The sequence below is a fragment of the Pelagicoccus mobilis genome, from assembly GCF_016595505.1.
In the GTDB taxonomy this organism is placed as follows: domain Bacteria; phylum Verrucomicrobiota; class Verrucomicrobiia; order Opitutales; family Opitutaceae; genus Pelagicoccus; species Pelagicoccus mobilis.
Genome location: NZ_JAENIL010000022.1, coordinates 1 through 115343, shown reverse-complemented (window position 1 = coordinate 115343; position 115343 = coordinate 1). Strand labels below are relative to the sequence as shown.

The 115343-nt window shown below is 55.0% G+C and carries 76 protein-coding genes, 1 tRNA gene and 2 pseudogenes; 36 read left to right on the top strand and 43 right to left on the bottom strand.

Annotated features, from left to right (window positions below; all coding sequences use genetic code 11):
* Positions 1 to 56: 56 nt before the first annotated feature.
* Both JIN87_RS13185 and JIN87_RS13180 read right to left on the bottom strand, forming a co-directional pair.
* Positions 57 to 3062: an AAA family ATPase gene (locus JIN87_RS13185; protein WP_200356039.1), complete on the bottom strand. Its 3006-nt coding sequence runs from the start codon at positions 3060 to 3062 to the stop codon at positions 57 to 59.
* Entirely contained in the window at positions 3059 to 4387 is a 1329-nt protein-coding gene (locus tag JIN87_RS13180; RefSeq protein ID WP_200356038.1) for a hypothetical protein, read from the bottom strand. The genes JIN87_RS13185 and JIN87_RS13180 overlap by 4 nt, the downstream gene beginning before the upstream one ends.
* Before the next feature lie 102 nt (positions 4388 to 4489).
* On the opposite strand from JIN87_RS13180, the gene JIN87_RS13175 reads away from it, so the two are divergent.
* Positions 4490 to 4708: a hypothetical protein gene (locus JIN87_RS13175; protein ID WP_200356037.1), complete on the top strand. Its 219-nt coding sequence runs from the start codon at positions 4490 to 4492 to the stop codon at positions 4706 to 4708.
* Positions 4709 to 4885: 177 nt separating this feature from the next.
* Here JIN87_RS13175 and JIN87_RS29075 read toward each other — a convergent pair.
* Positions 4886 to 5194 (bottom strand): annotated as a pseudogene (locus tag JIN87_RS29075) (GAP1-N2 domain-containing protein); the annotation flags it as partial.
* A gap of 39 nt (positions 5195 to 5233) precedes the next feature.
* Positions 5234 to 7042: an FHA domain-containing protein gene (locus tag JIN87_RS13165; RefSeq protein ID WP_200356035.1), complete on the bottom strand. Its 1809-nt coding sequence runs from the start codon at positions 7040 to 7042 to the stop codon at positions 5234 to 5236.
* Between the two features lie 181 nt (positions 7043 to 7223).
* Here JIN87_RS13165 and JIN87_RS13160 point away from each other — a divergent pair.
* A tRNA-Glu gene (locus JIN87_RS13160) sits at positions 7224 to 7301 on the top strand.
* A gap of 138 nt (positions 7302 to 7439) precedes the next feature.
* Here the strand turns inward: JIN87_RS13160 and JIN87_RS13155 are convergent.
* From JIN87_RS13155 to JIN87_RS13125, 7 genes are all read right to left on the bottom strand, one after another.
* A complete protein-coding gene (locus tag JIN87_RS13155; protein WP_200356034.1) occupies positions 7440 to 9752 on the bottom strand; it encodes a glycoside hydrolase family 2 protein in 2313 nt (770 codons plus the stop codon).
* Positions 9745 to 10356 (bottom strand): D-sedoheptulose-7-phosphate isomerase, encoded by a 612-nt coding sequence (locus JIN87_RS13150; protein ID WP_200356033.1) that lies wholly within the window; start codon positions 10354 to 10356, stop codon positions 9745 to 9747. Before JIN87_RS13150 ends, JIN87_RS13155 begins: the two co-directional genes overlap by 8 nt.
* 2 nt (positions 10357 to 10358) lie before the next feature.
* Positions 10359 to 11300 (bottom strand): ROK family protein, encoded by a 942-nt coding sequence (locus tag JIN87_RS13145; RefSeq protein ID WP_200356032.1) that lies wholly within the window; start codon positions 11298 to 11300, stop codon positions 10359 to 10361.
* Positions 11297 to 13342, bottom strand: a complete 2046-nt coding sequence (locus tag JIN87_RS13140) for a DUF5060 domain-containing protein (protein WP_200356031.1) — start codon at positions 13340 to 13342, stop codon at positions 11297 to 11299. The genes JIN87_RS13145 and JIN87_RS13140 overlap by 4 nt, the downstream gene beginning before the upstream one ends.
* A 59-nt stretch (positions 13343 to 13401) precedes the next feature.
* Positions 13402 to 14838 carry an MFS transporter gene (locus JIN87_RS13135; protein ID WP_200356030.1) on the bottom strand — a complete coding sequence of 479 codons (1437 nt, stop codon included), beginning with the start codon at positions 14836 to 14838 and terminating at the stop codon, positions 13402 to 13404.
* Positions 14839 to 14874: 36 nt separating this feature from the next.
* Entirely contained in the window at positions 14875 to 15915 is a 1041-nt protein-coding gene (locus JIN87_RS13130; protein WP_200356029.1) for a GntR family transcriptional regulator, read from the bottom strand.
* A 105-nt stretch (positions 15916 to 16020) separates the two neighbouring features.
* On the bottom strand, positions 16021 to 16401 hold the full coding sequence (locus JIN87_RS13125; RefSeq protein WP_200356028.1) for a hypothetical protein: 381 nt from the start codon (positions 16399 to 16401) through the stop codon (positions 16021 to 16023).
* A gap of 91 nt (positions 16402 to 16492) precedes the next feature.
* On the opposite strand from JIN87_RS13125, the gene JIN87_RS13120 reads away from it, so the two are divergent.
* Complete coding sequence (locus JIN87_RS13120; RefSeq protein WP_200356027.1) at positions 16493 to 17107, top strand: alpha-amylase family protein; 615 nt, start codon at positions 16493 to 16495, stop codon at positions 17105 to 17107.
* Positions 17108 to 17110: 3 nt separating this feature from the next.
* Positions 17111 to 17296 (top strand): hypothetical protein, encoded by a 186-nt coding sequence (locus JIN87_RS28935; protein ID WP_345780795.1) that lies wholly within the window; start codon positions 17111 to 17113, stop codon positions 17294 to 17296.
* On the opposite strand, the pseudogene JIN87_RS13115 reads toward JIN87_RS28935, so the two are convergent.
* Positions 17269 to 17418: pseudogene (locus JIN87_RS13115) on the bottom strand (transposase); the annotation flags it as partial. The gene JIN87_RS28935 and the pseudogene JIN87_RS13115 sit on opposite strands and share 28 nt — an antisense overlap.
* A gap of 332 nt (positions 17419 to 17750) precedes the next feature.
* On the opposite strand from JIN87_RS13115, the gene JIN87_RS13110 reads away from it, so the two are divergent.
* Together JIN87_RS13110 and JIN87_RS28790 are read left to right on the top strand one after the other, a co-directional pair.
* A complete protein-coding gene (locus JIN87_RS13110; RefSeq protein ID WP_200356026.1) occupies positions 17751 to 21491 on the top strand; it encodes a TonB-dependent receptor plug domain-containing protein in 3741 nt (1246 codons plus the stop codon).
* Between the two features lie 89 nt (positions 21492 to 21580).
* Positions 21581 to 24442, top strand: coding sequence for an RICIN domain-containing protein (locus JIN87_RS28790; protein WP_200356025.1), 2862 nt, complete (start codon positions 21581 to 21583; stop codon positions 24440 to 24442).
* A gap of 2 nt (positions 24443 to 24444) precedes the next feature.
* Here JIN87_RS28790 and JIN87_RS13100 read toward each other — a convergent pair whose 3' ends face one another.
* Both JIN87_RS13100 and JIN87_RS13095 read right to left on the bottom strand, forming a co-directional pair.
* Complete coding sequence (locus tag JIN87_RS13100) at positions 24445 to 25089, bottom strand: response regulator (RefSeq protein WP_200356024.1); 645 nt, start codon at positions 25087 to 25089, stop codon at positions 24445 to 24447.
* Between the two features lie 15 nt (positions 25090 to 25104).
* A complete protein-coding gene (locus tag JIN87_RS13095; protein ID WP_200356023.1) occupies positions 25105 to 27216 on the bottom strand; it encodes a sensor histidine kinase in 2112 nt (703 codons plus the stop codon).
* 181 nt (positions 27217 to 27397) lie between these two features.
* Between JIN87_RS13095 and JIN87_RS13090 the strand changes: the two genes are divergently transcribed.
* Positions 27398 to 28075 (top strand): response regulator, encoded by a 678-nt coding sequence (locus JIN87_RS13090; RefSeq protein WP_200356022.1) that lies wholly within the window; start codon positions 27398 to 27400, stop codon positions 28073 to 28075.
* A 7-nt stretch (positions 28076 to 28082) separates the two neighbouring features.
* On the opposite strand, the gene JIN87_RS13085 is transcribed toward JIN87_RS13090, so the two are convergent.
* The 7 genes from JIN87_RS13085 to JIN87_RS13055 all read right to left on the bottom strand — a co-directional run bounded on the left by JIN87_RS13085 (position 28083) and on the right by JIN87_RS13055 (position 43837).
* Positions 28083 to 29912 (bottom strand): CocE/NonD family hydrolase, encoded by a 1830-nt coding sequence (locus JIN87_RS13085; RefSeq protein ID WP_200356021.1) that lies wholly within the window; start codon positions 29910 to 29912, stop codon positions 28083 to 28085.
* 69 nt (positions 29913 to 29981) lie between these two features.
* The gene (gene lacZ / locus JIN87_RS13080; RefSeq protein ID WP_200356020.1) at positions 29982 to 33119 is read right to left on the bottom strand and encodes a beta-galactosidase, LacZ type; all 3138 of its coding nucleotides are present in this window, start codon (positions 33117 to 33119) and stop codon (positions 29982 to 29984) included.
* Positions 33120 to 33382: 263 nt separating this feature from the next.
* A complete protein-coding gene (locus JIN87_RS13075; RefSeq protein WP_200356019.1) occupies positions 33383 to 34879 on the bottom strand; it encodes an alpha/beta hydrolase in 1497 nt (498 codons plus the stop codon).
* 151 nt (positions 34880 to 35030) lie between these two features.
* The gene (locus JIN87_RS13070) at positions 35031 to 37364 is read right to left on the bottom strand and encodes a TonB-dependent receptor (RefSeq protein WP_200356018.1); all 2334 of its coding nucleotides are present in this window, start codon (positions 37362 to 37364) and stop codon (positions 35031 to 35033) included.
* 477 nt (positions 37365 to 37841) lie between these two features.
* Positions 37842 to 39383 (bottom strand): sulfatase, encoded by a 1542-nt coding sequence (locus JIN87_RS13065; RefSeq protein WP_200356017.1) that lies wholly within the window; start codon positions 39381 to 39383, stop codon positions 37842 to 37844.
* Between the two features lie 74 nt (positions 39384 to 39457).
* Positions 39458 to 42937, bottom strand: a complete 3480-nt coding sequence (locus JIN87_RS13060; protein ID WP_200356016.1) for a hypothetical protein — start codon at positions 42935 to 42937, stop codon at positions 39458 to 39460.
* Positions 42938 to 43192: 255 nt separating this feature from the next.
* Positions 43193 to 43837, bottom strand: coding sequence for a response regulator transcription factor (locus tag JIN87_RS13055; RefSeq protein ID WP_200356015.1), 645 nt, complete (start codon positions 43835 to 43837; stop codon positions 43193 to 43195).
* A gap of 98 nt (positions 43838 to 43935) precedes the next feature.
* On the opposite strand from JIN87_RS13055, the gene JIN87_RS13050 reads away from it, so the two are divergent.
* From JIN87_RS13050 to JIN87_RS13030, 5 genes are all read left to right on the top strand, one after another.
* On the top strand, positions 43936 to 46104 hold the full coding sequence (locus JIN87_RS13050; RefSeq protein ID WP_200356014.1) for a sensor histidine kinase: 2169 nt from the start codon (positions 43936 to 43938) through the stop codon (positions 46102 to 46104).
* Positions 46105 to 46209: 105 nt separating this feature from the next.
* Positions 46210 to 47616 (top strand): sulfatase, encoded by a 1407-nt coding sequence (locus tag JIN87_RS13045; protein ID WP_200356013.1) that lies wholly within the window; start codon positions 46210 to 46212, stop codon positions 47614 to 47616.
* A 22-nt stretch (positions 47617 to 47638) separates the two neighbouring features.
* On the top strand, positions 47639 to 48700 hold the full coding sequence (locus tag JIN87_RS13040; RefSeq protein WP_200356012.1) for an SGNH/GDSL hydrolase family protein: 1062 nt from the start codon (positions 47639 to 47641) through the stop codon (positions 48698 to 48700).
* A 106-nt stretch (positions 48701 to 48806) separates the two neighbouring features.
* Positions 48807 to 50333, top strand: coding sequence for a sulfatase family protein (locus JIN87_RS13035; RefSeq protein WP_200356011.1), 1527 nt, complete (start codon positions 48807 to 48809; stop codon positions 50331 to 50333).
* Positions 50334 to 50335: 2 nt separating this feature from the next.
* On the top strand, positions 50336 to 52144 hold the full coding sequence (locus JIN87_RS13030) for a sulfatase-like hydrolase/transferase (protein WP_200356010.1): 1809 nt from the start codon (positions 50336 to 50338) through the stop codon (positions 52142 to 52144).
* Here the strand turns inward: JIN87_RS13030 and JIN87_RS13025 are convergent.
* Positions 52141 to 53325, bottom strand: coding sequence for a XylR family transcriptional regulator (locus JIN87_RS13025; protein ID WP_200356009.1), 1185 nt, complete (start codon positions 53323 to 53325; stop codon positions 52141 to 52143). The genes JIN87_RS13030 and JIN87_RS13025 overlap by 4 nt on opposite strands.
* A gap of 387 nt (positions 53326 to 53712) precedes the next feature.
* Here JIN87_RS13025 and JIN87_RS13020 point away from each other — a divergent pair, with 387 nt between their 5' ends.
* Positions 53713 to 57225 (top strand): porin family protein, encoded by a 3513-nt coding sequence (locus tag JIN87_RS13020; RefSeq protein ID WP_200356008.1) that lies wholly within the window; start codon positions 53713 to 53715, stop codon positions 57223 to 57225.
* A gap of 154 nt (positions 57226 to 57379) precedes the next feature.
* On the top strand, positions 57380 to 57613 hold the full coding sequence (locus JIN87_RS13015) for a hypothetical protein (RefSeq protein ID WP_200356007.1): 234 nt from the start codon (positions 57380 to 57382) through the stop codon (positions 57611 to 57613).
* Positions 57614 to 57621: 8 nt separating this feature from the next.
* Here the strand turns inward: JIN87_RS13015 and chrA are convergent, their stop codons facing one another.
* On the bottom strand, positions 57622 to 58797 hold the full coding sequence (gene chrA, locus JIN87_RS13010; RefSeq protein ID WP_200356006.1) for a chromate efflux transporter: 1176 nt from the start codon (positions 58795 to 58797) through the stop codon (positions 57622 to 57624).
* Between the two features lie 189 nt (positions 58798 to 58986).
* A complete protein-coding gene (locus JIN87_RS13005; RefSeq protein WP_200356005.1) occupies positions 58987 to 59742 on the bottom strand; it encodes a metallophosphoesterase in 756 nt (251 codons plus the stop codon).
* 89 nt (positions 59743 to 59831) lie between these two features.
* Here JIN87_RS13005 and JIN87_RS13000 point away from each other — a divergent pair, with 89 nt between their 5' ends.
* The 3 genes from JIN87_RS13000 to JIN87_RS12990 all read left to right on the top strand — a co-directional run bounded on the left by JIN87_RS13000 (position 59832) and on the right by JIN87_RS12990 (position 63448).
* Positions 59832 to 60632 (top strand): hypothetical protein, encoded by an 801-nt coding sequence (locus JIN87_RS13000; protein WP_200356004.1) that lies wholly within the window; start codon positions 59832 to 59834, stop codon positions 60630 to 60632.
* Positions 60633 to 60752: 120 nt separating this feature from the next.
* Positions 60753 to 61217, top strand: a complete 465-nt coding sequence (locus JIN87_RS12995; protein ID WP_200356003.1) for a (2Fe-2S)-binding protein — start codon at positions 60753 to 60755, stop codon at positions 61215 to 61217.
* Positions 61214 to 63448: a xanthine dehydrogenase family protein molybdopterin-binding subunit gene (locus tag JIN87_RS12990; protein WP_200356002.1), complete on the top strand. Its 2235-nt coding sequence runs from the start codon at positions 61214 to 61216 to the stop codon at positions 63446 to 63448. Before JIN87_RS12995 ends, JIN87_RS12990 begins: the two co-directional genes overlap by 4 nt.
* 44 nt (positions 63449 to 63492) lie before the next feature.
* On the opposite strand, the gene JIN87_RS12985 is transcribed toward JIN87_RS12990, so the two are convergent.
* Positions 63493 to 64644, bottom strand: coding sequence for a mandelate racemase/muconate lactonizing enzyme family protein (locus tag JIN87_RS12985; protein ID WP_200356001.1), 1152 nt, complete (start codon positions 64642 to 64644; stop codon positions 63493 to 63495).
* Between the two features lie 114 nt (positions 64645 to 64758).
* Entirely contained in the window at positions 64759 to 65835 is a 1077-nt protein-coding gene (locus JIN87_RS12980) for a LacI family DNA-binding transcriptional regulator (RefSeq protein ID WP_200356000.1), read from the bottom strand.
* A gap of 274 nt (positions 65836 to 66109) precedes the next feature.
* On the opposite strand from JIN87_RS12980, the gene JIN87_RS12975 reads away from it, so the two are divergent.
* The gene (locus JIN87_RS12975; protein WP_200355999.1) at positions 66110 to 66880 is read left to right on the top strand and encodes an outer membrane beta-barrel protein; all 771 of its coding nucleotides are present in this window, start codon (positions 66110 to 66112) and stop codon (positions 66878 to 66880) included.
* A 125-nt stretch (positions 66881 to 67005) separates the two neighbouring features.
* Here JIN87_RS12975 and JIN87_RS12970 read toward each other — a convergent pair whose 3' ends face one another.
* Positions 67006 to 67719: an energy transducer TonB gene (locus JIN87_RS12970; protein WP_200355998.1), complete on the bottom strand. Its 714-nt coding sequence runs from the start codon at positions 67717 to 67719 to the stop codon at positions 67006 to 67008.
* A 112-nt stretch (positions 67720 to 67831) separates the two neighbouring features.
* Here JIN87_RS12970 and JIN87_RS12965 point away from each other — a divergent pair, with 112 nt between their 5' ends.
* A complete protein-coding gene (locus tag JIN87_RS12965) occupies positions 67832 to 68104 on the top strand; it encodes a Smr/MutS family protein (protein WP_200355997.1) in 273 nt (90 codons plus the stop codon).
* 8 nt (positions 68105 to 68112) lie between these two features.
* Here the strand turns inward: JIN87_RS12965 and JIN87_RS12960 are convergent, their stop codons facing one another.
* A complete protein-coding gene (locus tag JIN87_RS12960) occupies positions 68113 to 68721 on the bottom strand; it encodes a response regulator (RefSeq protein WP_200355996.1) in 609 nt (202 codons plus the stop codon).
* 193 nt (positions 68722 to 68914) lie between these two features.
* Here JIN87_RS12960 and JIN87_RS12955 point away from each other — a divergent pair, with 193 nt between their 5' ends.
* The 4 genes from JIN87_RS12955 to JIN87_RS12940 all read left to right on the top strand — a co-directional run bounded on the left by JIN87_RS12955 (position 68915) and on the right by JIN87_RS12940 (position 74319).
* Positions 68915 to 69589 carry a metal-dependent transcriptional regulator gene (locus JIN87_RS12955; protein ID WP_200355995.1) on the top strand — a complete coding sequence of 225 codons (675 nt, stop codon included), beginning with the start codon at positions 68915 to 68917 and terminating at the stop codon, positions 69587 to 69589.
* A complete protein-coding gene (locus JIN87_RS12950; protein WP_200355994.1) occupies positions 69586 to 70947 on the top strand; it encodes a DNA recombination protein RmuC in 1362 nt (453 codons plus the stop codon). Before JIN87_RS12955 ends, JIN87_RS12950 begins: the two co-directional genes overlap by 4 nt.
* 75 nt (positions 70948 to 71022) lie before the next feature.
* Positions 71023 to 71808: a type I methionyl aminopeptidase gene (map, locus tag JIN87_RS12945; protein ID WP_200355993.1), complete on the top strand. Its 786-nt coding sequence runs from the start codon at positions 71023 to 71025 to the stop codon at positions 71806 to 71808.
* Positions 71809 to 71964: 156 nt separating this feature from the next.
* A complete protein-coding gene (locus tag JIN87_RS12940; protein WP_200355992.1) occupies positions 71965 to 74319 on the top strand; it encodes an ABC transporter permease in 2355 nt (784 codons plus the stop codon).
* Between the two features lie 177 nt (positions 74320 to 74496).
* Here JIN87_RS12940 and JIN87_RS12935 read toward each other — a convergent pair whose 3' ends face one another.
* The 4 genes from JIN87_RS12935 to JIN87_RS12920 all read right to left on the bottom strand — a co-directional run bounded on the left by JIN87_RS12935 (position 74497) and on the right by JIN87_RS12920 (position 78607).
* Positions 74497 to 75360, bottom strand: coding sequence for an MYG1 family protein (locus tag JIN87_RS12935; protein ID WP_200355991.1), 864 nt, complete (start codon positions 75358 to 75360; stop codon positions 74497 to 74499).
* A 44-nt stretch (positions 75361 to 75404) separates the two neighbouring features.
* A complete protein-coding gene (locus tag JIN87_RS12930) occupies positions 75405 to 76253 on the bottom strand; it encodes a hypothetical protein (RefSeq protein WP_200355990.1) in 849 nt (282 codons plus the stop codon).
* 133 nt (positions 76254 to 76386) lie between these two features.
* Positions 76387 to 76986 (bottom strand): hypothetical protein, encoded by a 600-nt coding sequence (locus JIN87_RS12925; protein WP_200355989.1) that lies wholly within the window; start codon positions 76984 to 76986, stop codon positions 76387 to 76389.
* A gap of 181 nt (positions 76987 to 77167) precedes the next feature.
* Positions 77168 to 78607 (bottom strand): esterase/lipase family protein, encoded by a 1440-nt coding sequence (locus JIN87_RS12920; protein WP_200355988.1) that lies wholly within the window; start codon positions 78605 to 78607, stop codon positions 77168 to 77170.
* A gap of 213 nt (positions 78608 to 78820) precedes the next feature.
* Here JIN87_RS12920 and JIN87_RS28605 point away from each other — a divergent pair, with 213 nt between their 5' ends.
* The gene (locus JIN87_RS28605) at positions 78821 to 80914 is read left to right on the top strand and encodes a TonB-dependent receptor plug domain-containing protein (protein ID WP_200355987.1); all 2094 of its coding nucleotides are present in this window, start codon (positions 78821 to 78823) and stop codon (positions 80912 to 80914) included.
* 9 nt (positions 80915 to 80923) lie between these two features.
* Here the strand turns inward: JIN87_RS28605 and JIN87_RS12910 are convergent, their stop codons facing one another.
* Together JIN87_RS12910 and JIN87_RS12905 are read right to left on the bottom strand one after the other, a co-directional pair.
* Positions 80924 to 82846 carry an ATP-binding protein gene (locus tag JIN87_RS12910; protein ID WP_200355986.1) on the bottom strand — a complete coding sequence of 641 codons (1923 nt, stop codon included), beginning with the start codon at positions 82844 to 82846 and terminating at the stop codon, positions 80924 to 80926.
* Positions 82843 to 83394: a YfiR family protein gene (locus tag JIN87_RS12905; RefSeq protein ID WP_200355985.1), complete on the bottom strand. Its 552-nt coding sequence runs from the start codon at positions 83392 to 83394 to the stop codon at positions 82843 to 82845. Before JIN87_RS12905 ends, JIN87_RS12910 begins: the two co-directional genes overlap by 4 nt.
* A gap of 264 nt (positions 83395 to 83658) precedes the next feature.
* Here JIN87_RS12905 and JIN87_RS12900 point away from each other — a divergent pair, with 264 nt between their 5' ends.
* A complete protein-coding gene (locus JIN87_RS12900; RefSeq protein WP_200355984.1) occupies positions 83659 to 84735 on the top strand; it encodes an amidohydrolase family protein in 1077 nt (358 codons plus the stop codon).
* 129 nt (positions 84736 to 84864) lie between these two features.
* Here the strand turns inward: JIN87_RS12900 and JIN87_RS12895 are convergent, their stop codons facing one another.
* Positions 84865 to 86109 (bottom strand): CobW family GTP-binding protein, encoded by a 1245-nt coding sequence (locus tag JIN87_RS12895; protein ID WP_200355983.1) that lies wholly within the window; start codon positions 86107 to 86109, stop codon positions 84865 to 84867.
* A gap of 105 nt (positions 86110 to 86214) precedes the next feature.
* Here JIN87_RS12895 and JIN87_RS12890 point away from each other — a divergent pair, with 105 nt between their 5' ends.
* Together JIN87_RS12890 and JIN87_RS12885 are read left to right on the top strand one after the other, a co-directional pair.
* A complete protein-coding gene (locus tag JIN87_RS12890; protein WP_200355982.1) occupies positions 86215 to 89043 on the top strand; it encodes a M16 family metallopeptidase in 2829 nt (942 codons plus the stop codon).
* Positions 89044 to 89219: 176 nt separating this feature from the next.
* On the top strand, positions 89220 to 89504 hold the full coding sequence (locus JIN87_RS12885; RefSeq protein ID WP_200355981.1) for a hypothetical protein: 285 nt from the start codon (positions 89220 to 89222) through the stop codon (positions 89502 to 89504).
* An 84-nt stretch (positions 89505 to 89588) separates the two neighbouring features.
* On the opposite strand, the gene JIN87_RS12880 is transcribed toward JIN87_RS12885, so the two are convergent.
* Positions 89589 to 90503: an AraC family transcriptional regulator gene (locus JIN87_RS12880; RefSeq protein ID WP_200355980.1), complete on the bottom strand. Its 915-nt coding sequence runs from the start codon at positions 90501 to 90503 to the stop codon at positions 89589 to 89591.
* Between the two features lie 114 nt (positions 90504 to 90617).
* Between JIN87_RS12880 and nagB the strand changes: the two genes are divergently transcribed.
* The 9 genes from nagB to JIN87_RS12835 all read left to right on the top strand — a co-directional run bounded on the left by nagB (position 90618) and on the right by JIN87_RS12835 (position 101229).
* Positions 90618 to 92507: a glucosamine-6-phosphate deaminase gene (gene nagB / locus JIN87_RS12875; protein WP_200355979.1), complete on the top strand. Its 1890-nt coding sequence runs from the start codon at positions 90618 to 90620 to the stop codon at positions 92505 to 92507.
* A 15-nt stretch (positions 92508 to 92522) separates the two neighbouring features.
* Positions 92523 to 93257: a 3-keto-disaccharide hydrolase gene (locus JIN87_RS12870; RefSeq protein ID WP_200355978.1), complete on the top strand. Its 735-nt coding sequence runs from the start codon at positions 92523 to 92525 to the stop codon at positions 93255 to 93257.
* Positions 93258 to 93264: 7 nt separating this feature from the next.
* Complete coding sequence (locus tag JIN87_RS12865) at positions 93265 to 94101, top strand: PIG-L deacetylase family protein (RefSeq protein WP_200355977.1); 837 nt, start codon at positions 93265 to 93267, stop codon at positions 94099 to 94101.
* Between the two features lie 8 nt (positions 94102 to 94109).
* The gene (locus tag JIN87_RS12860) at positions 94110 to 96113 is read left to right on the top strand and encodes a beta-N-acetylhexosaminidase (protein WP_200355976.1); all 2004 of its coding nucleotides are present in this window, start codon (positions 94110 to 94112) and stop codon (positions 96111 to 96113) included.
* 72 nt (positions 96114 to 96185) lie between these two features.
* Positions 96186 to 97967 carry a sodium:solute symporter family protein gene (locus JIN87_RS12855; RefSeq protein ID WP_200355975.1) on the top strand — a complete coding sequence of 594 codons (1782 nt, stop codon included), beginning with the start codon at positions 96186 to 96188 and terminating at the stop codon, positions 97965 to 97967.
* Positions 97968 to 97974: 7 nt separating this feature from the next.
* A complete protein-coding gene (locus JIN87_RS12850) occupies positions 97975 to 99162 on the top strand; it encodes an acyltransferase family protein (protein WP_200355974.1) in 1188 nt (395 codons plus the stop codon).
* Positions 99163 to 99287: 125 nt separating this feature from the next.
* Positions 99288 to 99686 (top strand): hypothetical protein, encoded by a 399-nt coding sequence (locus JIN87_RS12845; RefSeq protein ID WP_200355973.1) that lies wholly within the window; start codon positions 99288 to 99290, stop codon positions 99684 to 99686.
* Positions 99687 to 99793: 107 nt separating this feature from the next.
* Positions 99794 to 100861, top strand: coding sequence for a transporter (locus JIN87_RS12840; RefSeq protein ID WP_200355972.1), 1068 nt, complete (start codon positions 99794 to 99796; stop codon positions 100859 to 100861).
* Positions 100862 to 101037: 176 nt separating this feature from the next.
* Complete coding sequence (locus JIN87_RS12835) at positions 101038 to 101229, top strand: hypothetical protein (protein ID WP_200355971.1); 192 nt, start codon at positions 101038 to 101040, stop codon at positions 101227 to 101229.
* A gap of 155 nt (positions 101230 to 101384) precedes the next feature.
* Here JIN87_RS12835 and JIN87_RS12830 read toward each other — a convergent pair whose 3' ends face one another.
* The 7 genes from JIN87_RS12830 to JIN87_RS12800 all read right to left on the bottom strand — a co-directional run bounded on the left by JIN87_RS12830 (position 101385) and on the right by JIN87_RS12800 (position 114983).
* Positions 101385 to 102851, bottom strand: a complete 1467-nt coding sequence (locus JIN87_RS12830; RefSeq protein ID WP_200355970.1) for a TolC family protein — start codon at positions 102849 to 102851, stop codon at positions 101385 to 101387.
* A gap of 92 nt (positions 102852 to 102943) precedes the next feature.
* Positions 102944 to 106015: an efflux RND transporter permease subunit gene (locus JIN87_RS12825; protein ID WP_200355969.1), complete on the bottom strand. Its 3072-nt coding sequence runs from the start codon at positions 106013 to 106015 to the stop codon at positions 102944 to 102946.
* Positions 106015 to 107196: an efflux RND transporter periplasmic adaptor subunit gene (locus JIN87_RS12820; protein ID WP_200355968.1), complete on the bottom strand. Its 1182-nt coding sequence runs from the start codon at positions 107194 to 107196 to the stop codon at positions 106015 to 106017. The genes JIN87_RS12825 and JIN87_RS12820 overlap by 1 nt, the downstream gene beginning before the upstream one ends.
* Before the next feature lie 235 nt (positions 107197 to 107431).
* Positions 107432 to 109522, bottom strand: a complete 2091-nt coding sequence (locus tag JIN87_RS12815) for a BamA/OMP85 family outer membrane protein (RefSeq protein ID WP_200355967.1) — start codon at positions 109520 to 109522, stop codon at positions 107432 to 107434.
* 29 nt (positions 109523 to 109551) lie between these two features.
* Complete coding sequence (locus JIN87_RS12810) at positions 109552 to 113274, bottom strand: translocation/assembly module TamB domain-containing protein (protein ID WP_200355966.1); 3723 nt, start codon at positions 113272 to 113274, stop codon at positions 109552 to 109554.
* Positions 113275 to 113308: 34 nt separating this feature from the next.
* On the bottom strand, positions 113309 to 114418 hold the full coding sequence (locus JIN87_RS12805) for a DNA alkylation repair protein (RefSeq protein WP_200355965.1): 1110 nt from the start codon (positions 114416 to 114418) through the stop codon (positions 113309 to 113311).
* The gene (locus tag JIN87_RS12800; protein WP_200355964.1) at positions 114405 to 114983 is read right to left on the bottom strand and encodes a mechanosensitive ion channel family protein; all 579 of its coding nucleotides are present in this window, start codon (positions 114981 to 114983) and stop codon (positions 114405 to 114407) included. The genes JIN87_RS12805 and JIN87_RS12800 overlap by 14 nt, the downstream gene beginning before the upstream one ends.
* Positions 114984 to 115343: the final 360 nt, after the last annotated feature.

Here is a 115343-nt window from a genome sequence, read left to right as displayed (position 1 = left end):
TTTGCGCAGACTAGGTGGTGAAGAAGTCCCTCTCTGGGATGCCAGGGAAGGGAACCCTACTGGTAGAGGCTTGGAAGGAGGGCCTGGTAAGGGGGCTCGCTGAGCTCGAGCTGGGAGGTTTGGCTGGCCTTGCGGAGTTGGTCCTCGGGGGACTCTCCTCCGGCGGTGGCGTAGCGAAGTATGGGCGCGTAGGCGGTGAGTCCTTGGCCTGGTTTGACGCGGTCGATCTTCCCGGTGAGGGCGTTGACGCTCCAAAGGGGCGCGTCCTGCGGGACGTCTTCGAAGAGGTCGGGCTTTCCGTCGGCGAGCACGAAGCCGCAGAGCTGGTAGTTTCCGTTGGCAGCGTTTTGGTAGAGGTCGGCGAGGGTGGAGATTTCGTGTTTTGCGAGGGCTGCGATCTTTTTATCGAGCAGTACGCTGAACTCGGGTGAGGGGACGGTTTGCTCGATGGTGGAAAGCCAGAGCGTCTGGTTGTCGTCCGCGGGGGGCAGCGTTTTAAGTTGGGCGACTCGTTTTTTGAGTTCTGGGCTGAGGGCGAGCCCCCAGTGCCAAGGGTGGAGCTCCATGAAGCCGATGAGCTGCTGTTGCCAGTAGGTGCGGAAGGCGGGCGAGAGCTCGCTTTGCGATTCGAGATCGTTTAGGAGCTCGAGCAGGGTGAGGCGTCCGGCTCCGGAGCGGAGGAGTTTGAGGGTGTTGACGATGGAGTGGTTATAGTAGGTTGATTCTGGAGACAGGGTTGAAGGCTTGTAGAAGAAGCCCCAGAAGGAGCCGTCGTCGCGGCTAATGAATTGGATGTTTCGCGGGGCGGGTTCGGGATTGCCGGCTTCGTCGAAGCCGCGGACCTTGAAGGTGAAGGTGACGTTTGATTGGGTGGGGTCGGAGTCGGACTTCGAGATGGGTTCGACGAGATAGATGCGGTATTCACTTTGTGGATCCGAGGATCCCTCGAAATACTGAACGGTTGATTGGTAGACGTTTGCGAAATTGTCTAGGTTTTCGAGTCGATCGAGGTAGGCGGTTTCCTGGTCGGTCAACTCGACGCTTGCGCTCAGGTAGGGCTTTTCAGGAGTGAAGAGGGCTTGGGTCTCTTCGTTTGTGAAGGGGCTTTGGGTGTCTTTGAGTTTTATGAAGTCGTCTTTGAGCCGGAGGGTTTGGGAGAGGGCGGCCTTTTGATCGGCTGGCAGTATATCGAAGCTGTGGATACGCTCGACTTGATCGAGGTAGGGGGTGAGTTCTTTGGCGTCGGCGAGTTGGAGCCAAGCGTTGTCGAGGGCGGCCCATTTGGTTTCGGTCGCTTTGAGTTCTTGGACTACGCTTTTGAGGTAGGGGGTGAGTTCTGCTCGGCGGTCTGCGACGTAGTCTTCTTTGAGCAGAGCGTTGAGTTTTACGAGGCGGGCTTGGGTGGCCTTTTGCAGGCGTAGGAATTCGGCTCGGGTCTTGGCTTGGTTGGCGTTGTTGGCGGCGATGCGGAGCTCGCGTTCGACGCGGTTGAAGGCGCGTCGGTCTTTCTCGAGGGCGTCGGCTTTGAGGGTTTCGTAGTTTTTGAGGGTGGTCTCGAATTGTTTGTCGGCGGTGGTGCCGAGGTCGCTGGCGAGTTCGCCGCGCGTCTTTCGGATGTCTGCGGCGAGGCGTTGGATGGCGGCTTCGTTTTCGAGGGCGTCTCGACTGGTGGCGATCTTGTTGAGATCGGCGATGGAGGCGTTGTATTGGTTTTCCAGCGACGTTTGCAGATCGATCCAGTCGTTGAGGAGTTCGGCTTGGCTGGCGAGTTCGGATCCGGGCTGGGTTTTATCGATTTCGGCCTGCCACTGTTGGATCGCTTCTTGGACTTGCGAGGTTTGGCTGGACTGCTCGACGGCTTGCAGGGCGGCGAGCGCTTCTGCCTGAAGGGCTTCGGCGGCTTTTCGCTCTTTGCCTTTTTGGATGAGGGTGAATGAGACGAGGAGGCCGACTACGACGATGGCGGCGGCTCCGCCGTAGAGGGGGAGGCGTTTGCGTTTAGCGAAAGTGTAGGCGGCTTTGATTTCTTCCTGGAGGTCGGCTGGAATCTGGGAACCGGTTTTGGTGGCTTGGGATTCGAGTGACTTGAGTTTGGCGACTCGGTTGGCAAGTTTGACGGGTTTGCCTTTGTGGACGAGTCCGTCTCGGAGTTCGCCGATAGCGATTCGTATTGAAATGCTGGATTCGAATTTTGATCGAATTCGGGAGAGTTGGGTGGCGACTTTCTCGAAGTTGTCTCGCAGCTCTCGGGGCAGTTCGCCTCGAGCTTGGTTGATGGCGAGCGCGTAGTCGCAGGCGAGGTAGGCTTGCTCGGTTTTTTGCCAGTCGGCGGATTCGCTGAGGTCTTTGGCTTCTTCTACGACATGTACGGCTTGGTCGAAGAGGGTTTTGACGTAGTCGGCTTCGGCGGTGGCGAGGGTGTTGGCGAGAGTGGCGTTGTGGAGCTCTGCGAGCGGGAGGCCTAGCTCTCGGTAGCGGCGGACGACGTCCTCGGGCTTTTCGGTGGGGATGAGTTGCTCGTGGGCGTCTTTGACTTCGGCGGCGGCTTGTTCGAGCAGTTGTTTTTGCTTGGTGGCGGCTTCTTCTTTGGCGTTGGCGTCTTCGGGGAAGGTGTGGGCTATGAGCTCGATGATCTGGTAGGCGCGGATGGTCTCCTTTTTTGAGCGGACGGCGGTGCGGTATTGCTTGAAGAGCCACTCCTTGAGTTCGCCTTGCTGCTCGATGGCGGATTGGATTTTGGATACGCTATCGAGGTCGACGAGCTCGGGGGCGCGCCAGGAGTAGGTCTGGCAGCGTTTTTGCCAGGGCTCGCTGAGGCTGTGGTCGAGGGAGCGGGCGGTTTCGAGGAGATTGGGGTGGCGGCTTTCGATGAGCAGGCAGTCGAGGAGATTGCCGTTTTCGAGGGCTTGGGCGGCGCGTTGCAGGTCGGCGTTGGCGCGTTTGACGGCTTCGGCTTGCTGCCAGGCGAGTTTAGCGGTTTCCAGTCCGGTGGATTCGCCGGTGATGGCGGTGCGGATGCGGTAGGAGAGTCGGTTGGCTTCTGGATAGGCGGAGGCGATCATGGCTGGGAGCGACGAAGCTTGGGGGATTGCTTGCTGATGACAATCCAATCCTTGCTGGAGTTTGCCATTGAGGCGGCCTGCTTGAGGGCGTCGATTTGCGTTTCTCGGGCTTGGCTCTCGAGATAGAGGGCGAGATCGCGTTGGCTGAATTGGCTGCGGGTTTGGGTGAGCTCGAGTTTTGCGGCTTCGATGGCTTCGAGGGTGTAGCCGAGGATGGTCTGTTCCATGAGGTCGGAACGGATGAAGGTGGCTTCCCAGAGGGTTCGGATCCTGAGGATCTGGTCTGTGTTGGGGCGGGCGCTGAGGTCGAGCGTGGCGAAGGCTTGGTGGATGGCGCTGGCGACTTCGAGGGCGGAGTCTTGTTGGGAGGCGAGGGTGAGGGGCTGGCGGAAGGTGGAGGACTGGAGAGCGAGGTCGTCGCTTTGCTGGAGGAGGTTGGCCATGAGCTCGTTGAGGTAGCGGCCTAGGCTCATGGGGCTGCCGGGGATGAGGCGTTCTTGCTCGTCGAAGCCGATGAAGGCGTGTTGGGGGCCTTGCTTGAAGACTTGGTGGATTTGGAGGATGGGGGCGAATTGAGCGTTTTCGAGGATATCGGACTTTTGGACGAAGTAAGAATCGAGGGAGCGGAGTGTGGCGGGCGGAAGGGATTGGAGGGTGGAATCGGCCTGCAGTTGGTAGGCGTCGAGTGAGTCGGACAGGGCTTGGGGTGAGTAGCTGACTGCTGGGAGGAGGGCGATGGGGGAGAGGGGGCTTGGAGAAGTAGGTTCTGCGTTCTGAGTTTGAGGACCTAGGGACCAGGATTTGAGGAGGGGGGCGGGGAGGAGGGCTAGCTTGCGGATGGCTGGGTAGCTGATGGCGGTGAGGGGGAGGGCGTGGGAGTCGGCGTTTTTCTGTATCAGGTGCTTGGGGACAGGGATGCCGGCTGCGAGCGTTTGGTCGTCGGCGGAGTTGAGGGTGTCGAGGAAGGCGATGATCTGGGAAGGGGTGTCTTCCCCGGCGTTGGCGAGGAAGGCTGCGGTGGCGCGGGCGGATTCGAGCTGGGCTCGTGGGTAGCCGGCGTCGGCGAAGCGTTGCCAGACTTCCTGCCGGGCTTGCAGCGACTGGACCGCTCTTTGCTCGGTCTCCGAGTTGTGGGGGGAGATGCCGCTGTTTTTGTGGGAATTGAAGAAGAAGACGAGCAGGGCGATGCAGATGAGGGCTCCTCCGACGATGGCGATGTTGATGGAGCGTGAGAATTCGCGTGCCCCGAAGTGTCGCTTGGGGCGTTTCCGCTTTCGCTTGTCGTAGGCTTCTGGGATTTCGACGCGGGGGGCCTTTTTGAGCATGGCCGCGGCGGGTTGTGGCGACGGGGCGGGTGTCTCGTCGCTAGGCTCTTCTGGTGGCGTTTCGCTTGGGGGGGGCGTAGGTGGAAAGGTTTCTAGGGGGAGTTGGCTATCGGGTGCGGTGGCTCCTGTCTGGAGGGGGCGTGGGGCGGCGTCGATTTCGTAGGGGAGGGGGAGATTGGGGAGCTGCCCGCTCCAGGTGTAGTCTTGGGGTTGGTCGGTGGGGAGGAGGCAGCTGGTGAAGGTGTGGGTCCAGCGTTGTTCGGCGGGGAGGTCGTTAATGACTTGGCGCAGGTATTCGACGAGGAGTTTTTCTTCCTGTAGGGATACCTCGAATACGTGGCTGCGGGGGGCTTGGGCGATCGCGACTTGGGAGAATTTGGAGGGGATGGCGGGAATGGACCATGAGGATTCGAGGTCTTGCAGGTCGAAGGATTCGAAGGGCTCGAGGGTGCGAGGGGGTTCGTTCCAGGAGCTTCTCCAGCCGCGCCAGTTTAGGAGGATGGCGGCGGGATTGGGGAGGCCGATCGCGTCTTCGGCGGGAAAGGCGAGGTGGTGGGCGAGGTGGTTGTTTCGCTTGGAGTAGTCGGTGCCGGCTTCTTGGATACGGCTGAGGATGTGGTAGGTGCCGGAGCGAAGGGGGGCGATGCGGTAGCGGAGGATGAGGGGGTGTCCGCCGCGGGAGTCGGCGGTGTAGCGGCTTTGGCTTTCGAGTTCGGCAATGAGGTCAGGCGGGAGATCGCGGTCTCTGGCTACGCAGCAGAAGCCGGACTTGCCGGGTTCGAGTCCGCGTTTGGCGCTGGTGTGGATGTATTGGAGGGAGTTGATGGTGGAAGGGTGAGGTATGAGCTATGAAGTATGAAGCGGGCTGGGGGATTGTTGGGAAAGGATCCAGAGCACGGGGGTGGTGGCGAGCTGGGGCTGGAGGCGTTTGGGGTTGGGGGCGAGTCGGCCTGCGAGGGGGCCTTCTGCGATCTCTTTGGGTGAGTGGCCGAGGGAGGAAACGGGGAAGTAGGTGACTTGGGTGGAGATGGACTCGGCGTTGGCCACGATGGTGGGGCAGAGCTTGGCGAGCAGTTGGCGGACTTGGCTGGAGTTTTCTGCGATTTCTTGGTCGGTGAGGGGACGGTCTTCTGGGAGGTGAAGGCAGTCTGGAGGGAGGAGGTTTTGCCAGAGGTCGAATTTTCCGACGATGAGGGCGAGGGGGGTATCGATGCGTTCGAAGCTTTCGAGGGCTCGCATCTTTTTCACTCGGACGCCGAGTTCGGAGAGGATGGTGTCTTGGTCGTCGGTGGCTTGGGTGCGGAGCTGCGGGTCGCGTTTGCGGCGGAGGAGCTTGCGGAAGGCGGGTGAGGTGGAGGGGTCGAAGAGGAAGAGCAGCCCTGCGGAGGAGGCGACGTGGAGGGCGCCTGGCGAGTCTTCGAGGGCGATGCCGGGTTTGAAGTGCTCGCCGGCGTTGTCGTAGAAGACGAGGGAGGCTCGGGTGTCTGGTGACTCGAGGTGCTGGAGGTAGTAGACGAAGGGGCGCGGGAGGGGGACGAGTTTGCCGTCGCGGTGGAGGCGTTCGTACATGACGCCTTCGAAGTCGGTTTTGGAGATGAAGGCGTCTTCGGGGGTGGTGGCCGAGAAGAGGCGGTTTTTCATCTCGTTGAGCTGTGCGTTGCCGGAGGGGTCGCCGTCCTGGAGGTTGGTGGAGAAGCTGCGGATGAGCTCTTCGGGCAGCAGTTTGAGGAGGACGGAGAGGTAGTAGGACTTGCCGGAGCTGGGGGCGCCGACGAGGGAGAGGATGAGTTGGCGTTGGGAGAAGAAGGAGGGGGGGAGTCGGCCGCGGCAGTGGGGGCAGGCGAGGTCTACGGAGGGGACGCCTTCGGCGTCGAGGGCTTGGCCGAGGTGGTTGAAGCGTTCCGCGGCGAAGCGTTTTTTGACGTGGGAGCCGAGCACGGGGTCGCCGGTGAGGGAGTCGTGGACGGCGATGTTAAGGGCGTCGCCGGGAGCGAAGTCTTTCCAGCAGTAGGGGCAGGGGTGGTGCTGGTGTTTGGGTTCTGGGGGGTGGGTGTCTCGTCGCTCGGTACTGGGTGTTTGGTTATGGGGGGTGGGAGCTGGGGGTGGCGGCAGTGGATTTGGAGCTTCCGCTTGTTGTTGGGGATTAGTGGAGAGGCTGAGGGCGAGATCGGCTACGGTGAAGCAGGCGTCGCCGTAGGTCGGGAAGGCGAGGTGGTCTTCGGGGTGCTTGAACTTTGCTTGCAGGTGATCGGCCGTAAGTTGGCTGGCGGGGAGGGTTTCGCGATCTTCTGGGGTTTCGCGGGGGGCGAGATCCCAGTTGCCTTCCGAGAATCCGTCTCCGATCTGCTTGGGCTTGCGGGTGATGCGGACGAGGATGAGGTGCTTGTCGAGCGAGAGGGCGTAGTTGCGGTTGGGGCGGAGGGGCGTTTCCCGGGTGATCTCGCGTCCGTCGAGTCGGATGGGGTAGGACGGGTCGAGCGGTTCGAGGGAGAACTCTCCGGAAAGGTGGTGGATCTGGCAGAGCGGGGATTTTTGTCCGTCGAAGGTGCGCCCGCTTAGGTTGACGGGGAAGGTGTCCGCTTGAGTGAGGGCGCGGGTGGAGCAATCGCCGATGGCGAGTCGGAATCTGGGGCGGAAAAAGTCGAGGAGACCCATAATGCAGGCGGGATGGTTGGCTTAAAAAGTAGGGTGAGCGGGAGTTTTGGCAATGGCAAGCGCGGGAAACGCCAGACGATGTGGATTTAAAAATCCTTAAGCTAGAGGGAGATGGAACTTTTTTGAAAAAAAGCCTTGCGCGAAGGGTTCCGATTTCTAGCTTGTGCGGCTCTTAGCTGACGCCCCGTTCGTCTAGCCAGGCCTAGGACACAAGGTTTTCATCCTTGCGACAGGGGTTCGAATCCCCTACGGGGTGCCATCAGCTAATAAAAGCCGCCGCTCGAAAGAGTGGCGGTTTTTTTGTGTCTGGGCGGGACGAGCAAAAGGGGATGAGTTCCGAGTCGCAGACGACAAGACCGGGCACGAAGATGCGTGGCTTCATGAATGGGGCCATGTATCACATTTCATAGGAGGCACGGATGAGGTCTAGATCAAATGGTCTTGGTCCGGCTAGGTAGTGGTTGGAGCCTTTGAGGCCGTCTCCTTGCCAGGAGATGTGGTAGCAGGTTGCGGTGGTGGACTCGGGGGCAGTGCCTAGGTTGGCCATTCCGTTCGCATCGAGAGTATGGGAGCCTTTGAGGAGCGGCTTGTCCGCTTCGGTGATGAGAAACTCGATTTTAACCGGATGGCGCGTGTCGTTGACGGCAATTACTTGATGTAGGCCGTCTTGGGGCTCGGAGAGCATGATGCAAATGTCTTGCTGTACTTGTTGGACTACTCGAAAGGCGAGCTTCTTCGCGCCGTAATAGTCGACGATCGCGTCGGATATTTCCGGCCAGCCGTCGCGTAGATTCCACCAGAGGATTCCGCTGCGGCGCCCTTTGCCCATGCGAAACCGTTCGATGAAAAACTTCAGAGCTTCGGCCTGGGATACTTGAGAGGCGAAGATGAAATCGTCGAGCTCCTCCGGTACTTTGCCGAAGAGGAGTTTGGCCTGGCTGGCCATGAGTTGTACCCGGTAATTGTATGCAGTGCCTCTTGGTTGCGGGCGTACTGCGTGGGTGAGCCACTCCTCGTTTTCTTGCCAGGGCCAGAGGCTGTCTGGCGACATCATTTTCTCGAGTGACGAGCGGGCAGGGCAACCGTGATAGCCTATCTCGCTGGCGAAGTGGGCGTTGGACGAAGTGTAGAATTTCCCCTTGAAATCGTCGCGTGGTCCCCAGAGGTGATCTTCCGGACGCGCGTCAAAAGGTGCACCCATTTCCCAAAGCTTGGAGCTGTAGAAAGGTGAGCTCGGCAAATAGTCCCGCACGGGATCGAGGCGGCGGCAGGCAGAAGCCAAGACTTCTCGAGATACCTGGTCATCCACATTCGGATCGCAGAATGGTTTCGCAAATTCGTAGAAGGCATCGATTTCGTTGTTCCCCGCCCAGAGAGCGAGGGATGGGTGGTTTCGAAACTTTGGGATGATCGCTTCGGCTTCCAAGCGGACCTTCTCGTGGAAGTCGGGCGTTTGCGGATACAGGGCACAGCCGAATGCGAAGTCCTGCCAGACCATGATACCAGCCCTGTCGCATAACTCGAAAAAGGCGGTGTCTTCGTAGACGTTGCCTCCCCAGCAACGGATCATGTTGCAGTTGAGCTCGACCAGCATCTGGTGTGTCTCTGCCAGTCTATCCGCGTCGCGACTGTGAAAGGCGTCGAGAGGCACCCAATTGGTTCCTTTGATAAAGATCTTTTCACCATTTACGATGAAGGCGAATTCTCCATCGCCGTCGGCATTGGTTGTATCGGTTTTGTTGAGACGGATGGTTCTGAAGCCGAAATGGGATGACCAGTTTGCCAGAACATCACCGGCCTGGTTGGCTAGGTCCACTGTAATGTGATACAAAGCCGCCTTCCCAAATCCGAGTGGCCACCAGAGCTCTATGTCATTCAGGTCGCACCAGATTTGTCCATGTGGTGAGAGGACTGGTGATTGGGTTTCGAATACTTTCTTGGTTTTGTCGATCGTGTGGACGCTTAGACGCACCGAGCAATCGTCGAGCGGCCAGCGTTCCGTTTTCAGGTCCCAACGCGCGACCATGCGGGCAAAGTTTTTTTCAGGGTCTGTTTCTATGGTGGCCAAGCACACGCTGCGGAATCGAGTTTTCGGGAGTGTCTCCAGATAAACGCTACGCCAGATTCCAGCAGAAATGATCCGTGGCATGATATCCCAGCCGAAACTGTGGGCCGCTTTTCGGATGTGGAGTGACTCCCAGTTGTTTTCCATCGCCCAGGTTCCCGGCTCGACTTCGTATTCGTGGGCGGCGAGCACCGTGGAATCGATGGCTATGACGAGCTCGTTAGGGCCCGTTCTAAGCAATGCACCGACTGGTACGCGATGGGCTATCAACATGTTTTCTAGCTGGGCGATTTTGACGCCATTGAGCCAAACGCTAGCGAGGGTATCGATTCCTTCAAAGACGAGCTCAGTGCTGTCATCCCATTCGTTTTCGCTCACTTCGAAACTGCGGCTGTACCACCACTGGTGGGTCTCCAGTTCGCGAAGCTTGTAGACGTTGTGGCTGTGATCGAGATCGGCGGGGAGCAATCCTGCTTCAATCATGTCGAGCTCCACGTTGCCGGGAACCGTTGCGGCGATACCATTGAACGACTCCGGGATTTGTATGGTATCGGATTGTGAGGCCCGGTTGACTTGAGGGCCAAATTGCAGCTTCCAGCTGCCGTCGAGGTGTTTGCGATCCATGGGGCTACAGAAATTAGTCATTTGTTGGGAAGAAGTGGGATTCGAGCATGCGGCAAAGCGCATGGTAAACCGGAAGGTGGAGTTCCTGGATTTTGTAGGTTTCGGACTCTGGCATTCGTAGGCAAACACTGCAGAGGTCGTTCATTTTGCCGCCGGATTTTCCGGTCATGCCTAGTGTATCCATTTGTTTGGCCCGAGCTACTTTCAATGCGTGGATGACATTTTTTGAGTTTCCGGATGTGCTCAAAGCCCAGAGCAGATCGCCCGAGCGCCCATAACCCGCTACCTGTTGGGCAAAAACGAGATCGGGCGCAACGTCATTGGCGAATGCCGTGGCGAGGCATGTCTGACTGACCAGCGAGAACGCCCGCAAGCCCGCCTCCAAGTTGTCATTTAGATAGGGATCGTCGAAGGACTCGGCTAAGGGACGTTTGACCGTGAAGGCTTTCATTAGCTCGCCCACAATGTGCTCGGCATCGGCCGCGCTGCCGCCATTGCCGCAGATATATACAACGCCATCGTTTTCGTAGCAGGCTATCAAGCGTTCGAAGGCCCCTTCGATTTCGTCTGAAATAGGGGCGAGAATCGGGTAGCGTTCTATGAGTTCTGTTAGAATCGGGTGCATTGTTAAAGAGTTGGTCCGAGCTGCGCCACGGTGATCGCGGCAATGTCGCCAATGCTCTCGTCGAGCGCGGCGGGTTTGACGGTGCAGACTTCGAGAGAATGAGGCAGGCATTCCTCCGCGAGTACCCGTTCCATCGCTGGGCGAATCAAGGTTTCGCAGCGGGCGAAAATGCTGCCGATAACAATCGTGTCTAGATTGAGCAGATCGATGGCGATGGCGAGGGTGCGGCCGAGCTTTTGGCCCACGTGGTCGAAAACGTTTAGGGCAAGATCATCGCCTTGCAGAGCGGCTTCAGCAACAAGTTTTGCCGAGAGGGTATTGTGTGCGAATAGACTGGATACACTTCCGCGTTCGCGATGTTTGTCAGCCATCCTCTTGGCGACTTGTGCTATGCCACTGCCACCGCACCAGCCCTCGACCGAACCAGATTTCCCGTAGCCTAAGGGTCCGTCGCCAGTGAGACGGAGGTGGCCAATCTCGCCGGCATTGCCATTGGCGCCATCGAGGAGTTCCCCATTGAGGATAAGGCCCGATCCGAAACCGGTACCCATTGTGCAAAACATCATGTGCTGGCTTCCGCGGCCGGCACCGTGCCGCCACTCGGCGAGCGCTCCTGCGTTGGCATCGTTTTGTAAGTAGGCGTGAACTCCGAGGCGTTCTTTGAAGAACTGGGTTACAGCGATCCCGTTCCAGCCCGGAAGGTTAGGTGGCGAAAGGATTAGGCCTTGTTTTGCGTCCAGAGGTCCGCCGCAGGAAATTCCAATGGCTTCAATTCGGGCGTGACTGCGTACCAGTGATTTGGCTTTTACAAGAAGCTGGTCCAGTATATCCAGAGGGTCACCTGTAGTTGGAATTTGGGAACGGTCCAAAATGTTTGCGGATTCGTCGCCGACGCAAACCGCGCACTTCGTGCCTCCAATATCTATGCCAAGGTAGTGTTTCATGGTTCGGATAAATGTTTCAGCACCATTGCTCCATGGCTTGAGATTGGGGGTGTTTCGAGGAATAGACTTCCTCCTTTGTGGTCTACGGCAGTCGTCGATTCAATTTCGCCGTTTACGGTATTCCAGTGCTCGATGAGCCAATTTCCGGCGGCGAGATCTTCAAGCTCAAGTGTGGCAGTGGCTGCGGGTTTTAGATCAACGGCGAATGCGTTTTCCCGATGCCAGAACCAGATCGCTATGAAGTCCTCAGAACGTTTTCCGGCGGCGCCTAATGTGGGGATTTGAAACTCTGTTTCCAATCCGTCCACATGGAAATAATTTCCGACACCATCGTTGCTGAGTTCCACGACTTGCTTGCCTGCAGGTAATTCGAATTCAAAGAGGAAGGTGTCGTGGCGGCCGAGTACGTCCCATTTATGTGTTTCGACAGTACGACCGTTTATTTGCAGAACCGCGGTTGCTCCGAATTTGAGATCGCTGTTGATTCGCACGGGAATGCGGAAACGTGCGGGTCCTTCGAGTTTCACTTCGAAACTTACCGATTGGGGAAAGCCGCGTCTCAGACTGAGTGGGTCATTTATCAGCACTCCCGGGAAGTAGGCGAGCTCGGGAGAATTGCCACCGTCGAGCTTGAGAGGGATTTCGCAAATAGGACGATGCATCCAGACGAATCCGGGAGTTGGATTGAAGGGCAGCTTGGCGTCGCTGCTCAGGGCGGGTGAAAAGGGTATCAATTCATCCCGATGGGCGAGTCGTGTGGACTCGATGAACGACCCCAATGCGTGCAGTTCGGACAGGCGGCCGGCCTCGATGAGCTCATTAGTGAACCAGGGAAGGGAAGGTAGTTGTAGCTGCCCCATTACGCCGGCCCACATGGGAAGCATGACAGCGAGGTCTGTGTGTTTGGTACCTTCGGGTAGAACCATATGGTCGTCGCCGTATTCGCCAAAAAATACAGGTTTTTCCAACTGCTCGAAATCCGGGTGTAGGTAGAGCATGTTGTTGATCATATCTATCCCGTAGATGTGCGGCTGCAGGTAGTCCATCGAGTCGTTCACCGGACTGAATACGTTTTCGATGCTTGTTGTTACGAGGTGTTCGTGCACATCGATGGAGCGGATGTAGCCTGCCATCTCGCGGTGCCAGTCGGCGACGCCTGCTTCGTTTTCATCGAAGCGAAGGGCGTCGACCCAGTGGACTTCGTTGAACAATTCCCACGCCATGATCGCGGGAGAGTAGCCCCAGCGAGCGATAATATAGCGGTACTTTAGGCGAGTGAGCTGGCGGGCTTTATCCGAGGTGAAGAAGTCGGCCGGAGATTTCAGGAATCCATCTGGGTTTGCGGCGTTCCATGGATTTTCGGCCCAGTTTGAATTGGTCTCGGTGCTGTACTGTCCGTGGTATTGGAAAACCAATTGTATGTAGACATTGGCTTCCTCGGCCAACTGGACGACCGTATCCATTCTGTCGGCGATGGAGAGATCGATCTGGCCGGGCAAAGGGTGCGTGGCATCGTCCTCCGGAAGCCAATCGAGATTCATGCCGCCCCAGTGGGTCATCCACACGCGGGCGAGATTGAGCCCAGCTTGGTTGAATTGCTGAAAGCGCGTGGAGTAATAGTCTTCCAGTTTATCCGCACCCGGTGGCCAAGGAATGTTGCCACCGAAGGGAACGAAACGATTTCCAGCAGTATTTGCGAAGGCGCGGGGATTTTTCGGATCGATGCGTATTCGCTTCTGATGGGGGAGGGTGTGGATCTGTTGGGCAACGGTATCCGGGAGAGGGAGCGTGACGCGTAGGTCGTCTCTGTTTTCCCAGATATCTACGAGACGGTAGCTGCCTGTAGCACTTGGACGTTGGCGTACCGAGTACTCGTTTTCCGCAGAATAGAAGCAGGGGATCGAAACGGTTTCGCCGGAAGGAGTTTCGATCGTCGCCCAAATATCTCGAGCGAAGGGATTCTCTTTATCTGCTGGAATTTCGAAGGAAAACTCTACTGTTTTCGCGTTGGTAGATTGCAGTGCTAGAATGGCTGTAAACACGAAGCAAATACAGGAAGCGAAGCACGTTGTGCGATGGTTGAGCATGCGAAAGGCGTTTTTTAGATGGTGCCGCGCCTTTCTTCCAGTTCGAGGCGGATGCGATGCATCTCGGATTCTGAGAGACGGAAACGCCAGAAGCCGATGGCTGCGAGGGCCAAGCCAACGATGGGGATAGCGAAGAAGAGAATTCGCAGAGTGAGCAGCGAGCCTTCCGGTTGGTTCGCGCCGAGACCAGAGTCGTATCCAGAAAGCTCCAACAAGAGCCCCGACAAGCCTACGCCTAGGGCCATGCCCAGTTTGGCGAACCAAGTGCCGCAGGCGACGAAGGTGCCTTCGCGGCGTTTGCCTGAGTGTTGTTCGTCGTAGTCGACGACATCGACCCCCATGGAGCTGAGGAGCATGTAGAACGAGCCGTGCAAGACCGACAGCAATGCGGAGGCGAGTAGTTGCAGGACGGGAGCATGCGGCGTATAGAGCCAGAAGGTCGATAGGTAGACTAGTACGCCTAAGGAAAGCACCCACTTGAGCGCTTGGCGTTTGCCGATGCGATTGGATATTTTGTTGACCAAAGGCATGATGATGAAGACTCCCGCCAGGTTGACGAAGCCCATCTTGAAACTCCACATATTGCCCTCGCTGACATTGCCGCCGCAAACGTAGTATACGGTGAGGATGTAGCCGATCCCACCAATCATGCTGTTGCCCATACCGTAGGCCAAGCTGATGAGGAGCTGGGCGCGGAAGGGCTGGACTTTGAGGGCGGTGAAGTAGGTATCCAAAAGTTGAATAGGGGGCTGCTTGGTGGCGACAACCTTGTTGTAGTAGCGCTCCTTGACTTTGAAGAAGAGCATAATGCCAATGCCGATCATGAGGGCGCCGGCAATGAGGGTGTAGATTTGGGCGCCGAAGAGAACGTCCGGCTCATCCTCGCCGTCGGGGATGAAGATCTTCATCGTGGTGAAGGCTGCGGCGCTGTAGAGGCCGAGGTCGACGATGCGCTGGATGATTCCTTTAAATTTGAATACGCTCGTGCGCTCGTGGTAGCCCGGAGTGAGTTCGCTGCCCAGGCTTTGGTAGGCCATGTTGAAGCAGCTCACGGCGATCACCAGCAGGGAGGAGGAGATCGCCATGAACCAGAAGTACTGGCTTTGGCTCCAATCGCGTCCCACCAAAAACATACAAGGAAGCAGGAGGCCGGCGAGGATGGAGCCGACGAGAATGAAGGGCCTGCGCCGTCCCCAGCGTGTGCGGGCATTGTCGGTCAGCCAACCGAAGAGGGGGTCAGTCACGGCGTCGACCAGGCGGCTGATCATGAGACAGGAGCTGACGATGACGGGACCGACGCCTAAGAAGATATTGAATACAGGCCAAGCGAGGGAATGGTAGAGCCAGTTGCCCCAAATGTCGTTGGTGATGCCGAGCCCGTAGACCACTTTTTCGGCGGGTGGCAGTTTGTCTTCGGGTTTGTCTGGGTGGTGCTCGTGCGCTTGTGACATCGTAGGGGTAGGAGCGGTGCGAGGTTGGGGTGTTGCTTAGAGCCGAGGTTCTGTGACGATGATTTCGCCTGCGAAGCGCTGGCAGCTTGCCCGCCATTTTCGGGGGGATTGGCTTTGCTTCAGTAAACTGTCGAAGGTGGCTTTAGCCATGGCCTTAAGCGGTTGTTTCAGGGCGATCAGCGAGTGACCTTGCATGGTCTCCAAATAGTCGAAAGTACCGACTGGTAGATCGCTTCCTAAGCGTTCGAGGGCGCCCGAAGCGGCAATGCCGAGGCCGCCGTGTGAGCAGACGATGCCGGCGGGTGGATTGGGGGAGTCGAGGGCGGATTTGAGATGCTGTAAGACTTCCGCGTCTCGTTGCGAGTTCCCCTCGTAGCGAGGGAGGAGAGTGATGTGGTGCCCGTCTCCTGCCAGTTGCCTGAAGGCTTGTTGGCGGGCATTTTCGCTGGGAAGTTCCGGATCGTGGGCGAGCATCAAGAGTGGACCAGGAGCGGCCAAATCGTGCAATTTCGCTATAATGTCCCGCATGCCCTGTGAGGAGTCGAGGGCGACTAGATCTGCGGCAGAAGTCTCATGCTCCTGGTCAATAACGACGATGTTCATCCCAACGGATTTCAGCCGGTCGAGGAGGGTCCAGTCTCCATGGGGCACATGAGGCCAGAGGACTAAGTTGCGAGCACCCATGCCGAGAAGCTTAAGGTAGAAATCCGGGTTGCTCAGCATGTTGCCTTCGAAATCGTGCTTGTAGAGCAGGACGGTGCCGTGTTGGTCGGCGAGGACATCCAACTCGTTCATCATGGAAGTGAAGAAGGGGCTGTGAACCGGCGCTACAAGGACGGCGAAGTCCAGTTCGCAGCCGAATCCGAACGGTCGGGCAAGCACCTCGGTGCCGCGGCCTGCTGTCGCGGCGACGATCTTGAGGCGTTTGAGCTCGTCGAGGGCACGTCGAACGCTGACGCGACTTGCACCGTAGCGTTCTCTGAGAGCTTCTTCCGTAGGAAGGGAGGCTCCGACGGGGAGATCGCCGTGCAGGATGGAGCTAACAATGTCCCTCTCAATTTTTCGATAGATCTTCATCTCCAGCATCGAGCGTTGGAATACAGATGGATTAAATGTATCTAAAGGCAATACAAATGATCGGTGCCTGCGAGCTAACTTTGGATTCAGGCCGACTGAGGGTGTTTAGTGCTCGTGTAATTTTTTAGCGGAAAATCGTCGTTCTCTCAGTCGCTTTCTGAGTTGGTTGACGCTTTGGATCTTGCTGCTCTCGACCTGACGTTTGAGCTCGGTTGGGAGCAGTGCGAGTTGAAGGAGTTGGGCGACTCGAGAGCGTGAGATATCTTCGTTTTTCGCGATGTCGGATTGTGTCACGGATGGATCCGTTCGCATCCTCTGATGCCATGAGTCGACGGTTTCGAGCAGAGCGAGGAGCGTATCTATCTTGTTGTTTGGATTGTTTGTAAGGAGCTGATTGTTATGGGTTAAGGTTGCTTTTTTGATGCTCCGGTCAACCTGTATGATTGTGCTGAAATAGTTCGCATGTTCACGCTTTTGCCGTGCCATCAGCTAATAAAAGCCGCCGCTCGAAAGAGTGGCGGTTTTTTTGTGTCCGCGTGGGAGTATTCAGCCGAGGCGGATATCGTGATTCGGTACGATGCTCGCAGGTGATCCCGGGTATGTGCTTCTGGCTCGGCGAAAGGAGTGTTTCTTGGACTCCCTCTCGAAATCCGGTATTTTGCTAACCGGAATTATCTCTTACAAAGAGGATAGTATCCCAAATGCGCATACACAGTACTTTGCGAAGTTGGGGCTGAAATATCCGCTAAATGAGTATCGTGCTTCGTGGAAGATTGCGGGCTTGCCGCTTGCCCAGCGATTGCGAGATAAGACGGCTGAGTGGAGCGATTTAAGGCAATTGATTCCGGGCATCATCGCACAAGGGTTGATGGGCTACGCCTATACTTGCCCGGATGTGATCGGGGGAGGGGAGTACCAGTCGTTTCTCGCTCTCGATTCCATCGATCAAGAGCTTGTTGTACGCTCCGCCCAAGTCCACCCCCTGATGCCTATGATGCAGTTCTCGGTCGCTCCCTGGCGTGTCCTGAGTCCGAAGAGCAATGACATCTGCAGAGATATGGCAAACTTGCACGCTGAGTTTGGAGAAAAGATCTTGGCTCTTGCTCGTCGCTCTGCCGAGACAGGGGAACCAATCGTTAAACCGATGGCTTGGTATTGGCCGGATGCGGGTTACGAGCGAATACAAGATTAGTTCATCCTCGGTGACGATTTGCTTGTTGCGCCTGTCGTCGAAAGTGGTGCCCGCAGTCGCAAGGTCAGTTTTCCGGAAGTCGTGTGGATAGGTGACGATGGATCACGAGTTGTCGGACCCGCCATTGTTGAGATCGATGTTCCGTTGGAGCGTCTGCCGTATTACCGCCTCCAATCTATGGATAGCTGAGTCGTCGAAGATTTGCTGAAGCGATCGACGCGGTTCCGGCTAATAGTGGAGTGGGCAGGGACCTTGCCTGCAACGCCTCGCCCGAGGAACCAGCGGCAGGCGAGGTTGACCTTTACCTCCTGCTCTAACCGTCGCTAGGAGCGTATCCCGAAAGGTCCCGTACCTTGGCTGCTGCTGCTAATTTAGCGGGCTTCTAGTAAGTGTAGGGAAAGTTCCCCCAATTGGGGGATTGAGGAAATCCGGCTCTATTGGTATTCTTCATTCCACGATCCCCAATCCGTGCTTGATGTACCCCATTTAATCGCGAGCCAAGCGACTTTGCGGTCAGCGATCTGAATACGTCGATTCGGTCGCTTGTTCGCTGCAGTTAAGCCTCAAACACCTCCCTTTTTTTTGGGGGGGTTGGTTGGAGATTACTTTAGACAAACGAACAATACCAACCCCGCAAACTGATATGAGTAGTTTTGATGTGCACAAAACCCCAAGGGTAGACCGGCGTTCTCGCTGGTTATGGCCTTTGAGCGCTCTGGCGCTGGCTCCAGCCTCGCTGTTCGCCCAGGCCAATGATTCCGATGATTCGGATGAGATCTTCGAGCTTTCACCGTTTCAGGTGGAGGCGGGCAGCAACGAAGGCTATCGCGCGACTTCGACGATGGCAGGTTCGCAGTTGTCGACACCGCTTAAGGATGTCGCGGCGGCCATCTCCGTAGTCACGGAGGAGTTTCTTCAGGATACCGCTTCGACCGACTTGAAGGATATCTTGGTGTATCAGACGAACTCGGAAGTCGCGGGAATTGGGGGGAATTTTTACGGTACGAGCGCTGACGATGGTGGTTACCGAAACGAGATGTTGGTCAATCCGCAGCGTGGCACCCGTTTGCGCGGACTCAACTACGCGGACATCACCCGCAATTACTACAGCTCCAACATCCCAACCAATTCCTACAACACCTCGCGTGTCGATATCAGCCGCGGATCGAACTCGATCCTTTTCGGGCTCGGTAGTCCAGCGGGTATCATCAATGGCTCGACCAAGGATGCGATCCTTTCGGAAAAGGGCGGCGCTGTGGAGTTTGCTCTTAGCAGCTATGGTTCGCACCGCGAAGTGGTCGATCTCAACATTCCGCTCATCGAGGACAAGCTCGCGGTTCGCTTCGTGGCAATGAATGACGATGAGGAATTCCGCCAAGATTTTACTTACGAGAAGGATCGGCGACTGTTCGCTTCGCTTCGCTGGCAGCCTGAGCTGGCTGACGGCATTTACACGCAGGTCGACGTCCGCGCGGAGTATGGGGATATCGATGCGAACCGTCCCAATTCGGTGACGGCGGCGGACTTTATTACGAACTGGTTCGGTCCGATCGGGCAACGTCTCATGTACGATCCGCTCTGGTTTAATGGTTGGCCACAAGATGGTCCCGACGATTACGAAGGACGTTGGGATCTGGAGAATTACTTCGCCGGCGCTCCAGCTCGTAACTGGTGGGACGGCACTCCAGCGGTCATCTTCGCTGACCCCGGCGCAAACGTCGTGGGCAACGGAACGCTCGACGCCTACCGTCAACGTGACGGGGATCCTTGGGGCGGCCTTAGCGGCGTGACGAATCCGAACTGGAACGAAGGCGGCTGGGAGGTCTGGAATAAGGACACAAAGGCTTACTACTCTGGTAATGCCGAGGTCACTCGTATCATCAATCAGTTCGAAAGCTCGACCGGTCAGGATTTCGTAGGCTTCGGCTCCGGTCTTTGGCCGACTCAGATGATCCTCGATGGCCCGTTGGCGTTTATCGATCGAACCATCCAGGGACCCAATAAGAGCGAGTACAACGAGTTCGACTCCTTGGAGCTTTCCTTCATCCAAACCTACTTGGACGGTGATCTCGGTATCAATCTCGGTCTCTACAAGGAGACTTACGAGTCCGGTCATATGAACGCGGTGGATACGAATCGAGTCTCGGTCGATGTGAACGCTAACCTCCGCGGTGGTTACGCCAATCCTGACGTCGGGCGTCCCTTCGTCCTCGGCGGGGCAAGTGGTCAGGACAATGTGGACGAAGTGGAAACCTTCCGTGCGAAGGCCTTCTACCGCTTCGATCCGAACGAGCACATCCAGAACGATTTGATCTCGAAACTCTTTGGAGAGCAGACCTTCACTTCGGTCTACACAGATCAGCGGTTCGACTATTTCAACGCGGGTTACAACCTCTACGCTTGGGATGCGGATACCTATGGATTGGTCTTTGACGACTGGAAGGGACACTCCGGCATCTGGGGGATACACTACCTCGGCGATGATCTCAGGGGCATTCCCAGCTTCGACGCGATCCCTGCCTCAGCCGTTCCGGGAATCACTAGCGTGCACGCTCCCGGAAGCACCGCCAACGTATTATCCTTCGACCATGTGGATGCCTGGGACTGGCGCACCCACAACTCCGGTTTGCTCAACTATCGCGATGACAAGGATGACCTCTACACGTGGGCTTCCCAAGGCTACAACACGACCGAGTCGCTGGCATTCGTTTGGCAGGGCAACCTCCTGAACGACGCGATCAAGCCGCTCTTCGGCTGGCGTGAGGACACCTATAATGCATGGGATAAACCGGGAGACGTGCTTTACAGTATCGAGGACGAGTACAACCGCACCTTGCCGTTTCATCCTGATTGGCAATTCGAAGACGAGGCGACGCTTCCATTGCCAAGCATCCAGCGTCGTAGCTGGGGGGTCGTCGTTCACGCGGATCGTTTGCTCGAGACCTTTGGCAAAGAACTGCCTGACGGCATGGAGTTGAGCTTCTTCTACAACGATTCCAACAGTTTTCGGCCTGCGGATGCAGGCGTAGACAATTACGGCAACAAGCTGCCGCTTCCGCAGGGGGAAACCCAGGACTACGGCTTTCGTGTGAGCGCGTTTAACAACAAGCTCGAGTTGCGTGCTACCTGGTATGAGACCAAGCAGGCCAATACGACCATCAGCGATCCGTCCGGTATGGTGTTCTGGTCCAAGGGGGCCGTCGCACGCACGATCAGCGCGATGGCCCAGGAAACCTGGGGTTCTGGCCCACACTATGACCAGCCAACTCCGGAATGGCTCGTCAACGATTGGTTCCTTGGCGAAGGCAACTACGATCAAGGCATAGCCGGACAACCGATCCCGGCCGATTGGCAGGATCAGCTCAGCACGCTTGTTAACCAGCCTCTGCGCATCCGCAGCGGTGCGGTGCCAGGTTCTCCGAACTACGTGGCTCAGGGCGATATCAATCCCGACTCAAACCGTCCTTACATTTCGCCGCCGCTAACCGACGACGAGATCGCCTACCGAACTGCATGGTTCAATGCTCGCAGTGACGAGCAATGGTTTGGGCCTCTCGATCGCGATTGGGTGGCTGCTAAAGAGTTCGCCAAGATCGAGGACGACTGGCGCGTCTGGGACGAAAACTCCCCTGGCGGTCAGCAATTGCTCAACGACCTGCGTTCCGAGGGTATGGAAATTGAGATCACCGCGAATCCGAACGAACGCTGGCGCATCAGCTTCAACGCATCTCGCAACGAAGCGACCCGTACCAACATCCTTCCGGATTGGGCTGAGTTCGTAGAAGTTTTCAGTCCTCTCTGGTTCGATGGCTGGGATAACAACCCAGGCGGACCTTCGCAGCTCAACTACTGGTTGATCGACGGTTATTCCGATATTCGACACTGGACTGGCAGCCAAAGCTACTCCTCGGTTTCCGAAACTTTTGGCGGTCGTATCATGCAGAATGTCTACGCCCCTTACCTGAACCTGCTTTCAGGCGAAGGCCAAGGTGTGAACGAGCTACGTAAGTGGCGCTATAACTTCGTGACCAACTACAAGTTCGAAGAGGGCGGTCCGCTTGGCGCTTTCAATATCGGCGGCGCGGTGCGTTGGCAGGACAAGGCAGCCATCGGCTACTATCCGAAGTATAACGAGGAAGCGAGCAGTTGGGTAACCGACGTCAACAATCCTATCTACGGCCCAAGCGAAGTAAACTACGACGCGTGGATTGGATACGAACGCAGGTTGAACGACAAGTACGACTATACCGTGCAACTCAACATCCACAATCTGTTCGCGGATGACGATATGATCCCGATCATGGCGAACCCGGACGGAACCATTGCCCAAGTTCGTATCCCCGCCAAGACTACGTGGACCATCACTAACTCCATCAAGTTCTAAACGCGGCTATCCACTCTCCAGTCTAATGTAGTTTGTGGGCCTTCCCTTCGTGAGGGGAGGCCCGCTTTGTAAGATCTGTACCGCCCGAAGTGAAACGGTCTTTTTGCATAGCGATCATACCTGTTACCCTCCTGCTGGGAATGGAGGTGACGGCTCAAGAGCGTCATGTGTTGTTTGATACGAGTTCGTCAGGGACCAAGCAGACGATTGAGAAGTGGGGCTTGGAGCTAACCTGGCCTAGCTCTGATAATGCGCGTCGTACCCTTGAGTACATGGGGAAGGATGCGATCGACTTCGCTCGCGTGGGGTTTCACGCCGATGCTCCTTTGGTCGATGGCCAATTGACCAACGCCACAAAGAGCCATCTCGACGAGATGGCGGAACTCGCCATCCTTGTGGGCGAAGAAAAACCTTGGGCGTTGATGCCAGCGACCGAGTCGGGTGTCGATAGTTGGTACAAGAATGGATCGCAAGTGGTGCCGGAGCGTTGGATACAAGGGCTGAAGGCGACCATGGATTATTACGACCATGAGTTCGGATTGTTGGAGCCGTTCAACGAACCGGACTATCCGTGGGGGCAGGGAACGAAGCAGAACTATGCGGACATTTTTCAGTTGCTCGATTCGGATAGTTATTTCGATGGGGTGAGTTTGGTCGGACCCAGTACTCTGAATTCAGACAAGGCGAGTGAGTGGTATGCAGGGATTAAGGACCGAGCTGATTATGGGTCGACACACTCTCTGGATGGCACGATGGAAACTTACATATCCTTTATCGAGGGTGTTGTCTCTGATGGGAGGAAAGCGATCAATCCCGAGGCTCATAATGTTGCGGAGCTGCTCGCCGGGGCGGAATATGGTATCGAAGAAGCGATGTGGTGGGCAGCTGCTGAACGGACTCGAGCGAATTTTGTTAGAGCGAATAAGGGAGTGAGTCTTGGGTATTCAGAACATCGAGACAAGTGGACAGCGGCGGCGGTCTATCACGCCCCGGACGGTGATGTGCTTGGATTTGTCGGTTCTGCGGAACGGCAGGCGAAGACGACAGGCTATCAGTTTGTCGCGCTGGATCGGGATGTGTTTTTCGATGGTTACGGACCGACTCGCTTTTTCATGATCGATGCACCGGGAGGTACTGGATATCAGCAGAACCAGCCGAATGCGGAGCGAGTAATCAGTATCGAGTGGGGAGAGGACGTACAGCCGGTTATTAGTGGGCGTTACCAAATCGTGAATCGCAACAGCGGCTTGGTGATGAGTGTAGGAGGTGGCAGTCAAGGGGATGGAGCGAATATCCGACAAGGGACAGCTTCTGGCGCTATGTATCAGCAGTGGGATGTGCTGCCTTTGGATGATAGACACGGCGGAGACTACAGTTACTTTTCGATGAAGGCGGCTCATTCTGGTAAGTCTGCCGATGTTCGTGATTGGTCTCTCGTGAGCGGAGGGAATGTCAATCAGTGGTTGGATTATGGGAACGAGAACCAGGAGTGGTTTTTTGAATACGAGGAGGATGGGTATTTCTATATTCGCAGCCGTTGGAGCGGAAAGTACTTGGAGGTGGCGAGTGCGTCGCTTGAATCGGGCGGCAATATTCGTCAAGCGGACTTCGACGGCGGAAGCCATCAGCAGTGGCGCTTGTTGCCGGCTGAGGCGTCGGTGGAGTTTGTGGCTCCGTCCGCTCCAGTGGGATTGGAAGTTGTGGCAGGACCGGCCTCAATGGCTTTGAGTTGGTCTGCCAATGGGGAAGGTGATTTAGCGAGCTACAATGTCTACCGGTCCCTTTTGCCGGAGGGACCCTTTGATATGATCGCAAGGAATCTGACGGAACCTGCCTTAGTCGATGGGGCGGCGAATCAGGTGCTGACTTACTACTATCGGGTAAAGGCGGTGGACGAGTCGTTAAACCATTCGAACCCTTCTGAAATAGTATCCGGAAAACCACGACTAGGTGCGAGCTTGGTGGCGGCCTACGAGTTTGAGGAGGGCGTTGTGGATGCCTCAGATAACGGGAACGAATTGGAACTGGTTGGATCCCTAGCCTTTGAAGAAGGTAAGCTTGGCGAACGGGCCTTGTCCTTCAACGGGAATGGAAACTATGCTCGCTTGCCCGCAACGGTGGCTAACTTCGAGGCCTTGACGGTGGCGGCTTGGGTTAGGTGGGGAGGCGGAATCGCCGAGCAGCGAGTGTTCGATTTTTCGCGTAACCCGGAGTCTGGCTTTCATCTTTCGACGGGGCCGTTTGGCGAGGGGATGGACTTGGTCGGCAAGCATGGTGGGGAGAACTGGAGGGTGCAAGGACCGGAGCTTGCACAAAGCGCTTGGGCCCACGTGGCGGTAACGCTCGATGGACAGCAAGCCCGACTCTTCGTTGATGGGGTTCTGGCAGGAACTGTGGCGACGTCGGTTCGTCCGGTGGAGATGGCTCCTGTATTGAATCAGTTGGGACGAAGTTCGTTCGATTCTGGAGCGGCTCGATTTGTCGGCAGTTTGGACGATGTCAGAATTTACAACTACGCCTTGGCTGACGTACAAGTGGAAGCACTGTTTGAAGGGCGTTCGCTGAGTCCGGCGGAAGCATGGCGTTTGAGTTACTTTGGCTCAGGCGAGGCGACAGGAGACGCCGCGGATGACGCCGATCCGGATGGAGACGGCATTTTGAATCTGAGCGAACGGGCGTTTGGTGGAGATCCAACTAAAAGTGATATTTGGATACAGCCACGGATGGATGATTCGGGAGCGTTGCTGAGTTTGATTTATCGCCGATCTCGAACGGCTTCGGATCTCCTTTTTTCGGTGCTTGAGAGCTCTGACTTGGATGGGAGCTGGGATTTGTCCGAAGGGGAGAGTGAAATCTTGGGAACCGAGGAAGATGTAGAAACGGTACGGTTCACACGTCGCGTGGTCAGCGGCGAATCGGTGTTTCTGAAGTTACGCGTAGAGTCGCTCTGAACTTATTCGTCGATGTGGATAATGCCGTGGCGGATGGCGGAGATGGCGGCTTCGGTGCGATCGCGTACTTGGAGTTTGGCGAAGAGGGTTTTGAAGTGGGATTTTACGGTTTCGTCTGAGATGGAAAGGTCGCGGGCGATCTCTTTATTGCTCCGCCCTTTTACGAGGGCTTCCAGCACTTCGCGTTCTCGGTCTGTGATTGGTTCGCGGCGTTCTCGTTCGGCGAGGCGTTTTGCCACGGTGGTGGGGAGAGTTGCCTCTCCTTTGTAGACGGCTTCGACGGTCTCGGCGATGTCTTCGATGGGCATGTCCTTGAGGATGTAGGAAGCGGCACCGGACTGCAGGGCTCGGTGGATATCTTCGTCCCAGTCATAGGTCGAGATGACGACGATTTTCGCGTCGGGGTAGCGTTTGCGGATGGCGAGGGTCGCTTCGGCTCCGCCCATTCCCGGCATGCGCAGGTCCATCAGAACGATGTCTGGGAGAACGTCCTCGTAGACTTCGAAGGCTTCTTCTCCGTCTGCGGCCTCGGCAATGACGCTCATCCGGGGGTGGCTGTTTATCAAAGCGATCAGTCCCATCCGCATCGGCGGGTGGTCATCTACGATCATAACCTTGAGCGGGTGTTCAGCGTTGGGAGAACTCATTTCGTGGTGTCGGGGCTAGTCGCTCACGCTGGCTACGATGTGCGTGCCTTGACCGAGGGCGGTCTCGATTGTGACTTCGCCGTCGAGCAGTTCGATGCGTTCTTGGATGCCGACTAGTCCGAAGCTGCGTTTGGTCTCGTTGTCGACTTTCTCTTTATCGAAGCCGATCCCGTCGTCTTCGACCGAGAGTTCGACACGGCGTTCTTGGAAACGGATCTCTACGTTGATGTGCTTGGGCTGGGCATGCTTGCACGCGTTGGTAATGGCCTCTTGTCCTACGCGAAGCAGGTTGTTTTCGACGACGGGGGCGAGGCGGCGACGTCCACCGGTTATTCGCGTGGAAACGGTGATGTCGGTATCTTCGGTCAGTTGCTTTCCGATGCGTTCAAGAGCGCCTGAGAGGTCGCGTTGTTCGAGGACTTGAGAGCGCATATTCCAGATGGTGTCGCGGGCGTCGGAAAGGGCGGTACGGGCGAGCTTATGGGCGGTCTGTATGTGACGTTGGGTGGTTTCGCCGAGGTTATGGGAGTCGGTGCGAACCATTTCAAGCTGGACGGAGATCGCCCCGATGTTTTGCGCAAGGGTGTCGTGGATCTCGCGAGCGACGCGGTTGCGTTCATTGAGAATGGCGGTGAATTCGGACTCTGCCATTGCTCGGTGTTGCTTTTGTTCGCGGAGTCGATGACGGGAGAGGAGGACGATGACTGCGATGGTCAGCAGAGCGATCGAAAGGATAACCGCGAGGGTGTAGGCGACGCGTTTGGGGGTCCACCAGGGAGCCTGTTGGATGACGGCGAGGTCAGCGGGGGAGCGGAGAAGGATGTGGAGTGACTCAGCCCACCAGAGTCCATTGAGAGGCACGGTTTCACCTTCTCCCACGGTGGCGATCCCCGACAGGGATACGATGCTCCCTGGACGCCAGTTGGGCGGTGGGCTTGAGAGTTCATTGAGGAGGAGGGAAGCGCGGACGGTTGTATCCAAAGCTTGGAGCGTGAGTTCGATGCTTTCGGGGTAGCGTTGGATTTCGAGGAGTTCTGCTTCGAGGCTAACGAGATCGGAATCGTGGCGGGTGATGGAGAGAATCTCGTCGAGCGTTGCAGGGACGGGTGGGGCTTGCGTGCCTGCTTTTTTGAAGACCGCGTCTTGGAGCACAGGGCTGTAGGTTCCGGATTCGGGGAAGCCAAGGACATCGACCAGATCGCCGGGGTTTAACTCTTCGAGCTGGGTGCTCTGGACCTGCAGGCTTTGGTCTTGGTCGCGAATCCAGAAGGCTTTTCCTGGTTGGTGATGGGTAACGATGCCTCTGACATGGATGCGGTGGCCGGGGCGTCCGCCCGTAGGATCGAAGGTGAGTAGCTTGGAGACGGGAGTGGGTGAACCGTCGAAGTCAATATGGAGGGGTGGGACTAGGATCTCTGGCTTAACCCCGACGGGTGTGTGGAGGATAGGGCGAAGGAATTGTCTGTTTCCGTTGTGCAGGTAGAAGCAATGTCCTCGGAGTCGGATTTTGGCATCCAAAAGTTCGTTTGGGTCGATGGCTTCCCGCATTTCGACGAGCAGGTGGGAGTTCCCGTCGGCCAGCTTGAGTTTGGTGTAGGAGCGGGGAGTCGATTGCTCTGAGCTGTTGGAGAGGTAATCAGGAGTGGGAGCGATCTCGGCGCTCCTAACGATGCCAGTTACTTCGACCCAGGCGACATCCTTTTGCCCTGAGTGGAGCTCCGAGATGGTTGTTTGGATTGGATCTGGAATCTGAGTGCTTCCGATGCGGCGAACTGAAGTTGCGGAAGCGCAAGGGGCGTAGTCTCCAGGATTGCTGACACCTTCGACCTCGATCAGGTCACCCGGTTGGAAGTCGAGCGCTACGCCAGGTTCGGCGAAAACGAAGAGCCCGTCGGTATGGTCCTGCATGGAGAAGGCGTTGTTCTCGCGGGAGAGGAAGCAACCTTGCAGGCGGATGGGGATTTGCTGGGCGGCTTCGTCCGGGGTGAGCGCTCGGATCTGCGCGGCGGTCGTGAGCAGCTTGGATTCGGGTGAAACTTGGGCGAGCAGTGGCGCAAAGCAGAACGCGAGAAGCGTGGCCAGAAAGGTCGCTGAATACAGGGGGTAACGCGTGACAGGAAAGGTCATCAATGAAGGGGAGCAGGGCGATTATCTTCCGTCTCCCTGGGGGCTGGGGTACTGTTTGAAATTCAATAGCTAAGGCGGCTTGGGGCAAGTGATAAGGGAGCGAAAACACGGTGGCTAAGATTTCCCCCAAATGGGTGAGAGGCAGAGTCGCGGGACTGTGATAGGCTAGCTCTTCCAAGGCATGAAAAGTAGGGAAGATGGAAATACGCGCTTGAGCGGGGAGGGAACTGAGGTTGCCGACTCGATTCGAGTATTGGTGGTCGATGATCATCCGTCGATGCGTATGGGGATCATTGCCTTGATCGATAGCCAGCCAGGCATGAAGGTGATCGCAGAAGCCGCGGATGGGGAGGAGGCGATCGAGGTTTACGAGGATGTGAAGCCAGACATCGTGCTAATGGACTTGCGAATGCACAACATGGGGGGAGCGGAGGCGATCTTGTCGATTTGCCGGAAGTTTCCCGAGGCCAAGGTGATCGTGCTGTCGACTTATGATTTGGACGAGGACATCCACCGGGCGATCCAGTCGGGGGCCAAGTCTTACCTTCTCAAGGACATGCCGGTTGAGGAAATCGCGGGAACGATTCGGAGCGTATTCAGGGGCGAGGACGTTTTACCCCGTCAGGTTGCGGAGCGTTTGGAGGAGCGTTCGCGTCGGCGGCAGCTTACCGAGCGTGAACGCGAGGTATTGGAATGTTTGATTCGAGGCCGCAGCAACAAGGAGATCGCTCGCAGCATGTGTGTTTCAGACGAGACGGTGAAGTCTCACTTCAAGGCTTTGTTTGCGAAGCTTGGGGTGCGGGATCGGACAGAGGCGGCGATCACTGCGATCCGGCATGGGATCGTGCATTTGGATTGAGTCGGTCTTATTCCGTTTCGCCTACGACAGGGAGCAGGAGGTAGGAAGGCTGGGCCTTCGAATGGTGGACGGTGTTGAAGGCGATGGTGCCAGCGGTTTCATCGTAGTTGTTGCCGCCGGTGTTTAGATTGCGTTCCCAACGGGGGAAATTGGAGCTGGTTACCTCGAGGCGGATGCGGTGCCCGGGGGCGAAGTAGTTGCTGGTGGCTCGAAGATCGATGCGAATCTGGTAGGTCTGGTCGGGCTCGATGAGAGTTGGGTTTTCGAAGCCATCCCGGTAGCGCATTCGCAAGGCTCCTTCCTGGATGTTGAAGGCGCGGCCGTCTGGGTAGACATCGACGAGCTTGGCCGTGAAATCCGTATCCACAGCGGAGGAAGAAACGCTTAGGAGCACTTCGATGGAACCGGTGACTTCGAGGCCTTCCTTTAGCGGTTCGGAGGTGTAGACCAGAACGTCGTTGCGGAGCTCGATTTCCGACTGGTCGTAGCCGCCTGCTTCGGTGTCGCTGCCAGTGCAGCAGGTGTGCCCACCGAGAGATGGCACGGGATTCATCGGATCGTAGACGAAGCTGTCGTAGCCGCTTGCTAGAGGAGGCTTCGGAGCGAGGGTACCGTCGCCTAGCCGGCTGTTTGCCTGTCCGCTGCTGCTGAGGTACCACTTTTCGGGGTGGCTATTTTCGGGTGGCCAAGTGTCGCTGCTCTTCCACTCGTTTTTGCCCATGAGGTAGTATTGCACCTTGGGCATGTTCGTGACGCCGTTGGTTTCTCCTTTTAACCAATGATCGAGCCAGCGGATCTGCAGCTCTTGGAAGGGCATGCGGGCGTCGCCGAGTGGGCGGTCGCCGACGACAGTATTCTCGCTTGCGTCGCTGAAACCGCAATGGGTGCTGGGCGCCATGATGATGAACTGGTTTTGGGCGGCGCGTTCGCTGAGGGCGTTTTTGCTGAAGAGCTCGAATACCTCGAGGGTTTCCTCCGGTCCGTAGTCGTACCAGGAGTCGATGAAAAGGGCGGGGATGTTGAAGGTGTCGTGAGCTTGCACGAGGTCGAGATCGCGAAAGTAGGGTCCGTCGGGATTGCTGGTGGCCCAGAGCTTGTAGTCGGAGGGCGGGGTGCCTGCTCGTTCGAGGAGGGTGTCGATAGGGAGGGTGTCGAGGAAGGTCAGGTAGTGGTCGAAGTCGACTTTGGGCGCGGGATCGAAGAGGGCGGCGGCGGGTGATTGGAACCATTCCTGACGGTCGACTTGAGGGGGTGGTTGATAGAAGACTTTGCTGCCGTTGCTGGCGAACCAGCCAGCGGTTTGGGCGAGCTCGAAGACGCCTCCGGAGAAGGACTGCCAAGCGCGTCCCGGCTTGTAGTAGCCCGATGCGGGCGCGAGGGGGATGGAGGTGAGGTGGTTGGGGTGTTTGGCAGCGGCGAGCACGAGTTGGGCTTCGCCTTGGTAGGAGCAGCCGACGGTGCCGAGTTTGCCATTGGACCAGGGGCGGGTAGTAAGCCACTCGACCGTGTCGTAGCCGTCTTCACGACGTCCGGTGGCGATACGGTATTCGCCTTCGGATTCGAAGCGCCCTCGGATGTCTTGGATGGCGAGGGCATAGCCTTGGCGGACGAGTTCGCGGTAGAGCGGGTTCCAGTCGATGACCGAGGCTTTCCCGTAGACGGTTCTGATGAGCACGACGGGAAGCTTCTCGTTGGCCTTCTCCGGGAAGTAGAGATCGGTGGATAGCCTTACGCCGTCCCGCATGGGGATCATGACGCTGCGCTCGAGACGGATCCCTTTCTCGCTGGCTAGGAGGCAGCTGGTGAAGGTGAGGGCGAGGAGGATGGCTCTGAACATGAAAGGGGGCCGCTTCGGTGTTCGTGTTGAATTTGGAGGGAGAGATTGGCGGAAGCGTCGCCCTCTGTCTTAGTTTCCGATTGGCGAAATCAAATAGCTGTAAGACATATCTTCGGCTGCGACAAGGTATTGGTCATGTGGGCGGTAGCCCCAGCTGTTGTCGCCGCCTACTCCCATCTGGGAGTGGTCGATGTTGACGCTTACGAGGGGGCGACGGACGATATCGCTGGTGCGGCGTTGGGCTTTTTTCATGCCCGGATCAAAGTCGGATTCGTATTGGTGGCGGGCGTTGAAGCCGAAGGCTCGGTCAATGGCTTGGATACGAATGCCAGAACCGCGTGAATTGGTAAGCTCAAGCCAGCGGGTGTCGGTTCTGTATCCATTTTCTTGTGGCCTTCCGTATGCGAAGAGAAGCTGTTCGACGCTGGATTGATATTGGCCGATGAAGGCTGCAGTTTTTCGGTCCGAGTAGTTTTCGAAGGGTCCGCGTCCGTACCAATGGGCGTTTGAGAACTCTTCTTTCAGGATGAAATTGTTTCCGAATCTTGGTAGGTCTGGTAGGGACTCCTTTAGGATGTCGAGTTTGTTGCTTACTTGGACAGATCCGTCTCCAGAGATTGAGTACGTGATCTTGAGTCTCGCACGGCCAGAGGCGAGCTTCTGTTTGGATACTATCTGCACAGTGCCGTTGGAAAGGACTTTATGGCTGAAGAGTTCTAGCTTTTGTTCTTCGGTTGCTCGCTTCCAGATCGCGTGGTGTTTGGGCATGTTGTAGCCGAAGTCGTTGTCGGTGGGTGCGCGCCAGAAATTTGGCTTTAGTGGTTCTTTGAGGACCTGTTTGCCGGAGTAGGTCAGTTTGCTAAGGGCACCTGTTTTAGTATCGAATGTGACTTCGAAATTTGGACCTGAGACGAGGAGCGTGCTGCCGTTCTCCTTTATGGTTGGGGCTGCACTTCCAGCAACTGTCTCAGCGATGCTTGGCAATGCTATATTCGAGAGAGCGAATTGTTCGCTGGCCAGTGGATAGCCGATACTTAGTAGGGGTTTCTTTACAGCAAGGGCTGCGGATAGATTGAGTAGATATTCTCCGTTGTTTGTATTGATTTTAGGTGTATCCAGTTTTACTCGACGTGCTTCGCCAGGAGCGATGTCTTGAGTGGGTAGATCTCCGCTCGCGAACATTTTACCGTTTTTCAGGAGAGTCCAACTGATCTGGAAGTCTGCGAGGGAGGTGAAATCGTAACCGTTGGTGATTTCGACCGTTTTTGCTTTTGGATCGTAGTCGCGGAACTTGATGAACTGGTAGACTTTTTTGACTTCGAAGAGCGCGGGATGCGGAGTGCGATCGGCGCTGATCAGACCGTTGAGGCAGAAGTTTTGATCGTGTCTAAGGTGTCCACTGCCGAGGTGACCGCCGTAAGCCCAGAAGGGGTTGCCGTTTTCGTCTTCGGACAAAATGCCTTGGTCGACCCAGTCCCAGATGAAGCCGCCTTGCATGATGTCGTAGGATTCGATGACGTCCCAGTAGTCTTGTAGGTTTCCGACGCTATTGCCCATCGCGTGAGAGTATTCGCATTGGATAAGGGGGCGTTCGGGAGTCTTTTCGGCGTATTCGATCATGTCCTTGAGTTTCCAATACATGGGAACTTGCAGATCTGAGTTCGAGTAGTGGGTAGCTCCCTCGTATTGGACGGGACGGGTGTCCTGGACAGATTTTAGCCAGTCGTAGGCGGCGAACTGGTTTTGTCCGTTGCCGGCTTCGTTGCCCAGAGACCAGATGATGATGGAGGGGTGATTTTTGGCCCGTTCGTACATGCGTTCGGTACGGTCGAGGAATGCTCCTTTCCACTCGGGGCGGTAGGCGGGGTGGATCGACTTGTCGAAGTCACCCTGGTTGGTGGTGCCCATGCCGTGCACTTCGATATTGGCCTCATCGACCACATAGAAACCGAGGCGATCGCAGAGCGTGTAGAAGGCGTCCTCCTTGGGGTAGTGGCTGCAGCGGATGGCGTTGATGTTGTTTTCCTTCATCAGCTGCAGGTCCTTGAGGGTGAGCTCCTGCTCCATGACGTGCCCGTTGACGGGGTGGTGATCGTGAAGATTTACGCCCTTCAGATAGACGGCCTTTCCGTTGACGAGCAGTTGGGCGTTCTTGATTTCGATGCGGCGGAAGCCGACATCGAAGCGGGCGGTTTCAGGGTCGCCTTCTTCGGGTTGGACGACAACTTGAAGGGAGTAAAGTTCGGGGGTTTCCGCAGTCCATTTGCGGACTTGGGGAATGCTTTTAACGAGGGAGACCGATTTGTTTTCTCCGCCGGGAATCTTCACGGATTTCTCGAAGGAGAAGATCTCGTTGTCGCCGTCGTAGAGAGTGGCGGTGAGTTGGAGTTTGCGGGTTCGTGGGTCGCTGTTGCTCAGCTCGAAGTCAGTGGAGAACGTTCCGTCTTGGTATTGGTCGTCCAAGTTGGCGGTGATGGTAAGGTCTTTAAGGGTGGCTTTGTTGGTGGCGTAGAGCCAGACGTCGCGCTCGATACCGCTTAGGCGCCAAAAGTCCTGATCTTCCAGATAGCTGGCGTCGGACCAACGATAGACCTCGAGAGCGAGAGTGTTGGCGCCGCTCTTGAGGTAGTCGTTGATCTTGAATTCAGCTTCTGTCTTGCTGCCTTCGCTATAGCCGACTTTTTGGCCGTTGATCCAGAGGTAGAAGGCGCTGCGGACTGCTCCGAAACTGAGGTAGATGTCTTTGCCGTCCCATTGGTTGGGAACGGTAAATTCGCGGCGGTAGCTGCCGACGGGATTGTCGGAGGCGTCGATGAAAGGCGGGTTTTTCGGGAAGGGGTAGACGAGATTGGCGTAGATGGGGATGCCGTGGCCTTCGAGCTCCCAATTGCTAGGGACCGGGATGGTCTCCCAGCTTGATACGTCGTAGGACGGGGCTTCGAAGCCAACTGGGCGATCAGCGGGCTTGGGTACCCAATGGAATTTCCATTCACCGTTCAGTGACTGGTAGTAAGGCGAATCTGCTCGACTCGAGTCGGCGGATAGGGATTCGGACGCGAAGCGGGTGATGTTTGCTTGTGGAGCCTCGCGATTGACCTGAAAGATTTCCGGATTTCGGAGTTCGTCTGTTTGAGCCAGTAGGCTGCTTCCTAGTGCGATCGAAGTAGCGAATCGAAGTGTGTTCTTGGCGAGAGTTGCGATATTCATTTAGTTTCAGCAAGGGGTTCTCCTAGGGCTCTTGACTAGCGGGCGTGTTGGGCTGCCCCAGCCAGCGTCTTGATGAGGATAACGTGAGATGCTCGCTGGGTCTATCCCCCGAATAGGGGAAAGATTGGGGTTCGTTGCTCTCTCCGGGCGTTGGATGGATCGTTTATTCAGCAACCGTATCGTATCGATAATCTGGGGATGAGGAACCATCGCCGATGGGTTTCCCCAGATCGGGTTGTTTTGAAGCGTTTCGCTTCTCCCGCTTACTCTTGGATCATGCCGATGTCTTTTAACCAGGCTTCGAAACTGTGAGTCCATTGCTTGGCTGAGTGGTCTCGCCCGAGTCCGAAGCCGTGGGTTCCTTTGGAGTAGATGTGCAGCTCTGCGGGGACGTTCTTCTCGTTTAGAATTTGGTAGAAGGTGAGCGTCTTTTCGGCGGGAGTAGAGGTGTCGTCTAGGCCGTTGACGATGAATAAGGGAGGAAGGGTTTGGGCGTTGGAGATCTCCTCCTGGTAGCCCTCCTGTAGCCAAGGGTAGATGAGGTAGGCGAAATCTGGGTAGCTGTCTTCGCTTGCATCGTCTGGGTTTATGAGCACGGAGAGGGATAGGTGCCCGCCTGCGGAGAAGCCGCCAATGCCGATTTTGTTGGGGTCGAGATCCAGGGCCTTGGCTTTGGAGCGAAGGAGCCTGATGGCTTCCTTGGCGTCAGCGGTGGCGGCGGGTAGGTAAACGTCTTTGGAGTAAGGGCGTTTACCTTTGCTGTCGGCGGTGTTGGTCCGGTATTTGAGGACTATGGAGCTGATTCCCTGTTCCTTGAATTGGAGGGCGACTTCGTGGCCTTCGCTGTCGATCCAAACGTCGTTGTAGCCGCCGCCTGGTAGGATGACGACGCCGATGCCGGTGTTCTTTTCGGGTGGAGCTTGGTAGAGGAAATAAGTAGGGGTGGAGACGTTGCTGTAGGCTCGGGAAATCTGCAGTCGGGCATCCGGGAGCCAGGAGCCGTGTTTGATGAGGTCCGGCTCTGGGTAGAGGATGGGGTTGTTGCGAATGCCGTTCGGCCACAAGGGGTGCTCTTCCCCTACAAGCCTGTCGATGGCGGTTTGTTTTTGGCGCTGGATCTCCTCTTCTTCTGCGGCCGCTTGTTTGTCCAGAACTTCGATGGCGAAGCCCCAATCCCTGACCATGTCGACGACTTTCACCAGCATGGGGTTGTGACCTTTCTTGAGCTTTACCTTGAAGACATCTTGGCCGAATCCGAGCCCGCGGCCAACGTAGTGGCTGTGCACTAAGGAGCCGTTGAGCCAAACCTTTATGGCGTCGTCGGATCCGAGCGAGATCATGGCTTCTTGGTTTTTGTCGGAATAGACCTCGCAGAATGCGTAGGCCATTACGTTGTCCGGTTGTGCGAAGAGGGAATCGAGATCGACGATTCCGTTGCTGGAGGAATGGACGTGCTGTGGGCGCACTGGAACCGTTTCGTTTTTTTCGTTCGTGTAAGTGAGCTCGGTATCGAGCGTCAGAGCGCTGTTTTCTTCTCCCCCGATGCTGGCGAGGTAGTCGTTGTAAAAGCCAAGGTGCGAGCTTCCGTCTGGAAGTGGGCTCTCGAGTTGCGGGCTTGGGAATGGGCCTGCTATGATCCAATTTTTGATGAAGCCTCGGGCGTTGAGTTCATGGACGACGTTGCCGTCTGAGAAGGCTTGGGGGAATGCTGTGGTGCTTGACGCTAGTATCAGTAAAGAGGGGAGAACGCGGTTGAGCATTTTAGGGGGTGATAGCTTCCAGGAGGTGGAGGATACTGTTTGGGCCCGGTTGAGTCTATCCCCCGAATAGGGGAAAGAGCGAGGAGGGAGCACTCGTTGCGGTGAGGGCTAGATCGAGCCTGGCTCTGGTTGTACAGCCAAAGGAGCAACGCTAGAAGCTCTTGGAAATCTGGATACTGTAGCGGCGAGGTGGAGCGTAATCGACTACCGCTACGTCACCGCCGAAACGATTGGCGCGGTTGAGCTTGAGCTCGTCGGTTAAGTTCGAGGCGAAGAGTTTGACAGAATACGCGTCGTTTGAGGGATGCCAGGCAAGCGAGAGATCGATGAGGGTGGTGGAAGGTTGTCGCGCGAACTGGTAGGGTTCGTCATTTGCTCGATAGTCGTCGTTGCATCGTATCATTAGTCTGGGTACGATTCGGCTGTTGTTAGCGAGTTGATAGTCGTAGCTTGCGAATAGGGAGACGGAAAGGTCCGGAGAAAAGGCGACTTGAGAGTCGTGTAGTTGGAATTGGTTAGGCGTGCCGTCGATCGTTTGCCCGCCGGTTTGGAAAGGATTGGATGAGACGAAGTCGTCGTATCGGCTGTTCGCGACTGAGGCTCTCGCTCCGAGGTGCAGCGCTTCGAGAGGGAGCCAATCGAACTCTACTTCGAGCCCGCTGGAAGTGATCGATCCTACGTTATCTACTACGCCTATAGTTGTTCCGTCTTGATCGACGAAAGTTGTCGCAAGGAGATCTTCGTACTCATTGAAAAAGAAGGCGGCGTTGAGGCGAATCCGATCATCATCGGTTGTCGTTTTGTAGCCGACTTCGAATGCGGTTACCTCTTGCTCGTCGTATTCGTCTGTTCCGGTTTTGAAGTTCCCTGCCATGAAGCCGGTGGTTCCGGTTGCGTATAGGAAACTATTTTCATCCACGTTCCATTCCAGTCCGACTTTCCAAGTGGGGCGTTCCCATTGGTGATTCGAATTTTCGATAACGGGGCGATTGAAGGAGAGTTCTGCGGGGGTGTCTGTATCGAGTCCGACTAGCGACCAAGTCCGTTCGTCGCTAGTGTGACGTGCACCGAATGTGAAGCTTAAGGAATCGGAGATTTTGCTGGTGATTTGGAAGTACGGCGCGAGGGATTTTGTTCGCATCCTAAGTTCCTCCATCCAACTTGCCCATTCGTTTCGCGGAGGCGCTGTGGGGTCGGGGGCGTTGTTGACGAGGTCGGAGAGTTCTCGCCAGAGAAAGGCGTAGTTCAAGTCCTCGCTGAGATAGTAGATACCGAACACCCAGAGTAGGTCGTGGTTTTCGGGTGAGATGACTTGAAACTCCCCAGTGGTGGTTTGCGACCCCATACGTTGACCACCAGCAAAAGAGTTGTAGGTCGAAAAGTCGCCGTCTTCGATGCGGAAGTCGGAAAAATCGGTGTGTCCGAGGACGAGTCGAGTCTTGATCTCGTCAAAGTCCTGCTCCCATTCGAGAAGGAGGGAATCTTCTTCCAGTCGTTCTTGGGATGGGTAGTCGCTGTTGATGTGATAGGGATCTCGTAGGACTTCGGCGGCCCCGTCGTTCTGTGGTGTATTTGCGAAATCAATACCAGCCCCGCTGGTCCCTAGGGAGTTGTCGAGGTTCTCGGATTTTCCGATGAGGGGAAAGAGGGTACCGAACGGGCTCGAAAGGCTGCTGGATTCATCGATTGGGATGCCGATGGGTTTGTATCCGAACGATCCGTACCCATTGGAATTTTCCTCCCATCGTTCGATTTTCAGTCTCAGGCTTGCCTGTTCCGTTGGTTCCCAGAGAAGTTGCCCTCGAGCTAAGAAACCGTCCCGGTCCCCGAGGGAGAGATCTGGATCGTAACGGTTTTCGATATAACCGTCGCGTGAGGTGTCAGCGAGCGAGAAGCGGAGCGCTGCGGTGTCGCCGATTGGCATGTTTGTGAAAGCCCTGGCTTCAAGCAGAGAGTCGCTGCCGAGGGTGAGGGTGGCTTGAGATTCGACCGTTCCAAGTTCTGGTTTTTGGCTCAAAGCGTTGGTGGCGCCTCCGTAACTATTTCGCCCGAAGAGGGTCCCTTGCGGACCGCGAAGGATTTCGACCCGTTCGAGGTCGAGGTAGGGGCGCATGGTTTGGGCGTGCCGGCTTTGGTAGACGCCGTCGTTGTAGGAAGCGAGCACGAGGTCGTTGTGCTCAACCTGCTGTGTTCGAGCGCCCCGTATCGCTGGGCGTGGGTCGTAGCCGGATCGACCGATGACCAGACCCGGAACTTGTGAATCCAGATCGAGGAAGCTTCCAATCTCCCAGTTGGAGAGGGATTGGCCATTGATCGCCGTTACTGAGAGCGAGGCTTTTTGCGGGTCTTCCTCACGTTTTTGGGACGTGATTTTCACCTCCAAGAGTTCGTCCAAGCTCATCTCGAAGAGGTCTTGACCGAAGGTTGGCAGCGACACCGTGGCCGCCATCGCCAAAACTAGGGCTGTGTTCGGGGCAATGGGCATTTGAGTGGATTTGGAAATCGTTACTTCAGGCCTGTCCCTGAGTCGATAGGATATTCACAAGAAGCGGAATGAAGTGCCGGAAGATGTCAAATGTGGGTGCGGGTTTCTGGTGATGGTATTAGATTGTACATAGCCAAAGCGTGATAGGTAGGTGGAAAAAGCTCAATTTATTGCTTGGCTGGGACACGGGGGTATTTTTCCGGAGGTACGGCTGTTCTGGGGTCGGATGGGCTGCCTGCGAGGGGCTGGCCCAGCTGTCGTCGAATCAGATCCATCAAGAAAGATGGTTACCTTTGTAGACCCTGGATTCGGATGACTCCTCTCTCATTCGATTTGGAGATGAACCACAAAAAGAGCCTGCTCCGACTAGATGAGCAGACTCTCTGATAAGTAAATTGGAATTTCTACAAGATGAGTATCCGACCCATCGGATGCATGGGGAGAGCAGACGGAAAATGGATTAGTATTGGCGTGAAACTATTGAGACCAACTGACCCCGAGTTCTTGTTTGGCATAGCGGGCGGCGCGTCGAGTGAGTCTCTCGCTCAGGTCGGTGAACTCAGCCAGTGATGCTAAGTTTTTCGTTTCGTCGGGATCTTTCTGGAGGTCGTAGAGTTCGGTCGCGACGAGTGGGCCGCTGCGTTCGCCGGCTTTGAAATCCATTTCTATCCAGGTGATAAGTCGGTAGCGTTTGTTTCTGAAGGCGTAGCCCATGACCGTATTTCCCTCCGTATGTCGGTGAAATTGGCTGACGGCAAAGGGCTTGTGGATCGCCTCCGAGTCGGCGAGTAGCGGAGTGAGGCTCTTGCCTGCGAAACTCGCAAGAGCAGGGATATTGCAGAGTTCGGTGAGGGTTGGGGCGAGATCGATTGAGTCGACGGGGGTAGTAGTTTGAGGGGTCGCTGGACCGAAGGACTCGGGGGGTACGACGATGAACGGAACGCGGGTTGCTTGTTCGTAGTTGGTGTGTTTGCACCACATGCCGTGATCTCCGAGATGCCAACCGTGGTCTCCCCAGAGGGCTACAATCGTGTTCTCGGCTAAACCCTGTTCTTCCAGGGTTTCGAGGATTCGCGCTATTTGGGCGTCGATGTAGGAGACGCAGGCGTAGTAACCGTGCACTAGCTCGCGTTGCATCTCCTCTGGAAGTTTCCCTTCAGGAATTCCACCGTATCCGCCTCTGAGTTCCCAAGAGTCTTGGTAGTGGAAATCTGGTGACCCGACTGGCATATCCGTGACGGCGGCGAGTGGAAGTTTGTCGGGATCGTGGAGATCCCAGTATTTCTTGGGCGCGATAAAGGGAAGGTGAGGCTTCTTGAAGCCCACGACTAGAAAGAAGGGTTTTTCGTTTTGCTTCTGTTCTTCCAGGAAGGAGACTGCCCAGTTCGCTCTCAGCCCATCTCCGTAGAAGTCGTCGGGGACGTCGTTTTCGAGTCTTTCGGTGATGAGCTTGAAACTGTTTAGGTCGCTGTTGTCCTTCTTTTCCGGAGGGGCCTTGAGGCGGAAGGACTTGATCTTGCTCAGTGCGTCTCTTGCTCCGAAATGGTTTATGAGAAGATGAGGCGTTTCGACGCTGGTGTGAGGCTGGCTCCAAGAACGCGCGTCGTTCTTTTTCCCGTCCGAGCAGCGTGGATCGAAGACTTTTCCAACCGAAGCAGTGTGGTAACCGTGGTTTTTGAAATGCTGGGGAAGGGTGATGAGATCGGGCTGATGGTCACGCATACGGGACTTAAAGTCCCAGACCTGAACCGAATCGGGTCTTTGCCCTGTGAAGAAACTGGCTCGGGATGCTCCGCAGACTGCTTGTTGGCAGTATGCATTTCTGAATACGGTTCCTCGAGAGGCAAGTTTATCGATGGCCGGTGTGATGGCGTGGCTGTCCTGATACGCTCCGATGAGTGGCTTGAGGTCGTCTACAGCAATTATGAGTACGTTGGGCGAGTCGCTAGGAGCGGCGCAGGCCAATTTAAGAGTGGTGGCAACAACGGTTGCACACGCGAGGCGAAGAATGGTCTTCATGTCGTATGGTTAGGCTAAAAAATGGTGAGGCCGGAAGTGCCCTCTTCCGGCCTCGAAGGATTTTTATATCCTGACTAGAATGTGAAGCTGTTTGAGATGGTCCATTCACGGCTCGCTGGGATACGGAACGTTCCCGGAGAGCCATCTCCTTGGACAGTGACGGGGATCAGTTTGTCGTCAGCGAACGCGTTTCTCAGGTTTCCTTGGATACGCCAGCGGATGCCGTTGCCGAGCTTCATCGTATAAGATGCGAATAAGTCGATCTTCTCGGCACTCGGACCCCAGTAAGGATTGTCGATGTCGAACTTGTCGACGCCATCGGATGGGTCAGTATAGACTGGATACCCGATAGCCACCTTGTCTTCCCAACGCACGCTGCCGCCAACGTTCAAGCCTTTGAAGCGGCCGTCTGTGAAACGGTAGGAGGTCACCATGTTTGCACGCCATGGGCGCATCTCGGCTACGTTGGTGCCTTCCTGTTGTAGTGCGAGTTGGTACTTGGAGTAGAAGAGAGTATTCCACTGCGAGAGGATGGATTGGGTTCCGCCGCCACCCCACATGCGGGTGTGACCTGCGGGACCGTTCCAATGAGCATTGCGAGCTGCTACGAATTCCTTGAGCGAGCCAGCTATGTTGGTATTCTTTGCCGTTTGCTCGGATGCGTTGAAAAGGATACTCCAGTTCTTTGTCGGCTCAAAACTCAACTCGTATTCAACCCCTTCGGACAAGGTATCGGCGGTAGAAGTAATGCCGACTGGCTTTGATCCACCTAACCACCAGCTGTTCTTCCAGCCGTTTTCGAGATCCATGCCCCAGGCTTCGTAGAACTCGGTTGGCAGCAGGTTCCCCAATACGCCTTCAACGTGCGAGCGTTGTTCTTCGAGAGCCTCTTCTGCGGTTTGTCCACCGCGTGGACGGTACCACCAGCCTTTCGAACCAGGCTCTCCATTGAGGTTAGCTTCGAATCGCTTAGCCGCACGGTAGGCGCGTGCCTCCTGTGCTCCGATCACCCAGAGGTTACCGGGGTCGAAGCTGGCATCCTTCACAAGGGTTTCGTAGATGTTCACCTTGAAGTGCATCTTCCCTTGGAGTGCGGAAACCATGAAACCGTAGTCAGTGGTGTCTCCTGATGGAGCGCCGAGAGGATCTCCAAACACGCCGATGCGGCCGGCAGCTGGTTGGAAGTTCGAGGATTCGTTGTAGAAGAAACTGAACTCGGAGCCAAGGGGGAGCTCGGGCAGGAACTTAGCGGTGTGGAGAACGACCGACCAAGATTCGCTTGATCCTTCCACCACGTTTCCTGGCTCTGTACGGAAGTCATAAGAGGGATCCGTCAGGTCGAGGTAAGTGTCCGCTGCGACGAGGCTGGTTGTGTAATTGTCAGGTGATCCATCTGCAACGAGACCATAGCCCTTGGCAGTGTCTCGACGGTATCCATAAGTGGGTACAATCGCTCCTCCTGCTAGGTAAGCTTGCCAGATAAACGCTTCAGAATCGATTTCCTGCAAGTCACCTCGCGCGTCCTTGATGGACTTCTTGCCGCCCTCGACGGTCGAGCCGTTGATGAGGTCGAAAGACATGGTTCTCCAGCCAACGTAGTTGTCTGGGTTTTCCGATTGGGTCTGGTTGGACTGGTCCCATGGGCGTATCCACTCAGCAGCTGGGTCTACGCTAGGAGCGTTCCAGTTCGAATCGAATAGCAGGATCGAGCTGGAGTCTGGAACTTGCAGAGCGGATACAGGTTGTATGTTGAGTCCTCTCGGAGAATTGACTCCCAAGAGGGAATCACTGCCAAGATAGTTCATCATCATGAGTTCGCGTTCGGTCTGCGATACCTTTGGCGTGCCCATGAACTCGCCGTACTCGCGGCTGAGCAAATAGGAGGCCCACTGTTGATCGCGTTGTTCGATACGCTGCTCGGATGCGAAGCCAGTGAAGAGGTGACGTCCTAGCATTTTGGAGAGCCACGACTCGTCCATGAAGTCGGTGGCGCGAATGTCCAAAACGGCGGTTGCCTGTTTAACTTCCCGTTCTGTTTGGCGAGCTCCCGTACCGAATCGAGTGCGCGAGAAGAGATAAGGGCGGCCAACATTCGGGTTCGGTGTTTGGTCGGATGCTAGGTGAGTATTGACGTCGACTGCGATCATTGGGTTGGCACCCATTGGGCGGAATGAACGGTCGCCGTAGTCCTGGCGGTCGTAGGCGACTTGGAATGCCAGACGGTTGTTGAAGAAACTTTGGTCCAGAGCGATGTTGAAGGCCTCGAAGTCGCGCCATTCACGTTTGTTGTCTCCGTCGATCAAGTTATTCTTGAAGTCGAAGATCGAACGGTCGGTGAGAGACTCGCGCTTGAATGGAGAAAGCGTATCCGAAAACTCGAGACCCGCTTGTACTGCATAATCGGGGTATCGAGCCACTGATACTGAGCGGTAGAATGGCAGGTAGCCCACTCCTTCATCGGGCAGACCGTCAGATCCGATGCCCCATTTTGTAGTGTGATTGATTTCGCCGATGCGAAGCGGACCCCACTGTTGGGAAGAGTTCGGATCGTCGAAGACAACTTGCACGCCTCCGGTCAGCTGATCGAGAGCCGGTGTGTAGTTCTCATGCCCACCAACAAAGGTACCTGAGCCGGGGATCAAGGGATTGTCGTTGTAGGCTTCCAGCGGATTGACGACCAGCTTGTTCAAGCGATCAAACCATGGGGTTACGAGGTCTTCCGGTGGGATCGCACGTGGGCGGTTTGCTTCGATGGATCCATTCTCGAAGTTGGAAGTGATGGTGGTGGAAGCCGAATCGCTCTTAAGGAAACTCGGTTGGTATTTCAGAGCGAAGTACAAACGTTCGTCATCCTCGAACGCTGGGTTCTGTTGGAACTTCTGGTGTTCGGTCAGGGCTGCCATTCGAATGGCCAACTCGTCTTCAAGAATGACTCGGTTCAGATTAACGGACAAGCGTTGGGTTCCCCAGCTGCCGAAGCGGATATCGACCTTGCCCTCATCTTCCCAAGAGGCTCCCTTGACCGTTGCATTGATGATACCTGCTGGGCTACCGAGGCCGAATAGCATTGAGTTCGGACCACGCTGCAAGTCGATGCGACCGGTGTTGTAGTTGTCCCATGGAATATCGGTCAGGAAGTAACCACGTGTATTGTCAGCTGCCTGAAGTCCGCGTACACGGTTGTTGTTGTTAGGACGGAGCATGGAGTTGCCCTCGTCGAGGTTTTCCCCGTTGCCGAGACCAGCGAAGTTGCCGGACACGCCACCCGATTCCGTGTTGGTCGTGTAGACAAGCAAAGAGGTGTTGTCGGTCACCCCCATATCGTCGAGGAATTGCTCGGTTACGACTGAGATCGCGGAGCCGACATCTTTCAGTTCAGTGCGGATACGAGTGCCAGCGAGTGTGGCGGTTGCTCGGTAGCCAGTCTCTTCAGCACCTTCGACAGTGAAGGGCGAAAGCTCGAAGATCTCGTCTTCGTCATCGACGCCCTCTTGCGCGAGCAGGGCGCTCGCCGGTACAAGGCTGATAGCTATGAGGTTCTTATACTTCATCATGCTTGATAGGTTTATTGGGTGTTTGTGGGTTGTAGTTTATGTTTGGGTACGTCGCGAAGAGCTGAATGAGTTGTTGGTAGGTGCTTATGTGCGCACGTGTTTGTAGAGCACCAGCATCTCTCGACGGGTTTAAAGGAGTGGAGCAATGCTTTGCTCGGTAGGGTAATAGAGCGACTACTGCTCTATTAATTTAGGGGTAAGGTTGCGAATGGGATTAGTTGTATCCGCTAGATGACTACTGAATGGTTGGTCTTGTTAGGTTTGGCTGTCGTTTAGGCGCAGAAGCCCTTTTTCGAATCCTCGCGCGACGGCTTCAGCCCGATCGGCCGATTCGAGCTTTTTGAGGATGGCTTTCACATGCGCTTTTACGGTGTGCTCGCTGATATCGAGCGTCAGAGAAATGTCACGATTGGTCAGGCCTCGCCTCATGCCCTCGAGGACTTCCAGTTCGCGTTCGGAGATATGCTTGATCTGAGCGAGGGCGTTAAGGCGGTTTTGCAGGGAGTCGGTGATGTAGCGATCTCCTTTATTGGCGATGCGAACGGCTTCCACGATTTCTTCGTGAGAAGCGTTCTTGAGAATGTAACCGCGTGCTCCGGCTTCGAAAGCGCCTTGGATGTCTTCGTCGAGGTCGGACATCGTGAGCAGGAGGATTTTAGCGTCTGGAGTTTCCGCGACGATGTTTTGGATGGCTTCAATACCGCTCGTAACGGGCATGCTCACATCCATCAGGACGACGTCTGGTTTGGCTTTCCGGTACTCGAGCAAGGCCTGAGCACCGTCTTCCGCCTCCGCGACTACCTCGATATCGGCATGAAGCTGCAGAATGGCAGCCAGGCCCATGCGAACGACAGTGTGGTCGTCGACGAGCATCAAGCGAATGGGGTAGGGGGTGGTCATGCTCAAGTATGATAGGGTAAATGATGGCAAATTTCTATAGCTCGATAGGGTTATAGGGGATTTCTTGCAACTTTGGGGGTTCTTTGCGACTTATACCCATGGCATTTCGTCGGAGACTGTTGATGGTGAGCCTAGTGCTCTCGGCGTTTTTGTGTGTGCGAGGCAGTCTTGGCCAAGAAACGGAAGGACTGATCACGACCTGTGCGGAGATCCGCGTGATGAGTTCGGCGGAGGCGGATGAGGGCCGGCCGGTGCGATTGAGAGGGGTGGTGACCTCCCTGTCGGGCTTTGCCCACCCGGTGGATCTTATGCCGTTCACGCTTGATGATGGAACGGGGATATGGGTACGGCGAAAGGAGATGGAAGCTGGCGAACAAGGGCCTGCCTTGGAGCTGGGAGATCTGGTCGAGGTCGAGGGGATTACCTTGAAAGGGAATTACCTGCCTTCGGTGATGAGCTCTTCGGTTCGCTTTCTGGGTAAGGGATCCCTTCCGGATCCGCTTGAGCTTTCTATCCATGAGTTGAATACAGGCGATTATGATAGCCGAAGAATTCAGGTGAGCGGAGTCATTCAGGCGGTCGAGTTTCTCGAGAGGCCGAATTTCAATGAACTACGCCTTGGGGTTCGCTCCCGGTTCGGTGAGTGCACCTTTCGCCTGGCAGGAGCGGACTTGGAGTATTCACAGGCGGGATTGATTGATGCGAAGGTGACGCTGACCGGGGTCTGCCTCTCTTTTTTCAACGCTCGTCGCCAATTTCTGGCGGCCCGCATATATACCAACGATCCGGCGGATCTGGTAGTCGACGAACTAGGGAATGAGGATCCGTTCTCGGTCCGTTTGGCCCAGCTCTCGGAGGTGATGAGTTTCGATCCTTCCTTGAGGGAGCTGCACCGTACGCGTGTTCGAGGGACGGTTACGCTTTCGAGTCCGGGCGAGTTCTTCTACCTGCAGGCGGGTGATTTGGCCTTGAAGGTGAACACGAGTCACGAGCTGGACTTGCAGGTGGGAGAACGGGTTGAAGCCTCCGGATTTCTGCACATGCCTCACAATCGGGCTGAGATGTTTTATGCGATTTGCCGTGAGCTGGGGGAAGGAGAGCCTGTGGTTCCTGTTTTGATTTCCTTGGATGAAGCCTTGGCGAGCAAACCTCAGCGGGCGGTGGATGCGAAGAGGGATTACGATGACATACTGGTATCGTTGCGAGGTGAGCTCGTCAGTATCGATCAGCGTGAGGGCGAGCCGCTGCGCTTGAGTTTGGAGTCTGATGGCGGACTGGTTCCCGTTGTGTTGCTCGGCGAAGGGCATGCCTTTGACCGAAGTCTCTACAGAGTTGGCAGCGTATTGGAGGCGACGGGAGTTTGCCGATTGAGTTACTCCGAGTCCGGGCCGGTCTTGGATTGGCCAGAGCCTGAGTCGATGAGTCTGCTGGTTGACGATTTGTCAAATGTGGTCGTGGTGAGTCCGGCTTCGATTTGGACCAATGAACGATTGGCGAGGGTGTTGATGGTGGCTGTTGTTGTTATTGTAGCTGGGGTCGGATGGATCGTTTTGCTGCGCCGCACGGTTGCGATTCGGAGCAAGCAGCTCTCGGAGGAAATGCGGGCCAGGCGCGACGCCGCGGTGGAGTTTGAGTCGTCGCTGAGAGAACGGACGCGATTGGCGGCGGACTTGCATGATACTATGGAGCAGTCGTTGACTGGTTTGGCCCTCCAGCTGGATGCGACTGATGCCTTGAAGGCGAACGATGCCCAGCGGTCCCAGCACCACCTCAGTCTTGCCCGACAGTTGCTAGGGCGGAGCCGCGAGGACTTGCGGAGGAGTATTTGGAATCTCAGAGACAATCCGCTCGACAAGCTGACCCTTTTTGAAGCCTTGGAGGAAGTGGCCGAAAATCGTAGCGCTGGCTTGCCGGTATCGATTTCGGTGAACGTCTCGGGCGATGAGCGGGAAGTGGCGGATTTTGTAGGAAGCAATCTTCTACTCCTAGCCCAGGAGGCGATCACGAATGCGTTTAAGCATGGTGAAGCGTCATCGATCGAACTGCGTTTAGAATTTGGGGTGGGAGAGGTTCGTCTTTCCGTTTGCGATGATGGAAAGGGGTTTGATCCGGTTTCGGCGGTTGGCCCGAGCGAGGGGCATTTCGGACTTCAAGGTATGCGGGAACGCGTGAAACGCTTGGGCGGTGAACTGAAGATCGAAAGTGCGGTTGGCGAAGGCACAACTGTGGTTGCTTCTGTTAAGGACGAGACAGCTCAGGGAAGCTGACTAGCTCGTTCGGGTAATTGTATTTCGGGTACGACTTCCGTAAGCTCAGGGAGTGGTGCAAAGCCCAAACGAAGTACCCCCTTCTGAAGTTAAGAAGCTCGAACGATGAAGATTCCCCTAATTTTAATCTGTGTTCTATTAAGTGCTGCGTCGATGCGTGCAGAGAGGCTCAATGTCGTCTTCTTTCTCGTCGATGATCTCGGTTACCACGATCTATCGCTGACAGGGTCGGAGGTCTACGAGACGCCGAATGTGGACCAGTTGGCTGCGGACGGAGCTCTGCTAACGCAGGCGTACGCAGCGTTCCCGCGTTGCGTGCCGTCTCGCTATGCGATGATCAGTGGCGTGCATCCAAGCAGAGCGGAATCGGAGGGAGAGCGTTTAACCCATATGTCGCTAGAACGTGTGACGATTGCGGAAGCGTTAAAGGATCATGGATACACGACTTTTTTTGCAGGGAAGTGGCACTTAGGGAAAAGTGAAGACCGGTACCCGTCCGCTCAAGGGTTTGATGTCAGTGTCGGAGCGGGAAGCGCCGGTGCTCCGGGGACCTATATTGCTCCTTACACTGCGGAAAAGAACCTGTCCGGTCCCGAGGTCTTGAACGCTCCGCAGGGTGAGTACCTCACTGATCGCTTAACGGACGAGACGATAGGTTTCATCGAGCAAAATGGAGACGAGCCGTTTTTTGTATACCTTTCTCACTACGGTGTTCACACGCCATTGGAAGGGAAATCAGAGAAAGTTGCTTACTATGAGAAGAAGATCGAGGGGATCGGCTTTGAGAGCGAGCAGTTTGCATTCGGGATCGATGGTCGTCGTAGGGTGAATCAGGACAATGCAATCTACGCTGCGATGATAGAGAGTGTGGACGAGAGCCTCGGGCGCATTGTTGAGTGTTTGGAGAAGGAGGGGCTTTCCGAAAACACGATTGTTATCTTCACGTCGGATCATGGCGGGCTCTCTAATTCAGGTTCGGAGAACAAGAGACCGCTAGCGACCAGTAACTCTCCGCTCAGGGCGGGGAAGGGGCACATGTACGAAGGCGGCACGCGCGTACCTGTTGTCGTTAAATGGCCGGGACGATTGGAGGGAGGAAAGAGTCTCCAGTTTCCCATTACAGGAATGGACTACTTCCCCACTATATTGGAGATGCTTGATCTACCGCAAAGGCCGGATGCTCATGTTGACGGAGAGAGTTTTGTACCCGGTTTGCTGGGCCGTGAATCTTTCAACGAGGATCGCAGCTTTTTCTGGTATTCGGATACCGGGCGTCGAAGGAGTACGGGTGACTTTAATGCGGCTGTGCTTCGGAAGGGTAAGTACAAGCTGATGCAGTTCTTCACTGAAGATAAAGTGGAGCTCTATGATTTGTCTCTGGATGTTGGCGAGGATAACGATCTCTCCAATCAATTGCCTGAAGTTAGGTCACGAATGCTCGAGGAGCTCATCGAGTGGAAAAAGTCGATGAGTGTGAGAGACAAGCAACAGTCGAAAAAGCGCGACTATTAACGTTAGGAAAGGCTTCAATCGTATGAAACGAACGCGCTTATGGTTCCTGCTCGGCCTCTTCTTTGCGTGCGCTGCCTCACTGATGGCGGGGGAGATTGTAACCCCTGACGATTCGAGGATTGTGTATTCAGGTGCGGCTTACCCGCAGCTTGGTGAGGAGGGAGTGGAGTTGCTGAGGTTTGCCCCTGACCTGTTGGATGACGCGACCCCGCTCACGCATGGTTTCAATTCCCAAAAGGCAAGAACGACGGCGGGAGTCTCAATTCGTTTCGCAACGAACGGCCCCGTTGTTGAACTTGTATTCGAAGATTCAGGAACTCTGTTCTCAGTCTTTAGGAATGGTGTATTCAAAAATTTATATAGAACCCATGAAGATGGAAGATTGAAGATCCTTTCCGACGAACTGGGAGGGATTGTTGAGTATGAAATCGTTTTTCCGCTCTGGTCGAATCCGGTTTTTCGCAGACTCGAGTTGCCGGAAGGAGGATCCTTGTATTCGCTTGAACAGCATGAGGGACCTGTGGTGGCGACCTTAGGAGATAGTATCACTCACGGAAGGGGGCAGACCTTCGGAAACCAGACCTGGGGATGGGTTGCTTCCCAGGCTGTGAACGCCGAGTACTACAACCTGTCCATCGGTGGAAGTAATGCGAACAGGTACCAGGCGGAAAGCTTGAAGGCGATAGAACGATTGGATCTATGCGCTATTCTTTGGGGTTATAACGATTGGGTGAATCGCGGAAAATCGGTGGACCAATATGCCTCCGATATGCACGAGGCGATCGACGTGGTGCGTGAGATCCACCCTGAGGCGAAGATCGTCTTGATGAGTTTGCTGAATACAAAAACGACAAGCTCGAAGCGAACGAGTGATCGATACTCGGCGGAAGACTTCCGAGCGGCGATCCGCGAGATCGTGAAGTCTCGAAACGATGCCGGTGACAACGCGGTATACTTTGTCGATTCGCAGACCATGACCAATCTCGATGATTTGCGAGATGCGGTCCATCTAAGCGTCGAAGGAGCAAAAAAGCTAGGAGACGCGATGGGTGCAGAGTTCGCCAGAATATTGAACGAAGGCTGAGAATCTAGGGTTGGACCCACCGGAAATAAACTCAAGAGCTTGGATAATGGTCTAATTGTGAAGGTGCTTTGGGGAATCTATAGTGCTCGGACCTCATTTCCGAACTATGAATTTGCTCCGATTTGCGTCTCTCATTTTTGCTTCTGTATTCGCTGGCCCTCTCATGTTGAGTAGCGAACGTCCGAATGTCGTATTGATCCATGTTGATGATCTGGGTCCCGAGCATCTCGCTTGTTATGGTGGTGATGTTCTGACCCCGAACATCGACAGTCTAGCGGAGTTCGGGGCGAAACTGACACGGTACTACACGCCGTCGGCTGTGTGTTCACCAAGTCGATACAATCTTCTCACGGGACGATACGCGTCTCGATGTGTGGACTTTGCGAAGCAGTTTCCGGATAAAAGTGAACCCGCATTTATCAGATGGAACGCCTTCTTGGAAGGAAGCGAAGAGACTGTCGCCCATAGCTTTAATCGGGTTGGGTATGCGACTGCTTTGATTGGTAAGCATCACAACACCCGCAACGAACGCTTTCAGGAAAAACTGCCCACAGGGGCTGATCCGCGTAGCCCAGAAGAGGCGAAGCGTATGCTAGGTAACTACGAACGAGTTGTCGAAGAGGTGAAACGCGGAACTGGTTTTCAAGAAGTCTCCCGTTTGTACGTAAACAATCTGCATACTCTCGATTTGGATGAAGAACTGCATCAGCATAATCCTGAATGGATCACAGAGGGTGGTTTGGACTTTATCGAGCGGCACAAAGCAGAGCCTTTCTTTTTGTACCTTGCCCACACGGTTCCTCACGGACCGTCGCCGCTCGCATCGCTGAAGTCTTCGCCGAAGATCACCCCTTCAGGATTTCTCGACGAAGCTCCGCAGGTGCAACCGAGCCGCCAGGATGTATTGCGCAGAGTAGACGAAGCTGGGCTACCCGAATCGGCGGCTCCTTTGACTTGGTTGGATGATTCTGTGGGAGCCGTTCTCGACAAACTCAAAGCGGAAGACCTTGAGGAGAATACTATCGTGATCTTCATCAGCGATCACTGCGGAAAGGGAAAGCTGACGTGTTACGATGACGGGACGAGGACACCAGCTTTGATTCGCTGGCCAAGTCGTATCAGGGCTGGAATTGAGATTGACGCGATTACTAGCAGTATCGACTGGGTGCCAACTTTCATGGAAGTCTGTGGCTTGAGAAGGGATGATTCCTACCTTGTGGATGGAGCTAATTTGATGCCTTTGTTTGATGGCGAGGAGGAGTCTGTTCGTTTGTCACTCTTTCTTGAAATCGCTTACACCAAGGCGGTCGTTACTGAGGATTGGAAGTACATAGCGACTCGTTTCCCAACACGTATTCAGAAAGAAATAACGCCGGAGAATCGTCACCTCTACAACCACGAGGGAGAGAAGGCGACTTGGGATGCGATCGCTGGTATGGTGTCGGTGCGTTATGGTACTGATAAACGCCATCCAGGGTTGTTCGATGATGATCAGCTCTACTACTTGCCTGACGACCCGGGAGAGGGACAGAACTTAGCCTCACAGCCAGAGAAAGCGGGGACTTTGAAAAAGATGAAACGGATCCTTAACTCTTATACTCAAGAGTTTCAGAACCGATTTGGAGAATTCTAATTATGAAGGTCCGGTTACTTAACGTATACGTTTGTGTGTTACTTGCTTTCGCAAGTGCTGTTGTTGGAGAAGAACGACCGAATATTCTAATCATTCTGACTGATGATCAAGGTCGTGACGATTTCGGGTATATGAATCCGGAGGTTTTTGAGACTCCTAATTTGGATCGTTTGCGGACGGAGTCTCTCGAGTTTACTCAGTTTTACGTAAATCCCACCTGTGCACCTACGCGTGCCAGTTTTCTTACCGGTCGCCACTTTTTGGAGACGGGCGTATGGGGAGTGCATGGTGGTCAGGATTATATCAATCTTGATGAGACACTGATATCGGAGCGTTTACAGGATGTCGGTTACGCGACGGCTTTCTACGGTAAGTGGCACAGTGGGAAGTCGGAAGGTTACTTGCCGTGGGACCGGGGATTTGAGGTCGCGGAATTGACTCACCTTTACCGGCATATGGACGGGATGTTTTTCAGCAAAGATGGGATGATCGAAAGAGAAGGATGGATGGGGCAGGCCTTAGCGGAAAAAGCATCGGGGTTTCTTCGCGAGAGATCGAAGGCCTCCGATAGTCGCCCTTTTTGCCTGCATCTTTCTATGATGGCAACCCACGGTAAGTGGTATGCTCCTGAGTCTCGTATCCAGAAATATCGAGATAAAGGTTTCACTGAATCTCTTGCAGTGTATGCGGGAATGCTTGAAGAGCTCGATGCAAATGTTGGCAGTGTGTTGCAGACGCTTGAGGAGACGGGACAGTCGAAGAACACCGTTGTGCTGTTCTTTACTGATAATGGTCCTGTGGCGAACTCGGATCGGAAAGACTTGCCCAATCACACAGGAAGGGATTGGGAGTTAAGGAACCCGAGTGGTCTGCGTGGAGCGAAGACCAAGGTCTATGAGAATGGTATTCGAGTCCCGCTTTTAGTGAGATGGCCGGGACGTGTTGAACCTGGAACTGAAGAAGGCGTCGCTCATGTAACGGATCTTTTTCCGACATTACTTTCCATTGCGGGGGAAGCTCCAAAACCGCGACCTGGTGAAAAGGATCTGCGTGGAATTTCTTTGGTACCGCTCTTGTTTGGACAGGGAGAGTTGCCTGAGCGGCCATTGTTCATCGCGTCTGATCATGCCCAGACTGAAGGTGGGCGGGGGCGTTATGACTTTTTGAACGGACCCGATGCGGTGGATCCTCAGATTCAGAACCTAGCTCTTAGAGTTGGAGATCGGAAACTCGTGAGAAGAGGGGGGCGAATCGAATTGTTCGATTTGAGTGAGGATCCGCGGGAGTTGAGAAACATCGCCAAGGCTGAGCCGGAAGTGGCTCAGTTAATGAGTAAACAGCTTTTGGATACGTTAGAGGGGATCCGAAAATCCGGGCGAGCGTTTCAAGCTCCCGTCTTTAGAATCGGATCCTGTGCTGATCGATCGAGCTTTGTTTTTGCCTGTTCCCCGTCTGCTCTTTTGGGTTCCGTGAAGTACGGTAGCCACTGGACTACAGGCTGGGATGGTGTGGGTGACGGGCAAACGCACCTCGTGGATGTGGTCACCGAGGGTTGGTACGAAGTCGTCTTGCACGCTCGAGAGGGGGTGAAGGGGGCGAAGATCAGGGTCGGTTGTGGCGAGCGGGAGATCTTGGGAACGATCACTGGCAGATATGAGAACGCCATCGGTAAGCTTTATCTCCCGAAGGGGAAGACGACTCTCAGGCTGGTTGTCGAAGAGGAATCTCCGAAAGGAGGCGTGATGGACTCTTTGAAGGCGATCGAGTTTTTGGGCGCGGGAGCGGAACGGGGCGAGGTCTATGGTTTTTAGCTCCCGGCCAACCGATCTCGATAGGCGCCAGGCGATTCGCCGGTCAGTTTTTTGAATACAACGCTCATGTACTCTGGATGTTTGAAGCCCACCACGAGCGCGATGTCATACAAGGTCATGTCCGTTCCCGTGAGCAGGCCTTTGATGTAGGTGACCTGGCATTGCCGAATCTCGGTTTGCGGTGAATGGCCGAAGTATTTTCTAAAGCCTCTCTCCAGCTGGCTTCGGGAGCTGTTTGCGGCCCTGACAAGCTGGTCAACGGTGATCCCGATTCCGTTTGCATCACGTAGGACGCGGACAGCTCTCGCGACGAGTGGATCATCTATGGCGAGTGCATCTGAAGACTGTCGCAGGATTGCGTCTGTCGGTTCGATCAGTTGCTCCGGAGGGATGTCGGTTTGTTTGTTTAGGAGAGCTTCCATCGTGCGGGCGATGCATCGCCCATACTCGTGAAAGTTCACTGGGACGCTTGAAATGCTGGGGTGTCGAATCTCGCAGCGAAACGCCTCGTTTCCTCCTCCGACGATCGCGAAATCGTCCGGTATCCGCACTCCGAGATCTATGCAGGCATCGATGACTTGAACGGCGCGTAGATCGTTGCAGGCCATGATGCCGACGGGTGTTTTCAGTGTTCGGAGCCATTGCGAAATGTTTTCGGTTTCGCTGCGGTGCCAATCGAACTCGGTCTTTGGCCTCAGTTGATTGTCGTTGTCCTGGTAGGGTGTTTCGAAAACGTCTGCGGAAAAGCCCAAGAGCTCGACCGCTTCGCAGAAGCCCCGCTTACGTTCTTGTGCCCAGCTCTGGTCGCTGAATCCGCAAAAGGCGAAATGGCGAAAGCCGCGGTCTCTAAGATGTTCGGCGGCTACATGAGCGAGTGCTGGGTTGTCGGCGCGTATTTTGGGTATGCCAGGAATCGAAGCTGTTTCGTCGTTGATGTCTATGCATGGGATTCCTCTCGATTGACACTGCTTGGGAATCTCTTGGTTGCTTGTATTCAGAACGATTCCATCCCAATCCCGAGAGAACAGCCATTCGACATCCGAAGCTGCCCGCATGTCGTCATCGATATGGATTCTCCAGTTTAGAGATACGTCTGGGTAAGCGGCGATGGCTCGAATCATCAGGCGCGTCCCTTCACGGCGAGTCGGTGTGGAAATGAGGATGTTCTTACGCTTTGTCATTTGTTCCCCGGTAAAGGCGTATCCTCAAGCATGGCGCGGATTTGTAAATTTGAAAGCAGGTGGCTGCTTCGATTGTCAGCGAATTCTAAAGTTCTGGAGGGGATTTCTATGGGGATGTTATAAGTCGATGTTTGGCAGTGTTTTCTGAGTTTTGATGTTTTCGCCGCGTTTTTCGGATAATGGCTTGAGAGCCGAAAATAGCTACAAGAGCGCGGTAATTAGCCTCATTGAGAGAGGATCTAGGCTCTGTTAATTTAGCTCTCGTCCAGAGAAGTACCCCCTCGCGAACATGCCCCGAAGAGACAGGAGCGTATAGGGATTCCTATACCTGTTTTGGTGGCTACTTGGGATTTTTGGGCACCCGTTTAAACCACAAACACCCACGCTATGACTAGACCATTACACTTCACAAAAAACCGGGGAGTTATACCTCCTTGGGGCTTCGCTTCTGTTGCGTTGGCAACTGGCTTTTTGGCGCCAAGCTTTTTGGCTGCTCAGGAAGCCGATGGAGAGGAAGAGATCTTTGAACTGTCCCCGTTCACTATCGAAGCCTCGGAGGACACTGGATATCGGGCCACTTCCACGTTGGCGGGAACTCGTATCCGTACCGAACTGAAGGATGTAGGCTCCGCTATTTCGGTTGTGACCGAACAGTTTCTCAATGATGTGGCGGCCACGGATAGCGAGTCTCTGCTCGTTTATACCACCAACACGGAAACGGGAGGTGTATCCGGAAACTTCACAGGTTTGGGCAATGGCGAGGCGCTCGACGAAAGCGGTGCTATGTTGCGTCCCAACAACAACAACCGTGTTCGCGGCTTGGCCTCGGCGGACAATACGAGAAACTATTTCCTGACGGATATTCCTTGGGACAACTACAATACGAATCGTATCGACCTCCAACGCGGGCCGAATTCGATGCTGTTCGGCCTAGGCAGTCCAGCGGGCATTATCAATGCCACGGTCCAAGGCGCCAACTTCGAGGATGAAGGCAAGGTTGAGCTGCGCTTTGGTAGCTGGGGTAGTCGTCGATTCTCTCTCAACCTGAACCGCGTCATTCTGGAAGACGAGTTGGCGATACGCGTTGCTGCTCTGAACGAGCACCAGAAATTCCAGCAGAACCCAGCGTTCGAGGATGATGAGCGTTTGTATGTAGCTCTCAAATACGAGCCGAGTTTCCTAAAAAGTGATTCTGCGAGTACCACCTTGACCGCGAATTATGAGGACGGCTCAATTGAAGCCAACCGCCCACGCTCGCTTCCTCCGGAAGACTTGATCACTCCTTGGTTCGATCGTTTGAACAAGCAGGTTTATAATCCCGTTGAGGCCTACAATGACAACCCGCTCATCCCTGAGTCAGGAACGTTCGTGGGAGGCCATGACAATTACAACCCTTCGCTCGATCAACGCTTTGGTGGTGTGCAGGTCATTTTCGACGATCCGACGTCCTCTCAGCAATGGGGACCCTTGCGTGTTGGCGAGCTGGCATCGTCTGACAACAATGGCATCGGCGCCAATGGGGAAGTCGATGAAGACGTAACCTTCTATCCGTTCTGGCGTCCTCTCGCGGTCGCAAACTATCCGAAGTATGCCCAGAACGCCGGTCTTGAATTTGCGAATACATTGGCGCCGTTCAAGCGTCAGTCGCTAACAGACCGTTCGATCTTCGATTTCAAGAATCACATGATCGATGGGGATAACAAGCGGGAGTACCGTGATTTCGATGGGCTGAACCTGAAGCTAGATCAGAGCTTTTGGGGGAATCGCGTCGGCGTGCAGGTCGCTTACGATCGACAAAGCTACGCGGATCGCTCGTTCCGTCCGCTCGGTGGAAATCCTGCATTGTCAATTGATATCAACTCCCACCTTTCGCCTGACCTGACTCCGAATCCGAACGTGGGACGACCTTACGTCGTCAATCGTTCGCGTTTTGGTACCGGAGCCCGTCAGACGGAACGCGAAGTCTTGCAAGCCACCGCATTTGCCGATGTCCGAGCCACTGACTTCATGGACGAGTCGTTCGTGAGCAAGCTGCTTGGACGCCACCTTTTCACGGCTTTCGCGTCCGAACAGGAAATCGAACAGCGCGATCAGCAATGGGCGTCCTATCTCCTAGGGCGTGAGTATGGTGAGTTTCAGGCGACACCGGTGGTGACAGCTGCTGAGCGCGAGCTAATGATGCTAAACTATCTTGGCAGTGGTTCGTTGTTGAATACGAGCTCGGCGTCTGGGCTGAACATCCAGCCGATTTCGGCGATCCAGGTTCCGAACATTAATTCGGTCTATCTCTTCGACTCCAATTGGAACGCGACGGGTGTTGACCCTGCGGCCGAATGGATTCGCCCGTGGGATGGAGCGACTTCTACGCAGTCTGAAAACGGAGCCAACTACGTGGGTTGGCGTGAAATGCCAGCCACCCTGATCAATGGCTCAACTGCGGAAGGCGGACTGAAGGCCTTGGAAAAGGCAAATCGTGATCTGCAGGAGATTAGCTCTGAAGCGTTCATTTGGCAGGCGTTTCTCTGGGATGGAGCAGTCGTTCCAACTTACGGATACCGCAAGGACACCGCTGAATCATTCGGTTTGGTTGGTCAGGATGGATCAACAAGTCTCGTCGCTCAGGATGAATATCTAGATCTATCAGACGGTAGTTATGAGTTGGATACTGTTCCTGGTAATAGAGTCGAGGGTACGAGCGAATCTTGGTCGGTCGTTGTGCATACGGACAAGTTTCTACCGGAGCTGCCATACCAGACAAAGCTGAGTTTCTTCTACAACGAGTCTTCGAACTTCCAGCCTGCAGCGGGTCGGATCGACCAGTTTGGCCAGCCTTTGGGAGCTCCTAGCGGGGAAACGGAAGACTACGGATTCTTGATCTCCGCCTTTGAAGGTAGGTTGAACTTCAAGGTTAACTTCTACGAAACCCTTGTGAAGGATGCTAGCTTCGATCCAGGTAACCTGTGGTTCATCGGTGGTGCTGAAGCCCGTGCCCTTCGTTCCGCGCAACGCTACATGGGCAATCTAAACGGGGAACCCGGTACGGGTGGATTCTGGTATCGTCCCCGCGGTGGCCAGACCGCTGAAGAGGCTCTTGCAGAGCAAAGACTCCATGCCGAAGCGGTGTTGAACAACCTGCCGAGCGATGAACTGTTTGAGGCTTGGGGCATGGATCCGGTCGATGGCTGGAAGAAGAACTGGTGGCTTGGCGGCTCTCAGCCGGTAGGTTTCGTTTCAACTGCGGATACGATTTCCGAAGGTGTTGAATATGAATTGAGCTTCGAACCCACGAAAAACTGGAGTATCGTCCTCAATGCATCCGAGCAGACTGCACAGAATACCAACATTGCAGGTTCGCTCAAAGAATGGGTGGACGCTCGCAACGAGCATTGGAACGGTCCAGCTGGCGATATCCGCATGTGGTGGGGCGGAGGTAACGGCTCCATATTACAACAGTGGAACCAGACCTTCTACTCCAAGTATCTACTCGCGCTACAGCAAGAAGGTACGAACGTAGCGGAAATGCGTCCATGGCGTGCGAATCTAGTGACCTCCTACCGTTTCACCGATGGAAAGCTTCAGGGGCTCAACGTTGGTGGTAGCCTCCGCTGGGAAGACAAGGTTGCGATCGGGTATCCGGTTTATACTGACCCAGCGGACGGCCAGGATAAGTTCGACATCGAAAATCCGTATTGGGGACCAAGCTCTGAAAAGGTGGACCTCTTCGGATCCTATACTTTCAAGCTCGGCAACGGAGTCCGGTGGCGCATGCAGCTGAATCTTAGGAACGCCTTCGCGGACGACGAGTTGATTCCGATCACCGTGCAGGGAGACGGATCTCCTGGGACGTACCGAATTCCGGCGAGTCGCGAATGGATGCTTACGAACAGTTTCACATTCTAGTTTGTTATCCCTCGGTAGCACACACTAGTTAAGTGTTATGGTATAATCGGGTCGCTTCACTTCGTGGAGCGGCCCTTAAATTGTTCGTTTATCGCCTGCTGCTTGTAGTGAATATTCACTGACAATAGATATGGAGAATACTAAGAAAGCTCAAATGAACCCTCGGCTACATCAGATTGTGGGAATGGAGCAGTTGGTTCAACTTAAGCAGGTTGAAGATCGTACTCAGAATTCTGATAATCTGCTCTCAATCGAGGTAAGAGATCTGGGTAAGCAGCTGACCTTCTTGCGCGAAGAGAATAAACAACTCAAACAGTTGCTAGCGGAGCGTACCCTAGAGCTTGAGGCGCAAAAGTTGGTGAACCAACAGAACTGGGCCTCCTTCTAGTTGCCGATCTACCCGAGTAGAAGTTGCCCGAGTCCGGCACCTAAGGCGGCGAGGAGCCAGGGTGGCATTTTCCAGAATTTGAGGAGAATGAAGGCGACGAGGGCGAAGCCGAAGCTAAGGTTGCTGTTGATGGTGCTTTGCCAGATCGGGTCGTAGAGAGCGGCGAAGAGCAGGCCGACAACTGCCGCGTTTGCTCCAAGCAAGGCGGCTCGAGCAGCGTTGATCTTGCGAAGGCGAGCCCAGAAAGGAATGGCGCCGAGAACGAGCAGCCAGGCCGGAAGGTAGATCATCACCAAAGCGTAGATACCTCCGGATATACCGCCGGGTCCTTTGTTTATGCCGGCGCCGAGAAAACTGGAAAAGGCGAAGAGCGGTCCGGGAAGAGCTTGGGCGGCTCCGTAGCCAGCGAGGAATGAAGACTCGTCTATCCAACCCTGTTGTACGGTGTAGCTATCGAGGAGCGGCAGCACCACGTGTCCGCCGCCGAAGACCAGCGAGCCGGCTCGATAGAACGCGTCGCCCACTTCAAGCGCTTCGTTTTGTGGTGAGAGCTGAGAGGCTATGGGTAGGCCAGCGAGTAGAATGAAAAAGATGCCGAGGTAGATGGCTCCCATTCTTTTTGAGCCCGCTTGATGGGTTGGCTTGACCTGCGAAGTGTGGTCCTGCTTGCGATACAGAATATAGCCGGCGACTCCTCCAATGAGGATGGCGACGAGTTGGGCAAGAGGGGTTGCTGCAAGAAGCAGACCGAGCGTTACGAGAGCGGCGATCGTGGCTCGGCTGCGGTCAGGACAAAGGGATTTGGCCATACCCCACGCCGCGTTGGCGACCACTGCTACGGCTACGAGCTTGAGGCCTGAGACCCAGCCGGCGGTCGAGAGATCGCCCGCGTATTCGAGGCCCAGAGCGAAGGCGATCATGAGTATTGCGGACGGAAGGGTGAAGCCGATCCAGGCTAGGAAGGCTCCTGTGATGCCCCCTCGATCAAGGCCGATGGCGAAGCCTGCTTGGGAGCTGGATGGGCCGGGGAGAAATTGGCACAGAGCAACGGTGTCGGCGTAGTCGGCCTCGCTCAGCCATTTGCGTCGCTTGACGAACTCTTCGTGGAAGTAGCCCATGTGGGCGGTGGGACCGCCGAAGGCGTAGCAACCGAGGCGGAGGAAAACGAGAAAGATCTCTTTCATTAGTTTGAGGTCGCCCGATGGGTCTTATCCCTTCGTCTTTTCGTTCTGTCTGAGTGCAAAATGCATTGGCTCACCTCCCAATACCCTCCGGGTATTACTCGATTCGCAAGCTGCATTTTTCTTCTCAGACATAACTTCAAATACTCGAGAACGACCCATCGGACGACCTCGATGTAGGGCGGCGTGATTTTATTCTTTGGGGAGGGCGCGGATTTGGATTGTGGCGTTTTGGATAAGGGCGTAGGAGCCGTTGCGGGTATCTAGGTTCCAACTACGACCTCTGGAATCAGGTTCGTCTAGGAGGGTGTGGCCAACAATTTGCGGCCAAGGAAGGGAGTCTTCGAATTCGTGAAACCAGTCTTGCCAAGCGAGACCGCCAATGGGGTCAAGTCCGCGACGGGCGATACCTACAGCGGCGAGGGCCGGTGGGCGTTGGTCGGGTAGTTTGCTTATGTGTTGGTTGAGCTCTGTATAGAGAGTTTGCAACGCATCGTCGGTCTGGACGGGAAAGTGCGCGATATGGAGCCCCGCATGGGACATGAGGAATCCCTCGACCAGGGCGAAGGGTTTTAGTTGGGAGAGGAAGTCGTGATTGAAGTGCTCTCTCACCTGCTCCGAGTAAGCGGGCACGTAGGCTCCGTTTGAATACGGATTGGGATTCGTGCTTTCAGGACTTCGATCGTTTTGCAGATCGTAGAGGTAAGGGAGATCGTGATTTCCGACCAGGAAGGTGATCGGGAGCTCTGGGTAACGGCTCTGTAGATTCGCGATATAGCGAGCGGTTGCTTCGGGAGTGTCCGCAGTCTTTACCTTGGCGTCGAGGTAGTCGCCCAGAAAAACGACTTGGCTGACTTCAGCGGATTCTTTGACGAGAATGGCTTCGACCCAATCGATATTCTGGTGCGTGTCAGGGATGACAAGGGCTGGCTTGGCGGCGTGACTCATTGGTTTGGTACCGTTGAATAGAGCCTCGGGGGGCGATTGCGAGATTTTCGGGCTTGGTTTTAAGGGGGAATTTGGTTTCTGCAGAGAGGATGGAATTCTCGCCGACGGTTTTGATTTGGGCCCCGATTGGGTTGTTGTTTTTGAGTGCGATTGCTGGAGTGGTGATCGAACGTCACCGCAGGGATGCTTGTTTGAAGGAGTTCGACGGCGACTTTGTTATTCTGAAAATGAAGGATGGCCGCTCTGTCTGGGGAGTGATGAAGGTGTTTCCCAAATGCATAGAACTGGTCTATGATAGCCCACAGGCAATGGGGCTGGGGAGGAGCAAATCGAGTTATGTGCTCTATGATAAAAAGATAGCGGATATCGATCGGATCATTCGACCGGCTCCGTCAGAAGGGACTTCAGAGCGCGAGGAATGGGATGAGGAGGTGGCGGATCTGAAGTTCACGAGCTTTTTTGAGAAGATTGGACGTTCGCTCCGCAATCTTTACGGGATGTTGCGGGATGCTTTTAGCCAGTCGGTGGGGATGCTGATTGGAATGGCGAAACAGCGAAGCGCGGCTTTGCAAAAGGTGAGTGGGGCGGATCGGCATGCGACCGAAGTCGGGCAAAGCCTGTTGGAGATACTACCAAACGCCTATGAGCCGATCTTGGAAAAATACCGGGGTGCGCTTGTGGTGCTGGAATCTTTGGAGGAAGGAGAAGTTCAGGAAACGCTGGGGGTGCTCGAGGATTACACTGTAGGGAATCTGCTAATACGCGCGGTCGATATACGAGCAGAAGACGTACCGGAGGGATTGAAGGATCGTGGGTTCAGGGTGGGGGATGTTATATTCCCTCGATCGCGAGCAGTGGTGCGGCATCGGATCATGGAGACGGAAGTCTAGTTTCCTGGCGGGGTAAGTTCAGCTTTCCATTGGACAATTTGCTCACTGGGATTAGTTTTGTCGCACTTGGCTATCCCCATTGTCCGTTTTACGGGCGACCTAATCCAACCCCGACAGAATATGATAGAGTTTAAACTCAACGGGAAGACCACTCGCTTTGAGGGTCCGACCGATACCCCTCTGCTCTGGATCCTACGTGATGATCTGGAGATGACTGGAACTAAATTTGGCTGTGGAGCGGCTCAATGCGGCGCTTGCACGGTCCACGTCAATGGGGTGGCGGTTCGTTCCTGCCAAACGCCGGCTGCCTCGCTTGCAGGGCAGGAAGTGACGACAATCGAAGGCCTCAGCGAGGCGGGCGACCATCCGGTACAACTGGCTTGGGTGAAGCTCAATGTTCCCCAGTGCGGTTACTGCCAACCAGGGCAGATCATGCAGGCGGCCTCGTTGCTCGCCCGCAACGGGAAGCCGAGCGATGCCGATATCGATTTGGAAATGTCGGGTAACATTTGTCGCTGCGGTACCTACCCGCGCATTCGCCAGGCGATCCACCTCGCCGCCGAAATGAAAGGAGGCGCGAAATGATCGCCAAGCAATCACGTCGGAGTTTCGTAGAGAACCTTGGAAAAGGTGGAGCGTTCTTGTTGGGACTGGCTTACTTGCCGAAGTCGATGGCAGTCGCTTCTTCGGAGGCTGCCTCCTTTGCCCCAAATCTGTTTGTCGCAATTGATGGTGAGGGTACTGTGACTGTAGTTTGCCACCGATCCGAAATGGGGCAGCAGATCCGTACCAGCGTTGCCCAAGTGATCGCCGACGAGCTGGAAGCTGACTGGGATCGTGTGAAAATCGAGCAAGCTACTGGCGACGCCAAATACGGTGACCAAAACACCGACGGTTCACGCAGTATGCGTCATAATCTCGAACGCCTTCGCCAGGCGGGAGCTACGGCTCGTACGATGCTGGAGCAGGCTGCTGCCCAGAAGTGGGGTGTGGATGCGAGTCAGTGCAAAGCTGAAGGTCACCAGATCGTGAATACGGCGAATGGGAAAACTTTGGGTTATGGTGAGTTGATCGCTGCTGCTGCGAAACTCGAAGTGCCTGCCGAGGATTCGCTCACGCTGAAGCCACGCAAGAAGTGGCGTTATATCGGCAAGGTGGTGCGTAGTCTCGATAACCATGGAGCGGTGACCGGGCAAAACGTGTTTGGCCAAGACAAGCGTGTGCCGGGGATGAAGTTTGCTGTGGTGGCTCGCCCGCCAGTTGTATTTGGCAAGGTGAAAAGCTATGACGCCAAAGCGGCCCTAGCGGTACCGGGCGTTGAGCGAGTGGTGGAGATGAAGGATCCCGGGCAAAAGCCGCCGGGCTTTAAGCCGCTTGGTGGAATCGCGGTCGTCGCCAAAAACACCTGGGCGGCTATGAAGGGACGCGACCTGCTCGAAATTGAGTGGGAAGATGGGGACAATAGCGGGTTTGCTTCGAAGGATTATCGCCAGACGCTTGAGAGCTCGGTGAGCGCTCCGGGCAAAGTCGTGCGGGAGGAGGGAGATGTTGATGCTGCGCTGTCATCTGGAGATAAGAAGCTAGTAGCCGACTATTACGTGCCTCTGATGTCCCACGTGCAGATGGAGCCGCCCGCTGCGGTTGCTATACCAGGCGAAGATTCGATGGAGATTTATGCCTGTGTTCAAGCGCCTCAAGGCGCCCGCAAGGAAGTCGCCGGAGCTGTCGGTCTCGAACTCGAACAGGTCACTGTGAACGTTACTTTTCTCGGTGGCGGTTTCGGTCGCAAGAGCAAACCGGATTTCGTGGTCGAGGCAGCGTTGATCGCCAAAGAGATTGGTGCTCCAATAAAGGTCGTTTGGACGCGCGAGGACGATGTCAGGCATGGCTATTACCACTTTGCCTGCGCCCAGCATTTCGAGGCCACGCTCGATGGCGATGGCAAGACCGATGGTTGGTTGCATAGGACCGCGTTTCCGCCAATCGCCTCGACCTTTGCTCCCGGAGCGAACGAACCCTTTAGTTTCGAGCTCGACCTTGGGTTTACCGAAAACCCTTTCCAGGTTCCGAATCTGCGGTTGGAAAGCTGCAAGGCAGATGCCCATGTTCGGATCGGTTGGATGCGTTCGGTGGGTAACATCAATCATGCCTTCGCGATCCAATGTTTTGCGGCAGAGTTAGCGGAAGCGGCAGGCCGGGACCCGAAGGATTACCTTCTCGAACTGATCGGTGAGCCGCGGAAGATAGACCTGACGCACACGCCGATTCCTTATGGTAACTATGGTGATCCGATCGAAAAGTATCCGGTGGATACAGCTCGGTTGATTGCGGTGGTTAAGAAGGCGGCTGAAATGGCGGATTGGGGTCGAACATTACCGAAAGGCCGTGGATTGGGGATAGCCTGTCACCGAAGTTTTTTAACCTATGTCGCTACAGCGGTGGAGGTTGAGGTAAGCAACGATGGCGAAGTACGCATTCCGAAAGCTTGGGTTGCTGCCGATGCGGGAACAGTTGTGAATCTCGACGCCGTGAAAGCGCAGTGCGAAGGCGGAACGATCTTCGGATTCAGCTGTGTTTTGGAAGAGATCACCGCGACAGCGGGACGAATTGATCAAAGCAATTATCACGATGTGCGTGTGACGCGTATGAATGAGTCGCCGACCCAAATCGACGTTGCGGTAATCGAGAGCGATGCTCCGCCAGCTGGAGTGGGTGAACCTGCGACTCCGCCAGCTGCTCCTGCGCTTTGCAACGCGATCTACGCAGCGACCGGTAAGCGAATTCGTTCGCTCCCTCTGGGAAATCAATTGGCGTAGATCGTAAGTGAGGACGCCCGCGAGTGGGCGTCCTGCCTCGCTACTCACCAGTTTGTGTACGAGCCGTCGGGGCGTTTGAAGATAGGGAAGGCGTGAGGATCGCGTTCGGTGACCTCTAGCGTTTTCGTGAGCTTTTCTTTCACGAGAGTGACTCCGATACCCGGATGGTCGTTGGGATAGAGTTTGCCCTCTTTGAAAATTATGTAGTCAGAATTTAGATACGGTTTCTCTGCTGGGCCGGTTCCTACGATCTCTTGGATAACTCGGCCTGGGAAGCTTATACCGCAGTGGACAAGGGCAGCGGTCGATATCGGTCCCGTGAAATGGGGAACGAAGGTGATGAACTGAGTCTCGAGTTCGGAGAGGATTTTGCGAAGCTCGGTGATGCCGCCCACGTTTGGGAGAGTGATGCGGGCGAAGTCGATGAGCTTCTCTTTGATCAGATCTTGGCATTCCCAGCGGTGGCTCAGTTGTTCGCCTGCTGCGAGTGGGGCGGATGTCTGTTGGCGGATGCTTCGGTACTGCGAAAGGTGTTCGGAGCGAACGAGGTCCTCGCAGAACAACGGTTTGAGCGGTTCCAGTCTCTTGGCGAGTTCGATTGCGTGGATGGGATCGAATCGTGTGTGGAAGTCGATAGCCCAGAATCCGTCGTCACCGAGTTCGTTAGCGATAGCTTCACATTGTCGGTAAATTGCGGATACAGCTTTCTTGTCGTCGAAGGTTTGAGAAGAATTATCTACGAGTCCGGTGGTTCGGTAAGCGGCGTATCCAAAGTCCATGCACTTGCGGGCAGCTTCGGCGAGATTGGGATTCTCTGGGTCGAAGGCGGTTGCGTAGCATTCGATGTGGTCTCGGTAGCGTCCGCCGAGGAGTTGATACACGGGGACGTCGAGGAGTTTGCCTTTGATGTCCCAGAGCGCCATATCGAGGCCACCGAGAGCATGGGTGAGTTCGCGGCCAGCGGGATAGAAGTCGGCGCGAAACAGGGTTTGCCAAAGGTGCTCGATGCGAAGCGGGTCTTCGCCGATGAGGAAGCGGGCGAGTTGGCTGACGAGATCGGGCGAACCTCCTTCGCCGATTCCGCTTATGCCGGCGTCGGTTTCGATCTCGATAATGCCGTGGCTTTGCGAGATGACGCGGCGCTGGTACCCAGGCGCTGGATAGTAGGAGACTTTAGTGATCTTGGGACTGAGCATGCTGCCTGCGTAATGTCCCGGGTCATGCTGGAAGGCAGCCGCTTTTTTCAGTTAGTCGTAACGAGTTTAGGTGGCTTTCGCGGATTGGCGCGAGTGCCCACACTAGCTGCCAAGTCAGGCGGTATCGCTGAGTGTTGCTTCAAGCTTGGAAGTCGGGAGAGAGGGGCCGTCGATCCAGGTTCCCTCCACTTTGGTGACGGTAGGGTAGTTGGGGAGGCCGACTTGGTTGCGCTGGAGCTGGCCAGCGAGGATTTCGACTGAAAGTTCTCCGACGCGTTCGCAGTTGTTATAGACGCCCGCGTGGTCGTTGTCCTTCGACTCGGGGCAGACATCGATATAGGCGAAATCTTCCGGAGTTTGAATCTGTAGGAGTTTGAAAGCGTGCTGGACGAATTCGTTGTAGCTGATGATGACATCAGGTTTGTGTTCATTTCGCCAGGTTTCGAATTCGGTGACTGGCATGCCAATCTCGGCGTCTGGCTCGGTATCGAAGATTTTGATTGGAATCCGATCTTCCTCGGGAACGAGGAGTTGGCTGGCAAGGAATCCTGCTGACCAAGCGTAGTTGACGTAGGTGTCCCACCAACGCGGTATGACGAAACCGATGCGCTTGTATCCAGCGTCTAGCGCTTTGCGGAATGCAAGCTGGATGATGGCGCGCTGGTCGTTGGAGATGGTATGGACGTGTAGACTGGTGGGGAAGAAGTCGATCTTTACGGAGCTAAACTGATCCCACTGGATGCGTGGCTCGCGGTCTACCCCGATCTGGTGGGAGGCAATGATGAGTCCGCGAATGCCGCGGGCCTGAAGGATGTCGTTGATCCTCTCGTGCGATAGGCCTGGTTCGCCCAACCAGAAGTGGTCGATCTTGTAGCCGAGCTGCTTTGCTCGTGACAGGGCGCCTTCGTAGAAATTGCGATGCGGGGTGCTGTTCTTCCAGCCGAACTCGTTGTGCCAGTTCGTCAGGTAGGCGAGCGGTGCGGCTTGCTGCTTGGGCGAGGTATTGCGTCGGTAGGCGACCAGAGCTCCCAAGGCAGGGTCGGGGCGGTAGCCCATCTCTTCGGCGAGGGCCTTGATTTTTTCGGTGGTGGAGGCTGGCAGGCGCGGGTGGTTGCGCAAGGCCATGGAGATGGTGGTGGGGTGATAGCCAGCTTTCTTGGCTATGTCCGCGAGGGTGATGCGTTTGTCCATAAGCGTTCTTGGGGTAGGATTGAAACGCTATGGTCTAACGTTAGATTCGCAAGTTGAGTCTATTGTTAGAGCGTTGCCATGGGGGAGCGTGAGGGACGCGATAATTTGGTTCAAGAGCTGTTCAAAGGTGTCTCAGGGGGCGTGTTTTACAAAAATCGAAGTTTGGGGCGCATTCGCTCGGTTTTAGGCGGCGTACTCGGGGTTAGTTCAGCGAGCTGTTAGATGGTTCGTTGATGATGCAAAAACTGAACAAACCTTAACTACGCTATTCAAAATGAATTCAATTAAGACCGTTGCTTTGACACTTACCGCTGCTGCTCTCGCGGCGTCCTCCGCGCAAGCTGAGAAATGGACCTTCGCTATCAAGGGATCTTACGTCGAACCAGTAGGGGGAGACGTGCATCGTGGAGCGAGCTTTGACGGCTCGGTTCTATTGGATCTCGATCCGGGCAGCCTTCCGGTGGAAGTGGACGCTAAGAGCTTCAACGATGTCTACGGGGATTTCTGGGAACTTGGACTTGAGGCGACCTACCATGCGAGTTCGACAACCTCTTGGTTTGTTGGGCTGAGCACGATGCAGGCGGACGACGGCATGCTGCAGGTGGGCACGGTGGCGGACAGCTTGCCGCTCAACGGGCATTTCAGCGACTACGAAGACTTGGGGCTGTACGGAGGGATCCGTTACCACTTCGTCAACGAGGGGAACTGGCAGCCGTTTGTTTCGGCCCAGGTTGGATTTAAGGATATCGACTCGATCAGAGCGTCGTTTTCGGTGCCGGACGTAACCTTCGTGCCGCCTTACCAGGACGCGTTGACGGATGCCCCGTTCTACGATGGCGGGACGGTTTTCAGCTACGGCGTGGGTGTCGGGCTGGCCTACCAGATGACGGAGTCGTCTACGCTGAGCTTCGAGACTGGCTACTACGGGCAGGAGTCGATGGACGACGATGACAGCGTGTTAGACGTACTCGGTCTGGGGGCCTTGAACGACGAGGGAGATCTCGAGTACATGCCGATTACGATGCGTTTCAATTTCGCCTTTTAGGCCACAGGCTCTCGTTCCAGCACTTGCCGTTGTCTCGATGTTTCGGGGCAGCGGCTTTTCTTTGTTGAGGGTACTGGGGCAACGACGGAGCAAGCGTTGCCCTCCTGTGCGGAAGGGGTAAGCTCCTAGGGGGAGAACTGCAGGGGCATCATCATGGAAACGTAGGATGGCTGTCCCTCGAAGCGCACTGGCTTGTATCTGATGTGGCTGATGGCCCGCATGGCGGCTTCTTCGAATCCGGGAGTGGAGATGGAGACGATGCGGGGGTTGATGACGTTGCCTTCCGGGTTGATGATGAACTCGAGGCTGACGGCGGAGGTCTTGCCGGTGTTTTCCAGTTCTTCCGGGTAGAACTCGTCGAAGAGGGGGATGTGTCGAGCTTCCGGAGCTTTGTCTAGCTCGAAGGAGGGGATCACGGGCACGTCGAGTTCCTGAAAAACCTCGCGGCCCATTTCGACGTTTAGCTTGTGCTCGAATGCGATCTCGAAATTGAAGGGGATCTTGACGCTGATGGGGATGGGCACGCCGTTTTTTGTGGCGGGCTCGAAGATCCACTCTGAGGCGGCGATCATGGCGGATAGTCCGAACTCTTCGTGCGAGGCGCGGTCGACGATCGGCTCGATGACGGTGCCGGTCCTGTCGATCGAGGCGATGATTATGGCTTCGCCTTCCACACCGCGGGAATAGAGCTCGTCGGGGTGGCTGGGGTCGACCTTGTAAATCGCGGTCGGCGGAATGATCTCGTTTTCAGACGTCTCTTCGGCGTGCAAGAAGGGAGCGGCGATAGCGAGGATGCTGCTGCTTGCGAATTGTAGTTGCCTGCGAGTGAGATGGATCATCTTGGTCGTGGGTTAACGCGTCTAAGTCGTTGCGTGTACCCTGTTAATATTCGACTTGGAAGCTAGCGGTTTTAGTCGATTTGGCCGCCTAAAGGCGTTGTTTTACCAATTAATGGAAGATGAACCGGTAGAGTTTCCGATTTCGGACGAGTTAGACCTGCACACGTTCCGCCCGAAGGAGGTAAAGGAGCTGTTGCCCGACTACTTTGAATTGTGTCGTGAGAAGGGCATTTACCGAGTGCGGGTGATCCACGGAAAGGGGACGGGCGCTTTGCGCGAACTGGTGCACGGGCAGCTACGCAAAAGCGAACTGGTGGAGCAGTTCGAGTTGGGGGATCAAACGAGTGGCGGCTGGGGAGCGACCATCGTCTGGCTGAAGAAGTAGTTGAGTCCTTACTCTGTGGCCGCGGCCTTGTCCTTGAGGGACTGCTTGTAGGCAGCCATCTGCGGTCGCACGTGTGTATCCATGCAGCTTGGGCAAATGGAGTGAGTGAAGTCGGCTCCTGTACGCTCGTTGACGTACTGCTCGATTTGCTCCCAGAGGTCGCCGTCGTTGCGGACCTTTTTGCAGTAGCAACAGATGGGGATCAAGCTCTCGAGGCGTTGGACCTGCTTGTTGAAATTGAGGATACGCTCGGCTACGCGAAGGCGGTTCCAGATCTCGTCGGATCCGATCGGCTTCTTGAGGAAGTCGTCTACGCCGGCATCGATGGCTCGTTCGAGATTGGGGCGTGAGCGTTTTTGGGCGGTGACGAGCACGAAGTAGGTGTAGCTGTCCTTCATGCTCTCGCGCAGTTTGCGGCACAGCTCGAGTCCATCCATCTCCGGCAGCATCCAGTCGCTGATCACGATTTGCGGGCGCTCGATCTCGAAGGCGTCCCATGCCTGCTGTCCGTCCTCGTAGGAGCGAACGTCGTAGCCCAGCATGCTGGTTACGTTTTCGAGGAGGCGGCGGGTGGTTTTGTCGTCTTCGACAATGTGGACTTTGAATTGGCTGCTCATTACTACGCTAAGTCCTGTTCATCGGCAAAGCCTGCTATGAGTGAATCGCTCTACGAGTATAAGTGCTTCACTCGGTCTGGATTAACATGTGTTTTACGAATTTGAATTCTCAAAGTCCGTGGAGACAAAAGGCTTTCAATCCCCAGCCTGTTCGGTCACCCATTGGATAAAATCAGCTCGAAACACGAGGCACATGGCAACCAGCACGGTAGAGAACTACATCAAGAAAATCTATACGCTCCAGTTTGAGCAAGGCGGGGGAGAAGAGGCGAATGTATCGATGGGGGATTTGGCCACCTCGTTGGATGTAACGCCAGGTACCGCGACGACGATGGTGAAGTCCCTCGCGAAGACAGGTCTGGTCAGTTACACGCCTCGCGTCGGAGTCCAGCTGACGGCTCAAGGGAAGGAGCTCGCCTTGCTGGTGCTGCGCCGTCACCGCATGGTGGAGCTATTTTTGGTTAAGGTGCTCGGGATGGATTGGCATGAGATCCATGATGAGGCGGAGGCTCTGGAACACGTGATTTCCGATCGAGTGCTGGAGCGGATCGATATTTTGCTCGGGCGCCCCGAGCTGGATCCGCATGGCGATCCGATTCCTGACGCGTCGGGAGCGATCGCGGAACGTGACCTTGTATTGTTGGTGGATTGCTCGATCGGGCAAAAGGTGCGGATCGGGCGGATCGAAAACCAAGAGGACACCTTCCTTAAGTATCTTGAGAGTAATGGCCTTACCCCAGGACAGGATTTGACTGTGGTCAGCGCGGATGCTCAAGCGGGTGTTATTTCGCTTGAGTTTGGCAGTGGCGAAAATCGTCAGCTCGGTTTCGAAGCTGCTCGTAAGATTAGCGTGGAGGTTGCTGAGTGAACGAGTGGGCGTGGTTAGTTGCGTTGGTCGCGGGATTCGCCGCGGCTTGGTTTATCCAGGCGTTTCGTTTGCGGACTCCGAAGGGCTTGCCAGAAGAGGAACGAGCGGAGCTCGAAGAAAAGCTCGCCGAGGCGGCTCAAGAAAATGTGAAGCTCGAAGAGCGTTGTCGCTCAAATGACGAAGCCTTGAGTTCTAGCAAAAGCGAGCTTGCTGAGTTGCGTGAAGAGAACACCGGTCTTAATCGCAAACTTGCCGGATCCGAGGAGCGTATCCACTCGATGGAGACTCGAATTGAGGATCAGAAGAAGGAGATGGCGGAGCTGCAGAAGAAGTTGACCGCTGAATTTGAATCGTTGGCGACTCGTGTTCTGGATAGGAACTCCGAGAAGTTTACGGTTCGGAACAAGGAGAGCTTGGATAAATTGCTTTCACCGTTGGCGGAAAAGATCACGGATTTCCGTGCTCGAGTGGACCGTACGCACGATCAGAGCGTGAAAGATCGTGCGGAGTTGGTGGCTCAGCTGAAGACGCTTGGTGAACTCAATCAAAAGATGAGCACCGAAGCCCAGAATCTGACGACGGCTCTGAAAGGGCAGACCAAGACTCAGGGCAATTGGGGCGAGCTCGTTCTCGAAACTGTATTGGAAAAATCAGGACTGGAGGAAGGGCGTGAGTACCGGACTCAAGCGAGTTTTACTTCAGAAGATGGTAAGCGTCAGCAGCCGGACGTGTTGATCAACCTTCCCGAAGGGAAGCATTTGGTGATCGATGCGAAGGTAAGTTTGGTGGCTTATGAGCGTTGTGTGAATGAGGAGGATGAATCGCGACGCGAAACCGCTCTCAAGGAGCATATCCAGAGCGTGAAGAACCATGTGGCTGAGCTGAGCAAGAAACGTTACGATGCTCTTTATGAAATCCAGTCGCCTGATTTCACGCTAATGTTTGTCCCTGTTGAGCCCGCCTTTGTGATGGCGATCCAGGCGGATGATACTATTTTCGATTACGCGTTTCGTCAGAATGTGGTGATTGTCACTCCGTCAACTCTCTTAGCGACCTTGCGAACTGTCGCCAATATTTGGAGACAGGAGAAGCAAACACGGAATGCGATCGATATTGCTCAACGCAGCGGTGCTCTCTATGACAAGTTCGTTGGGTTCTTCGAGGACATGAAGAAGATCGGCGACCAGATCAACCGGAGTCAGGCGGCCTACGATTCGGCGATGAACAAGCTCACGACGGGGCGTGGCAATCTGGTGAATCAAGTGCAGAGTTTGAAGGATCTCGGGGCCAAGGCGAAGAAGGCTTTGCCAGCGGAGACGGTGGAACAAGCGAGCGAGGAGCTTAAACTGGAAAGTTAGAGATCAAGCCCTGGTCTTAGGTTTTGCGCTTGAAACCGATTATCTATTGGAGAACAACGGACTAAATCGAAGCCCATGATCGTACGAAACGAAGAGCAATACACCGCAATCAAAGAAGCAGCACAGGCCGCAGCCACTGTGTTGGACCGCATGTGTGCCTTGGTCGTGCCGGGCATGAACACGTACGATCTCGACCAGGCCGGTCGCCGATTTATGGAAGAGATCGGGTGCGAGAGCGCTTGCTACAAGTACCAAGTCGGTTCGCGCGTATTTCCCTCTTGGACATGCCTTTCCGTGAATGACGAGGTGGTCCACGGCATTGGAACCCTCGAGCGAGTGCTTCAGGAAGGTGACATCATCAGCGTGGATGTTTGCACCCGCTACAATGGCTATATCGGCGACAACTGCCGTACGATTCCGGTGGGTCGTGTCGATTCTCAGTTGCAGCGTTTGCTCGATGTGACCGAAGAGTCGATGTACGATGGCATCAGGAATGCGGTAGCGGGTAACAAGGTCGGTAAGATTTCCAGCGCGGTGCAAAAGAAGGTAGAGCGAGCTGGTTTTGGTGTGATCCGCGACTTCGTGGGGCACGGTGTGGGCAAGAGCCTTCACGAAGAGCCGCAGATTCCGAATTTCGGTCGCCCGGGCGACTATCAACGCCTGAAGAAGGGCATGGTTCTCTGCATCGAGCCCATGGTGAACATGGGAAGCTACAAGATCGCGATGGGCGACGATGGTTGGACGGCGCTTAGCGCGGATGGCAGCCCAAGCGCTCACTTCGAGCACACGGTTCTGGTGGGCGTGGATGGCCCCGAGATCTTGACCGTTCCGGAAGGAAAGACTGCTCCAGCTCTCGTTTAGATTTTAGTAGAGGCCCGTTCGGAAAGAGCGGGCTTTTTAGTATGCTGAGCTCTTGTAGTTCTATTACTAGTACGGAAGAGTTACATCCGTGGAGAGCTTCGCTTGATTGGGGCCGCACTTTCTTTTAGTTGCTAAGGTCCCCGACTGAGCAACTAGATGAAAAACCGTTTTCTGTATCGCACGATTATCTTTCTGCTGATCGTTTCCACGCTCACTTGCAATTTGGTGATGGTCGCCTTTTTGCATCGATTCTTCTATGGCGATTTGAAGGTGGAGGAACCGGCGACTTTGCACCGGGTGGCGAGCTCGCTGGGAACTTGGGGTAACCTGGCATATGCGGATTACAGGGATGTGGTTGAGTCTACCGATGCTTACGATTCGCTGAGCGCGAATATGATCGAGCGGGGAATCGCGGCCTATTCCAACAATCAGCCTTTATGGACGGATGTGAGCTGGACGAGCGGAAGCTTTACCGAGGTGATTGGTCGCGTCGACCTTAGGGCGGGACGTTTCTTGCGGTTGGAGGATGATGATGCGGGGGCGAACAAAGTGGCGGTAGTGAACGCGACTTTGTGGGAATCGCTTGGCAAAGGTTCGGGATTTCAGAGCGGTGTGCAGCTATTCATCAAGGGGCAGGCCTTTGAGATTGTGGGCGTCGTGGAAAACGCTTTTCCCCATCTTGATTCGATGGAGGAGGTGGAGATTTGGGCGCCGCTAAAACAGAATCCCATGGCCTGGCAATACGAGGTGGAGGATTATCAGGAGTATCAGATTTTGGCTCGGCTCAACCCGGACCGCAGAGCGGTGGCGGAGCTGCAACTTGACGCGGCACTTTCGGATATCGAACAACGTTTGGGCTTTTCGTATACGGCGGATGTGCTGAGCGAAACCGAATTTCGCATCAAGCTTCGCCCGAACATGTATCGCTTGTTTGTGGCCTTGTTCGTGGTGACTGGATTTCTGTTCGTTTTAGGAACGGTTAATCAGGTTTTGATGCTGGTAACTCGAAGCGTCGCGATTTCTGCTGACTTGAAAGTGATGGCAGCGCTTGGAGCTCGTCCGAAGCATGTGCTGGTGCGGTTTTTGAAGGGCTTCGCGGCCACTGTAGCGATCGCCTTGGTTGGTGTTGCAGGATGTTCGATCGCGATCGTTCAACTCTATAATGGGATGTGGGGGGCGAGCTATGGAGCGATTTCCTTGGAGCGGTTGGTTGACCCGGTCCCACTCGCGTTACTAGGTGGAATGGTTGCGTTTCTCGTTTTGTTGCACACGGGATTCCCATTTCTGATGTATTGGTTTCGTGGTGACAATCTATTGTCTCGAGACCGAGCGGCTGGTTCGCGCTTTTCGATGAAGAATTGGCTGTCCCTGTCGGGGGTGGTTTTTCAAGTCGCTTTGGTAACGATCTGTATTCTGGGATGTGGAGCGTTCCTGAAGTCGATGAGCAGGCAAGGGAGCGTGGTGTCCGGGCCGAACGAGGATCGCTTGCTGCACGTGGATATCGCTTTGAGCGGAGTGCAAGCGGCGAACTACTTTGATGTGCAGCGGCGCTTAGGGCAGATCGAGGGAGGGCTTAGAGAACTCGGAGGAATCGAGTCTGTGTCGGCCTCTTCGGTGTTGCCTTTGAAATCTGGTGGCTGGACGCGAGCGCTCGTTGAGGGACGACCGCTTGAGAGTGAACCTGATTGGATCTCGTTTTGTTCAGTGGTTCCGGGATACTTTGAGACTCTTGGGCTTGAAGTTCTGGAAGGGCGGGACTTTGTGCCAGATGACGCCACTCGATATCCACCGCTTAACTACATCATAAATCGGGCTTATGCGGAACGAGAGTTCCCGGGAGAGCAGGCACTCGGGCGACGCGTCGCTCCTTGGGATGGCGTGGGGTATGGCGAGGTGATTGCAATCGTAGAGGATCAGCCGGTTTCGGTGGATGGGCGTGTTGTGCCAAACATCTACATCCCCGCTTATCAGGATAGGCTTCAGTTGCATGTCTTGCTGGAGGATAGATCCCTGTTGGCGGGGCATGCCGAACTTATTGTCGAAAAGATCAAACAGGTAGATCCGGATCTGATCGTGGTGGGAGTCGAGACAATTGACTCGATCTGGGAGGAAGCCCTCGCTTCGCCTAGGCTTGGGTTTATGATTTTGCTGTCGTTGAGCTTAATCGGTCTCGTTTTGTCCTTGTGCGGGCTTTTTGGATACCAGAGTTATATCGTTGCTTTGAGGGAGCGAGAGTTCGCGATCCGCAATGCTTTGGGATTGGATGCTCGAGGTCTTTTTAGAATGGAGACTTTGCGGGGGTTGAAGATCGCGTTGGTTGGCTTTGGGCTTGGAGTGTTGGGGTTCTTTGCGTGTGAGCGGGTGTTTCGGGCTAAGCTTTTCGATATTCAGCTGCCGGTTGCCACTGCGGCTGTGTTGACGCTCTGTCTGTTGGTGGCGTTTGCGGTGGTCCTGCTGCTGGCCACTGCTCCAACCTTACGTCCGCGATTGGCCATTTTGATGCGGGAGTGAGCTGTTTGGGCAAAGAAAAGGCGGATCACCTACCCCTAAGCGATCCGCCATCATTTTCTTTGTTACCCCAATTGGGTGACGTCGCTAAGCGTCGTCATGCAAAGAAAGACGAGTGAGCGAAGAAAATGTTCAGTATTATTTCGCTTTTTTCCGAATTTCTTTTGAAGCGGCTTTGGGCTAGCTCTTTATGCCCTTGGCAGCGAGCTGCTTAAGTCGATCTTGATCGGTAGCGGTGCTCTTGGCTACGAAGCCACTTTTGTGGGCGAAATGCACGTCTGGCTCGTTTTCGATCTGGGTGAAGTCGATTTCCGGGTGGTCGTTGTAGCGGGAGAGCCCGTATCCGGTGTTGCGGCGATCCGGGTAGATGGTGCCGGCGACTTGCTCGTCGATGCCTTTCTCGCGGAGGTAGTGCCCGATGCCGGCGGAGGGGTCGTCGAGGTTTGTCTCGATTCGAGGGAGGAAGAGGAAGGCGTGTTCTCCGATTTCCCAGAGCTGGCTGTGCTCGGCTACGAAATCGATGCGGGCGCGGGTGGTGGTGAGGTAATCGATCAGGTCTTGGCCGACGAGTCTCATCATCTCCCAAATGGGCTCGCCGGGTTGATGGAGCGAGCCTGCGGCGAACCGGCAGAGCAGGCTTACGTCGATGGGGGAGTTGAGCTTGCCGATAATGTCGCGTTCGACGCCGAGCCATTTGGCGGTGTGGTTGGGGCCGCGGCAATCGAACCATTCGGCGGGTTCGAGCCATTCGCAGAAGGCTTTGGCGTCTTGGTAGAGTCCGAGGTGTTTGAGGACGAGGGAAAGGGCGCAGGTGGGCGGGGTGTCGCGAGGGAACTGGTGATGATCGAAGTTGCCGAGCTCTGGTTCGTGTCGGTCGCCTACGTCGATGACGGCGACTTGGGGGTTGGCGAGATCTTCCTCGGTGGGCTCGCGTCGCTCGATGGCGACGGGATGTAGGGCGAGTAGCAGGCAGCAAGCGAGCAGATCGTCCTTGTGGGCGGAGCCAGGGTGGGTGAGGAGGGTGGTGAAAGTGGTGTCGCTCATAGGTGAGCGACGCACGGTAGGGCGGTGGGCTTTTTTGGCAAGCGCTAGAGAGCGTCTCTTTCTTCGGAGCCTCGTGTCTCGCTTTCGTAGCGCTTGAGCAGCTCGAGTTGCTCTTCCGAGTGGCGGGTGATTTCTTGCAGGCCTTCTCGGATTTTGGCGGGCGGGGTGTCGGCCCAGGATTTGGCGAGGCGCCAAGCGAGGTTGTTGATCAGGCTGAGCGGGGTTTTGAGCTTTTCGACGAGAATGGAGGAAAGTGGGGAAGCGGCGGGGACTTGCGCTTCGAAGGAGCGGCTGGATTCCTCGTTTTGCAGGGATTCCAGTTCGCGGTTGGTGCGTTTGAGATCTCGGCGCAGGGAGAGGATTTCCTTTTCGAGCTTAGCGGCGTTGGTTTGTTCGGCCACTAGCTTGGTGGCGAACTCGTCTTTTTCGATGGCGGCGGCTCTGAGTTTGGTTTGGAGGGAGTCGATTTCTTCGGGCGAGATTTTGGCAAGCTCGTTGATGCGATCGACCTCCGACTCCATGCGGGCAACTTCCTGCTCGAGTTCGGAGGAGCGGAGGGTTTGGGACTCGATGAAGTGCTTCAGGTGGTCCTCCTCGGTGTTCATGCTCTTCTTTTTGAAGGCGATGGAGGAGCTGCCTAGTTTCGTTTGCTTGAAGAGGTCTTGGAATGGGAGGACCAAGTGGCTGCTTAGGTGTCTGAAGAGGAGGATGTTGGCTCCGAGCAGCAGGGCGAGGAGGGGGATCCAGAAGGCGCTGCTTGGCAGGTTGGTGACTTCCGAGATCTTGGTTCGGTAGGGCTCCAGGGGAGGCAGGGCGATCAGGATGATGATCAGAACCTGCAGGGAGAGGCTGAGCCAGAGGTGGCGATTTAGGATAGTCTTCGAATCTTTCACGGTCGGGGAGCAGTCGGTTTTTGCCTAGCTGGAAACTGGCAGGTTTTGCCAGCTAGGGTAAAGGTGAATCGGGGGACCCGGAAGGTTTTAACGAGACTGCGATTCGAGGAGGATTGTTCCTCGAAGACCGTTTTCAGCTACGGTTCGCGAAGGGAAAGCGCTGGATGCGGTTTTGCTGAACCGGCTGTGGCTGTGGATCTGAGAGTTTCGCTCCGAGATCTTTGAGCTCTCGGCGGAGATTGGTGTTGTCGTAAGTGAGCTCGGAGCGGATCCGGGCGTAGGCGGCGACGAGGTCTTCTAGTTCTTCCAGTTTCCGTCCCGAGCGGGCTCGCTCTTTGCGAAGTTCGGCGAGCTCGGCTTCGATCGAGCTGATTTGCTCTCTACGGTGTTCCGCTCGGTCCTGGGTTTTGCGGATGAATTCGCGGATGATGCGGGTTTCGCGCAGTGGGTTGCTTCCGGGCAGATCGGTGACTTGGCCTTCGAGGCATTGATCCGCGATGTGCTTGATGGGCTTGGTGAGCTGAAGGTGGAGCTGCTTGAAGAGGACGATCAGTACGACTGCGTTCACGACGCTCGCCAATAGCCAGAGGAGCTCTGTCGGGAGTCCGAGCGTGGAGCTGAGGGCTATCCGGAGCGGTTGCAGGGCTTCTACGTTGAGGAAGGCGAAGGTTGTGAGGAGAGTGAGTAGGCTGACGAAGAGGTAGCGGTTGAGTGTAGATTGGCAGGTCTTCACGGGAGGCTAGGTTGGTGTTAGCTGGAGGTGGCGAATGCGAGGGGCTGGCGGCTCTGTCGTGTGAGCAGGTGCGTTGCCGCAGCCCGAACCATGAGTGTCGGATGGTTCGGACTATGGTTCCTTTAACATTTTTTTACCAGCAAGAATCTACAAACCTGCGGAAAATACGTACTCTTTTTGCTTATGAGAGCTCAAATACTTTCCCGCTTGGGAGTCGAAGCAGGGTGATGTCGACGATGGTGGTGCGGAAGCTTTGGATGAGGGCTCGGATCTGGGTGGGGGTGAGTTTGATGGAAAGGGGAGCGAAGGCGATCTCTGGGGAGTGGTCTTCGTGGGCGGTTATTTCGAGGTGCACGGTGGGCACGTTGTCGAGCAGTTCGACCCACTTTTTACTTCGTTTGTTGAAGCTTTGGGTACGGAGGTAGAAGGTGATGGTGCCTTTGTCCTTCTTGTTGAGGTGCTTGTCCTCGATCATGTGCTCCAGCTTGTTTTTGGACGTACGCGGGGGAGTGGAGCGGATGGTGATGTCGAAGTCTTCGACGGCGGCGCCAAATTGGTCGCGTAGGCGGAAGATGAGCTGGGCGTGTCCCTCGTATTGGCTCTGCTTGTTCCACTCGAGGGCGCTGGAGCGGAGGCGGGCGGCGCGTTGGAAGGTCTTTTGTCGGGCGGACTCGAAGGTGGCTGCGGTGGCTGCGTACTTAGAGGTGTCGTAGGGGGTGGTGAGGGCCTTCGCGATGAGGGGGACAACTTGGCTGCGGTTCTTGGAGCCTGTCACGATGCCGATCTTGTCACCGAAGTGGGCGGTTTCGTAGGCGATGGCGAAGGGGACGGGCTGGCGTTCGGAGGCGACGTCGCTGAGGTCGAACTGGTAGATTTCGGAGGTGTCGATGATTTCCTCCTCGTGGCGTCGCTTTATGAGCGTTTGGAGGGCGTCGACACTGAGCTCGAAGGCGGCGTCGGTGGGGGCGACGCGGAGGAGGTTGAAATTCAAGTTGCCGGCGGAGGTGCGCACGGTGTTGTCGGAGGAATCTTCTTTAACGTAGCGGATGGGCAGGTGCCTCATGGCGGAGAGGGTTTGTGAGCCGATCAGGCAGAATTCCTGGACTTGGTAGTCGTGGTACATGTCGTTCCCGGCTTCGGTGAAGTGGGAGTGCAGGTCGATGGTTTTGCTGGCTCCGAACTCGAGTTCGTTGAGGATTTTGACGCCGCGTCCGGTGCCTTTGAAGAAGCGTGCCCAGCGTGCCATTTGGCCGCGTCCGATGTGGGCGAGGCCGCTGCCGAAATTGGCTCCGGCGAGGTGGACGAGGTTTTGGATGGGGCAGGGGCGGGGGCTGTAGAGCTTGATCCAATTTCGCACTACGAGGGCGCCGGTGCTGTGGATTACGACGTGGAAGCCGTTGGCGAGGAGGTCGCCGTGGGCTTTGAGGGCTCGCTCCATGGCGAAGCTGACATCGTCGAGGGCGATGCCGTCGCTGAGCGAGATCCAGCGGCTGAGGTTGAGGTCGAGAACTTGGGCGCCGAGTTTGGCTTGCAGGTCGGAACCGAGGGTCCCGTAGATTTCTTCGACAGTGTTGGAGGCTCCTTCGGAGGAGTATCCGTGAACGAGGACGATCGGTAGCATACGAGTTGGTGGTTTGAGTTGGAACTAGGTAAGCGTTTCTTTGCTAAGGGCTTGGCTTGAAAGTGTCGAGTCTGGAAGCGTTTGAGGGGGGGCGCGGGACTGGGCAAGCTACTTAGGGATCGTCTACAGGGGGACAGTGGGTTCTTGTCATCGGGCACGCTTGGGTCCTGATTTGGTAGCGCTAAGCTCCCTTAGTGCATCCTCGTTAGTGCCATGATTGAGTCGATTCGTAACCTGTTTTTGGGCAGTTTGAAGTCTGCCGCTATCATTTGTTGTCCGTTTTCTTTGTTCGGTTCTGAAATGGATATCGCCTCGTTGTCTTTGGACCAGTTAATGGAAGTGGAGGTGACGACTCCTGGCAAGGTGCCGGAGGCGATTCGCGATACGCCGGCCAGCATTTATCTGGTGACGCGGGACGACATCGAGACTTTTGGCTACCAAGATTTGACTGAGGTGCTGACGAATGTCCCGGGATTCTACAACATCGACAACTACACCGGTGTTGGCGGCAACTTTGGGGTTCGAGGTTATTGGAACAGCCGGGATCAAAACAGTGGGCTGGCTATTTTGGTGAATGGTGTGCCGCAGATGAGGCCGGATCTGTTCACGACTCCGATGGAGGGGATCAATGTCCCGGTGGAGGCCATCGACCGCATCGAGGTTTCGAAGGGGCCAAACAGTGTCGTTTATGGAAACGGGGCGTTTTTTGGAGCGATCAACATTATTACCGACGGCTCCTACAGTGATGATCAGCTAAGCGTCTCGCACGGGAGCAACGATACGACTCGTGTGTCTGGAAGGTATTCGGAATTTGGTGACGACTATCATGTTATCATGAATTTCGGATATACGGAAACGGATAGCTATGACTATGACCTGTTGGACATGGTAGGGCCTGTCCGTTCGATGTTGTTGCCGAATTTTGGGGTGAGTGCGGATAACAGCTCGCTTGACGGGCGTTTGGAGAAGGAGCGTGCTTTCTTCCAAGTGTCCGCGGCTTGGAAGCAGTTCTATCTCGATTACACGCTGAACAAGTCGGAGATCGAATCGTTCTCCGGATTTCCTGCGGTGGATGAGGGGAATTTGCGGGACTCGGAGCTGGAGCGAATCATGGTGGGGGCCGATGTGCCTCTGGGCGACTACAGTTGGGATACGAAGCTGACGTACTTTTCGTATTACCATGAGGAATACTTCGATGCGTTGTTCCCGGGGTTCTATGGTTTGAACTCGAGGGATTTTGATAACTGGGAGCTGGAGTCCCTGCTGACCTACGATTCGGGTGAGAAGCTGAGGTTTTTGCTGGGAGTGAACTACCAGCGTATGCAGAACTTTTTGGAGTACACGGATGTGCCGGCGGTGGGATTGATCAATGAGTCGGTGGTGATCGATGATCGAGACATGCACTCCTTCTTTGGGCAGCTGAACTACGATCTGTCGGACGCGTGGAAGCTTGTGGCGGGCTATCGTCTTGAGGAGATGGGCTCGTTTGATCGCTTTGTGTTTGTTGACGAGCCGATTGACGGGACGCCTCTTCCGAGCGGTCCAAACGGCGGTTTCCAAAACGGGACCCCGCGCGCCTCTTTGATTTATCAGCCCAATGATTCCGATGTTTTAAAGTTCATGGTTGGGGATGCGACAAAGATCCCCGCCTTCAACGCTCGGAATTTCAGCAACGAGAAGATTCGAACTGCGGAGGTCAATTACAGCTGGGCGAGTGAAGCGAGCTTGGTGAGCGTGTCGTTGTTCTACAACTCGCTGAGCGATCTGCTCATCGAAACGCTGGATGTCACTCCTTCCGGTCTGGTCGACATGGACCGGATCTTTGGGGGCGAGGCGGATTCGATCGGGATCGAACTATTGGCGCGTCAGGAGTTTTCGGAACGGGTGCGAGGTGAGTTTGGCGTGACCTGGCAGGATTCGGAAAGCGATGCGACGCCTGATGAAACGCTGTCTTATTCTCCGGAAATTGTAGCCCATGCTAAGCTCTCGTATCGCGAAGGTAATTTCTCCGCTTCTGCCCTTGGACAGTATGTGGACGAAATGAGGCCGTTCTATAATCTGGATACGCTAGGGTCTCCTCTGGTGGCGGGCGGCTATTTCGGGGATACCTCGGACGACTATTTTCTGGTCGATCTGAATGCCCGTTTGGACAAGGTCTGGAAGAGTGTATTCCTGAACTTACACGTAAGGAACGTATTCGATTCTGAAGTACGCTATCCAAATAATCCTATCAATGGTCTTCTCTTGGATCGGGGCACGATCGGGCATGGTCGCCGAATCGATGTCTCCGCGGGGCTGCGCTTCTAGCAGACTCTGTTAATTCGTTTGGCTTCGGTTGAGCCACTTGTTTGTGATCTGGTTTAGCCGTTCGGTGTTGAACGGTTTGGAGAGCAGGTCGTCCATGCCGGCCTCTAGGCATTGTTCGTTGCCTCGGGTGGTGACATGAGCGGTGAGGGCGATGATTGGTGTGCGTTCGGAGTCGCTCTCGAGCTTTCTGATTTCCTTGGCGGTTTCGTATCCATTCATCCGGGGCATTTTTATGTCCAGGATGATGAGGTCGAAGCTTTCGCTTTGCACGTACTTGATGGCATCGGCTCCGCTGCGGGCGCAGACGACTTGGTGGCCGCAGCTGGTGAGCAGGGACTCGCCGAGCTCGAGGTTTACGAGCTGATCGTCGACGAGGAGAATCTTGGCTTCCTGTTCTGGATCTGGTTCGGGGACGCTTGGGGCGATGCTTGGATCGGGATCGATCTCGTCGGTGGGGGAGACCGGGATTTCGAGCCAGAAGGTGGTGCCTTTGTCGGTTTCGCTTTCGAAGTCGATTGTTCCGCCGAGCACTTGCACGATTCGCTGGGTGATGGCGAGGCCGAGGCCCATGCCGCTGTATTGGCGGGTGAGGCTGGAGTCGATTTGGGAGAATGGCTTAAAGACGGTGTCGCGGTCGCCGGGGGCGATTCCAATTCCGGTATCCTCTACTTCGATACGTAGTTTATGAGGTGCGCCCTCTTCTTTCGAGAGGATGGTGGTTAGTGTGATGGAGCCTGATTCGGTGAACTTGAGCGCGTTTGAGACGAGGTTTAGTACGATTTGCTGTAGCTTGATCCGGTCGGTCCTTAGGGTGTTTGTCTCTACGAGTTCTTGTGGGGAATGCTGGTGGTGGCAGAGGAGTTGGAGCCCTTTGGTCTGAGCCTGCTGGTCGAGTAGGCTCAGGACGTTTTGGCAGAGTCGCTTGTAGTTGACGGGTTCGCTATTGACGAGGATGGAGCCTCTTTCGAAGCGACTGAAGTCGATGACGCGATCGATGAGATTCTGCAGGTGTTCGGCGTATTGCTTGACGAGGGAGAGCTGTTTGCGGTCGTTTTCGGATGACGCGTTGCGCAACAGAATCTCGACGTATCCGATAATTGGATTGAGCGGGGTGCGTAGCTCGTGGCTGATGACGGAGAGGAAATCGTCTTTTGCTCGGTTGGAGGCTTCGGCGGTCTCTTTGGCTTGGACGAGGGCGATCGAGCGTTTTTCGATTTGCTCGAGCATCTCGTTGAAGGCGTCGACCAGCTGGCCTGTCTCGTCTTCGCTGATACGTTTTTGACGTGAGGATACGTCTTGAAACTCGGTGATGCGGCGAGCGGTTTCAGCGAGTTCGATAACGGGTCTGGATACGTGTGAACCGAGCCGTTTGGCGAGGAGTATGGCGGTGGCGATGGCCCCGACGAGCAGGCTGACGAAGAGGGTGCTGTGGGCGAACTTGAAGGCGTTGAGCTCGCCTTGACTTGCTTTGAGCACGAGGTGGGCGATGAGGACGCCGCTGTCGAAAATCGGTTCTTTGATCAGGATTTTGCCGTCGCTAAATCCGGTTTCGACGTCGAGGGGAGGGATGGAGGGGGGCAGCTCTAACTCTTCGTTGGTGTAGGAGGTGAAGACGGTTCCGTCGTCGAGATAGACGCCGGCGGATTCGATATAAGATTGGACGGAGAGAACGGAGAGGACGTCGCTAGCGTCGCGTTGGTCGTTGAAGATGATGGCGGCGTCGAGGTTGCCGGCGGTCATGCGGGCGGTGGCTTGGTATTCTTCGAGCAGTCGGGTTTTGAAGAGGTTTAGCTCGATGAAGAAGGAGAGCAGCATGGCGAGCACCGTGACGAAGCCGGCGACGCCTGCGATGAGGACGACGAGCTTCTTGCGGATGGAGAGCTGGCTATAGATCTTCGCGAAAGCGTTTCTTTGTGGGGTAGTTTCGCTCATTCTTTGATGATCTTGGCCGCGAGGCGGAGCAGCTTGGCTCGGTATTGGATGCCGCGGCGGTTTGAGTTTTCGAGCTGGATCTCGAATCCTAGTTTCTTCTGGCTCTTGACGAGCTTCACCATGCCTCCTTGTTCGAGGAAGCCGTCGAAGGCTCCGATCAGGACAAGCGCTTGGTTTTCGGTTTTTCGAACGATGCGGGGGATCGCGGTGTATTGGGGGCGGGGAAAGAAAATGGCGTCGAGTTGGGAGAGGTCTGAATCTTCGAGCTCGGAGTCGACCGTTTCGATGGCGAATCTGCCTTGGTAGCGTTCGTTTTGGGCGAGCTTGCGAAAGGCTTCAAAGTGTTCGTCCGACTCGTAGATCCCGATTTTCCTGACGGTCGAACCGTCGGACTCTGGCCATTCGGTAAAGCTGAGGATTTGCAGGGTGATGGCGGCTTCGATGGTCGCTTGCTCGACTGGCTGGGCATGCGTGGGCGCGACGAGCTTGCCGAGAAGCAAGCAAGCGATTGCGACGAGCGCTCTCAAATCGCGTGCGAAGGGTCCCATCAGGATCGGTTGGAAGAGGAGATTGGATCAGGATTGGCGGGGCGGGGTGTCGTCGAGACGTAGGTTTTCCTGCCTTTGCCGAATTCGTTGGAGATTTGCATTTTGAATCCTAGGGCGTTGTCGGTTGGCACTTACCCTTAGGAGAGGGTGCAATTGAGTGCGAAAAAGCGGTCGGATCGCGAGCAATTTCCCGCGTGATCGTTTAAAGTTTTTCGGGTCGTATTGGTGGCTTGAACTGGGGCTGCTACTTCTGAGAATTGCTTAATGCTGTTTCCCCTCTGTTTGCTCGTCTTTTTTGTTTTGGGGTTCGGTCTTCGAGCGCTGCGATTCAAGGGGCCGATTTGCCCGCCGGATGAGGAGCTCCCCAAGGGGGTGGTGGACATGCATTGCCACACGGCGGGGATTGGGGCTGGCGGTAGCGGGGCGAGGATTTCGGAGGCCTTGCGCTCGAGTTGGAGGTTCGGGGTGTATCTCAAGATTTTTGGCAGCAGCAAATCGGAGTTGGAAGAGGGGGGCGACGTCTCGATCATGAAAGGCATCAGCCAATCGATCGCGGAGTCGACCCATGTGGAGCGAGCAGTCATCCTGGCGATGGATGCGCCCTACGATCGGAAGGGCGATTTGGACGAAGCCGCTCTTGAGGTGTTCGTTCCGAATCGGTTTGTGGGCGAGTCGGTGCGTGGCTTGGGCAACCTGGCGTTTGGGGCGAGCGTGCATCCGTTTCGGTTGGATGCCTTGGAGGAGCTGGAGTGGTCGAAGGAAAATGGGGCTGTATTGGTGAAGTGGCTACCGAATATCCAGGGAATCGACCCGGGTGACGAGTCCTTCGCTCCTTACTACCGGAAACTGGTGGAGCTGGACTTGCCTTTGCTGACGCATACGGGAGACGAGGACTCGTTTTCGCGGACCGACAATGCTCTTGGCGACCCGCGGCGGCTTGAGTTGCCGCTGAGTCTGGGGGTGAAGGTGATCGCGGCCCACGTCGCGAGCGCGGGAGTTTCCGAGGGGCAGTGCAATGTGGAACGCTTGCTGGAGATGATGCCGAAGTACCCGAATCTGGTGGCTGACATATCCACTCTTACTCAATTCAATCGGAAACGCTATCTGCCCAAGGTGTTGCGGGACGAACGGCTGAAAGGGCGTCTGCTTTATGGAACGGACCATCCGCTGACGAATACGCCGATGGTGTCGCCGTGGCTGTATCCGCTCCGTCTGACCCTTTCGCAAATGTGGTCGATCTCGCGTACCCGCAATCCATGGGATCGGGATGTGCGTTTGAAGCATGCCCTCGGCGTGCCTTGCTCTGCGTTCGAGGACAGCGGACGGTATTTGGGAATGTGATACGAGGAATACCCTCGCTCGAGGACTAGAGCATTTTTCTTTTGTTTAGGCCCTGAGAATCGCGGCACAAGGCCGCTTCCCACTTTAAGATGCGTGAAGTGAAGTGCGACTGTTTAAAAGAAAAGTGCTCTATTCATCGACGAGGCAGGCGTCGAGTTCGGCTTGGAGGCGTTTGCGGTCGAGGTTGAAGCCGATGAAGACGAGCTCCTGGCGGCGGTCTCCGTTGGGGTATTCCCATTTGCGTTCCACTTCAGCGGGGATCTGGGAGCGGTCGATGTTGCCTTTTTCAAGGGCGGTGATCCACCAGCTGCCGATGAAGTCGCAACGGGTTGTCGAGCCGGCGATGGAGAGAAAGCCGACTTGCTCGTTGTTTCCCTCGATCCAGGCGTAGCCTTTGGCCCGCAGGAGGCCGGGGATCGAGTTGTTGATGATGTGAGCGAACTTGTCGGCCTGGAAGGGAGTGCGCGCTCGGTAGACGAGGGTGACGATCCCTTGCTTGGCCTTGGCGATAGGGTCGAGCGCTTTTGAAATGCTGGGCTGGATGAGGGAGCTGGGGTTCGGGCTGACGGAACGGAATTGGACGGGTTCTTGCACGGGGTCGGCTGGACCCGCGTCTTGGTCTTCTTTGTTGAGGCTTTCCAGCCAGCTGGCTCCGGAGAGGGTGGCGTCGAGATCGAAGGCGTGGTTGTGCAGAACGGCTTGGTTGGACAACTGCCCGTCCTGGCATTCGTGCTTTGTGGCTCGGCGGTTAAGTTCGTCGAGGACGACTCGGATTTCGCTTCGCTCCTCGGGGGTTACTTGATCTATCTTGTTGATGACCAGTAGGTCCGCGCATTCGATTTGTTCGATGATCAGCTCGAAGACGGGGCGTTCATCCTGTTGGCGAAGCAGTTCGCGCGAGGCGCCTTTCGCTTGATTGGCTTTCCACTCGCGGAGGAAAAAGGCGGAATCGATGACGGTAACCAAAGAGTCGATACGGACGACTTCTTCGAGCGATTTCCCGTTGGGACCTGGGGTCAGGAAGGTGTGCACGATCTGGGTCGGCTCGGCGACGCCGGTGGCCTCGATGATGATGTGATCGATATTTCGCTTTTTCGCCAAGTCCATGACGGCGAGGGCGAGATCGCCTTGGATGGTGCAGCAGATGCAGCCGCCGGAGAGCTCGACGACCTCGCTTTGAGGGCCTTCGTCGAGGGTGCGCACTTCGCCTTGGATGAGGGAGGCGTCGATGTTTACCTCGCCGATATCGTTGACGATCACTGCGATACGCTCGCCATTGGCGTTCTTGAGAAGGTGGTTGAGCAGGGTGGTTTTGCCTGCTCCGAGGAATCCGGAGAGGACGGTGACGGCGAGTTGTGGCTGCTGTTCGGACATGAAGGCTCTGGTTTTAGGCGTGGCGGCCCGAAAGGGAAGGTTTAAGGAACGAATTGCTAAATCGATTTTCTAGCTCAAGGGTTGTTCCTTGTACTATCTAACTACATGCAGCTTCTAAAATCGCCTGTCCTTTCGCTTTTGTTTCTCGCCGTGCCCGTGTGGGCTTGGGCTCAGCTTCCTGATGATTTCGATTTGGAGGGACCGTTGCCGGTTGATCCGGAAGTGCGAGTGGGGGAGCTTGATAACGGGCTCCGCTACTACATTCGGGAAAATTCGCGTCCGGAGAACCGAGTGTCGTTGCGTTTGGTGGTGAATGCGGGGTCCTTGCAGGAAGAGGATGACCAGCGCGGGATCGCCCACTTTCTGGAGCACATGGCCTTCAATGGGACGAAGAATTTTCGCAAGCAGGAGCTGGTGAATTTTCTGGAGAGCATCGGGATGCGGTTTGGGCAGCATTTGAATGCGAGCACTTCGTTTGACCAGACGATCTACAAATTGGAGGTGCCTTGGGATGACCCGGATGTGGTGGACAAGGCGTTTTTGATTTTGGAGGACTGGGCGTCAAACATCTCGCTCGACCCGTTTGAGATCGAAGCGGAAAGGGGCGTGATCGTCGAAGAGTGGCGTTCGGGCCAGGGGGCGTCTCAGCGGATCCGAGATCAGCAGTATCCGCTGGTTTACTACAATTCCCGGTACGCGATGCGTCTGCCGATCGGGTCGATGTTTGTCGTTCAAAATGCTCCAGCGGAGCGATTCGTGGACTTTTACAAGAAGTGGTACCGTCCGAACCTGATGTCCGTGATCGCGGTGGGGGATTTTGACGCGGAAGAAGTGGAGCGTCAGATCATCACTCGTTTTTCCCGATTGGAGAATCCGGAGGGAGCTCCGGAACGGGTAAACTCTAGCGTTCCGGATCATGAGGAGACCTTGTTTTCGATCGTGTCCGATCCTGAGATCACCGGCATGTCGGCAGTCGTCTACCTCAAGCTCGATCCTGCGAGCGACCAGACGGCGCTGGACTACCGGCAGCATTTGATCGAACGCATCTATTTCTCTCTTTTGAACCAACGTCTTGGGGAGCGCACGCTCGACGCGACGCCTCCCTACATCAACGCCAGCGTGGGCTCCACTCGCCTGGGGCGGGAAAAGCGGGCCTATGCGATGTCAGCTGGCTTGTTTCAAGGGCGGGTTGAGGAAGGGCTCCGTTATCTTGCTGCGGAAGTCGCTCGCGCAAGCGAGGCGGGATTTAGCCAAAGCGAGCTGGATCGGGTGAAGGCGGACATGATTCGTGGTATGGACCGGGCTTACGAGGAGCGTGAAAACACGCAGTCTTCTGTATTCGCTGCGGAATACACGAGGGCGTTCACGGTCGATGAGCCGATTCCTGGGATAAAGCTGGAGAGGGATATGACCCGTGCGTTTTTAGCGGATCTCGATGTGGCAGAGGTGAATCGGGTAGGAGACGCGTTTAAGCAGGAAAGCAATCGCGTGATCCTTTTTACGGCTCCGGAAGGGGAGGGCTACGAGTTGCCGAGCGAGGATCAGCTTTTGGCCGCGATCGACTCTGGTCGCGCGATGGATTTGGGCGCTTACGTTGACGATGTATCCGATGCTCCGCTACTTGCGGAGATGCCGGTGCCGGGCGAGATCGTCTCGGAAACCTACCACGAAGAGGTGGATGTGCATGACTGGACGCTTTCGAATGGGGCGCGTGTGATCATCAAATCGACCGACTTCAAGAACGACCAGGTGCTTATGTCGGCGTTTAGCGAAGGCGGAAGCAGTCTGGTGTTGGACGATGAGTTTATCCCTTCTCTCACGACGACGATGTTGTTGGGGGAAGCGGGGGTTGGTCCTTTCAATACGATCCAGTTGGAGAAGAAGCTGGCGGGTAAGGCTTTGAGGCTATCGCCTTCGATCGGGGCGACGTCCGAGAGCCTGTCGGGATCGAGTTCGCCTCAGGACTTGGAGGACTTTTTCAAGCTGCTCTACCTGCAGATTACGCAGCCGAACGAGAAGGATTTGGCCAAGGCTTTTGAGTCGGTTAAGAACCGTTTGTCGGAGGTGGTAGCGAACCGTAGCAAATCGCCGAGCGCGGTATTCCAGGATGCGATCGAGGAAGCCTACTACGGCGATCACCCACGCCATCAGCCTTTGAACCTGGGGCGTCTCGAAGAAATGGATGCGCGTCTGTCGCTGGAAATCTTCAAGGATCGTTTCCAGAACGCGGGCGACTTCGTTTTTGTTTTCGTAGGTACGATCGATCTCGAGTCGTTCCGGGAGCAGGTAAAGACTTATGTGGCGTCTCTGCCCACGCGAGGCGGAGAACCTGAGAAGGCGATCGCCTTGGACGATAAGCCGAAGTCCGGCCGTTTGTCCGTCGACGTCAAGAAGGGCTTGGAGGAAAAGGCGAATGTACGCCTGTTTTTCACGGGCGATGCGGAGTGGTCTCCTGAAAATCGGTATGCCTTGGCCTTTGCTCGAGGCCTATTGAACATTCGAATGCGTGAGGTTTTGCGCGAGGAGAACGGCGGCGTTTATGGCGTGAGCGTATTTGGGTCGCTGGGGAGAATTCCGGAGGGCTCTTATTCGACGGGCTTTGGCTTTTCGTGTGATCCAGAGAACGCGGAGCAATTGGTGCAGCTTGGATTGTTTGAGATCATATCGCTGCAGGAAGACGGCCCTCGTGAAGCCAATGTGCAGAAAGTCAAAGAGCTGCATGTGCGCGAGCACGAGCGAGGCTTGAAGGAAAACAGCTTCTGGATGCGAAACCTCGTTGGGGTCGTTTCGGAGGGGCGGGACTTTTCCGAGATATTGAGTTTTCCGGATCGAGTGAAGGCTTTTGACCCGGGAGAGGCGCAGGGAGCTGCCAAGCGGTACTTTGACATGAAGAACCTGCTGATCGCTTATCTCTGGCCCGAGTACGGCGAGTAGAGCTTATAAGGGGGCTCGCGTCGTATTAGGAGACGGCTGTCCGTCTAGACATTACGGGGTGTGGGGACCCTAGGTTTTCACCTTATTTCGTCCTCGGGTGTCAAAAATGTGTGAACTGCGCTATGTTTTGGAGGTCGCAATCTATGTGCGGCCCAACCTCTTGCACCGGTTTACAAATGACAGATACGACCACAGCCAAAGACCTCGCGAAGAAAATCGAATGGGTTGGCCTTCGGAACCTATCCTACCACGAAAAGGAGCGGGTTCGTCACGAGCTCGTGGAAGTTAGCTGCTACTTGCCGCGACTGTTGGCCTTGGCCTTGTGGAGTTTTTACGGGCAGCGGCCGCCGGAGTACATGGTGACAAGGGGCTCAGAGAGCAGTCTGCAGACCTATCGCGAGCGCGAACGGACCAAGAGCTACATCCGCGAGCTAATGGCGGACTATAAGGAGGAGGATTAGGTCTCGCTGGAGAATTGAAGGTCGCTGATGAGGCGGCCTTTTTTGTGGGCTGAGGGGAGAGGCCTTGACTGCGAGAGGAAGCCATCACTGCTTCAGGCGCTCGAATTTCTCGGTTTTTCGGTATTGGGAGGGGGTAGAGCCGAGTTGCTTTTTGAAGCTGCGACTGAAGGCCGCGAGGGAATCATAGCCGCAGTCAAAGGCGATTTGAGTGAGAGAGTCGTCGGAGTGAACGAGGAGTTTAACGGCTCGGTTGAGTTTGTAGTGTACAAGGTAACTGCCGAGGCTGAGGCCTGTGAGTTGCTTGAAACGTTTACGAAGGTGGCTTTCTGAGATGGCGAGTCGCTCGGAGATTTGCAGAATGCTGATGTTGTCTTCGAGTGATTGCTCCAGTTGCGTGTTGATCTTATCGACGAGATCGTACCCGAATGTTGGGTACGCAGGAGATTCGATGAGTTTGCGTGATCGGTTCAGGGAGTAGGCTCGGAGTTTGTTTAGCAGGCTAGAGACGGAGAAGGTGAGCATGTCGAGCGTGACTTCGTCGAGTCTCTCGCGTTCCGCGTAGTGGCTGGCGATTTGAAGGGCTTGTTCACAGAGCTCTTCGCTGAGTGGGATGGATGTGTTGGCAAACGAGTCGAACGGCTTCGCGTTGCGGGTTTCGAATGTGATGAATAGCCAGTTCAGTTTTTGGCTTTGCATCTCTAGATAGAAGTGGAACTGGTAGGGCTTCACTAGGAATGCATCGCCGGGTGTGAGGTGAAAGATGCGTCCGTCTACGCTGATTGAGCCTTCCGTTTCGAAGCACAGGATGAGCACGAAACGATGGTGTGGACGGCTGTCGAAGCTCTTGGTTTGCAGAATGCGTTTCTCGGTGCGGAGGAAGATCACGAGATTGTCGGCTACGCAGAGGTTCCGGGCTTTCAGGCCGTGAAAATAGTCGTCTGGGGTTGTCATCCCGAGGCCTTTGAGGCGTTGCGAAGCATTACGGAGGTCTACGGACATATGAACGGAAATATCAAATAATGGATCTGTTTTGCAAATATTTGTCTCACTTTTCTTTGTTATGATGAGAGGCGAACCACCCCTTTACCCCTCAATCCTCAAACTGATACCCTTATGAGTGAACGTAGTGGACAAGAGTTGTACGAACGCATTCCGGCCAAAATTTATGACGACGCCCAGGCCGCGGTAGTGCAAGTTGCGGGCGAAATTGCAGCGGCAATCCGTGAACGCCAGGCGTCTGGCGGTAAATTTGTTTTGGGTTTAGCTACGGGCTCGACGCCGGTACCTCTTTATCGTGAGCTGATCCGCATACATCGTGAGGAGGGATTGAGCTTCGCGAATGTGATTAGCTTCAATCTCGACGAGTATTTCCCGATCGATGATCGCCACCCTGAGAGCTATCACCGTTTCATGCGGGAGCAGCTGTTCGATCACATCGACATGCCGGATGAGCAGATCAATATTCCCAAAGGCGATGTGCCACGCGAGGAAGTGTTCGACGCGTGCAAGGAATATGAAGATGCAATCGTAGCCGCGGGCGGAATTGATATCCAGATTTTGGGGATTGGTCGCACTGGTCATATCGGTTTCAACGAGCCAGGATCGGGTCCGAAGTCGCGGACTCGTTTGGTGACCTTAGATCGACTGACGCGGCTGGATGCTGCTCGTGATTTCCATGGTGAGCACAACGTGCCGCGCTATGCGGTAACCATGGGCGTCGGAACGATCATGGATGCCAAGAAGGTTTACCTGCTGGCTTGGGGGCGTTCCAAGGCCGAAGTAATTAGGGCCGCGGTTGAAGATGATCCCGTCGAAAATTTGCCCGCGAGCTTTTTGCAGGCTCATGAAAATGTGTCGTTCATTTTGGATACGGCTTCGGGGTCGGAACTGACACGAAACAAGTATCCTTGGTTGGTCGGATTTCCGGATTGGACTCCAGAGTTGGCTCGCGAGTCGGTCACGCACCTGTCGCTTAAACTCGGAAAACCGCTCCTTAAGCTTGTTGATAAAGACTACCAGGAAAACGGTTTGTCTGAACTGGTGACAGAGCAGGGGCCTGCCTATGGATTGAACATCCGTGTATTCAACGAAGTGCAGCACACCATCACTGGTTGGCCAGGTGGGAAGCCGGATGCGGATGATACTTATCGCCCAGAACGGGCGGTTCCGGCTCAGAAACGGGTTTTGGTTTTGAGCCCGGAGCCGCAGGACGATGTCCTTGCAATGGCGGGAACTTTGAGCCGCTTGGTTGCGCATGGGCATGATGTGACGGTGGCTTACCTGACTTCTGGGAGCTTGGGTGTCCCGGACGAGGAAGCCCGTTGGGCGGCGGATTTGATGTTGGAAGCTGGCGGTGGTGAAATCGCTATCGATGTACTGCGTGAACTCGACGAGAAAGGGGATTTCGATGAGGACACTGCTGACCTCAGGCAGTTTAAGTCCTACATTCGCCGAAATGAAGCCCGTGCTTCGCTCGAGCGTTGTGGATTGGAGAAAGAGCGTATCCGCTTCTTGGATCTTCCGTTTTATGAGGAAGGGCGTTATCGCCGTTTCGTCACTGGTGAACGAGATGTGGTGGCTGTCAAAGAGCTTCTGCAAAGTGTGCAGCCGCATCAGGTCTATGTGACGGGTGAAGCGGCCGATCCGAGTTCGGTTCAGGCAAAGAGTTTTTCGGTCTTTGAGCAGGCGATATCTGAACTCGCGGATGAAGCTTGGTTGTCCGATTGCTACGTCTGGCTCTATCGAAGTGATGGAAGTGAGTGGGAGATCCACCAGATTGAAATGTCGGTGCCGTGCAGCCCCGACGAAGTTAAGACTAAGGCTCAGGCAATTTATCAACATCGTTCACAGCGTAGTCAGGTGCCTGCTATCAATGAAACTCAAAGCGAAGCATGGGAACAAGCGGTCGCCCGAAATCGTGAGACGAGTAGTCTCTATGATCGGCTTGGCCTAGCCGAGTACGAGGCGATCGAATGCTTTGTACGTTGGACTGTATCCAAATAGTTAGATCTTCTAGGCATGAAACTGTTAAAGCTAAATCTCATCGCCGTGTTGCTAATCTGTACACATATCGTGGCGAAGCCGAATCCTCCCGAAGGGTTTCAGCTTTTGTTCAATGGGAAAGATCTCCAAGGTTGGTACGGCAACAATCCGCACGAGACCATTAAAGCTGAGGATCGTGAGCAATCGTTGAAGGATCAGCAGCTGGTGTTTGGGGAACATTGGAGCGTGGTTGGCAACCAATTGGTTAATGACGGGCATGGTCCTTATGCTACGACTGAGAAGGACTACGGGGATATTGAGCTTCTTCTCGAGTACAAAACGGTCGCGCTAGCGGACAGTGGGATCTATCTTCGTGGGACGCCTCAAGTGCAGATTTGGGATACGACCGAGGCGGGTGGAAAGTGGAAGCTAAATGCTCAAATGGGCTCGGGTGGGCTTTTCAACAATCCTGCTGATTCGCCAGGTAAGAATCCGCTCGTTCATGCTGACAAGCCGTTTGGTGAGTGGAACGCGATGCGGATCAAGCAAGTTGGCGATCGAACTTGGGTCTGGCTAAACGGAGCGTTGGTCGTTGATGGAGCGATTATGCACGCCTATTTCGACAAGAGTAAACCGCTGCCAACGAAAGGTCCGATTCACCTGCAAACTCATGGAGGCGAAATTCGGTGGAGAAATCTCTTTATTCGGGAGATTGGAGCTGAGGAAGCGCGTCGTACGCTCGCGAACAGTGAGGGGAGCACAAACCAATAGTCTGAAAATGGAAAAGTATTTTGTACCAGATGGGGTGGGCCTTCAGTCGGCTCAGAAACGTGTTTCGCATATGGCGATCGGGGCACACCAAGATGATTTGGAGATATTTGCATATCACGGCATTGCTGCTTGCTATCGTTCGGCCTCGAATTGGTTTGCGGGGGTTACTGTTACTGATGGAGGTGGAAGTGCCCGTATCGGTCCGTATCAACATTTCTCCGACGAGCAAATGAAGGAGGAACGCCATCGTGAGCAGAATCGAGCTGCCAAGATGGGTGGATACTCCTTTCAAGCGCAGCTTGGAGTGCCGAGTAAAGTGATCAAGGACGAAGCGGCTTCGGTCGAGTTGGTCGACGAACTATATGAACTGCTCGATGCCTGCCGCCCTCACACTCTCTATCTGCACAACCCTGCCGACAAGCATGATACGCATGTTGCGGTACTCTCTCGTTGTGTCGCTGCATTACGCCGAATGGCTCTAGAGGACAGGCCAAAGCGGATCTACGGTTGTGAAGTTTGGCGCGACTTGGATTGGTTAGATGATGAGTATAAAGTAGCCCTTCCTGTGGATGATCATCCGATTCTGGCTAGAGATCTCGTTGCTGTCTTTGAGTCGCAGATTGCTGGTGGCAAAGATTATATAAGCGCGACCCTGGGACGCAGGCATGCGAATGCGACTTTTTATCAATCTCACAGTGTGGATAAGGTGAATGGCTATACCTTTGCCATGGATCTTAGCCCGCTTTTGGCGGATGACAACCTCAGCATGCGGGAGTTTACCATGCAGCACTTGGAGCGGTTTAAATCAGATGTGTCTGACCGTATCCAAAAATACGATAAGTAACGATAATTATGAAAAAGATTCTAGGAGCATTAGTGATCGTCATGACAGCGGGACAATTCGGAATGAGCAGTGTGTTAGATAGCGAGGAAGCTTTCTCGCAGTTGATGCCGATTCCGCAGGAAGTGAAAGTAGGCGATGGCCGCTATCGTATTGAGAAGAACTTTACGGTCGCCGTGAGCGGCAATCCGGATGAGCGAATCTACGGAGCGGCGAGTCGGTTTTTGCGACGATTAGACAATCGCACTGGGTTATTCCTGCCTCAGGATTATGTAGAGCCGGACGAAGAGTTAGAAAGCGTTGGCTTGGAAATCGTGGTGGCTCGGGCTGGTGAAGTGACGCTAGGCGAGGATGAGAGTTATGTACTCGAAATCGGGACGACTTCCGTTCTCTTGAAGTCGGAAACCGATTTAGGGGCGATGCATGGGTTGGAGACGCTGCTTCAGTTGCTTTCGACTGACGAGGACGGGTATTATTTTCCTGTATCCAAAATAGCGGATTCTCCGCGTTTTCCGTGGCGTGGATTGATGATCGACGCAGCGAGGCACTTTATGCCGATGGACGTGATCAAGCGAAACCTTGATGGTATGGCGGCAGTTAAGATGAACGTAATGCACTGGCACCTGACGGAAGACCAAGGTTTTCGTGTGGAGTGCAAGTCCTATCCCCTCCTGCACGAGCTTGGATCCGATGGGATGTATTATACTCACGAGCAGATTAAGGAAATCGTACAGTATGCTGCGGATAGGGGTATTCGTGTGTATCCAGAATTTGATGTCCCAGGACACGCTACCGCATGGCTCGTAGGGCACCCGGAGCTTGGAAGCAAGCCGGGGCCCTACGAGATTGAGCGAGGATGGGGAATCTTCCAGCCAACGCTCGATCCCACAAACGAGAAGGTGTACACGGTCTTGGACGCGGTTTTTTCTGAAATGGCTCCCTTGTTCCCTGATCCGTATTTCCATATTGGAGGAGACGAAGTTGAAGGACATCATTGGGAAGAAGCAGAGCATATTCAGGCATTTATGAAAGAGAATGACCTGAAGGATAAGTACGCGCTTCAGGCCTATTTTAATCAGCGTATCCTGAAGATTCTTACGAAACTCGATAAGAAAATGATCGGCTGGGATGAGATCCTGCACCCTGCGATGCCGAAAAATATCATGATCCATTCATGGCGCGGTCGCGACTCTATGGTGTCCGCTGCAAAGGATGGCTATGCGAGCATCCTTTCAAATGGATACTACATCGACCTTATGCAGCCTGCCAGCGATCACTATCTAGTGGATCCGCTTCCATCGGACATTGAACTAAACTATGAAGAGCGAGAGCGTGTTTACGGTGGGGAAGCGACGATGTGGAGTGAGCATGTGACAACCGAAACAGTGGATGGACGTATCTGGCCGAGAACCGCAGCGATCGCGGAGCGTCTTTGGTCAGCTGAAGAGGTGCGTGATGTGGATGACATGTATCGTCGTTTAGATGTGATCGCGGTCCAGTTAGAGGAGTTAGGGCTCACGCACATTAAGAATAGAGGGATGATGATGCGTCGCCTTACCAGAGGCGCAGATATTCGGCCGCTACATGTACTTGCCGATGTCGTTGAGCCGCTAAAGATTTATCAACGCAACGCGGACCTGATCTACCGTTCGCATTCACCTTACACCTTATTGCCGGATGTTGCCGGAGCGGATGCGAAGGATGCCCGTCGTTTCAACAAAATGGTCGATGCGTACTTAAAAACCGGACACAAGGCGGACGAAGGTGCGATTCGCTCCATGCTCGAAATGTGGGCCGCAAATCACGCAAAAATGGAAGTATTGGCGGCAGATTCGCCAGCTCTGAGAGAGACCTTGCCGCTATCGGAAGCCTTGCGCGATCTTGCGCTCTCCGGATTGAATGCGTTGGATGGAAAGTCTCAAAATTCGAATTCTGTTATTGAGCGAGCAAAAGCCCCGGTTGCCAGAGTTGAGCTACAAGTCGTCGATGCTGTTGAGAAGTTGATAAACAAGTAGTGTCTCGTTCCAGACCAGCGGAAGTCGGCGTTCCCTGTTTTTAGTCCCCAGAACCTAATACCCAAAAGTCATATGAGCCTATCTTCTCTAGATTGGATAATAATAGCTGCGTTTTATGCTGTGTCGTTTCTCATCGGCCTGATCGTTTCGAAGCGAGCCGGATCCTCGTCGTCAGAGTACTTCCTTTCAGGTCGGAGCATGCCGTGGTGGTTGTTGGGCGTTTCCATGGTCGCGACCACATTTGCTATCGACACGCCTAATCTTGTGGCGGGGATTGTGCGGCAAAACGGCGTCGCAGGAAACTGGGTCTGGTGGGCTTTTCTTTTGACCGGTATGTTGACGGTTTTCGTCTATGCTCGTCTTTGGAGGCGTTCGAAAGTGACGACGGATTTGGAGTTCTATGAGTTGCGTTACAGTGGCAAGTCGGCGGCCTTCTTGCGTGGATTCCGGGCTCTGTATTTGGGGGTCTTTTTCAATGTGATGATTATGGCCAACGTCTGTTTGGCCGCGATCAAGCTCGGTGGTGTGGTGCTAGGCTTTTCGCCCTTGGAGACCCTATTGGTCGCCTCACTGATCACTGTCGTCTACAGCTCCTTAGGAGGCTTGCGTGGTGTCTTGATTACGGACTTTGTCCAATTTGGATTTGCTATGATCGGGTCGATCTGGGCGGCATCTCTAATCGTGAATCGACCAGAAGTCGGAGGGCTGGATGCCTTGTTGACGCACCCAAACGTCGTTGGAAAGCTGAATCTTTTGCCGGACTTCTCTGATACGACGATGCTGGTATCCGTTTTTATAGTACCTTTGGCGGTTCAATGGTGGAGTGTTTGGTATCCTGGGTCCGAGCCAGGTGGTGGAGGGTATGTGGCTCAGCGTATGTTGTCAGCCAAGAACGAGAAGCATGCCATTGGTGCGACCTTCTTCTTCAACTTGGCACACTACGGTTTGCGCCCTTGGCCGTGGATCGTGATCGGCCTTGCTTCTTTGATCGTGTATCCAGATCTAAACTCTTTGCGCGTTGCGTTCCCAGCAGTTGAGGAGAGTTTTATTCAGGACGATCTGTCCTATCCAGCGATGCTTGCCTTTTTGCCGGTTGGAGTCCTGGGGCTAGTAATCGCTTCCTTGGTGGCGGCCTTCATGTCAACGATATCGACCCACTTGAACTGGGGGTCGTCGTACGTGGTGAATGACTTCTACAAGCGTTTTATTAAGCCGGAAGCCAGCGAGAAAGAGCAGGTGTTGGTAGGGCGTGTTTCGACGGTCTTGCTCATGGTGGTCGCTGGAACTGTGGCTCTGTTTTTGGAAAGCGCCATGCAGAGCTTTAACATACTCCTTTCGATTGGAGCGGGCACCGGTTTGATTTTCATTCTCCGTTGGTTCTGGTGGCGCATCAACGCTGCGACCGAGATCTCCGGGATGATCGTTTCGTTCGTGGTCGCCATCTTTTTCGAGTTTGGATACGAGAAGTTCGGCTTCGAGCCGTTGGCTGGCCACATTCAGCTGATTGCAAGTGTGGGAGTGACCACTGTGATTTGGCTGGTCGTTACCTTGGCGACTCCAGCTAGCTCCACGGAAACACTAGAGTCCTTTTATCGCACAATACGTCCGGTAGGTCCTGGCTGGGAAACCATCCGCAAAGGTCTGATCGCAAAAGGCGAGACTCTGGAGGAGCACTCGAAGGCAGAGAGCTTGACTCAGGGAATCGCTAATTTCCTCATTGGTAGCTTCTCGGTTTACTTCTTCCTCTTCGGGGTTGGATACGTGATTTATGGAAATGTAGGTATAGGCGTTGGATTGCTCGCTCTGTCTACATTGGGTGTTTTCTTCGTTTTGAGAAGAGTAGTAAAAAGCTGAATACGTCATGGTCGATAAAAGAGAACGCTTGTTGTCGCTTGATGCCTTGCGCGGTTTCACCGTGATGGGAATGATTGTAGTGAACTGTCCCGGTTCATGGGGGCATGTCTATGGGCCGTTATTGCATGCTTCCTGGCATGGAGTTACGCCGACGGATTTGGTGTTTCCGTTCTTCCTCTTTATTGTCGGGGTTTCGATAGCGTTGGCCTATGCGGGCAAACCGAAATTGAAACGAGAGCGCCGAGCGGCTTTCGGAAAGATTTTGTGGCGTGTCGTTAAGATATTCGCGGTGGGGGTGTTCTTGAATCTATGGCCGTACTTCGATTTCGAAGAAATACGCATCGCGGGCGTCTTGCAGCGTATCGCTATCGTATTCGGGTTATGCGCGTTTTTGTTTCTCACAACACATTGGCGACGGCAAATGTGGATCGGCGTCGGAGTATTGCTGGCTTATTGGGGGGCCTTGGTTTGGTTGCCGGTTCCGTTGGACGAAGCCAATGCGGGAGCTCTTGAGTCGGGGCAGATAGAGCGAAGTCATGGTCAAGTGGTAGATGTCTCAGTTTCAGCGAGTGGTTCCGATGCTATCGCTGGAAACTTAGAGCCAGGGACGAATTTGGCGGCTTGGGCGGATCGTCATTTTTTGCCGGGACGTCTCTACGAGAAGAACTGGGATCCAGAAGGGCTGCTCAGCACTTTGCCAGCTGTGGCGACGGGAATCTTCGGCATGCTGGTGGGAGCGATGGTGCTTTCGATTGGCGATCCGTATCGGCGTGTTTCCTGGGTGTTTTTTGTTGGAGTGGTGGCGTTGCTTCTCGGCAGCGCTTGGAATTGGGTTTTCCCGTACAATAAGAATCTGTGGTCGAGTTCCTTTGTGCTGTATTCAGGTGGCTGGGCGACTCTGGGTTTCGCTGCCTGTTTGCTGCTTATCGACGTGCGTGGGCACAAGAAGTGGGCGTCATTGGGAGTTGTTTTCGGATCTAACCCGCTGGTGGCGTATGCCTTATCTGGAATGCTTGGTTTTCTCTTTTATGGAGGGCTGGGAGTTCCCTCGTTGAGCAGTTCTTGGATGAGTGCAGCAATCGCCATGGGATTACCGGCGAAGTTAGCGTCCCTGCTTTATGCTCTGTTCTACTTGAGCATGATCTATTTGCCGGTGCTCTGGTTGTGGAAGAGGCGGATCTTTGTGAAACTCTAGGTCTGCGATGGTAGGGGCGGCGAGCGCCGACCCTACAAAGCTATATCGGTTGACTGTTTGGTGTGGAAAGGCGATGGCGTGTTTCGGATTGACTGGACTCGGAGATGGGCTACTGCCTTCCGACCATGTGCCGACGAATTGCATTAGCTTTGCTGCTTTGCAGCTTAAGCTTGAGCTTGTCCAATAGCGTTTTGCTGATTGGCCAGCTCGTTGCATGGTCGAACATGACTCAGGAGCGTAGCGAGTCTATGGGGCTGAGTTCTGCGGTTCTTTCGTCTCTTGAAGGTGAAGACTTGTGTGAGCTCTGTTTCGTGATTCGGGATGAGAACCGAAAGCAATCCGAGCCTGGAACCATCAAAGAATCTTCGGCGATCGCTAAGACGATCGTGCTCGCTTACGAGCTAAACGATCTGTTCCCGGTGGAACCTGCGAGTCGCTTTGTTGGGCACATCAGTAGTTGCCCGAGCGTTCCGCATGGAAGAAGTGATGAGGTGGCGACGGCGCCTCCTCGATTCGAAGTTTAGTACCAAACCCCATCAGACTGATCTGTAGATAGATCGGCCTTTTATCATGTCTCCGCATATTCCGCGGGTGACGTCTCTGTACTACAAATTTTCGAATCTAATCCAAAATGAACACTTTTTTCTCTTTCGAGGGATCGCGTGCGGTCCCAGCTATTGCACTGGCTCTAGGCCTATCAACTTCCGTCCTTGCTGATCAAGGCGTACGCACTCCAGCAGGACGTGCAGACAGCCACGCTCCGATTGGTGTAATGGGAGACCACTTACACAAAGCGGGCGAATTCATGGCGTCCTACCGCCACATGACAATGAGCATGGAGGGGTACCGTAAGGGTGAAAACCGACTCACTTCGCACCAGGTTTTCATGCAAGGATTCTCTGCGGCTGCGACCAACATGGACATGGATATGGACATGTTCGGTTTCATGTATGCCCCGAGCGATAACGTCACGTTGATGCTGATGGCCAATCATCTCGATATGGAGATGAACATGGAAATGAACCCACATGCTGGCATGGGTCACGGTCACATGGACATGGGAATGGGACATGATATGCACATGAGCCACTCCACTTCGGGCTGGGGAGATGTGAGTCTTTCCGCTTTGGTTCGTGGTTGGGAAAAGGACTCTCACAAGCTGCATTGGAACCTTGGCATCAGCGCCCCAACAGGTTCGGTGACTGAAATGATGCACATGCAATTCCAGCCATATGGCATGCAGTTGGGCAGTGGCACTTGGGATGCAAAGATTGGTGCAACGTATTCAGGCAGTAAAGACAGGTACGGTTGGGGAGCTCAAGCTCTCGGGACTGTGCGACTCGAGAGTGAAGGAGATTCCGGGTTTTCGCGTGCCGACGCATTGGAAGCGTCCGTATGGGGTAACTGGCTCCTTAGTGCTCCGCTGAGCTTTTCTGCTCGACTCAAGTACTCCGCAGAGGGCGCTCTTGATGGGCATTACAATGGTCCTCATCCGCACAGTGCTCCGAATAACTTCACCTCCAATTATGGTGGCGATATTCTCGAAGTGCTCGTTGGTCTGAACTACCTGTTCACTGACGGCACGCTCAAGGGGCATCGGCTCGCTCTTGAGTACGGCAAGCCAGTGTATCAGCAGCTTAACGGTGTCGGTATGAATCGCGAAGATACGCTGACTCTCGGTTGGCAATACGCCTGGTAGGACTGCGAGCGCTCACCTTCCGGACTGCCAGGGCTGCGCAGTTTGCTACGTAACGTTACGTTCAAAACTGCGCAGGGTTGGAGAATGGAGGGGGGGAGGTTACTGGGGTTTTTACGCTCGAATTACAGTTTTTGCAGGGATTGCCGATTAGAAGAACTAATCCCCGCAAAACGATCATGAAATTCGAATCCCCACATCAGCCGATCGCTGGAACCCGAAACGAAGAGTGTCTTCGCAAATTCCTTTCCGGAAACAAGATCGCCTTCGCTCAAGCGTTTTGGGAAAATGGCCCTCGTAAGCGTCCCGAGAGTGAGGGCTCTAAGGTGAAGTCGCCTCTTGTGCCCGGCTTCGAAGATTCTCGAAACTAGAGTGTTTTTCTAATGAATAGGCACGTTCTCATTGGACGTGAAAGGTAGGGCGGCCTCGCCGCAGGCCGCCGTGGATACTCGATCCTGCATTGCGGCTGACTGGGCCAGTCTGCCCTACCTCGCACGACTAACCATATGAAAAAGGCTCAAGATTCTCAAGGGATTGATATCCCGCGTCGCTCAAGCAGGCTGCCTTCCGCAAGATAGAGATCGATGAGGGCGAGTCGGTAGGAAACGAGCGCTTTAACTTCTTGGATACGGCTGGCAAGGAGGTCGCGGGCAGCTGCGGCAACTTGTAGAGCGGTGGTTGAGCCGACTTGAAGCCGCTCGCGCTCGCCTTTTACCGTTTCTATGAGGTGCTGTCTAATCTGGGCTGTTGCTTCGATTTGCTGGCGAGCCCGCTCTACTTCGTTTGCGGCGAGTCGCACGTCGAGACGGACGATTTGCTCGTGATTGAGCACTGCGTCAGCTGCTTGTTCGCGGTTGGTGCGAGCGATCAAGTCACGGCCGCGAGCAGGAGCGTTGCCGATGTATTGATTGAAACGCAGGCCTGCCGTTACATCGTAACTGTCCTCTGTAATGTTTTCGAAGGACTCGAGGAATGTGTCCGCATAACCGGTTTTCCCGAGAGTGACGAAGAGATCGAGCCGTGGAAGTAGTCCGTTTTTGGTGACAACTGTCTGGAGTCGATCCTGCTCGAGGCGGAGTTTTGCTTCGTTGAGATCGGGGCGTTTAATTAGGGCGAGCTCGATCCGCTCTCCGATTTCGTTTAGAGGTTCGTACTCTACGCTCGGGTTGCTGCTCGCTTCGATCTCGAATTCGAGAGAACCATCGAGGTTTGCGTTGAGCAGGCGTGCGAGGCGGTAGCGTTGGTTGGCTAGATCGGCTTTTGCGTCGATAAGGGCGCTTTCTCGCCTAGCGACTTCACCGCGTACAAGGGCTCCGTCGGTTTCGGAAAGCGACCCGACCTCGATCCGTTCTTCGATTTCGTCGCGTTCGCGTCGGGCAAGTTCGAGTGAACTCTCAAAGATCGTGATTTCCTCGCGGGCGAGAACGTAACGCCAGTAAGCGGTTTCTACTTCGGCGACGAACGCTTCGGTGTAGCCTCTTAGCTCGTATCGACTTGCCAGTGTATTCACTTCGGCCTGACGGACGGATGCGAGGTTTACGGCTGGACCGTAGCCGCGTAGCAAGGATTGGGTGACGCTTAGGCCGAGTCTTGCGGCTTGCTGTTCTGGTGTTCGGCTGGATATTGAGCGACTTTGCTCGACTGAAAACTCTAGATTCGTTCCGGAGGCTAGATTTTGCCGGACGCCGATTTCACCGGCTGCGTTGCTTCCGGTCACGCTAAATTGCTCGCCGGTGGCTCGAGAGTTTTCCGATACTTCTTCCTCGCTAGCTCGAAATAGGCCATAGAGTTGTGGTTGAAACTGGCCGCGTTCAATTAGCTCGAATGCTCCTGCTTTGACGGGCTCCAAGGTTTGGATACGAAGTTCGCGATTTCGGTCGAGTGCGGTGAATATGGCTTCTTCGACTGAAAGCTGGAGGGTTTCTCCGCTCAAAGCCAAGGGGCGCGGGTTCCACTCTATGTATGGGGTTACGCTTCGATCGTCATCACTCACGGGGGGCGGGGTCGTAACGAGTGGTGGCAATTTGGATACGCTAGAGCAGCTGCTCAGTATCGCTGCGAGGAAAACTACTGGTAGGACACGTTTCATTGAGCTTCGCTGCTGCTGCGTTTGCTGTGTACTATGGAGTAAATGACGGGAGTGAGGAGAAGGGTGATCGCTGTCGAGCCGATCAGCCCGCCGATTACGGCTCGAGCAAGAGGCGCCTGGGCATCCGCTCCTTCTCCGATTCCGATCGCGAGAGGAAGCAGGCCAAGCACTGTTGTGAGCGTGGTCATGAGGATGGGGCGAAGGCGCCGACGACCCGCTTCAGCCACAGCATCCCGGGCTCCCATGCCTTCAAGACGGAGTTTGCTCGCTTGATCCACCAACAAGATGGCGTTGTTGACTACGATACCGCCGAGCATGATGCAGCCGATTCCGGACTGAAGGTTCATGGTCGTATCAGTTAAGATGAGCGTGATGATGACGCCGATGGCTGTCATGGGAACTGCAACCATGACGATGGTGGGGTCGCGGAGAGATTCGTACTGACAGGCGAGTACCATGTAGACCAGGGCGATCGCGAGGCCGAGAGCGAGAGCCATTTCTCGGAAGGTTTTTTGCTGTTCTTCCGAGGAGCCAGTGAGGCGGAAGATGTATCCAGCAGGACGAGGGATTTCGTCGAGCGCGGCTTGCATCTGAGCGGCGACATCTCCCATCGCGTCTTTGCCGAAATTTGCATCGAGAGTGACTAGGCGCTGCTGATCCTTGCGGCGTATCTCATCTGGAGCCTTGCCGTAGTCGGTGGTTACAACGTTACGCAAAGCGACGAGTTCGCCTGAAGGAGTGCTTAGGGTCAGGTTAAGGACTTCGTCGATCGACAGTCTTTCCGCATCCTCCATTTGCACGATGATCTGGTAGGAGTTCCCTTCGGCTCTGTATTCTCCAGCTCGGGAACCGGCGATAGCGGTTTGCAGTACGTCGGTAACGTTGCGGGCGGATAGACCGAGATCGGCAATTTTGTCGCGGTCGATAGAGATGATCTGGCGTGGCCGTCCTTCGTCGAAACTCTTGTCGATCCATGTGATACCATCGATTTCATAGAATCGTTTTTCAGCTTCGAGGGCTAGTTTCTCGAGAGTGGGAATGTGGGGGCCGCGGACTTCGACTTCCACGCCTTGCCCGCCTCCACCGAGGAGACGGTTGAGGAGGTTTTGGCCGCGGGGTGCCCAAGCTCCAGCCTCCATTCCTGGAATTTGCGAGTGGAGTTTTCTGCGAAGGTCTTCGGCGATCTCTATGTTGGAGCGGTCTCTCTGACCTGCGGGGACGAGATTGAAGCGGATCGATGCTCCGTCACCCCAGATTTGTGTGACGTGCGAGACGGCCTCGGGGACGGCAGGGATTCCGATCTCCTCGATTCGTTGAACAAGTGTATTCACGATGTCGAGACGAGTGGATGATTCCGCTTTAGCCCAGATATTGACTTCTCCTTCATCCGTTGCGGGAAGGAACTCGCTGCTGATTTTCGGGGCGAGAAAGGCGCTGACTACGAGTGTGGATACAGCTCCGATGACGGTCCACCTGCGATGACGAAGGGCACGATCGAGTGACGCTTTGTAGTTTAGTTCAAGGCGTTGGAACCAGTCTTCAGCAGTGTCGGAAAGTTTTCGGAAGGGACTCTTCTCTCTCTCCTCTTCGCTTGTTTTCGCTCGGAGAAGTTTGGCTGAGAGCATCGGAACGATGCTGAGCGAGACGATCAGCGAGCAGATGAGCGAGAAGGAAACCGTGTAGGCGAGTTCTCTGAAGAGAACACCCGAAACGCCAGGGATAAAGATTAGCGGAAGGAAGATTACCAGGGTCGTGATCGTACTCGCGATGATGGCGGCGCTGACTTCTTTGGCGCCGTTTGCTGCGGCTACGGAGGGGCGCTCTCCTTCTTCGTCTCGTCGTCGGAAGATATTCTCGAGCACTACGATAGAGGAGTCGACCATCATGCCTACGCCAAGTGCGAGTCCTCCGAGCGACATGAGGTTGAGGGTGAATCCTCCGAAGTAGAGCAGGGTGAAGGTTGCGATAATGGAGATCGGGATGGAGACGGAAATGACCAAGGTGCTGCGCCAGTCTCTCAGAAAGAACAGGAGTACAAGTATCGCGAGAGATCCACCGTAGATAACCGATTGCGAAACGTTTTGGATGGAGCGTTCGATGAAATTTCCCGAGTTGGAGACAGGTACGATTTTTACCTGTGGAAACTCGCGATTGGTTCTTTCGATTTCTTCTAGAATGTTTTGGGAAACTTCGACGGTGTTGGCGTTATCCTGTTTGCGAATAGCTACGCGGATTCCACGTTCACCGTTTACACGCACGATATAGGACTCTTTCTCGTGCGTATCCAAAATGGTGGCGACCTGATCCAGCGTTATGGTGGAACCGTCACGCGTATCCACAACGGTGTTACGGATCTGGTCGAGGTTTTGGAATTGGGCGGGAGCTCGTAGGGTGACTTCGTATCGACCTTCTTGGATGGAACCGGATGGACGATCCAGATTGGAGTCGCGCAGTGCCTGTAGAATTCGGTTAAGAGGAATGCCAAGGGCTTGCAGGCGGTCTTGATTGAGTTCGACTCTTACTTCGCGATCAAAACCGCCCCAGAGATCGACCTGAGCGACTCCAGGGACTCGGGAAAATCGGTAACGGATTTCGTTGTTGATCGTTTCCGTGAGCTCGACGGGATCGAGGTCTCCGAAAACGCCGAGTATGACGACTGGGAGGGAATCGACGTCGAACTTGCTAACGCGAGGACGAATGATGTCGTTGGGCAGCTCGTTAATCTCATCTTCCAATGTACCTTGGAGTTCGAGGGCGGCTGCGTTGATGTCGGTGCCCCAGGAAAAGCGGACGCGAACCTGGCTTCGCCCTTCGCTGGATCGAGAGGAGACTTCCTCCACGCCGGGAACGGTTGATACGATCTCCTCGATGATTTGCGTGACGAGCGTCTCGATGACATCGGGGCTAGCTCCCGGATAGCCGGTGCTGATGGTGACCGTAGGCATCTCGATGCTCGGGAAGAGATCGATCTTGAGGCGATTGAGAGCGACGAACCCCAGAGTGACCACGATCAGCATAGCCATCGTGGTGAAGATGGGGCGTTTGACGGTGAAGTCTGGTAAGCTCATTATTTGATGTCGACTTCGACTGCTTCCGGAATCGCGATCTTGGAACCATCCTCCAGGAGGTGTTGGCCTAGGATGACAACTTCGCCCTCGAGTTCGGAATTGATTAGTTGCACGTCACCATCCGAGCGGATGCCAGTCTGAACGGGTTCCCAGGAAACGGTTTCCCGATCCTCGGAAACGAGGAAGACTCCAGTCTCGGATCCCCTTCGAGTGATCGCGGCAAAAGGAATGACGGTGGCTTCCTCGACTCGCTGCAAAATGGTCTCGGCTCGTACGAACATGCCTGGTTTGAGGCGACCCTCAGGATTTTCGAGCGAGAGCTCGACGCGCGCTTGGCGGCTGCGTTCGCGGAAAATAGGGGAGATGCGTTCGATTTTGCCCTGAAATACCTGGTCGGGAAAAGCATCGGTGGTGAAGCGTGCGGTCTGGTCGGGACTAAGGAGGCTATAGTCTCTTTCAGTGACGTAGATAACGGCAGTGATCGGGTCGAGGTCGACGATCATGAGTAGCGGTTCGTTTGCCGTAACTGTTTCTCCCTCATCGACGTAACGTTCGGCGACGTAGCGCTCGTCTTGGTCGCCTAGCCAATCGGCGCTGATCTGAGTGTATCCAAGTCGGATACGAGCCGACTCGAGCGAAGATTCGGCTCTGATGACTTGAGCTTCGGCGACTTTAACCTTCGCTTCCCGAGCGAGTAGTTGAGCTTGAACGTTGTCGTACTCGGTCTCGGACGCGATCCCGCGCTCGCGCAGAGTGGTGGTGCGCTGGTTGGCACGCAGGGTGATTTCCAAGGAGCTGGTTGCTTCGGCGAGGTTCGCCTCCGCAACGGCGAGATCCGCTTCCGCTTGTCTGACCGCTTGCTCGAACTCGGCAGCTTCCAGGATCGCGACAGCTTCGCCGCGATGAACGAGGTCGGCGATATCGACTGGAATTTCCTTCACGCGACCGGCGACTTTTGGGGCCACGACAAATTTAGAATGGGCTTCGAGCGCTCCGCTGAACATTCGGCGAAGCTCGATAGGACGTTGCTCGACTGAGGCAACTGCCACTGCAGCTTTGCGCTCGAGCCAACCCTTATCTCCGTCTCCTTTTGAAGATTTGATTACGAAGTATCCGACAACGCTGAGGGCGATGATTGAGATGATGACGATCGGCGTCTTTGATTTCTTTGGCGATGACATGGATAAACGGTGGATGAGCCCACAATTCTAGAGCGTACGTCTGCAATAGTAGTACGAATGCTGGAATTTCCAACCCTCGCAGCTTCGCCAATGGGTATTTGATTACAATTGAGAAATCAATTGAAGCGTTAAGGTACGAGGATTTCGCTGATTTTTATCAACTTGCCTGTATCCAATCTTTCATACGAGTAGAGGTTCTATAAGAGCCGCTTGTGTAAGATTGCAGTTAGGCTGCTTAGAACGGGAAGCCGATGGAGAAGTGTAGGGTTCCGTCTGGATCTATGGGTCGTGGGTCGATATTGTGTCCGTATTCGAGGCGAACGGGACCAACGATGGTATTGTAGCGAAAGCCGAGTCCTACGCTGCTGAAGTCCTCGTATAGGTCGGAGTTGTCGGAGGATTCCCAGACGCGGGCGGCGTCGGCGAAGATCACAAGGTTGATGCCGTCGAAGAGCGGGTACTCTAATTCGGCGTTCAAGAGAGCGAAGGATTCTACTTGGATTATAGGATCACCGTTTTTGTCGATTGGAACGGCTTCTCCTCGTTGGTAGCCGCGGACCGAGTTTTCTCCGCCGACGAGGAAGTACTCGTTGTCAGGGAGTACTTCTTGGTTGTCATCCGGGATACTGAGTAAGCCTCCTTGGAGTCCGATGTGAAATATCCAGCGATCTCCGAATCGCTTGTGGTAAGCGGCGCTGAACTCTGGCCGCCTGAATTCGGTTTCACCCCCGAGAGCGTCATTCGCGTAACGGATCGCTCCATTAATAGCGTATCCGCTTTTTGGATAAAGTATATTGTCAAGTTTTGTGTGGGAGGCTCGAAGGGAGATACTGCCGATGTCCGCTTCTTTGAACTCGATCGAATCGTTGAACTGAGGATCGCTTGATTCTTTTTTGTCTAAGGCGTAGTCGAGACCGACGTCGAGACTGAGGTCGGACATGCTTTTGAAAAGCCCGATGGATAGGCCTCTTTCCTTTCGGTCGAAGAAGAGTTCCTCGCGTTCGAGAATGTTGAACTCGAGCGAACCGGTGATGGATTCGCCGATGAGGTCGGGAATGGTATAGTCTACATTTCCGCTGGTGGACTTGATTGATTTGATTGCGGAGAGGGAGAGGGAGTGGGCGCGCCCGAAGATGTTTTCGCGTTTGGCGAGCACGCCACCTCGAAATCTCTCGTAGCTGCCGTAGCCGAGGAGGAGCTGGGCTTGAGTGCGTCTGCTTGGCTGGTATTGGTAAACGGCCTTCCGTTGGCCGGGGCCGTCTTCTTCGTAGCTGAGATCGATTCGCTCGAAAATTCCGATCCGAGATAGGCGTCTGCGGGCTGCTTCGGTTTTGGTGATGTCAAGCGGGACTCCTGTATCGAGTTTAGCCTTACGGTTTAGGAGTGGGTGGTGAGTGTCGTCGGCCCCTTGGTGTTCGACTTTGGAGAGTTGGATTTTGGGGCCGCGTTCGACTTCGAAGAGCAGGTAGACCGAAACGGTGTCTTCGGTTGGAATCACCTTGCTGATGCGGCTGGCGACTTTTGCGTCTGGGTAGCCGAGGTGATAGGATTCGTTGCGAATGAGCTTGGCTTGGTCTTCCACCCAGGTGCGGTTGTAGATGACATCCTCTATTTCGAGTTGGCTGTCGTGGGCGGTGTCTTCTTCGAGGTGGCGTACTTTTGCTGCGACGACTTTGTAGAGAGGCCCCTCGTTCACGGAGAGCTGCACGTCGACGGCTCCACTTGTCTTGTCGATCTCGACTGATTTGGCTGTGACCTTGGCATCCGTGCGTCCCAAAGCCGAGAGGCCAGCTGTGAGCTGTTTTCTGTGGTTGGAAAGTATGTTTTCCGAGTAAGCCCGATCCTTTTTCCGGGAGTAGAGAGATCGGTCTGGAATGATGTAGGTTTTGGCTTCTTCTGTGTCGATGGTCTCTAGTCCTTCGATGGATACTGAGTTGTAGTAATAGAGGGTACCCGGGATGATTTTGTAGTGAAGTTTAACTACGTTTGAGTTTTCGTCGATTTGCGACTCGAAGGGGATACTCCAAGTGACAGTCTGCGCTTTGCCATCTTCGGTCTCTAGCGTCCCTTCTATTTGGGCGTCCAGATAACCGTTTTGAGTAAGTCTGGTGAGAAGCAGGAAGGCACCGTCTTCGGTTTTTTGGGCTTCGATCGTTGATTCTCCGAATTCGATCAAACGAAGCGCACTCTTCAGTTCAGCGTTTCCGAAAAGTCCGAATCCGCTCACCTTGACTTTAGCGCTTTTGGCGAGGGAAGTGGCGCTGGAGAAGGATAGCAGTAGGAGGAGGGTCCAAAGGGTGAAGAGACCGCTGCGTCTAGCTTTCAATGTTTCTCTTTTTTTCAGCCTAGCGGGCCTCATCGTTTGTAGAAGGTCCATTTCAGGTTGGCGTTGAACTCGTCGTACTTGTCGTACTCTCCTTCAACCTCAAGTGTATCCGAAATCTCGTAACTGGTTCCGATCGTTTTTTTTCCTTGGAGGGAAATGTCTTGTCCGACTTCGATATTCAGCTTGCTTGCGGTATCGGAGTTGCCGCCGGTGAGGCGTTTAAACAGCCCTTTGCCAATGAATATCCCGAGGGAGGTGGCTGATTGTTGAGCGATGTTATCGCCCTCGCTGATTTGGGCTCCTGTGGTGAGGAGGAGGAGGGCTTCGACTTGGGTGAGGGCGGGGTTGCTTGTGACGACCAGTTCGGGCGCGTCTGATACGCCGCTGACGTCCATGTTGAAATCGTAGGCGAAGAGCCGTCCTTCGGCGGTGGCTTCGAGCTGAAGTTCGGTGGGGCGATCGCGCGTGACAAAGGCTCGCCCTTGCGTGAGTTTTAGGGAGCTTGCAGGGAAGAAGATGCGCCCTTCTTCGGTTTCGGCTGCTCCGATTAGGAGAGGGGATCCTAGGTTGCCTTCGAGGTCGAATTCTGCGGATAGGGTGCCTTCGAAAAAGGAATTGGAAACCCGCAAGAAATTGTCTCCGCGGATGTCGATATCGAGTCCCCACTGATTGAAGGGAGCGATTTCGACAGCGAAATAGGGAGGGCGGTTGCCAACGGTCTTGGTTGAACCTGCTAGGAGTTCTGGCTCGATTAGAAGCAAGCCTTTGCGCAAAAGGAGGTCGCCCTTTATGAGGGATTGTCCGTGTTCGTTGGATACGAGCTGTAGATCGACATCGCTGGTGACCATGATGCCGTTGTCGCGGAGGAGGGGAAACTCGGTGCTTTGAAACGCGAGGTCGAAGCGTGGCTGTCTCATCTCGTTGAGGTCGGCTTTTCCTTTGAGGAAGAATGGGCTCTTCTCTGCTACACCTTGAATGCCTTCGGTGCTCCAGACCCCTTTCTCGAACGTGAAGTCTCCTGATATTTCTGAAAGAGCCCCGAGGGGCGGTAGAGGGCGCGTGGCCAAGTCTTTCAGCTTTCCGCGCGCGAAGATGTCAGACTTTTCTACTACGAGCTCGACTTCGACTTGCCCGTCTTCGCGCAGCAAGTCGGGAAGCACGCTGCTGAGTGACTCGAGGTCGATTAGCTGCAAGTTTGCTTTTGCGGAGATGGTATCGAGGTCGATCTGGCTCGGATCTGTGAGAAGAGTGGGAAGGTTCGTTTCGGGTAGCGGGAAGCGAGCGCTCGCGGAAATCGTATTTTGTCCGATGTGAGTCCTGAGGTTTTCGACCACGAGGTTCGACGAGTTGGCGAAGAGCTTGGCTTGCAGGTCTGTGACTTGAACGGAAAGGCTGTTTTCTTCGGAGGCTTTCAGCTGGAGAGATGGGATGGACAGGTCGAGATCGCCCTCTGGGGCTTGTAGCGTTCCGGCGAGGGTGGCGTCGATGGATGGGGACTCTATTTCAATTGGCAGCAGTTCGCTAATGGAGCTCCAGAACTTGGGAGAAGGGGCTGATTTGAGGCTGAAGTCCAGAGGACCTTGGGGATTGAGTTCGGTATCGATGAACCCGTCTTTCCATGCGAGGGAGATGGGAAACTGGCCCTTGGCGGTGATGATGGATTGATCGTCTGACCGCACGTCCAGCTTGTCGATGCTGAGAGTTTTCTGATTGTCTGGCGGAGTGGATACGTTCCAAGCGAGGTTTACTCGATTTTCCGGGTCGATGCTCCAAGCGAACTCGCCGATCGCTTTGATCTGGGAGTGGTTTTCTCGAAAGTCGAATTCGCTCCTGACGAAGTCGAGGGAGACTTCGGGAAGCTGCGGCAATAGCCAGCTTTGAAGGATATTTGGATTCAGGTTTGAGATCTCGTTCTTCAGGCTCAGGCCTGTCGACGAGTAGGCTAGGTTGTCGATCGTGAGTTTTGTTCCTTCTGTTCCTGAAAGGGAAAGTTGAGGCAAGGAGATCGATGAGTCCGATTTTTGAATACTGATCGATGCGGGCGTGTCTAGGGCGAGCAGGCTTATTTGCTCGGTGCCAGTTAGACTTAGTTGGTTTAAGGTTAGGGTTCGTTCGGTGGTGGTTTCGCTGCTTGAAAAGGCGAGGCTTAGAGTATCTGTTTCGTTTTGAGCTGAGGCGTTGAGCTCCAAGCTGGAAAGGGTGCCTGCTAGGTCGATTTCGAGATCGAAGGGAGTTGTGCTCGGGAGGGAGAGGTCTTGCGATTCAAGGTTCGCCTCAAGCTTTGGGTCATCGAGTTTGCCTTCTACCGAGATATCTCCACTGATGGAACTCCAGCTGAGTCCGGGGGCGAGTTGGCTAAGCAGTTCGGATTCGTTTCGTAGGTCTACGGACGCTTTGCCGCTAGTGATTTCTCGTTTGGAGAGGTCGATGCGGCTTTCGGCTGAAAGGGTGGAGCCGTGTTGACTGTGGAGTTCGACTTGGCTGATCTCGAGTTGGTCTGCCTGAAGGTCGATGTTTGCGGAGATGGCTTTGATCGTTGTATCGAAAAGGGTAATACTCTCGCCAGAGAACTCCCCATTGACGATAGGTCGATTATCAGTGGTGCTAGAGGTTTTTATGAAGGCGTTGACTTGGCCGCTTGCTTCCACGAAGGGCAGTTCGTCTAGCACGACTCGGGCGGTGAGTTGGGTGTCGCTCGGCGGTGTTTCGAAGGTGGGATCGATTCGAACGGGGTGGTCGTTTTCAAGTGTCAACCATGGGAGGTCGACGTTGATCGACTGGACGAGGAAGGCGTCTTTGTTTCCGCCTCCAGCGATGCGGATCTGCGGCGTGTCGGGTGTGTGTCCGAGTTCGTTGCCCGTTATCTCGAATTCGAAGGAGTTGTTTTCCCAATTGACAATGGAGTCGATCTCAAGCTCTGGGGCGTCGTTCCAGAAGGCGTAGCGGTTGTCGAAAACGAAGCCGTCGGCGTTTAGCTGGAGGTTTTCTGGGAGCAGGCTATTTCGCCCTGCTGGCCAAAAAGCCTCGATCGAGATGGGGTTGCGGCTGCTGCTGAGTGTACCGCTGAGCCGGGTTTCTGTGGTATTGGAGCTTAGTTTTAGGTCGCTCGACAACGCTAGCGAAGGCGCTTCAGCTTGCAGGGTCCAATCTTCTTCGAGGGTTCCTTCGATGGTGAGCGGTAGGGACTGCGGGAGGTAAGTTAAGGCGCCGCGCAGTTCGGTTTGCTCTAGTTCGAAGCTTTGAATGTTGATCGTATCCTTTCCGTCGATACTGATTCGACCGTTCCTGCTTTTGATCCCGTGTAGAAGATCTGCGAGCTGGTTGAGCCCGGCTTTCGCTTGGGCGATGATTGATTCTACACTCAGGCTCGAGTCGGCGCTTGGCTGGGATTCGTCGCTTTGAGCGATGTTCACGCTCCAATCCGACAGGACGAGGGACTGCGACCCTGGGCTCGCGTTGAGGTATTCGAGAGCGAGTTCGCTGGGGGAGGGCATCTGGATTTGTTCAGCCTCGAATTCGATCCCAGTTCGGGAGAGGGAAACCTGGTCGACTTGCCATCGATCCCAGGAGAGGGACTGGACCTTGCCGATTTCGACGCCGGCCATCGAGGCCAGCGGTTTTGCCAGCCAGACTGACCAGATGGGGAAGCTAAGGACGCCGAGTGAGAGGCCGGCCAACCCTGCCACGCCGATACGTTTCCATTTGCTGAAACGCGGCTTCGCTTTGGTGGCTTTCTGTTTTGGCTTGGGCATTGTTGAGTGGGCGTCGGTCTGTCTTTTCGACGATCTAGGGCACCTTAAGGGAAAAGGGTATTTTGGCCAGCGATTGGCCGTTTATTAGGAGTTCGATGGTGTTTTCTCCTGTGTAGTACTTACGAGTGGAGATTGGTTTCAGATGAAACCTTTTCTTGATCGTTTTCGTTGCTTTGGCGGGCAGGCTGAGGTTGTTGCCTTTGAAGACCTTGGGAGCGGTTTGCCCGTTGGCTTTTACGAGGTGGAATTTGTAGTCGACGATCAGGTCTTGGGTCTTGCTGGATTTGGATTGGAGAACGAGGGAGAGGGCAAGCTTTTCGCCGAGTGTGATTTTGTTTGGGGTGACTTGGAATGCTTCCACGGAGAGCTTGGGTTTGCCGTAGCCGAGGAGCTTGAGGCAGCGGGGGTGTCCCTGCTTGATAAGGCTGCGGCAGGCGTGCTTGACTAAGCGGATGCGGTCTTTCGAGGGGGCTTGTAGCCAGTTTTCGACGACGTCCAGCATTAGTTCGGGGTTGTCCTTTGAGATGTCGTTTAGATTGTTGGCTACGGAACGCCGCACGTATTCGGAGGGGTCGTCCTTAAGGAGTTCAAGCAGAGGGAGAATGGGCGTGGGATCTTCGATGAAGGCGGGGATTTGCTCGCCCCAAGGCAGGCGTGAGCGGGTGCCTTCGGAAACGAGTCGTCGCAAATGGGGGTCTGAGTCCTTGGCCCAGCGTTTGAGCGCTGGGAGCATTTTCTTGGGTTTGCTGATTAGAAAAACGCGAATCCCGAACTCGGCTGTAAATCGTTTGGTGACTTCGGGCAGCAGTTTGAGCGAGGCGTCGAAAGCCTCTAGGCCATGGGCCGAAAGCAGCGCGTTGATCGCCATGAACATCCAGCCGTCGAAGGAGTCGTCTTCCTTGAGAGTCGGGATGGGTTGAATGGCTTGGCGAATGATGTCGATCGCTTCCGTCGGATTATCGGGTAGTTCTTCCCAAAGTTCCTCGCCGATGTGGATGGCGCGTTCCTTGAGCTCGAGTTCATCGAGGGTGGCGATACAGTTCCTCTCGAATCGCTTGTGGGCAAATTCCGGATACGCTTCCTGGATGAGTTTGCTGAGAGTTCGAACGACCTCGGCATTTATGAAGTTCTTAAACGGCTCCATCTTTGCTCTCTTCCTTCTCCTTTAGCATTTTCTGGTAGTCCGCCTCGCTTTGTATGGTGATGACCTTTTGGATCGCGACATTGGCCGGTAGGGTGATGTAGGAGCCTCCGTCGGTTTGGATCTTCATGTACATAAGCGTGACGTCCTTGAGTATGCCGCTGTGGTTGGGTTCGCTTTCGATGAGGATGCGGTCGCCGATGCGATAGGGGAAGGTGAAGTAGAGCAAGATGCTGGCGGTGACGTTGCTGAGGATGGACCAATTGGCGAAAAAGGCGACACCGACGATGGCGAAGAAAGAGCTGGTTGCTATGAGGACCCCCTGTATTCCAAATCCGAGTACGTTGGAGACGATCACCAGGGTGATGGCGTAGATGATGATCTGACCGACTTTCGAGATGCTGTCGCTCCGGTGGGCGGCGAATTTGTGGCGTTCTGAGGTTTCGTTTATGTAGCGCCGATAGAGGCGTGCGACGAAATAGCTGAGAATGAGGACCAGGAGAGCGATGGCTGCCCTGATTACCCCTTCACCGCTGTTGTCGATAAACTGCTGGATGGATTCTTTCATCGAAGGGTTGAGTTTGAGAACGAGAAAAGGGAAAGCGAGTGAAGAGTTCGGTAGAGTTTTTGTGAGGGTGCGATTAATGGTGTGTCCTGATCTTTGGGCTCCACGGCAACGACGGAGCGTTGCCCTCCTGATTCGCTGTTGGAGGGCAATGCTCTGCGGGCTGTTGCCCAAAGAAAAAGAGGACAGTCGTTTCTCCCAACTCAAGCTTGGATAGGCTGAAGGTTCCAGTACGATGGTTCCCGTCATGATGGGAACCCATGTACCCCAGTGCGAGCTGTTCAGCTATCGCGTCAATCTCGACCAACGAGTTCGCGACGACCATCCGTTGCGAAAGATTCTCGCCATGTGCGACTTCTCCTT

Bases quoted from the DNA above. Each gene is read 5' to 3' on its own strand.
- JIN87_RS13185 (WP_200356039.1), bottom strand. From the start codon at position 3,062: ATGATCGCCTCCGCCTATCCAGAAGCCAACCGACTCTCCTACCGCATC.
- JIN87_RS13180 (WP_200356038.1), bottom strand. From the start codon at position 4,387: ATGCTCAAAAAGGCCCCCCGCGTCGAAATCCCAGAAGCCTACGACAAG.
- JIN87_RS13165 (WP_200356035.1), bottom strand. From the start codon at position 7,042: ATGGGTCTCCTCGACTTTTTCCGCCCCAGATTCCGACTCGCCATCGGC.
- JIN87_RS13155 (WP_200356034.1), bottom strand. From the start codon at position 9,752: ATGACTAATTTCTGTAGCCCCATGGATCGCAAACACCTCGACGGCAGC.
- JIN87_RS13150 (WP_200356033.1), bottom strand. From the start codon at position 10,356: ATGCACCCGATTCTAACAGAACTCATAGAACGCTACCCGATTCTCGCC.
- JIN87_RS13145 (WP_200356032.1), bottom strand. From the start codon at position 11,300: ATGAAACACTACCTTGGCATAGATATTGGAGGCACGAAGTGCGCGGTT.
- JIN87_RS13135 (WP_200356030.1), bottom strand. From the start codon at position 14,838: ATGTCACAAGCGCACGAGCACCACCCAGACAAACCCGAAGACAAACTG.
- JIN87_RS13130 (WP_200356029.1), bottom strand. From the start codon at position 15,915: ATGAAGATCTATCGAAAAATTGAGAGGGACATTGTTAGCTCCATCCTG.
- JIN87_RS13125 (WP_200356028.1), bottom strand. From the start codon at position 16,401: ATGGCACGGCAAAAGCGTGAACATGCGAACTATTTCAGCACAATCATA.
- JIN87_RS13120 (WP_200356027.1), top strand. From the start codon at position 16,493: ATGCTCGCAGGTGATCCCGGGTATGTGCTTCTGGCTCGGCGAAAGGAG.
- JIN87_RS13110 (WP_200356026.1), top strand. From the start codon at position 17,751: ATGAGTAGTTTTGATGTGCACAAAACCCCAAGGGTAGACCGGCGTTCT.
- JIN87_RS13100 (WP_200356024.1), bottom strand. From the start codon at position 25,089: ATGAGTTCTCCCAACGCTGAACACCCGCTCAAGGTTATGATCGTAGAT.
- JIN87_RS13095 (WP_200356023.1), bottom strand. From the start codon at position 27,216: ATGACCTTTCCTGTCACGCGTTACCCCCTGTATTCAGCGACCTTTCTG.
- JIN87_RS13090 (WP_200356022.1), top strand. From the start codon at position 27,398: ATGAAAAGTAGGGAAGATGGAAATACGCGCTTGAGCGGGGAGGGAACT.
- JIN87_RS13085 (WP_200356021.1), bottom strand. From the start codon at position 29,912: ATGTTCAGAGCCATCCTCCTCGCCCTCACCTTCACCAGCTGCCTCCTA.
- lacZ (WP_200356020.1), bottom strand. From the start codon at position 33,119: ATGAATATCGCAACTCTCGCCAAGAACACACTTCGATTCGCTACTTCG.
- JIN87_RS13075 (WP_200356019.1), bottom strand. From the start codon at position 34,879: ATGCTCAACCGCGTTCTCCCCTCTTTACTGATACTAGCGTCAAGCACC.
- JIN87_RS13070 (WP_200356018.1), bottom strand. From the start codon at position 37,364: ATGCCCATTGCCCCGAACACAGCCCTAGTTTTGGCGATGGCGGCCACG.
- JIN87_RS13065 (WP_200356017.1), bottom strand. From the start codon at position 39,383: ATGAAGACCATTCTTCGCCTCGCGTGTGCAACCGTTGTTGCCACCACT.
- JIN87_RS13060 (WP_200356016.1), bottom strand. From the start codon at position 42,937: ATGATGAAGTATAAGAACCTCATAGCTATCAGCCTTGTACCGGCGAGC.
- JIN87_RS13055 (WP_200356015.1), bottom strand. From the start codon at position 43,837: ATGACCACCCCCTACCCCATTCGCTTGATGCTCGTCGACGACCACACT.
- JIN87_RS13050 (WP_200356014.1), top strand. From the start codon at position 43,936: ATGGCATTTCGTCGGAGACTGTTGATGGTGAGCCTAGTGCTCTCGGCG.
- JIN87_RS13045 (WP_200356013.1), top strand. From the start codon at position 46,210: ATGAAGATTCCCCTAATTTTAATCTGTGTTCTATTAAGTGCTGCGTCG.
- JIN87_RS13040 (WP_200356012.1), top strand. From the start codon at position 47,639: ATGAAACGAACGCGCTTATGGTTCCTGCTCGGCCTCTTCTTTGCGTGC.
- JIN87_RS13035 (WP_200356011.1), top strand. From the start codon at position 48,807: ATGAATTTGCTCCGATTTGCGTCTCTCATTTTTGCTTCTGTATTCGCT.
- JIN87_RS13030 (WP_200356010.1), top strand. From the start codon at position 50,336: ATGAAGGTCCGGTTACTTAACGTATACGTTTGTGTGTTACTTGCTTTC.
- JIN87_RS13025 (WP_200356009.1), bottom strand. From the start codon at position 53,325: ATGACAAAGCGTAAGAACATCCTCATTTCCACACCGACTCGCCGTGAA.
- JIN87_RS13020 (WP_200356008.1), top strand. From the start codon at position 53,713: ATGACTAGACCATTACACTTCACAAAAAACCGGGGAGTTATACCTCCT.
- JIN87_RS13015 (WP_200356007.1), top strand. From the start codon at position 57,380: ATGAACCCTCGGCTACATCAGATTGTGGGAATGGAGCAGTTGGTTCAA.
- chrA (WP_200356006.1), bottom strand. From the start codon at position 58,797: ATGAAAGAGATCTTTCTCGTTTTCCTCCGCCTCGGTTGCTACGCCTTC.
- JIN87_RS13005 (WP_200356005.1), bottom strand. From the start codon at position 59,742: ATGAGTCACGCCGCCAAGCCAGCCCTTGTCATCCCTGACACGCACCAG.
- JIN87_RS13000 (WP_200356004.1), top strand. From the start codon at position 59,832: ATGGAATTCTCGCCGACGGTTTTGATTTGGGCCCCGATTGGGTTGTTG.
- JIN87_RS12995 (WP_200356003.1), top strand. From the start codon at position 60,753: ATGATAGAGTTTAAACTCAACGGGAAGACCACTCGCTTTGAGGGTCCG.
- JIN87_RS12990 (WP_200356002.1), top strand. From the start codon at position 61,214: ATGATCGCCAAGCAATCACGTCGGAGTTTCGTAGAGAACCTTGGAAAA.
- JIN87_RS12985 (WP_200356001.1), bottom strand. From the start codon at position 64,644: ATGCTCAGTCCCAAGATCACTAAAGTCTCCTACTATCCAGCGCCTGGG.
- JIN87_RS12980 (WP_200356000.1), bottom strand. From the start codon at position 65,835: ATGGACAAACGCATCACCCTCGCGGACATAGCCAAGAAAGCTGGCTAT.
- JIN87_RS12975 (WP_200355999.1), top strand. From the start codon at position 66,110: ATGAATTCAATTAAGACCGTTGCTTTGACACTTACCGCTGCTGCTCTC.
- JIN87_RS12970 (WP_200355998.1), bottom strand. From the start codon at position 67,719: ATGATCCATCTCACTCGCAGGCAACTACAATTCGCAAGCAGCAGCATC.
- JIN87_RS12965 (WP_200355997.1), top strand. From the start codon at position 67,832: ATGGAAGATGAACCGGTAGAGTTTCCGATTTCGGACGAGTTAGACCTG.
- JIN87_RS12960 (WP_200355996.1), bottom strand. From the start codon at position 68,721: ATGAGCAGCCAATTCAAAGTCCACATTGTCGAAGACGACAAAACCACC.
- JIN87_RS12955 (WP_200355995.1), top strand. From the start codon at position 68,915: ATGGCAACCAGCACGGTAGAGAACTACATCAAGAAAATCTATACGCTC.
- map (WP_200355993.1), top strand. From the start codon at position 71,023: ATGATCGTACGAAACGAAGAGCAATACACCGCAATCAAAGAAGCAGCA.
- JIN87_RS12940 (WP_200355992.1), top strand. From the start codon at position 71,965: ATGAAAAACCGTTTTCTGTATCGCACGATTATCTTTCTGCTGATCGTT.
- JIN87_RS12935 (WP_200355991.1), bottom strand. From the start codon at position 75,360: ATGAGCGACACCACTTTCACCACCCTCCTCACCCACCCTGGCTCCGCC.
- JIN87_RS12920 (WP_200355988.1), bottom strand. From the start codon at position 78,607: ATGCTACCGATCGTCCTCGTTCACGGATACTCCTCCGAAGGAGCCTCC.
- JIN87_RS28605 (WP_200355987.1), top strand. From the start codon at position 78,821: ATGATTGAGTCGATTCGTAACCTGTTTTTGGGCAGTTTGAAGTCTGCC.
- JIN87_RS12910 (WP_200355986.1), bottom strand. From the start codon at position 82,846: ATGAGCGAAACTACCCCACAAAGAAACGCTTTCGCGAAGATCTATAGC.
- JIN87_RS12905 (WP_200355985.1), bottom strand. From the start codon at position 83,394: ATGGGACCCTTCGCACGCGATTTGAGAGCGCTCGTCGCAATCGCTTGC.
- JIN87_RS12900 (WP_200355984.1), top strand. From the start codon at position 83,659: ATGCTGTTTCCCCTCTGTTTGCTCGTCTTTTTTGTTTTGGGGTTCGGT.
- JIN87_RS12895 (WP_200355983.1), bottom strand. From the start codon at position 86,109: ATGTCCGAACAGCAGCCACAACTCGCCGTCACCGTCCTCTCCGGATTC.
- JIN87_RS12890 (WP_200355982.1), top strand. From the start codon at position 86,215: ATGCAGCTTCTAAAATCGCCTGTCCTTTCGCTTTTGTTTCTCGCCGTG.
- JIN87_RS12885 (WP_200355981.1), top strand. From the start codon at position 89,220: ATGACAGATACGACCACAGCCAAAGACCTCGCGAAGAAAATCGAATGG.
- JIN87_RS12880 (WP_200355980.1), bottom strand. From the start codon at position 90,503: ATGTCCGTAGACCTCCGTAATGCTTCGCAACGCCTCAAAGGCCTCGGG.
- nagB (WP_200355979.1), top strand. From the start codon at position 90,618: ATGAGTGAACGTAGTGGACAAGAGTTGTACGAACGCATTCCGGCCAAA.
- JIN87_RS12870 (WP_200355978.1), top strand. From the start codon at position 92,523: ATGAAACTGTTAAAGCTAAATCTCATCGCCGTGTTGCTAATCTGTACA.
- JIN87_RS12865 (WP_200355977.1), top strand. From the start codon at position 93,265: ATGGAAAAGTATTTTGTACCAGATGGGGTGGGCCTTCAGTCGGCTCAG.
- JIN87_RS12860 (WP_200355976.1), top strand. From the start codon at position 94,110: ATGAAAAAGATTCTAGGAGCATTAGTGATCGTCATGACAGCGGGACAA.
- JIN87_RS12855 (WP_200355975.1), top strand. From the start codon at position 96,186: ATGAGCCTATCTTCTCTAGATTGGATAATAATAGCTGCGTTTTATGCT.
- JIN87_RS12850 (WP_200355974.1), top strand. From the start codon at position 97,975: ATGGTCGATAAAAGAGAACGCTTGTTGTCGCTTGATGCCTTGCGCGGT.
- JIN87_RS12845 (WP_200355973.1), top strand. From the start codon at position 99,288: ATGTGCCGACGAATTGCATTAGCTTTGCTGCTTTGCAGCTTAAGCTTG.
- JIN87_RS12840 (WP_200355972.1), top strand. From the start codon at position 99,794: ATGAACACTTTTTTCTCTTTCGAGGGATCGCGTGCGGTCCCAGCTATT.
- JIN87_RS12835 (WP_200355971.1), top strand. From the start codon at position 101,038: ATGAAATTCGAATCCCCACATCAGCCGATCGCTGGAACCCGAAACGAA.
- JIN87_RS12825 (WP_200355969.1), bottom strand. From the start codon at position 106,015: ATGAGCTTACCAGACTTCACCGTCAAACGCCCCATCTTCACCACGATG.
- JIN87_RS12820 (WP_200355968.1), bottom strand. From the start codon at position 107,196: ATGTCATCGCCAAAGAAATCAAAGACGCCGATCGTCATCATCTCAATC.
- JIN87_RS12810 (WP_200355966.1), bottom strand. From the start codon at position 113,274: ATGCCCAAGCCAAAACAGAAAGCCACCAAAGCGAAGCCGCGTTTCAGC.
- JIN87_RS12805 (WP_200355965.1), bottom strand. From the start codon at position 114,418: ATGGAGCCGTTTAAGAACTTCATAAATGCCGAGGTCGTTCGAACTCTC.
- JIN87_RS12800 (WP_200355964.1), bottom strand. From the start codon at position 114,983: ATGAAAGAATCCATCCAGCAGTTTATCGACAACAGCGGTGAAGGGGTA.